Genomic DNA, 110,159 nt, shown 5'->3' on the forward strand with positions numbered 1-110,159 from the left:
GCTCTGCACGGTCAGCCCGTCGGGGAAGCCGGGCGTGACCTCCTTGTCGATGAAGGCCATGAACTGCTTGTCGGTGACGGCCGGACCGCCGTCCGGGCGCGCGGTGCCGAAGAAGAGCTGGGTCTGGATGTACGGCTCCCCGCGCCGCGGTGCGGCGGAGGTTCCGTCGTCGAGGGTGGCGTACGCGGTCGGCGCACCGACCGCGAGCAGCAGCCCGGCCACGGCGAACGCGGCCTGAGTGCGCGTGAGTTGGAGATTCATGCGCCCATGGTCGCGGGCCTCACTCCGCCAGGTCGGGCAAACGCGCCGGTGCCGGGCAAATCCGCTCTCCGTGCTGATCGAAGACGAACAGGTGGGCGATGTCGACGAGCAGGGGGACCTGCATACCGTGCCGGAGTTCGATGTCCGGGGTGGTGCGGACGATGAGGTCGCCGGGGAGGCGGCCCTCGGGCGGCGCCGGTTCGGGGGCCGCGTCCGCCGGGTGCTCCAGGACCACGACCGGGCCGGCGCGCAGGGCACCCGCCCGCTCCCGGAGTCGGTCCAGGACCGTGCCGCCCTCGCGGCGGCGGCGCCGGACCGGGCGGGCGGGGCGCGGGGCCTCCAGTTCGGGTACGACGGCCGGGTGGGAGCCGGTGTTGAAGTGGACGAGGACCTCGTGGCCCTGGAACTCCACATGCTCGACCAGTCCGGTCAGCGCCACCTCGCCGGGGCGGGCGGACACCGGCTTGGCGATGCGTATGGCCTCCGAGCGCAGGCCCACGATGACCTCCCGGCCCTGTTGGACGCGGAGCAACTGGTGGTCCTGGGACAGTGGTTCGGGCAGCCGCAGATACTGCTTGCCGAGGCTGATGGTCATCGCGCCGTCGAGCGGGGCGCGCACCAGTCCGCGCAGCAGGTTGATGCGCGGGATGCCGATGAAGGCGGCGACGAAGACGTTGCGGGGCAGCGCGTAGACCGAGCGCGGGGTGCCGACCTGCTGGAGGAGACCGCCGCGCAGGACGGCGACCCGGTCGCCGAGCGACATGGCCTCGGCCTGGTCGTGGGTGACGTACACCGTGGTCACGCCCAACTCGCGGGTGAGGGCGGATATTTCGGCCCGCAGGTGGTTGCGGAGCTTGGCGTCCAGGTTGGACAGCGGCTCGTCCATCAGGAAGACGGAAGGGTGCCGGGCGAGGGCGCGGCCCATGGCGACGCGCTGGCGTTCGCCGCCCGAGAGCTGCGCGGGGAAGCGGTCGAGGAGGTCCTCGATGCCCAGCATGCGGGCGGTGCCGTCCACGCGCGGGCGGTGATCCGCGCCCGGCGTTTCGATGCGCAGCGGAAAGCCGATGTTGTCGCGGCTGGTCATGTTCGGGTACAGCGCGAAGTTCTGGAAGACCATCGCGATGTCCCGCCCGGACGGCGGCAGATCGTTGGCGGGCTCGCCGTCGAGCAGCAGCTCGCCCTCGGTGATCTCCTCCAGCCCCGCGATCATCCTGAGCACGGTGGACTTCCCGCACCCGGACGGCCCGAGCAGCACCAGGAACTCACCGGGCTCGATGTCCAGCGACAGCCGGTCCACCACGCGGGCTCCCCGGTCGTAGACCTTGCTCACGTCGTGCAGAGAGATGGCGCGTGTCATGGCAGGTGCCCCCGAGCGCTCACTCGTGCACCAGGGCCGGTCCGGCGGGCCGGCCCTGGTGCTCCGCGGTCGAAATGCCCCGTGCGGGTCGAACGGGGCGTGGGTCACGGAAGTTAACGGAATGTGCGCGGCCGGGGAAGGGGTCGGTCACTTTGTGGCGGTCAGGTGGGCGAAGACCACCACGTTGCTGGTGTAGCCGGACCGCCGGCTGAAGAGGCCACCGCAGGTGATCACGCGGAGTTCCGGCCGCTTGACCGGGCCGTAGACCTCCTTGTCGGGGAAGTCCGCCTTGTCGAAGACCTTGACCCGGTCCACGGTGTAGACGGCGGTGCGGCCGTCCGCACGCCGCGCCTCGATCGGCTTGCCGGGCTTCACCGAGGCCAGCCCTGCGAAGACGGCGCGGCCGGTCCTGGTGTCCCGGTGGCCGACGGCGATCGCGGTGCCGGGCTCGCCGGGCGTGGGGCCGCCCTCGTACCAGCCGACGAGCTTCGGCTTGTCCATCGGGGGTGCCTCCAGCTCCCGGTCCCTGTCGAGCCCGAGGGCCGTGATCGGGGCGTCGATGCCGAGGGACGGGATGCGGAGGGTCATCGGCCTGGACCGGGGCAGCGGGCGGGGCGGGGGCATGCGGCGGGCGGCGTGGACCGGGCGGTCGGAGGGGACGGGGCGGTCGGAGGGGGCGGAGCGGTCGGAGGGGGCGGAGCGGGCCGGGCCGGGGGCCGCCACGGTGACCGGGCCGTCCGCTCCCTCCGGCACGACCGGCATGCCGTCCGGCTCACACCGCACCCCCACCGTCACCAGGACGACCGTGAGCAGGGCCGTCCTGGCCAGGCGGTAGGCGCGAGTCCGGTACCAGGGCCTGCGTCTGCGCCTACGCGGCACCATGGGGCCGACGGCGGTTCATCCGGAAGTACAAGGCGCCGCCCGCGGCGACCACGGCCGCCGCGCCGGTCACCGGCGCGAACGCGGCAGCGGTGTCGACGAGACCGCCGCCACCCGCGTGCACACCGCCCCTCGGACCGCGGTGGTCGCCCGGACCCCAGGCGGCGTCGGTGCGGTGGTCCTCGATGCGGTTGCGGTCACGGCAGTTGACGCGGAAGACCTTCTCCTTCAGGGCGCCCAGCACGATCCAGCTGATCTTGTACTGCCCGTCCGCCAGCCCCAGCGCGTCGGTGTGGCCGGCGCCCCCGCCGAGCTGGATGGTGCCGGCGACGGTGGCGGCGGTGGGCAGCGGAGGCTGCGGCGTGATGGTGTAGGCGATGGTGGGGAGCACGTCGAAGTTGACGGCGTCGAGGTAGAACTTGCAGACCACCGCATCTTCCTTCGATGCCCCGTAGGGCACGCCCACACTGTGGATCCGGATGTCGCCGTTCTCCCCTTGGGCCGAGGCCGTCGGCGCCGCCACCCACGACGCGCCCGCCGCGGTGAGAGCGGTGAGGACGACAGTGGCGCCCGCGCGGCGGCGGTAGGTACGTGAGGGTGTCAGGGTCGGCATGCGCGCTCCTCCGATTCAGACGATTTTCATACAAATCGTTCTTTCGCCTGACTCTCCGTCACGCACACGGCGACGCGCCGTACCGACACCCGGCGTGCCGTCAAATACCACTCGTCCGGCGGAATCCCGCCCGCTTCGGCCGCTCCCGCCCGCCCGGTCTCTGCCCGTCCGGTCTCTGCCCGCCCGGTCTCTGCCCGTCCGGTCTCTGCCCGTCCGGTCTCTGCCCGTCCGGTCTCTGCCCGTCCGGGCCCTGTCCGTCCGGTCCCCGCCCGCCCGGCCGTCCCGGCGACCGCAGCGCGACCCCCGCCGACAGCAGCAACAGACCCCCCAGCATCACGAACGGCGCCGCCACACCCGCGACCCCCGCGACCAGACCCGCGGTCGCCGGCGCCACGGTCTGGCCGAGGCGGTTGCCGGTCAGCCGGAGGGCGAGGGCCGTGGAGCGGGCGCCGTCGGGGGCCGCCTGGACGACCGTCGTCATGGACAGCGGCTGGCCGACGCCCAGGCAGAAGCCGAGGGCGACGAGCATCAGGGCCAGCGCCCACACCGGCACCGGCAGCGCGATACCCGCGCACAGCAGGGCCGCCAGCAGACAGGTCAGGGTGAGCAGCAGCGTCCGGCCCACCAGCCTCAGCAGCGGCGTCAGCACCAGACGGCACGCGATCGTGGCCGCCGCACGGAGGCTCAGCAGCACGCCGACGACCGGCGGCGCGATGCCCCGGTGCTCGCCGACCACCGGCAGATAGGCGGTGAGGATGTCGGTCGCGGACAGTACGGAGAGGCTGATGAGGATGCCCGCGGGGACACCCCGGGCGCGCAGTATGCGCCGGACCGGGACGCGGTCGCCTCGCCCGGCAGGGGACTTGGCGGTCGTACGGTGCTCTATGCGCCACAGCGAGGTGAAGGCGACCGCCGCGCCCGCACCCGCGATCAGCAGCGCGAGGGCGCTGGTGCCGGCCATGTCCCGGCCGCCGATCAGCGCACCCGCCGCGATCGGGCCGACCAGCTGGCCGAGCGAGGCGCCGATGGTGAAGTGGCCGAAGTTGCGGTCCTGTTCGTGCGGGGCGGACTGGCGGGCCACCAGGGACTGGGCGCCGATGACGAAGCTGAGGTGGCCGAGGCCCATCACCCCGCTCCAGACGGCCATCGCCCAGAGAGAGTTCGCCAGGCCGCTCATCGCGCAGCCGCCGGATATCAGGACCACGCCGACGGGCAGCAGGGGCGCACACCGGCCATGGTCGGTACGGCGGCCCAGCGGGACCGCGGCGAACAGCGGGAGCAGCGCGTACACGCCCGCGATGACGCCGATCGCCCGCTCGTCGGCGCCCAGCGCGAGCGCCCGGTAGGAGACGGCGGGCCGGGCCATCGACACCGCACCCTGCGCGAAGCTGAAGGCGATGACGAGGCGGAGCAGCCAGCCGCGGTTCCCACCGGGCGTCATGTTCACGTCCTCCGTTGCGGTAGGTCAGATGATTCCGAAGAGGATCCCTGCCCCGAGGATGATCAGACATGTGAGCGCCGCCCACTTCACCACGAACCTCGTGTGGTCGCCGAACTCGACCTTGGCCATGCCGACCAGGACGTAGACGGCCGGGACGAGCGGGCTCGACATGTGCAGCGGCTGGCCGACCAGCGAGGCGCGGGCCATCTCCAGCGGGGTGACGCCGTGGGCGGCACCGGCCTCGGCGAGCACCGGCAGGACACCGAAGTAGAAGCCGTCGTTCGACATGAAGTAGGTGAGCGGGAGGCTCAGCAGACCGGTGACCAGGGCCATGTGCGGGCCCATGCCCTCGGGGATGACGTCCACCATCCACTCGGCCATGTGGTCGACCATGCCGGTGCCCTGGAGGACGCCGGTGAAGACGGCGGCGGCGAAGACCATGCCGGAGACGTTGAGGACGTTCTCGGCGTGGGCGCCGAGGCGGGCCTTCTGGTCGGGCATCTGCGGGAAGTTGACGGTCAGCGCCAGGGCCGCGCCGAGCAGGAACAGCACCGGGATCGGCAGCCACTCCATGATCATGGCGGTGAGCAGGGAGACCGTGAGCAGCGCGTTGAACCAGTACAGCTTGGGGCGCAGGGTGGGCCGGGCCGGGTCGAGGACCTTGAGCATACGGTCGTCGTCCGCGTCCGCGTCGGCGTCCGTGCCGGAGCCGGAGCCGCCGGTGGCCACCGGGCCCTTGCCGGAACCTCCGGTGCCCACGAGAACGGTCTCGGTCTCCGTCTCCTTCTCCTCCACCAGCACCTCGTCCAGCGTGAGCGTGCCGAGCCGCTTGCGCTCGCGCATGCCGAGGACGTACGAGAGCACGAAGACACCGAGGAGGCCGACGGCGAGGGCCGGGATCATCGGCACGAAGATGTCGCTGGCGTCCACCTTGAGGGCGGTGGCGGCACGAGCCGTCGGGCCGCCCCACGGCAGGGTGTTCATCACGCCGTTGGCCATCGCGGCGATGCCGGTCATGACGACCAGGCTCATCTTGAGGCGCTTGTACAGCGGGTACATCGCCGAGACCGTGATCATGAAGGTGGTCGAGCCGTCGCCGTCGAGCGAGACGATGGCGGCGAGTACGGCGGTGCCGACGACGATCCGCATCGGGTCGGCCTTGCAGAACTTGAGGATCCCCCGGACGATCGGGTCGAAGAGCCCGACGTCGATCATCACTCCGAAGTAGACGATCGCGAACATGAGCATCGCCGCGGTCGGGGCAAGGTCGGTCACGCCGTCGATGACATAGTCACCGAGATGGGCGCCCTTCCCGACGAAAACGCAGAACAGTGCCGGAATCAGCACGAGCGCCGCGATCGGCGACATCTTCTTCATCATGATCAGGACCAGGAAGGTCGCGATCATGGCGAAGCCGAGGATGGTCAGCATGAGTGGATACCTAACGTTCGCCCTTGAACTCCCACCGGAGTCGGCAGTGCGATGACGTTAGGTGCCGCCGAACGGCGTTAACAAGATGTTGACATGCGAGCAATAAGCGCAAAACTCCTGGTCACGGCTTTGCTCAGGTCAGCGGGGTGAGCTTTTCGGTCACGGCGGAGATTTTCACGGCGGAGATTTCCACGGGCACTCCGTTGAGGACCGCGTTGCCCGACAGCGGGTCGAGCAGGCTGCCGTCGAGGAGCTGGTTGACGTTGACGCCGGGGTCCTTGACCGCATGGCTCATCCGGGTCGCGGGCCTGTCGTGCCCCCACCCGTGCGGCAGGCTGACGACGCCCGGACGCACGGCGTCGGTGACCTCCGCGGGCGCGGTCACCTCTCCCCCGGACCCCTTCAGCCGTACGGCCGCCCCGTCCCGCACGCCGAGCCGTTCGGCGTCGGCGGGGTGGATGTGCAGAGTGCAGCGGTTGGTGCCGCCGGTGAGGGCGGGCACGTTGTGCATCCAGCTGTTGTTGGACCGCAGATGACGGCGGCCGACGAGGACGATTCCGCCGGGACGTTCGTCGAGGGCTCGCCTCAGCCGGGGCAGGTCGTCGGCGATCGGCTGCGGCAGCAGCTCGATCTTGCCGCTCCCGGTCTTCAGCGGCTGCGGCAGCCGTGGGCGCAGCGGTCCGAGGTCGATGCCGTGCGGATGGGCCAGGACCTTCTCCAGGGTCAGGCCGTCCGGCCGCAGGCCGAACCCGTCGCCGTAGGGGCCGAGGCGCAGCATCATGTCGAGCCGCCGCTCGGGGCCGCTCTCGCCGGTGAGCCGGTCCGCCAGCGTCCGAGGGTCCTGGCCGTACACCGGGGAGTGCGGCTCTTTCACGGCTTTGCCCAGTGTCTGCTGTACGACCATGGCGTCCACGGCCGCGGGGTCGGCGCCGTGCGTTCCGGTGGCCGCAAGCGTGAGCCGGGCGAGGATCTCGCTCTCGGACATGCGGCCGGGTTCGAGCGGGACGGCGGGGCGGCTGTAGCGGACCTGGTTGCGTACGGCGAAGGCGTTGAGGGCGAAGTCGTGGTGCGCGCTCTGGGAGGGCGGGGGCGGCGGCAGGACGACGTGGGCGTGGCGCGAGGTCTCGTTGAGGTAGGGGTCGACGCTGACCATGAAGTCGAGCGAGTGGAGGGCCTTGTCGAGCCGGTCGCCGTCGGGGGCGGACAGCACCGGGTTGGCGGCCACGGCGATGAGGGCGCGGACCGGCTCGCCCTCGGGGGTGGCGGTGTCGATCTCCTCGGCGAGCGCGGACAGCGGCAACTCCCCTTTGGCCTCGGGGTGTTTGCTCACCCGGGAGTGCCAGCGGGCGAGCCGGAAGCCACGGCCGGGGCCGGCGGGCCGGGGCGTCTTGTCGGTGGCCGCCTGCGGGAAGAGCGCGCCGCCGGGGCGGTCGAGGTTGCCGGTGAGGATGTTGAGGACGTCGACGAGCCAGCTGGCCAGGGTGCCGTACGGGACGGTGCAGCTGCCGATGCGGGCGTAGACGGCGGCGGTGGGCGCGGCGGCGAGCTCGCGGGCCAGGGCGCGGATGACGCCGGCGTCGATGTCGCAGGCGGCGGTGACGGCTTCGGGGGTGAAGTGCCGTACGGCGTCCTGGAGTTCGGGTACGCCCTGGACATGGGGCGTCAGGTCGCCGAGGTCGACGAGGTCCTCCGCGAAGAGGACGTGTGTCATCGCCGCGAGCAGCAGGGCGTCCGTGCCGGGCCGGATCGCGAGGTGGCGGTCGGCGAGCTTGGCGGTGCGGGTGCGGCGCGGGTCGATGACGGTGAGGGTGCCGCCGCGGGCCCTGAGTGCCTTGAGCTTGCCGGGGAAGTCGGGGGCGGTGCACAGACTCCCGTTGGATTCCAGGGGGTTGGCGCCGATGAGGAGCAGGTGGTCGGTGTGGTCCAGGTCGGGTACGGGGATCGCGTGGGCGTCGCCGTAGAGGAGCCCGCTGGAGACGTGCTTGGGCATCTGGTCGACCGTGGAGGCGGTGAACAGGCTGCGGGTGCCGAGCCCGGCGACCAGGACGGGCGGGTAGAGGGCGCCGGCCAGGGTGTGGACGTTCGGGTTGCCCAGGACGACGCCGACGGAGTGCGCGCCGTACCGCTCGACGACCGGCCGGATCCCGGCCGCGACCGCGTCGAACGCCTCCTGCCAGGTGGCCTCGCGCAGCTCGCCGTCCGTGCGGACGAGGGGAGTGCGCAGGCGGTCGGGGTCGCCGTCGACGGCGCCGAAGGATGCGCCCTTGGGGCAGATGAATCCCTCGCTGAACACATCGTCGCGATCACCCCGGGCACCGGTGACACGGGTGCCCTCGATGGTCAGCGTCAGCCCGCAGGTGGCCTCGCACAGGGGGCAGATTCGCAGGGCGGTGCGGGACACGGGTCCTCCCGGAGGGCACGGCGGCAACGGTGACGCACTGGCTGCGGTCGAGCATACCGACCGGTATGCACGAGGGGGAGGGTCCACCGTGGGCGAGGTCGGAAACACGGGAGGGCGGGAGGGCCGGACGCCGCGAGGGCCGGAGTCCGGGGCGGTCGGCATCCGAGGCGGTCGGTCAGTCCAGGACTCGCGCCAGGTACGCCCGCAGCAGTTCCCGCGCCTCTTCGATGATCTTCTCGTCGCCCTCGGGGGCCACCCGGAAGGCCAGGTGGACAAGGGTGTCGGCGGTCTCCACGGCGATGAGGAAGGTGCGCCGCAGATCGTCGTCGGGGGTGCGGCCGAGGTAGCCGGAGAGCAGGTCGGTGAGACGGTCGGCGACGCGGTGGTTGGGTTCGGCGTGCCGGACGCCGACCGGGATCTGGTTGCCGAAGTCGACCAGGGAGAAGCCGGGCGCGGTGCGCTTCATGGCGAGGTACTCGTCGAGCACGGCGTCCATCGCGCCCCGCCAGCCGCCGTCACCGACCTCCTGCAGGCGGGCGGTGACGCGTTCGGTGTAGCGCTCCAGGTTCCGCTGGGCGAGGGCGTCGGCCATCTGCCGTTTGTTGCCGAAGAAGCGGTAGACCGAGCCGATGGGGACGCCCGCGCGCTGGGCGACGGCGCGGGTGCTCAGGTCGTCGTAGCCGACCTCGTCGAGGAGGTCGGCGCAGGCGTCGAGGATCCTGGTCAGCCGTTCGGCGCTGCGCCGCTGTATGGGCGCACGACGGAGCGAGGTCGCATGGGGCACGGGTTTCATGATGCCTGTCCGCCCGGGCCCGGTGAACCTCGCCCCCCGTTGCCGCGCACATTCACCGTCCGGCGGGCGCGCTGGTGCGCCCTGTCGGCCCCGGCTGCGACGCCGTGATGTCGGCCGTCCTCTCGATGGGCTCGCCGTCCACGGCCCACACCGTGCCGTCGTCGGCGTAGAGCCGGGCGGTGACGTGGTGCGTGCCGCGCTGGACGAGGCCGGCCGGGAGGCGGTACTCGGGGGTGCGGAGCCGGGCGACGCGGCGGCCGTCGACGAAGAGATGGGCGAGACCACGGCCGGCCACGGCCTCGGCCTTCGTGCCGGCCGGCGAGAAGCGGAAGTTACGGACCGTCAGGCGCACGTCCCAGCCCCCGTCGGCGTCCGGCTGCACCTCGACGCCCACCTCGGGGGCGTCCTCGTCGTCCACCTCGCGGTAGTGCCGCCCCTCGTCGTCGGTGGCGTCCAGGAGCTTGCCGACCGGCGACATCGACTCCCCGTTCTTCCGGCCCCCGCCCCCGTCCGCGTCACCGGAGCCACAGCCCGCCGCTCCGGCGAAGAGCAGCACACAGGCCGCGAGCGCTGCGAGCACTATGCGAGTCCACGACATGACGGCGAGAGTAGAACACCGGTCCGATACCTCGAATCCCCCTGAAGTCTGGTTCTCGATGTACGCCCTGAGGACCGGATGCGCACCCCTTGCGTCACTGAAACCACATTCCTATGGTGGAACATAGGAATCAGACGCCAAGGGAGCACCGATCATGAGCGTTGGGGGTACCTCCCGCGCGAGCGTGTTCGAGCGTGAGGAAACGCGGAAGACCGCCGAAGGACTGGCCCACCTCTCCGGTTTCGGCAATGAGCACAGCTCCGAGGCGGTCCCGGGCGCCCTGCCCCAGGGCCGCAACTCGCCCCAGCGCGCCCCGCTCGGGCTGTACGCGGAGCAGCTCAGCGGTACGGCGTTCACCGAGCCCCGCGCCCGCAACCGCCGCTCCTGGCTGTACCGGATCCGCCCCTCGGCCGCGCACCCGGCGTTCACGCGCACGGAGAACGGCTCGATCCGTACGGCGCCCTTCACGGAATCGGTGCCCGACCCGAACCGGCTGCGCTGGAACCCGCTGCCACCACCCCCGGCCGGAACGGACTTCCTGCGGGGCCTGTGGACCCTGGGCGGCAACGGCGACGCGACCCAGCGCACCGGTATCGCCGTGCACCTGTATCACGCCGATGCCTCCATGGACCGCGTCTTCAGCGACGCCGACGGCGAGCTGCTGATCGTGCCGGAACGCGGCGGACTGCTGCTGCGCACGGAGTTCGGGCTGCTGCATGTGGAACCGGGACATGTGGCGCTGCTTCCTCGTGGAGTGCGCTTCCGTGTGGAGCTGCTGGATGGTTCCGCCCGGGGTTATGTGTGCGAGAACTACGGGGCACCCTTCCAACTGCCCGACCTCGGCCCGATCGGCGCCAACGGGCTCGCCAACGCCCGGGATTTCCGGGCGCCCGTGGCTGCTTACGAGGACGTCGAGGGTCCGGTCGAGGTGGTGAACAAGTTCTGCGGGAACCTGTGGACGGCCACCTATGACCACTCCCCCCTCGATGTGGTCGCCTGGCACGGCAACCATGTGCCCTACGCCTATGACCTACGCCGCTTCAATGTGCTCGGCACCATCAGCTACGACCACCCGGACCCGTCGATCTTCACGGTGCTCACCTCGCCGAGCGACACCCCGGGCCTCGCGGGCGTGGACTTCGTCGTGTTCGCGCCGCGCTGGCTGGTGGGCGAGGACACGTTCCGTCCGCCGTACTTCCACCGGAACGTGATGAGCGAGTACATGGGGCTCATCGAGGGCGCCTACGACGCGAAAACGGCCGGCCCTGGAGGGTTTGTGCCCGGCGGCGGTTCGCTGCACAACATGATGTCGGCGCACGGCCCGGACCGGGAGACCTTCGACCGCGCGAGCGCCGCCGAGCTGCGGCCGCACAAGGTCGACGACGGGCTGGCGTTCATGTTCGAGACCCGCTGGCCGGTGACGCTGACCGGGCAGGCGGCCGGTGCGGAGCAGCGGCAGCGCGGGTACGACGACGTGTGGCAGGGCCTCGAACGCCACTTCCGCCCCTTGCACTGAGGGTCCCCTGCCGGTACGGATGGCTCAATGACCTCCTTCGCCCCGGACTCGATCGTCCTGAACCGCAAGCTGCCGCTCTGGTATCAGGTGTCGCAGTCGCTGCGCGCGTCGATACTCGGCCGCTCGCCCCAGGACCCGCTGCGGCTGCCGACCGAGGAGCAGTTGGCGGGGCACTACGGCGTGAGCGTGCTGACCATGCGGCAGGCGCTGAAGGAGCTGGAGGACGAGGGGCTGATCACCCGTCATCGCCGGCGCGGCACCTTCATCGAGCCGGATGCGACAAGAGGCGCCCCGGTGCGGCTGCTGGGCTCCGTGGACGCGATCGTGGCCCAGCAGTCCGGCATGACGACCGAGCTTCTCGATCACGGCAAGGCGCCGGTGCCGACCGAACTCGCCGAGTACTTCCCGGATCTCGACGAGGTGGCGACGTACCACCGGCTGCGCGGCGACGAGAAGACCGGCGAACCGACGAACCACGCCCGCAATCACGTCCGTCCCGAACTGGCCGAACGCTTCGATCTCGACGACCTGGTCCGCTGGCCGATGACCAAGGTGCTGCGGGATGTCGTCGGGGCGGACATCAGCCGCATCACGGACACGGTGGAGGCGCGGCTCGCGGACCCGGAGACGGCGCGGCTCCTCGAAGTCCCGCTGCTCAGCCCGATTCTGCGGTACACGGGGATCATCTACGACACCGGGGGGCGGGCGCTGGATGTGGCGGTCATCCATTACCGGGGTGACCGGTTCTCGTTCTCGGTCACCCTCGATGCGTAGCGCTCCGCTGGGTGACTCGTTCTTCGTCTGTCGGTCAGTGCGGGCTGGTCGCGCCCACGCGGCGGAGCCGCACATCGACACAGCCTCGCGCCCCTATGGGGCGCTGCCCTCCCCCCGGCTGTCGTAGCCAGGTCGTACCATGCCCTGCGTGACGCACGACGACGCTCCGCTGCTGGCGGACCTCATGCCGTGGTCCGTCGCACCGCCGCGGCTCGGCCGGGGGTGGCCGGCGGGTCCGGACGCGGCATCCCTGAAAGCCCGGTGGGACGCGCTGGTGAAGGCCGAAGGCCCGGACCGGGAGGCGTTGTTCGAGCCGACCCGGTCGCGGACGCCGCACACCGCGGTCGGGCAGTTGCCGGGACAGTCCAGCGGCACGGAGAAGCTGGCCCGGGCCACCGGGCCCTGCCCGGAACCCGTGCGCGTGCTGCATGCGCCGTTCGACGAGCAGTGGCTGATCCCCGACCACCGGCTGATCGACGTGGCCCGGCCGGAGTTGTGGCGGGTGGCGGACGAGCGGCAGGTCTTCGTGGCCGAGACGGCGGGCGGCGGGCCGGGCCCCGTCCTCCTGGCGACCTCCCTGCTGCCAGTGCTGCGCCCCGGCCGGGTCCGCCCGCTGTATCGCCGTCCGGGCGGGGCGGAACCGAACCTGGCGCCGGGCCTGCCGGAACACCTGGGTGAGCTTCTGGGCGAGGTGCCCGAGCCGGTGGACGTGCTGGCCTGGATCATCGCGGCGGTCCGTGCCGACCTCGCCGTTCCCCTCACCGGGGACCCCGGACTCTGGGCGCAGGGCGTGGAGTCGGGGCGTCGGGCGCTGCGGCTGATGTGCCGCGACGGCGAGCGCCCCAAGCTCCCCGGCGGTCGCCGACCGTACGTCCGCGCCCCTCTCCCCGCCCGCCCGCACACCCTTGTCTACGACCGTGAGGAGGAGGTCCTGCAGATCGACGAGGGCCGAATCTCCCCGGTGCCGCCCGAGGCCTGGGACTTCGAGGTGAGCGGGGTCCGGGTGCTTCAGGAGTGGTTCACGGCACGGACGGCACCCGCCGAACAGCCGGGCACCCTAGACGCGATCCGCCCGGCCACCTGGCCCCAGACCTGGACGTCGGAGCTCCTGGAGCTGATCACCGTACTGGCCCTGCTCTCCGAAGTCCCGCCCCTCCCCGACCCGTTGACGTCTCCCGTGACCGCGGCCGACCTGCACAAGGCGGGCGTACTCCCGCCGCCGGAGCCGTCCCGCAGACCGGCGTCCGTCCTGGACTCACCCGAGGAGGGCCCGGAGGGCCAGCTCACGCTGATCTGACACCGGCGAAGTGATGTGCGGCGGGGGACGACGGGCCGTGGCGGGCCGGTCGAGGTGTCGATGCCGGAGGCGCTCGCGGTGAGGTCTCCCCACGCCCTTAAGTGGGGGGATGGGGCATCCGCTGCACCATGTGATGCACGACGGCACAGCCCCGGCGCGCACCGGCCTCGCGCACGCCGTCATCGCGCCGTACGACGCCTGTCCGACCGCGGGCGGCGGGAGAGTGCTGCTGTCGGTGCAGAACGACCGGGAGTGGCGGCGGCTGGCCGAACAGGTGCTGGAGCGGCCGGAGTTGGGAACCGACCCGGCGTACGCGACGAACGCGGCCCGGGTGGCGCACCGGGAGCGTACGGACGCGGCCGTCGCGAAGGCGCCGGCCGGGCTGGATCCCGATGCGGCCGTGGCACGGCTGGAGGCCGCGGGCATCGCATGCGCACGGCTGAGGGACGTACCGGACGTCGCGGCGCATCCGCAGCTGGCGGCCAGGGGACGGTGGCGGGAGGTGGAGTCGCCGGTGGGGCCGCTACGGGCACTGCTGCCGCCCTCCCCCAATTCTCGGCTTCGCTCGAACCGGGGGACCCCCATCCATGCCGGGCGGGGACGAGGCACGGATGGGGCCGTGCCCGCGCTCGGGGAGCACACCGAGGCGTTGCTGCGTGCCGTGGGGATGACGGACGAGGAGATCGCAGCGTTGCGCCGGGACGGTGTGGCGGCCTGAGCGCGGGCCTTGAGGAACGGTCCCGAGAAGCGCGGTGTCGCTCAGCGCCCGCCGAACAGCGAACGGCGCAGCCGGCGCAGTGGCGCGAAGAGCGAGACCCGGCTCACCCTCTTGCCCCGGTCGCTGCGCTGCTGCGGGGTGTCTCGTGCGGTGATCTCGCGCATCAGCGAGGTCGCCTCGGCTGCCTCCGTCTGCGGTACGGCAGGGCCTGCCAGCACCGAGAGATGGCGGTCGAGGCGCGAACTGGTCGCGCCGCTCCCGCAGGTGATCGCAGGGACCCTCGCCCTGCTGCGCACTGTTATCTGTTCCATGTCACTCCCCACCCGTACGAGTCCACCCGGCCCGGGCAGGGTAACCCTATCGCCCCCATGGGGCACTCGTGTATCGCGGTCACAGGATTCACCTTCCCCGTAAGGGGGTTGACGACTCGTCCCCGGTTACTCTCCGAATCCAACCGAATTCAGGGCGAGTTGGACAACGGGCTGGGTAGTGGGCTGCTCCGACCCTCCGTCGGGCTCCACGGTCACCGCCAGTGATGTCGCGGACTTCTCCAGACCGGACGCGACCAAGGGCGTGTCACCGTCGAACAGCCCGAGGGAGAGTGGTTGCACATCGGGGCGCATGAGCCAGAGTTGGTGCACACTGCCGCTCGGCAGGTCGCCGTAGCCGCTGAGAGTGACCACCGCGCTCCCCTCGGAAGCGGAGGCGACGACTCCGATACTTCGGCCCTGGGCGTCCTGTCCGGTGCTCGCGCGCGCGTCCGGCGCCGCGAGAACGTGGGCGATCTCACGCGCCTGCGCCCGCTGGGCGTCCAGCTCGTCCTGCGTCCGGCCGGCCTGCACGGCGAAGAGCGAGGCGACGACCAGGGCCGCGGCGGCCGTCGCGGTGGCGACGGGCGCGAAGAGGGGGCGCGTCCTGCGCGCACGGGCGCGCGCGGGCGGCGGCTGGGTGCCCCAGACGTGCGGCGGCAGCTGCGGCGTACGCGCGCGTGCCGGTTCGGGCTGCGCGGCGGGTTCCTGGGGAGTCGTGCGTACGGCGGCCAGGACCCGGTCGCGCATCGCAGCCGGCGCGGGCGCGGCCGTGGACCAGGCGAGGCGGACGGCGTCCTCGGTGAGGGCGCGTACCTCGGCGGCACACAGGGGGCAGTCGTCAAGGTGCTTCTCGAAGCGCACGCGTTCCGCCGGTTCCAGGGCGTCCAGGGCATAGGGGGCGGCCAGGGAGTGCAGGTCCTCGCGGCGCAGCAGTCGGTCGAGGATGCTCATGCGACACCTCCCAGGCATGCGCGCAGCCGGGTCAGTCCGTCGCGCATTCTGGTCTTGACGGTACCGAGCGGCAGGGAGAGCTGCTCGGCCACCTCACGGTACGTAAGCCCGTCGTAGTAGGCGAGGGTGACGGACTGGCGCTGGAGGTCGGTGAGGCGGCCCAGGCAGCGGCGCACCGACTCGCGTTCCAGTCCGGCCTCGACCTCCTCGGAGACCTGGTCGAAGGCGGGGCTGTGGGAGCGGCGGGCCTCACGCACCTCGCGTTCGCCGGCCGCGCGGGCGCTGCGCACCCGGTCCACGGCGCGGCGGTGGGCGAGGGTGAGGACCCAGGACAGGGCGCTGCCCCGGCCGGGGTCGAACCGCGCGGCGGACCGCCAGAGTTCGAGCAGCACCTCCTGTGACACCTCCTCGGACTGCGCCGGGTCGCGTACGACTCGCTTGACGAGCCCGTACACCGGCCCGGCGACCAGTCCGTACAGCTCCTCGAAGGCTTTCTGGTCGCCCCCCGCCACGAGCACCAGAAGCTCGTCCGCCTCCACCCGCTGCCCCTCTCTACGGCCGCACGGGGCCGATCCCGTCCCACCAGGCATTCGCAACGAACACACCTCCGGATGGGGTTACGGATCAGCGTGCCCAAAACGCCAGTCCAGCGGAGGGAAATTTCGTTTTTGGATTCGACCAATCCGCCCCGCCACCGGCATCGAATCCTCGTGCGTCAGGCAAGTTGGACTGAGGACGGACGGCATGACACCTATCTCCAGGAGCGGCGTGGGCGCGCGGAGCGTCGCGACCCTCATATGTGGTGCGCTGGCCGCCGGGGGGCTCGCAGCCGCCGGCGTGGCCACGCTGGAACCGGGGGCGGCCTCCGCCTCCAGCCACCGGGAGGCCCCGCTGATCTCGGGGACTCCGCAGTACGACAACACGGACCTGTACGCGTTCGTCAGCCCGGACAAGCCGGACACGACGACGATCGTCGCGAACTGGATTCCGTTCGAGGAGCCCGCGGGCGGGCCGAACTTCTACCAGTTCGCCGAGGACGCGCAGTACGACATCCACATCGACAACAACGGCGACGCCCAGGGCGAGCTGCTGTACCGCTACACCTTCAAGACGCACATCAAGAACGAGAAGTCGTTCCTGTACAACACCGGCGCGGTGGAGAGCCTGGACGACCCCGACCTGAACATCACGCAGACGTACGACATCGATCTGCTGCGGCTGGAGAACCAGCATCTGGTGTCGAAGACGAAGGTCGCGGACGACGTTCCGGTGGCCCCGTCCAACGTCGGCAAGGCGTCGATGCCGGACTACGCCAAGCTGCGCGAGCAGGCCGTGTACGAACTGGCGGGCGGCTCCACCACGTTCGCCGGTCAGGCGGACGACCCGTTCTTCGCGGACCTGCGCGTCTTCGACCTGCTGTACGGCGGGAACCTCTCCGAGGTCGGCAACGACACGCTCAAGGGCTACAACGTCAACTCCATCGCCCTGCAGGTCCCGACGCACATGATCACCGAGTCGCCGGACCAGCCGATCGTGGGTATCTGGTCGACGACCCAGCGCAAGAACGCGCAGGGGGACTTCGAGCAGGTGTCGCGGCTCGGCAGCCCGCTGGTGAACGAGGTCGTCAACCCGCTGGAGGACAAGGACACGTTCAACGCGTCCGCGCCGTGGGACGACGCGCAGTTCCTGGAGAACGTGACCAACCCGGAACTGCCGAAGCTCATCGAGGGGATCTACAAGATCCCGGCGCCCGACGAGCCGCGCAACGACCTCGTGGACGTCTACCTCAAGGGCGTCGAGGGACTCAACCAGCCGCCGAACGTACGCGCGGCGGAAGAACTGCGTCTCAACACCTCGATCGAGCCGGCCGCCAAACCGAAGCGGCTCGGTGTCCTCGACGGCGACAACGCGGGCTTTCCGAACGGGCGTCGGCTGACCGACGACGTGATCGACGCCTCCCTGCAGGTCGTCGAGGGTGAGCTGGTCGGGGCCGCGAACGACTTGGGCGACGCGGTCAACAAGAACGACAAGGACTTCGAGCACGCCTTCCCGTACGTCGCCCTGCCGACGGAGGGTTCGCGCGGTCCGCTCGCCAAGGGCACGAGCGGCGACAACGACGTCCGCAGCCAGCTGGGCGACGCGCTGCAGCCCGCGGGTACCGCCGGTGGTTCCGAGGACACCACGCTGATCGCCGCCTCGGCGGGTGCCGGCGCGGCCGGGATCCTGCTGATCGGAGCGGGGCTGATGTGGTGGCGGCGGATGCGGGAGCGGGCGTACTAGGCGCTCCGCGGGAGGTGCCGCGACCGGCCGTCGAGCAACTGCGGTGCCGTCGTGGCTGGTCGCGCAGTTCCCCGCGCCCCTCTCGGGGCACTGCTCTCCCCCCCACCCCAATAGCTGGCGCGGCCCGCTCGTACCCATCCCCCACGGCGCGGGCCGCGCCGCTTCACCTCACCACTTCCTTCATACGACCGAGGAGAGGTCATGTCCCCGCGTTCGAACGACAGCGAGCCTCCTGAGCCGCCGGAGGCCGGGCCCGAGCCCTCTGCCACAGAGACCGGGGAGGCTCCGGAGGCTGCGCAGGTCGACGAGCGGGTGGCCGCCGTTCGACGGATCACGGCGGCCGGACGGCGTTGGCGGGCCGCCCAACTAGCGGGCTGCGCCGCCATGTTGGCGGTCGCCATGACCGCCGGTGCGATCGCGTTCGGGGCCGTGCGGGACGACGCGGGCCAGAGCATCGCCTCCGTGCCCGCCGCCATGTCGCCGGCGCTGCTGTCCAGCGGTGATCTCGACGCGAGCATCACCTCGCTGCAGGACCATCTCCGCGCCCAGCCAAAGGACTTCGGAAGCTGGGCCACCCTCGGGCTCGCCTATGTCGAGCAGGCGCGGACGAAGGGCGACCCCTCGCGCTATCCGCAGGCCGAGCGGGCGCTGAAGCGGTCCCTGGAGCTTGCGGCCGACAACGACCAGGCCCTGGCGGGGCGTGCCGCGCTCGCCGCCGCCCGGCATGACTTCGGCGACGCGCTGAGCTACGCCGACCGGGCGCTGAAGCAGAACCCCTACAACGAGCGCGCCCTGTCCTCCCGCGTCGACGCCCTGGTCGAACTCGGCCGGTACGCCGACGCGTCGAAGGCCGCCGACACCGCCGACTCCCGGCGCCCAGGGATCCCCGTCTTCAGCCGGTACGCGTATGTGCGCGAGCTGCGCGGCGACGTACGGACCGCTCAGCGGGTGCTGGAGCAGGCCCTCAACTCCGCCACCGCGCCCGGAGACGTGGCGTACGTCGCGACGCAGCTCGGTCAACTCGCCTGGAACCAGGGCGACTACGAGACGGCGCTGGAGCACTTCGGCCGCGCGCTCGCCGCCGACGAGGAATACCTCCCCGCGCTGGAGGGCCGCGCCCGCGCGCAGGCCGCGAGCGGTGACCGGGCCGGCGCGATCAAGGGGATGGAGCAGGTCGTGGCGCGGTATCCGCTGCCCGGCCCGCTCGTCGTCCTGGGTGAGCTGTACGAGGCGCGTGGCGCCGACGGGGACCGGGCGAAGGCGAACGACCAGTACGCCCTCGTCGACGCCTGGACCGCGCTCGCCCGCGCCAACGGCGTCAACGCCGACCTCGACACCGCGCTCGCCGCCGCCGACCACGGCGACGCCGAGTCCGCGCTGCGCGCGGCCCGCGCCGAGTGGGACCGCCGGCAGACCGTGCACACCGCGGACGCCCTCGCCTGGGCCCTGCACCGGAACGGCCGGGACGAGGAAGCCCTCGCGTACGCGCGCCGCGCCACCGCGACCGGGTACCGCAATGCCGCGTTCCTCTACCACCGCGGCATGATCGAGCAGGCCACCGGCAACGCCGAGGACGCCCGTTCCTCCCTCACGTCGGCCCTGGAGCTGAACCCCGCCTTCTCGCCGCTGGGCGCACGGGAGGCCCGTACGGCGCTCAAGGACCTGGAGGCGGCCCTGTGATGAGCCCCCGTCGTCTGTGCGCCTCCGGCGCGGCCGTTCTGACGGGCGTCTGTGCGCTCGTGCTCGTCCCCTCCGGAGCCGCGAGCGCGCACCCCCTCGGCAACTTCACCGTCAACCGCTACGACGGCCTCGTCGCCGCACCCGGCGAACTCCGGGTCCGTCATGTCGAGGACCTGGCGGAGATCCCGGCGACCCAGGCCAAGCCCGGCATCGAGAAGGCGGGCATGGCCGACTGGGCCCGGCAGCGGTGCGCTTCGGCCGCGCGGGACAGCGAGGTCACCGTCGGGGGACGCGCTGTCGGCCTCACCGTCGCCGAGAGCGACGCACGCGTGCGGCCCGGACAGGCGGGGCTCGACACGCTGCGGGTGGAGTGCCGGCTGACCGCGCCGCTCCCCGAACGCGACACGCTCACCCTCGGCTTCCGCAGCGCGGGCGCCGGGTCCGGCCCCGGCTGGCGTGAGATCACGGCACGCGGTGACCGTATGACGCTCACCGCGTCGGACGTCCCGGCGGAGTCGAGCTCCCGGGAACTGACCGAGTACCCCGAGGAATTGCTCTCCTCTCCCGCCGACACCGCCACCGCGGCGCTGGACATACGATCCGGCGGCCCCGCCCTCACCGAGGACCGGCAGGAAGCCCCGGCCTCCTCCGTGCTGCCGCGCGGCGCCGACCGCTGGACCCGTGCCCTGGACTCCCTCGTCGCCCGCCACGACCTCACGCTCGGCTTCGCCGCGCTGGCCCTGGTCATCGCGGTCGGCCTCGGCGCGATGCACGCCCTCGCCCCGGGCCACGGCAAGACCCTCATGGCCGCGACGGCGGCGGCGCACGGCGGCCGGGCCCGCCTCAGGAACGTCCTCCCCCTCGCCGCGTCGGTCACGGTCACCCACACCCTCGGCGTGGTCGCCCTCGGCCTCCTCGTCACGGCCGGTTCGGCGGCGACGCCCTCGGTGATCGCCTGGCTGGGCATCGCGAGCGGCGCGCTGGTGATCGCGGCGGGCGCGAATCTCGTACGACGGGCCTGGCGCAACCGGCGCCATACGCACGGACATGGACACCCGCACGACCACACACACGACCACGACCACACGCACGGACACACCCATGACCACCCGCACCCGCACCCGCACCCGCACCCGCACCCGCACCCGCACCCGCACCCGCACGACCACGACCACGACCACCAACCCGACAAGCCCCCCGCCCGCCAACTCGTCCTGGCCGGTGCGGCATCCGCGTCGCCCTCAACACACGCTCACCCGCACGCCCACGAGCACCATCACGACCACCCCCACACCCACCCCCACCCCCACCCCCACCCCCACCCCCACAGCCCCTCACACACCGTCGAGCACACCCACGGCGGCTTCACCCACACCCACTCCACCGCCCCCACCCTCCGCGGCACGATCCTCCTCGGCTTCGCCGGTGGACTCGTGCCCAGTCCTTCGGCCGTCGTCGTGCTCGTCGGTGCCGCCGCTCTCGGCAAGGCCTGGTTCGGGCTGTTGCTCGTCGTCGCGTACGGCGCCGGGCTCGCCCTGACGCTCACCGCGGCCGGGTTCGCGGTCGTCAGGCTGGGCGGCCGAGTGACCCGGATGCTGGACAAGGGCCCCCGCTGGACCGCAAACCCGACAATTACCCTGCTACGCAGGACCGCACCGCTGCTGTCCGCGTTCGTGGTCGTGGCGCTCGGGATCGGATTGCTTGTCAGGGGGGCGGCATCCGTACTTGGCTGAGCTACGTTCGGGAAGGATGAGGAGAATCAGCGCGGATGCGAATGGGGGGCGCCCGTGTCCGAAGAACCGGGCAGTGAACGTGTGATCGCGGGCCGCTACCGTCTGCTGTCCCCGCTCGGCGCGGGCGGCATGGGGACGGTGTGGCGGGCCCGCGACGAGGTGCTGCACCGCGAGGTCGCCGTGAAGGAGGTGCGCGCGCCCGCGGGGTTGCCGACGTCGGAGGTCGAGCGGATGTACGCCCGGCTGGAGCGTGAGGCGTGGGCGGCGGCGCGGGTCGCCAACCGCAATGTGGTGACGGTGTTCGACGTGGCCTCGGACGGCGGCCGGCCGTGGATCGTGATGGAGCTGATCCGCGGGGTGTCGCTGGCGGACCAGTTGGATGCGGAGGGGCCGTTGCCGCCGCAGCGTGCCGCGCACATCGGCGCGGAGGTGCTGGCCGCGCTGCGAGCCGCGCACTCCGCCGGGGTGCTGCACCGGGATGTGAAGCCGGGCAACGTGCTGCTGTCGAACGACGGGCGGGTCGTACTGACCGACTTCGGCATCGCCACGGTCGAGGGCAGTTCGGCGCTGACCATGACCGGGGAGGTCATCGGCTCGCCCGAGTTCCTGGCACCGGAGCGGGCGCTGGGCCGCACGCCGGGTCCGGAGTCAGACCTGTGGTCGCTGGGCGTGCTGCTGTACGCGGCGGTGGAGGGCAACTCCCCGTTTCGCCAGAACACCCCGCTCAGCACTCTGCGGGCGATCGTGGACGAAGAACTGCCGCCGCCGCGCCGGGCCGGTCCGCTCGCAGGCGTGATCGAGGGGCTGCTGCGCAAGGACCCGGCCGAGCGGCTGCCGGCGGACCGGGCGGAGCAGGATCTGCGGCTGATCGGAGCGGGAGGCACTCCGCGCGCGGAGAGACCTCCCGCGGCCCCCTACACACCGACGCTCGCGGCCCGGCCGCAGCAGCCGCCCACTCCGCCGCCCACCCAGCCGCCCCCCTACACCCAGCCCGTCATCGCCCCGGCGACCACCACCGCGACCCGGGAACCCGACCGCAACCGCCGCGCCGCCATCGCCATCGTCGCGGGCCTCGCCGCCATCGTGCTGGCCCTGGCCGGGCTGACGTACGCCCTGCTGAACGGGGAGGACGACGGGGGCGACACCGGAAGCGGCAGCACCACCAGCCAGACCAGCGAGGGCAGTTCACCGGGCGACGACGGCAACGCGGCCGGCGGGGTTTCGAGCCCGGCACAGACGCCGGGCGACGGCGGGACCTCGGCCGAGTCCCAGCAGTCCGTGCAGGTCACCTTGGCGGGAGCGAACACGGAGTACTCCGGGGCGTGTCCGCCGTCGAACGACGAGGCGCCCGCGTTCACCGCGACCATCACGGTCGGGCAGTTGCCGGCCGAGGTGAGCTATCGCTGGGTGTCCCGGGACGGCGAGGTGATGGATTCCGGCTGGAAGACGCTGTCGTTCCCCGAAGGCGGCTCGCGGAGCCAGCAGGACCGCGCGTTCGTGACGACGTACGACGACAGCGGGACCTTCCGGAACGAGATCAGTGTCGAGGTGCGCGACCCGGTGCGGACCACGTCCAACTCGGTCGCGTTCTCGGTGACATGTGAAGGGGAGAGCCCGACGGACGGGGCCTCCCCTTCGCCTACGGCCTCTTACTAGACCCGGACTTCGCGGGTCTAGTCGTTGGCGTTCAGGACCGGCAGATAGCCGCCGGACTGGCCGCTCGTGTTCGGGTGGTACGACTCGCTGAGGTTGGCCAGGTTCACGCTGTGCAGCCAGGAACTGCCGGAGCAGATCTCGTGGCCGGTGAAGGTGGGACGGACGTCGCCGAAGGCGAAGCCGTGGTCGGCGGCGCGCTTGGCGATCGCGGTGTCGAGGTGGTCGGCGGCGCCGTTGATCGCCTTCCGCTTGGTCTCGGAGAGACCGAGGCACAGGGTGCCGAGCCGGTAGAGGCGCGGGTAGCCGAGCACGACGACGCGGGCGGACGGGGCCTCGGCCCGGATCGCCGAGTAGACGTTGTCGAGCTTGCCGGGCAGCGTCGAGTCGACGTACGCCCGGGCGGTGTCGACGCGGGAGAGGCAGGCGCTGTCGGACTGGAGCACGCAGGTGACCATCACGTCCATGAAGCCGGCGTCGTTACCGCCGATGGTGATGGACACGAGGGACGTGGACGCGCTGAGCGGGCCGAGCTGACTCGCCAGAACATCATCCGTTCGGGCGCCCGAGCAGGCGGTGAAGTCGAACGTCGAGGGTGAGTTGGCGGCGGCCCAGAGATAGGCGTACGACCTCGTGCTGCGCTTGCAGTCGCCGCTGGAGGAGAGGTAGCTGCCCGCTCCGAGCCCGGAGGAGTAGGAGTCGCCGAGGGCCACATAGCCGCCTTCTGCGGCGGACGGGGCGGCCTGCGCGGTGGCCGATCCGGTGAGGGTGACACCGACGGCCAGGAGGAGTGAACTGACGTATACGGCAATTCGGGAACGTCTCATGGAACCTCCCTATAGCAGGATCTCTGCCTCAACCGGCGTAGCAACTACGCGTGTTGAATGGAAGTGTCCATGCCAAGACTTTCCATATCTTTCCCGGATCCGCACCACGACTTCACGCGGCCCTACATTTCATGCTCATTACAAAATCGTTGACAGGCACTCAAGTCTCTTGTTCCACGCCCGTAAACGGTTGATCCTTCTACTGCAGCCCGCAGCGGAACGCGACGCTCCGGGCTGTGTGCGCGATGACGTGCGCACCCCCCACAGACGCGCCACACCCGAGCGCGCCGCCAAGAGGAGGACTCCCTCGTATGGCACAACTGCGTAGCAAGAGACTCAGGTACGCCGGAATAACCAGCCTGGCGACCGCCGCCCTGCTGGGCGGGCTCACCGCACTTCCCGCCGAGGCCGCTCCGGCCGAGGGGAAGGTGCTCGCGGCCGACTCCCCCACCGCGATCAAGGACAGCTACATCGTCACGCTCAAGAAGAGCGCCGGTCTCAAGGCCGCGTCGAGCGAGGGCAAGGGCCTGGTCAAGGAGTACGGCGGCACAGTGAAGAAGACGTTCGGCGCAGCGCTGAACGGTTACACGGCCACCCTCTCCGCGGCCGAGGCCGCGCGGCTCGCCGCCGATCCGGCGGTGGCTTCCGTGGAGCAGAACCAGCGCGTACAGCTGACCGACACCACACAGAGCAACGCTCCCTGGGGCCTGGACCGATCGGACCAGACCTCGCTCCCGCTGTCCGGCACCTACACCTACCCGGACAGCGCGGGCAGCGGCGTGACCGCGTACGTCATCGACACTGGCGTGCGGATCTCCCACTCGGAGATCAGCGGCCGTGCCAGCTACGGCTATGACGCGGTCGACGGCGACACCACCGCCTCCGACGGCAACGGCCACGGCACCCATGTGGCCACGACGATCGCGGGCAGCACCTACGGCATCGCCAAGGCGGCGGACATCGTGGCGGTGCGGGTGCTGGACAACAACGGCTCCGGCACCACCGCGGGCGTGATCGCGGGCGTCGACTGGGTGACGGCCAACCACTCCGGTCCCTCGGTCGCCAACATGTCGCTCGGCGGCGGCGCCTCCGCGTCGCTGGACGCGGCGGTCTCGAACTCCATCGCCAGTGGCGTGACCTACGCGGTCGCGGCCGGCAACAGCAGCGCCAACGCCTCCTCGTACTCCCCCGCCCGCGTCGCCTCGGCGATCACGGTGGGCGCCACCACCAACACGGACGCGAAGGCCAGCTACTCCAACTACGGTTCGATTCTGGACATCTTCGCGCCCGGCTCCTCGATCACGGCCGGCTGGAACACCAGCGACACCGCGACCAACACCATCTCCGGTACGTCGATGGCGACGCCGCACGTCGCCGGTGCGGCCGCGGTCTACCTCGCGAACCACACCTCGTCCACCCCGGCGCAGGTCGCCTCGGCGCTGACCAGCGGCGCCACCACCGGTGTGGTCACCAGTCCGGGCAGCGGCTCCCCGAACCGGCTGCTGAAGATCGTCCCGTGACGGCAACGACCCTGAAATGACAGGGAGTTCCCCGGAGGCGTCCATCGCCTCCGGGGAACACTTGTGCAAAGGCCGTCATGAGTCGGGGTGGCCGTCTTCCGCATCTTGACGGCCCCCACACGGCTGCGTCACATTGAAGCCCGGCATCCGGCGCTTCGGGGGGCAAAGTCGCCAATGCAGACCATGGGGATCAAGCATTCTTCAACGGACGGCGCCGAGCGCGCGCGTCCCGGCCCGGCGCGGGACCTGACACCGCTGCTCGCGGGCGCCGCGACAGCCGTCGGGGGGATCGGCGCGGTGCTCGCGCTCGCCGACTCGGGCTCGCCGCTGCGCGGCCCGCTCACCCTCTTCTTCCTGCTCGCGGCACCGGCCGCGGCCATCGCCGCAGCCCTGCACGGACTGACCCCGCTCGGCCGGGTCCTGGTCGCGGGCGCGGGCGCGGTCGTCGTCAACATGCTGGTCGCCCAGGCCATGCTGACCCTGCACCGGTGGTCGATCGGAGGCGGTATCGCCGCCGTGACCGCGACCAGCTCCCTGACGCTCCTGCTGGTTCTGGTACGGCGGCTGCGCGGCCGTACGGCGAGAAGGCGGACTGACTGACGTGGACATCGGCGTGTACCGCCCCGGCGAGCTGAGCGAAGCCGACCGGGCGGCCTGGACGGCCATGCAGTCGAAGGCGCATCTGCACGGGTCTCCCGAGCTGGCGAACCCGTTCCTGTCCCCCGAGTTCACGCTCGCGGTGGGACGGCACCGGCGCGGCGTGCGGATCGCGGTGGTACGGCAGGACGGCGAACCGGTCGCGTTCTTCCCCCACCAGAGGTCCGCCGCCGGCGTGGGACGGGCCGTCGGTCTCGGCGTCTCCGACGCCCAGGGGCTGGTGCACCGGCCCGGGTTCACCTGGGACGCCCGGGCGCTGCTGCGGGCCTGCTCCCTGTCCGTCTGGGAGTTCGACCACCTGGTGGAGGGCCAGGGGCCGTTCCAGGCGAGGGCCACCGGCAGCTTCGCGTCGCCCGTGATGGACGTCGACCAGGGCTACGACACCTATCTGAGCGATCTGCGCGCCCGGTCGCCGAAGTTCACCAGGACCACGCTCGCCAAGGACCGCAAGCTCGGCCGGGACGCGGGCGAGGTCCGCTACGTCCACGACGAGCGCGACCCGGCCGCCCTGCGCACGCTCATGGGGTGGAAGTCTGCGCAGTACCGCAGGACCGGGCGCAGCGACCGCTTCGCGCACGAATGGATCAGTCAGCTCGCGCAGCACCTGTTCCACACCCGCTCCGAGCCGTTCGCGGGGATCCTGTCCGTGCTGTACGCGGGCGGCAAGCCGGTCGCCGCGCACTTCGGGCTGCGCACCCAGCGGGTGCTGGCGTGCTGGTTCCCGGCGTACGACCCGGCGTTCTCGAAGTACTCCCCGGGCCTGATCCTGCATCTGCGGATGGCCGAGGCGGCTGCCGCCGGCGGGATCGCGTATCTGGATCTCGGCCGGGGCCAGAAGGAATACAAGGACTCCCTCAAGACACGGGAACTCAGCGTGTCCGAGGGGTGGGTGACGCGTCGTCACCCGGTGGCACTCGGCCACCGGGTGCGCCGCGCCCCGGTCCGGGCACTGCGCAACACGGTGGTGGCCCGGCCGGAACTGTTCGAACGAGCGGACAGCCTGCTCAAACAGGTGGGCAAAATCCGTTCAGTAGCGGACATAACAACAAAAAAGTGAGGTCTTGTTTCAGGCCTTGCCATACAGGCTCAATCGTCAATACCGTCGTACATCTCACCCGCATCGGTTTCATCGGCTTTCGGTCCAAGGGGAGGGCTCGCGGACCGCGATGGCTCCGAGCGGGGCGCGGTAGGGGGGTGCCGTGCTCGGTGACCGCACCATGTGCCGAGTCGTGCCGCGCGACCGAATGCCCGATCGCGGCAGTCGGCCAGCTTTGCCAGCTCACCCGGCGTGCACGGAGATCCATTTCGGCGTGCCGTAGGTGAGATACCCCCCTTTCGAACCGGATACAGAGCGGGGCCGCCCGGGGGCGGGCGGTCCACCGGACGAGAGGGACCAGACTCATGAGCTCAGTTCTGCGCCCGGCCAGTACGGGCCAGGATCCGACCACCGCCGGTGCCTACCGGCCCGTCTCCTCTCACCTGGCCATCGCGCCGCCGGTGAGCGTGGTGATTCCCGCCATGAACGAGGCGGAGAATCTCCCGTACGTCTTCAAGACGCTGCCCGGCTGGATCCACGAAGTGATCCTCGTGGACGGCAACTCCACGGACGGCACCGTCGAAGTGGCCCGCGAACTGTGGCCCGAGGTCAAGGTCGTCGAACAGCACGGCAAGGGCAAGGGGGACGCGCTGATCACCGGCTTCGAGGCGGTCACCGGCGACATCATCGTGATGGTCGACGCGGACGGCTCGGCCGACGGCAACGAGATCGTGTCGTATGTCTCCGCCCTGGTCTCGGGCGCGGACTTCGCCAAGGGCTCCCGCTTCGCCAACGGCGGCGGCACGGACGACATGACGCCGATCAGAAAGCTCGGCAACTGGGCGCTGTGCACCGCCGTAAACCGCAAGTTCGGCGCCCGCTACACCGATCTCTGCTACGGATACAACGCCTTCTGGCGGCACTGCCTGGACAAGATCGACCTCGACTGCACCGGCTTCGAGATCGAGACCCTGATCAACATCAGGGTGGTCAAGGCGGGTCTGAAGGTGCAGGAGATACCCAGCCACGAGTACCTCCGCATCCACGGCACCAGCAATCTGCGGGCCGTGCGGGACGGGCTGCGGGTGCTCAAGGTGATCCTCAAGGAACGCTCCAACCGGCGTGCGCTGCGCCGCCGTGAGCAGCACTCCCCGATGCTCGACTCGGTGCGGGGAGAGGTGTCTTGAGCAGTCCGGGCGTCTCCGTCGTGATCTCCGTCGTGATCTGCGTCTACACCGAGGACCGCTGGGACGACATCCTGGCGGCGGTCGCCTCGGTCCGGGCGCAGTCCCGGCCCGCCCTGGAGACGCTGCTGGTCGTCGACCACAACGCGGCGCTCCTGGACCGGCTGGACAAGGAGTACAAGGAAGTCGCCGCGGTACGAGTGCTCGCCAACGCGGGTCCCCGCGGGCTGTCGGCCGGCCGCAACACCGGCATCGCGGCCTCGCACGGCGAGGTGATCGCCTTCCTCGACGACGACGCCGTCGCCGAGCGGGACTGGCTGCGGCACCTCGCGGACGGGTACGCCGACCCGAGGGTGATGGCGGTCGGCGGGCGCACCATGCCGATCTGGGCGTCGCGGCGCCGGCCGGCCTGGTTCCCGGAGGAGTTCGACTGGGTGGTGGGCTGCACCTACAAGGGCCTGCCCGCCGGCCGGGTCCGGGTGCGCAACGTCCTCGGTGGCAATGCCTCGTTCCGTCGTACGGCGTTCGAGGCGGCCGGCGGATTCGCCACCGGCATCGGACGCGACGGCGACAGGCGCCCGCTGGGCTGCGAGGAGACGGAGCTGTGCATCCGCCTCACCCGGGCCAGACCGGACGCCGTCCTGCTGATCGACGACCGTGCGGTGATCCACCACAGGGTGCCCGAGGCGCGTGAGCACTTCGGGTACTTCCGCACGCGCACCTACGCCGAGGGCCTGTCCAAGGCGCTGGTGGCGCGAAGTGTCGGCGCGGACAAGGGACTTGAGTCCGAACGCCGGTACGCGACCCGGGTGCTGCCCGCCGGGGTGGCCCGCGGACTGCGCGACGCCCTGCTGGCCCGGCCGGGCGGCGCGGGGCGGGCGGGCGCGATCGTCGCGGGCGTGCTGACGGCGGCGGGCGGGTACGTCGTGGGGAGCGTGCGGGCCCGCAAGTCGGCGTTCGTCGTGCCCGGGTTCGAGGGAGACGGACATGACTGACTCGTCGTGCCCGGGTTCGAGGGAGACGGACATGACTGACTCGTCGTGCCCGGGTTCGGGGGGACGGACATGACTGACGCACGCGTGCCGATCCTCATGTACCACGCGGTCACCGCCGAGCCGAGCGATGCCACCCGCGCCCTGTCCGTCACACCCGAGGCGTTCGCCGCGCAGATGGCGGTGATCGCCGACCTGGGCCTCACCCCCGTCTCCACGGCGGAGCTGGCCGAACGCTGGCGCCACGGCGGGCCGCTGCCCGAACGCCCGGTCCTGGTCACCTTCGACGACGGCTACGAGGGCGTGCACCGGCACGCCCTGCCCGTGCTCGCCAGGCACTCCTTCGCGGCCACCGCGTTCGTCACCACCGGCTGGCTGCGCGGCCCGCACCACACCGGCGGCGCACTCGGCGCCATGCTCGACTGGGACCAGGTCCGCGACCTCGCCGCCGCCGGTGTCGAGATCGGCGGGCACAGCCACACCCATCCGCAGCTCGACCAGCTCCCGGACGACGGGCTGCGCCGGGAGCTGATCTTGTGCAAGGAGCTCGTCCAGGACGAACTGGGCCGCGTACCGGCTTCGTTCGCCTACCCGTACGGCTACTCCAGCCGCCGGGTGCGCGAGGCGGTCCACGAGACGGGGTACGGCCAGGCTCTCGCCGTCGGCAACGGTCTCGCGCGGCGTCGGCAGGGCCCGTACGCCCTGACCCGGCTCACCGTGCGGCGCAGCACCGGAATCGACGAGTTCACGCGGCTGGTCGACGGCCGCGCGATCGCCCGGACGTTCGCCGGGGACCGTGCCCTCACCAAGGGGTACGCCCTGGTCCGCAGAGCCCGACAGGTCCGCCGGAAGGCCATCCGCTCCCGTGTCTGACACGACCACCGAAACCGAGGCCCAGCCCACGACACAGGCGCCCCCGCAGCCGGGGCGCCGACTGCGTCTGCCCGGCCTCGGCCGGTCCGGCGGCGGCAGCAGCCACCTGTTCCGCAACGCCTACGCGCTGATGCTCAACACCGGTATCTCCGCCGTGCTGGGCCTCGGCTACTGGCTGGTCGCCGCCCGCTACTACTCCGAGTCGGCGGTCGGCCAGGGCTCCGCAGCGATCGCCGCGATGAAGCTCCTCGCGGGCCTGACCGCGGTGACCCTGACCGGCGCCCTGGCCCGCTTCATACCGCTCGCCGGACGCGACACCGGGCGGCTCGTCTTCCGTACCTACGCGGGCAGTTCGGTGATCGTGGCGCTGGCCGGTGGCGTCTTCCTGCTCACGCTGGACGTGTGGGGGCCGTCGTACCGCTTCCTGGACGGGCCGCTGCCCGCGCTGGGGTTCGTGGTGTCGGTGATCGCCTGGAATCTGCTCACCCTCCAGGACGGAGTGCTGACCGGGCTGCGCAGCGCGCTGTGGGTGCCGGTGGGTAACACGGTGTTCTCCGCGGTCAAGCTGGTGCTGCTGTTCGCCGTCGCCGCGGCGATCCCGACGGCCGGCGTCTTCGTGTCCTGGGTCGCGGCGATCGCGGTGTCCGTGCTGCCGCTGGGCTGGCTGGTGTTCCGGCGGCTGGTGCCCCGGCATGTGAAGGCGACCGAGGAGCGGGCCGAGCCGCCCACGCTGAAGGAGATCGGGCGGTTCCTGGCGGGCGACTACACCGGTTCGCTGTTCTCGCTCGCGGTGGTCTATCTGGTGCCGGTGATCGTCGCCGCGCAGGTGAGTTCCGCCGACAATGCGTACTTCTACATCGCCGCCACCATCGGCGGGACGGTCAATCTGCTCGCCATCAACATGGGCGCCTCCCTGACCGTCGAGGGCTCGCACGATCCGGGGCGGCTGGCCGCCAACACCCGTGCCGCGCTGAAGCGGATGGTCCGGATCATGGTGCCGGTCGCCGTCATCCTGTTCTTCGGCGCCCCCTGGATCCTCGGTGTGTTCGGCGGGGGCTACGCGGACGCGGCCACGCCGTTGCTGCGCTGGTTCGCGGTCGGCGGGCTGCTGCGGGTCGTCATGGAGACGTACTTCGCGGTGCTGCGCGCGCAGAGCCGTACCGCCGGACTCGCCTGGCTGCAGGGCCTGTTGTGCGCGCTGGTGCTCGGGCTGACGCTGGTGCTGCTCCCCCGCATGGGGCTGACCGGGGCGGGCATCGCCGAGGTCGGCAGCCTCGCGGTGATCGTGGCGATCGCCGCGCCCAGGCTGCTGCGGACCGTCATGACCGCACCGGCCACCGCTCCGCAGGACGCGGCACCGCCCGACGGGGACCTCGCCGACCTGGGGGCGCGCGAGGCGCCCGGCGGGGCCGGGCTGCGCCGGCACGGGCCCGGCTGGGCACTCGACTCCGACACCCTCGTGCTCGGCATCCACGTCGACTTCGACCACCTGGAACGCCGTCCCGACGTGCGGCCGGGTCCGGGCACACCGCCCACCGGGACGCCGGTGGTACGGGAGGAACACCGGCCGACGTGGGCGCTCAAGCCCAGGCCGCCGGAGGCCCAGTTGCCGGAGGCCCAGTTGCCGGAGGTCAAGTTGCCGGAGGTGCCGCTCAGCACCAGGGCCGACGTCCCCGACGTCCCGGAAGCCCCCGACCCCCCCGAACCCCGCTCCCCACGCGAACGTCTCCGGCCCACCCCCTCCGGGGTGATCCTCGGCTGTCTGCTGATCGCCGCCCTGCTGCTGTACTGGGTCCCGGCCGTGCGCCTCGGCGAGGCCGACCTGGACGGCATGGGCGGGCTCGGGCTGATCTCCGTACTGCCGCTGCCGACACTGGCCGGTGCCGCGCTGCTGGCCGTGGTGTTCGCGTCGCTGCTCTGGCCTCAGCGCGAGCACCGGGCCCTGCTGCTGATCACGCTGCTCGCGACCGTCGTGTCGCTGCACGCGCTGCCCGCGGTGATCGAGACGGAACCGCGGTTCGCGACGGCCTGGCAGCATCTGGGCTTCCTCGACTACATCGACCGGACCGGCACCGCCGTACCCGACCTGGACGCGCGTTGGAGCTGGCCGGGCTTCTTCGCGGCGGCCACCTTCGTGGCGGAGGCCTGTGGGGTCACGGACTTCACCGAGGTCATCCGCTGGTGGCCGCTGACCATGCAACTGCTGTACCTGGCGCCGATGTTCCTGCTCACCCGCTCGATGCGGGCGAGCTGGCGTGCCAAGTGGACCGGCATCTGGGTGTTCGTGCTCAGCGGCTGGGTCGGCCAGGACTACTTCTCACCGCAGGGCTTCACCTATCTGCTGTACCTGGTGTTCGCGGCGATCCTGCTGGTCTGGTTCCGCGCGCCCCGCGTGATCTGGACGAAGCTGCGGCCCGGCGAGGCCGAGGTCGAGCCGACGGACCGGCGGCAGCGGACCGTGCTGCTGATGGTCCTGCTCGGCCTGTTCGCGGCGAGCGTGCCCGCGCACCAGCTGACCCCGTTCGTGATGCTGGGCGCGGTGACGGTCCTGGTCCTGATCGGCAAGTCCGAACTCCGCGGTCTGCCCGTCCTGTTCGGCGTGATGGTGATCACCTGGATCGGCTTCATGGCCGAGCCGTACTGGTCCGGTCACTTCGACGAGCTGTTCGGCGGGGTCGGCGGCGTCGGCGGCAATGTGTCCTCGTCGGTGTCCGGCCGGATCGAGGGCGGCAGCTCGACGCACCAACTCGTGCTGTACGCGCGCGTGCTGCTCGCCGGCGGTGTGATGGCCTTCGCCTGCTGGGGCTGGTGGCGGCGGCACGACAACGGATACCGGGAACGCTCGCTGCTGGTCCTGACCTTCGTGCCGTTCCTGGGCTTCGGCCTGCAGTCGTACGGCGGTGAAATAGCGCTGCGCATCTTCATGTTCGCGCTGCCGGGCGCCGCCCTGCTCACCGGTCTCGCCCTCTTCCCGCGCACCGGCGTCACCGCGAAGGAGCGCGACAAGGACCGGGTGAGCCTGGCACCGCTGGCCGCGCTGCTGGCGGGCCTGATCCTCATGGGCGGCTTCCTGGTGGCCCGCTGGGGCAACGAGCCGTTTGAGCGGGTACGGCCCGGCGAGGTCGCCGGCATGGAGTACGTGTACGCCCATGACGAGCCGAGCGCCCGGCTGCTGTGGCTGAGCAGCGACACGGTGAACGACGTGACACCGGCGATGCCATGGGGCTCGCGGGACATGGAGCGGGTGGAGTACGTGCCGACGCTCGCACCGACCGACCCGGTGCTGGTGTCGGGGCTGGTCAAGGCGCTGGAGGACGCGGGCCCGAACTCGTATCTGATGATCAACCGGAGTCAGGTGGTCTATCTGCAGTTGGACATGGGCTATTCGGAGACCTGGGACACGAGGCTCATCCAGAACCTGGACAAGCGGCAGGAGTTGACGAAGGCCTACGTCAACGAGGACGTGACCGTCTACGCCCTGCGCGAGCAGCCCGCAGGCGAGATCCCCGAGGCCGACCCCGGCCCGATCGGGCCGCAGGTGACCTGGACGCCCTGGTCGGTCGTCGGAGGTCTCGCCGCACTCGCGCTGATCGTGCTGCTCACGGCGCGTGAGGTGGTCCGGGTCGCGGTGCGGCCGAGTGTGCGGCAGCTGCGGTGGCTGCAGAGCACGTTCTGGTTCTCGCTGCCGCTGCTGGCGGTGTTGCTGGCTTCGCTGGTGCAGCGGTTCCTGACGGTCAAGTAGGTGAAGTGGCTCAGCAGGTGAAGTGGGTCGGCCAAGTAGCTGAAGTGGCTCAGCGCTGGAGCCACTTCACCCCGTACGCCTGCATCTCCACCTGCCTGCCGTCGACCGTCGCGCTGATCCGCCGGTCCTGTGTGTTGACCACGAGGGCGACCTCGTCGGTGGCGAGGACCCGGACCTCGGAGACGTCGGCCTGCACGACGGAGACGTTCGCGTACCGCGTGCCGGGCGGAAACTCGGCGTTGAACCGCGCGACCAGGTCGTACATGGGCAGCTTCCGGCCGCCCCCGCTCCCGGATGTGGGCGTCCACAGGCACCCGGGGCATTCGGTGCCCTTCTCCTCCTCCGGGTTCCAGTAGAAGCCGGAGGAGGCGCCGCCCTTGGCCATCGCGATCATCCCGGCGGCCTGGACGGCGCCGCGGCGGGACTCGGACCAGCCGTGCCGGTCGTCGCCGCCGTCGGCGGGCTCGACGTAGTACTCGGCCCACCACAGCGGCAGTCCGGGCGCCCGCTCGCGCACCCATCGTCCGACGGCGGTGAACTTGTCGGTGGCCGCGAACTCGTCGGGCAGCAGCTCGTCGTCCCGGGTGTAGCTGGAGCCGTCGACGACGACGAAGTCGGCGCCCGCCTTGTGCTCGTTCCAGTAGTCGAAGGCGTCCAGGGTCCGCTGGTCCATCGCGCCCCAGGACCCCTTGAACGTCTCCGACGCGTCCTCCTCACTCGGATCGAGACTGTCCATGACCAGGTACGGGCCGCCGACCATGATGTCCTTGTCGACCTTCTTCAGCGCCTGATAGACGCGGTTGTAGAGCTCGGTGTAGCCCTCGTAGTCCCAGCGGGACTCGGCGTCGTTCCAGAAGCCCTTGAACTCGTTCCAGACGATGAAGTGGCGGACGTCCGGATAGCGCCTGGCGACGGTCGCGGCGAGCGCGGCGTAGTCGTCGAAGTGCTCGGGGTCCGGCGCGGTCTCCAGCGCGGCCTGGCTCCAGTCGGTGTCGTCGGCGCCCGCCTTGCCGCCCTTCATCCAGTCGGGAGCGCAGCACAGCGTGACCACCGGGGTGCCGCCGGACTCGCGGACGAAGTCGATACGGCGGTCCATCGCCGCGAAGTCGTAACGGCCCTTCACCGGCTCGGGATTGTCGGCGCCCCAGCCCATGATGTGCTGAACCTGCGGCAGCCCCCCGCCCCGCGACAGCAGCCCCTCGACGCGGGCGACGGCGGCGGGGCTGCCCTCGTCGGCGCTGAACTGGGTGTGCGTGAAGCCCCAGCCGACCTCGGGCTCGGGCTGGTCCGGCGCGGGAGCCGGGGTGCCGTGCACCCGGTCGCCTTCGCGCGCGGTGCCTTCGGTGCTCGCGCCGTTCCCCGGAAGCGTGTTGAGCAGGGTCACGACCAGGGCCAGTGCGGCCGCACCGACACCGAGCAGCGCGGTGAGCCGCCACCGCCCCGCCCCCGAATTCCACCCATGACGTCCCATCGAGGGCCACAGTATCGGCGGAAAACACCGTTCGGGAGCCTGTTCCTGTTACTGGACGGACACAACCAACACCGGCGATATGCACCACACCCGACACTCCGGACCCACTGCGGAAACCGGGTGCACTCGGCGCCCTCGTGCCGGATCATGGGCCCATGTCTGTGAACCCGCACGAAGCTCTGCCGATCCGGCTCAACGTCGACGACAGCGACTCGCCGTCCGACGTCGTCGACGCGCTGTTCCTCGGCCGCTTCGCGACGGGTGAGCAGCCGTACTCGCACGCGGCGAACATCGACCGCGTACGGTCCGGGGCGACCCTCCTGCCGCCGGACGCCCGCGTGCTGCGCGCCGCCCGCGACGACGACCGCAGCGCGACGCTGGCGGAGGGCGACGGCTGGACGATGCTGATCTCCCGCTGGAACCGGGGCGCCGACGTCACCGTCACGGCGACCAGCGCCGAACTGGCGAAGAAGGTCCTCGAACAGGCCACGGACGGCGCGGCGGACGAACCCGAGCCGCAGCCGGAGAACGTGACGATGGGCTTCTGGTACGTCTCTCCCAGGCGCGGCCCGCACCGCACGACACGGCAGATCTCCGCGGGCACGTGGGACGAGGTGCGGCCCAACTACACCGCGCCGGTCGCGGACGCGATGGACCGCCTGATGAAGACGACCCCGGAGGACATCGCGGGCCGCCTCCTGTTGCTGCACGGCCCGCCCGGCACCGGCAAGACCTCGGCGCTGCGCACGCTGGCCCGGTCCTGGCGGGACTGGTGCCAGGTGGACTGCGTGCTGGACCCCGAGCGGCTCTTCAGTGACGTCGGCTATCTGATGGACATCGCGATCGGCGAGGAGGACTCGACGGGCAAGGGCCGCTGGCGGCTGCTGCTCCTGGAGGACTGCGACGAACTGATCCGCGGCGAGGCCAAGCACACGGCGGGCCAGGCGCTGTCGCGGCTGCTGAACCTGACGGACGGCCTCCTGGGCCAGGGCCGCAACGTCCTGGTCGGCGTCACCACCAACGAGGACCTGGAGCGCCTCCACCCGGCCGTCGTCCGCCCCGGCCGCTGCCTCGCCCGCATCGAGGTCGGGCGGCTGACCCACGGCGAGGCGGCCACCTGGCTCGGCACGGACGACGGCATCGACCGCGAGGGCGCGACCCTGGCGGAGCTGTACGCCCTGCGCCGGGGCACATCACCGACGGCGCTGCCGGAGCCGCGGGGGCGGGCGGAGGCGGGGCTGTACCTGTAGCCGGGAGCTTCGGGATCTACAGCCGCCGGCTTCGGGATCTGCAGCCGTCGTTTCGGGATCTGCAGCCGTGGTTTCGGGCGACCGGTGCTTTGATGGACGTATGACCCTGTTCGTCGGAACGTCGGGGTGGCAGTACAAGGACTGGCGGGGCGTCCTCTACCCGGCGGACTGTCCCGTGCGGCTCTGGCTGGAGGAGTACGCGGAGCGGTTCGCGACGGTCGAGATCAACAACGCCTTCTACCGGCTGCCGACGCGGGAGAACTTCGAGGCCTGGCGGAAGCGCGTCCCGCCGGACTTCGTGGTCGGGGTCAAGGCCAGCCGCTACCTCACCCACATCAAGCGGCTGCGGGACCCCGGGGAACCGGTGCACCGCCTGATGACCCACGCGGCCGGCCTCGGCGACCGCCTGGGCCCGGTCCTCCTCCAACTGCCGCCCACGCTCCGGGCCGACCCCGGCCTCCTGGACGCCTGCCTCGCCTGCTTCCCGCGCGGCACCCGCGTCGCCGTCGAACCGCGCCACGACTCATGGTGGACCGAGTCGGTCCGCCAGGTCCTCGAATCCCGCGGCGCGGCGTTGTGCTGGGCCGACATCCAGGCCCGCCCCATGACCCCGCTGTGGCGCACCACCGACTGGGGCTACGTCCGCTTCCACGAAGGCCGGGCCCAACCCTGGCCCCGCTACGGCCGCCAGTCCCTGACCACGTGGGTCCACCGCATCACGGACACCTGGACCGACGACCACGACGTCCACGCCTACTTCAACAACGACCCGGGCGGAGCGGCGGTGGAGGACGCGGTGCTGTTCGCGGGAGTGGCGAGGAAGGCGGGGCTGCGGGTGACGCGGGTGCCGATGGGGGTCCCCCCGCCCGAGCGGATTCGTGGGTGGGGGAGGGTGCCGACGCCTTGAAGCCCACGCCATGCCCGAGGCCCGCCATGCCGCGACCAGCCGCGACGGCGCGGCAGACAGCCGACCGGCCCGCAACCAGCCCTACTCCCCGTAAGCCGCCCGCAGGGCATCCCGCACCGCAGCGAGCGCCGCATCCTCGTCCAGCCCAAGCCGCCGGGCCCGCTCGACGTAAGCCTGGGCAGCCGAAGCCAGCTCCCGCTCCGCGGCCGAGCCGGCGGCAGCCACAAACGTCCCGTTCCGCCCCCGCGTCTCGATCACGCCGTCCGCCTCCAGCGCCCGGTACGCCTTGGCGACCGTGTTCGCTGCCAGTCCGAGCGACTCGGCGAGCCCTCGCACCGTCGGCAGCCGGTACCCCACGGGCAGCGCCCCCGCCCGTGCCTGCTCGGAGATCTGCGCGCGCACCTGCTCGTACGGCGGGGCACTGTCATCGATATGGATCTTCAAGGTCACGGGCCGATTGTCCCGCATCCGCCGCGTCCTGCCCCTCCGCCGGAGACGAGCCGCCGGAGCCGCCGGAGCCGCCGGAGGAAAATGAGAGGCATCCCGGCACGTCATACACGTAGCGTGCGGCCATATGACCGTCATCGTGCGCGAGCTGCGCCCCGAAGTCCGGGCGGACACCGAGGGCTTCGCCCGCATCCGCCACCGGGCCCTCCCGTACATCCTGTACACCCCGGAGTCCATCGCCTACGACGTCACGCACGCCCACCCCGACGCCCACTACCTTCCGCTCCTCGCCGAGGAGGACGGCGAGGTGATCGGCACAGCCAACGTCGGCATGGTCCACGACAGCCCGGAGCCCGGCCAGGGTTACATCAATCTGTACGTGCACCCGGAGCGGACGCACCGCGGCGTCGGCTCCCTGCTGGTCCGCGCCGCCGACGAGTACCTGGCCGCGCAGGGCGCGACCAAGGTCTTCGCCTGGGTCCTCGACGAACCCGGCAACCGCGCCTTCGCCGAGCGGCGCGGCTACCGGGCGAGCCGCTCCGCCCACTTCCTCCGCCTGGATCTGGTGAACGGCTCCCTCCCCCCGCTCCAGGACCTCCCGCCAGGCGTCGAGCTGCGGACGGGCGCCGACTTCGCGGACGACCCGCGCCCGCTGTTCCTCCTGGACGCGGAGACGATGGCGGACGAACCGAGCGACGTCGACTACGAGTTCACGGACTACGAGGACTGGCTGAACACCACCTGGCGGCACCCGCAGCTCAGTCGCGAACTCACCTCGGTCGCGCTCGTCGACGGCCGCCCCGCCGCCTTCAGCCTGGCCCGCACGGACGGCGGCTCCCGGTACGGCACCGCCATGACCGGCACCGCCCGCGACTTCCGCGGCCGCGGCCTCGCCAAGCTCGCCAAGAACGACTCCCTGCACCGCGCCCGCGCCGCCGGATTCACGGAGGCGTTCACGGGCAACGACGCCGGAAACGGTCCGATGCTCGCGATCAACAAGTGGTTCGGATACGAGATCTGCGCCACGGAGGTGCGCCATGTCCGCGAACTCGGCTGACCCGAAGACCTCCGTCGATGTCGTCCTCGTCAAAGGCGGCCGTACGAAGATCCGTTACCCGGCCGAGCTGCTCGGCGACGACGGCACCAGGATCGCGGTGCGCGCACCCTGGGCAGGCGACGCCACCCGCGACTTCGGCTTCGTACGCTTCGAGTCCGGCGACGTCTTCACCGAGTACTACTGGCGCGACCGCTGGTACTCGGTGAAGGAGGTCCGCGACGCCCGGTCCACGCTGAAGGGCTGGTACTGCGACATCACCCGGCCCGTCACGCTCTCCGGCACCGAGCTGGTCGTGGCGGACCTGGACCTCGACCTGTGGCGATCGGCCGACGGGACGGACGTACGGCGTCTGGACGAGGACGAGTTCGCCGAGAGCGGGCTGGAGCGGACGGACCCGGAGGCTGCGGCGGCGGCCGTGGCCGCACTGGACGAGCTGGAGTCGCTGGCCCGCACGGGCGACTTCGAAGCCCTGCTGACCTGAACGTCACAGCCGACCGCCGACCGCCGACCGCCTGCCGCCTGCCGCCTGCCACACCCGCCCGCACGCTGAACGTCACAGCCGGACCACCACCGCATACCGCTCGTCCTCCACCGCCCTCCCCCACAGCCGCGGCTCGTCCGACAGCCGTTCCACGCGCACGTCCCCGGCGAGTGGCGCGAGCAGCTCGGTGAGCCGGTCGGCGGGTATGCCGACCGGGCCGACCGTCCCCCACACGCCCTCGACCAGCACCAGCCGCCCTCCGGGACGCAACAACCCCCGCCAGTGCCGCAGGGCACGGCCGGGGTCGGGCAGCGCCCACAGGACATGCCGTACGAGCACGGTGTCGAACCGGTCCTCGCCCACCGGTGGCGCCGCCGCGTCACCGACGAGGAACACCGCGTCACGTCCTGCGAGCTTCGCTCTCGCCAGCGCGACCATGGCCGGGGACAGGTCGACGCCGGTGACGCGGTGCCCCTGCCCGGACGCGAGGAGCGACAGGCTGCCGGTGCCGCAGCCGAGGTCGAGGACGTCGCCCGGCCGTGCGGGCAGCCAGGTGCGCAGCCGGTCGTCCCAGGCCAGGCGCACCTCGGGGTCACGCAGGCCGTGGTCCGGCTCGTCGTCGAAGAAGGGAGCCGCCGCGTCCCAGTCGGCGACCGCCCCGGCGGGCGCGTTCTCGTCATCACTCATGCTCACAGCGTGACAGCCACCACTGACAATCGATGTCCGGTCGAAGCCCAGCCGAATGAAGTCAGTCGAATGAAGCCAGTCGAATGAAGGTCGAAATCGTGATGACCGCCACTGACAGCCGGGCGCCGATGAGGAACCCTCGCCGAAAGGGTCTACCTCCGTGAGAACGCGGAACCCGGTGGCCCTGGAGGAGGCAGCCATGCGCCGAGTCACCGTGCAGAAGCCCCTGAAGAAGACGGACGTCCGCCGGCTCCGCGAGCAGGCCGACGAGCGCCCCGCCGAGCGCCCCGAGGTCCGAAAGGACATCGCGCGCACATGGTGGCCGGACGGCTGACCGGGCAGATCACCGGGCGGCTGAGGTCGTGAAGCGCGTCAGCTGAGCCGTTTGCGGTAGTGGATGCGGTCGTACGGCCCGTCTGCGCGCCGCTCGACGACCTCGTAGCCGTATCCCGGGTAGATCTTCTGGTTCTCCCACATCAGCGCGTTCGTGTAGAGCCTGACCTCGGGCAGGCCTAGCGCACGCGCGCGTGCGTCCACGAAGTGCAGCAACCGTCGCCCCACTCCCCTGCCATGGGCGTCGGGGTGGACGGCGATGCTGTCGAGGAACAGATGGTCCTCGTGCGCCTCGATCACGACGAGGCCGAGCACCGGATCGCCTGTGACGAACACCTTCCCCGCGGCCACGTTCGCCGCGTGGTCCGCCTCCATGGGCACCGGCACCACCCCGATGCGCTCGATGTAGGGGCGGTACGCCGCGTCGGTGACGCTCTTCACAGCCGGTACGTCGGCGGTCGCGGCGGGCCGGATCTCGTCGTCTGTCATGACGCGAACCGTAGCTACCTGATCCCAGCCTGAGCACTCCCTTAAAGCCACCATAAGGATCTCCCTCACCCGCCTCCAGCAGGCGATTTCACGGTCTTCTGGGGCTAGCTTGCTGATCGCCCCCACGGGTTTCGGCCCATGAATCCAGTGACCGTTCCGAGGAGTTCCGTCATGCCCGCACGCCGCAAGGCCGCCACTGTCGCAGCCGTCGGCATCGCCCCGCTCGCTCTGACCGCGCTGGCCGCCGCGCCCGCGCCCGCGCACGGCTCGATGGGCGACCCGGTCAGCCGGGTGTCGCAGTGTTACGCGGAAGGGCCCGAGAGCCCGAAGTCCGACGCGTGCAAGGCGGCGGTCGCGGCCGGCGGCACGCAGGCGCTGTACGACTGGAACGGCATACGCATCGGCGACGCGAACGGGCGGCACCAGGCGCTGATCCCGGACGGCAGGCTGTGCAGCGCGAACAGCGAGGCGTTCAAGGGGCTCGACCTGGCCCGCGCCGACTGGCCCTCGACCAGCGTGAGCAGTGGGTCGTACACCTTCAAGTACCGCGTGACGGCCCCGCACAAGGGCACCTTCAAGGTGTACATCACCAAGGCCGGCTACGACCCGGCGCAGCCGCTGGCCTGGGGCGACCTGGACCTGGCCAACCCGGTCGCGGCGGTCACCGACCCGGCCGCCTCTGGCGGCTACTACACCTTCTCCGGCAGCCTGCCCGAGCGTTCCGGCAAGCAGCTGCTGTACGCGGTCTGGCAGCGTTCGGACAGCCCGGAGGCGTTCTACTCCTGCTCGGACGTCACCTTCGGCGGCAGCGACACCGCCGACGACTCTCCGGCCGCCCCGTCCGCCTCCGCCCCGTCCGCCTCCGCCCCGTCCGAGGAGCAGATCGAGGACGGTACCGACAAGTCGACCGTCGAGCACCACGGTCACGGCGACGACGACGCGAGCACGTCGGCGGAGCCGGCCGCCGGGACGGTCGCCGCCAACGAGCCGAAGACTGCCGGTGCTTCGGCGAACCTGGCCGAGACCGGCGGCGACAGCAGCACTTCGTACTTCGCGGTCGGCGGCGCCGCCGCACTCGCGCTGAGTGCGACGGCCCTGTTCGCATCGGTGCGGCGGCGCGCGGTGAGCGGTGGCCGGCACGGTCGCTGACACCTGGGACTCCGGGGCCTGACCGGCGGCTCAGGCCGGTCAGGCCCCGGCGACGACCGGACGGTCAGCTGAACACCGACGCGCAGGTGGTGGGCTCGGCGTGCGCCGGGTCCAGCGCGTTGGCGACCTCGTGGAAGGCGATCCGGTCGAACAGCCCGATCGCTATGTGCCCGGAGAGGTCGACCGGGCACAGATCCTGGAGCAGGACGTTGCGTACGTCGGGCCCGTCCAGGTACTGGCTGCGGTACGGCGTGACCACCAGGTCGTACCTGGTGGCGAGGACCGTGTAGCTGACGCCGGGCACGGTGTCGCCGCCCTCGTTGAGCTTGGCGAGGAAGGCGGAACCGGCGATCTGGTCGGCGAGGCCGGGCGTGGCGGTGTTCAGCAGGTCCTCGACGCCCGGGAAGTACGGCAGCAGGCCGGTGAGCCCGCTCAGCGTCGTGCCGTGGTTGGGGGGCGCGATGCCGACGAGCGCGTTCACCTCGGCCGCTCCGCCGAGGAACTTCAGGTAGTAGCGGGGCATCATGCCGCCCTGCGAGTGACCGACGAGATCGACCTCGTCGGCGCCGGTCGTGGCGAGCACCTTGTCGACGAACGCGTCGAGTTGCTCTGCCGACTTGTCGATCGGGCCGAGGCCATAGAAGAAGGGCACACCCGGCAGTTGGCCGTAGTCGAGGGAGAAGACGCAGTAGCCGCGCTTCGTCAGGTAGGGCGCGAGTCCGAGCCAGTTGTCGACGGAGTTGCCGAGGGTGCCGTGCACCAGGACGACGGGCCGGGGGTGAGCGGCGGACGGTTTGCACGCCCAGTCGTTCCAGCCGCTGTTCGAGGTCACGGCGGCGTCGGCCGCACGGGCGGTGGTCGCGGGGACGAGGGCGACCGCGCCGGTCAGCAGCAGCGCGGCCAGCGGTCTGAACAGGCGTTTCCAGGGCAGCATCGGGTGATCTCCTTGCGGCTCAAGGGAGTTGCGACGGCTTTACGCCCTGTGATCCGGATCACGAGGATGCTGTGCACCTGTCAAGTTACGGACGAGTAGTTCAAGTGGGAAGTTACGCGTCAGTAAAACTTCCAGTGATGTCATCGACTGTGATAAAGCAGCTGACGAATCATCACCAGGTCGGCCTGAGGGGGCCGTAGGGCGCGATACGCCCCAACCGATCCCCCAACGCGCGCACCTCCCCCTCACCGAGCACGTCACCCCACGCCCGCACCACATCCGCCGCCGCCTCCTCCGCAGCCCTCGCACAGGCCCACCCCCGCCCGGTCAACACGACCAGCCGAACTGATCACTCGCCAAGGAGAGTTACGCCGCCAGCGTCCCCGGCTTCACCGCGTGCGGCCCGAATTTCGCTCGCGCGCGGTCCGCCACCTCCTCGATGCGGCGGGCCTTTTCGTCCACCGGGTCGAAGGTGAGCTGGTAGGAGGCCTGTTCGGCGGGGCCGAGGGCCTCGGCGCGCAGGGTGATCGACCGTACCCGGGCGCGCTGGAGGCCGAGGGCTTCGTACATGTCGTACGCGGTCCGGGTGAGAGCGGCCGAGTGGGCGGTGGGTTCCTTGAGGGTGCGGGTGCGGGTGGTCGCGGTGCGGTCGGCGTAGCGCACGGTGAGGGCCAGGGTGCCGCAGACCTTCTCCAGGGCGCGCAGCCGGGAACCCAGTTCCCCGGCGGCGGAGAGCAGGGCGCGGCGGTGCCGGTCGGGGTCCAACTCGTCGCGGCCGAAGGGGCGTTCGGCGGCGAGGGAGCGGGAGACGGCGTTCGGTACGACCCGGCCGCGGTCGATGCCGTTCGCCTTCTCGCGCAGCTCGCGGCCGGTCTTCGCGCCGACCAGGCGCTGGAGCGTGGACAGGGGTGCGGCGGCGACCATGCCGAGGGTGTCGAGCCCGTACTCGCACAGGGTGCGGGCGGTCGCGGTACCGACGCCGGGGAGCGCGGTGACGGGCAACTCGGCGATGCCGTCGGGCCCTTCGGGCAGCTCATGGGTGACCCCGGGCCGGGCGTCGCGCAGCGCCATACGGGCCAGCATCGGGCCGGGCCCGGCGCCGATCACACAGTCGACCCCGTACAGGGCCAGGGAACGGACGCGGATCACCGCCGCCAGTTCGACGGCGCTGCGCCCGAAGTACCGCTCGGCGCCCCGCAGATCGGCCAGCGCCCCGTCCGGCGGCAGCGCCTCGACGACCGGCGTGAACTCCTCAAGCAACCCGATCAGCTCCGGCAGGGCCGCCTCGTGCACCGGCGGCAGCTGGAAACGTACACAGAGGATGGTCATCCCGCACTCCCCGGACTCTGGTGCCACAACTTCCGTACCTGTGAAGGCTCTTGACCCGCCGGACGCAGATCGGCCCACGGGTGCATTTCGTATCCGGTGGGCATCTGGATTCGCCGTCCGCCCGTCGAATCGCCGCCCCCTTCCGGCACCGGCTCCGCAAGCCGGGCCGCCACCACGTCGAGGCCGCCCTCGGCACGCAGCTCGACCAGCTCGGCGAGGTTCCAGGCGGCGGCGCCCACCACGCTGAGGCTGCGCGGGCCGCGCCGCTGCACCACTCCGCGTACCAGCAGCAGCCAGGAGTGGAAGACGGTATGGGCGCAGGCGTCGTGGGAGTCGTCGAAGAAGGCGAGGTCGACCAGGCCGGTGCCGTCGTCCAGGGTGGAGAAGATGACCCGCTTGCCGGACCGGATCGGCGGGGTCTGCGTCGCCGCCTTGGCACCCGCGACCAGCACCGTCTCCCCGTGCCTGGCGTCCCGCAGCCGTCGGGCGGACACCACTCCCAGTTCGTCGAGGAACGCCCGGTGGTCGTCCATCAGATGGCGTGAGGCGTCCATGGACAGCACTCCCAGCTCGGCGCTGAGCCGCTCCGCGGAGGAGAGGTCGGGCAGCCCGGCCGGCGCGGTCTTCCGCCCTCCGGACAGCGGGAGTTGACCGCCACCCGCTCCTCGGGCCCCCCGGTGCAGCTCGGTCAAGTGCAGTTGCAGATCACGGCGGTTGGCCCCGAAGGCGTCCAACGCACCGACTTGCGCCAGCCTTTGGGCGAGCGGACGGCTGGGCCGCGCCCGCTCCCAGAAGTCCAGCAGCGAGGCGTACGGCTGCCCGTCCGCGATCCGCGCCGCCTCGGCCTCGCTGATGCCGTGCACATCGGAGAGGGCCAACCGCAGCCCCCAGACTCCTGACCCGGACACCAGTTCGATACGGTGCGCAACCCCCGACGCGTTCACGTCCAACGGCAGGATCGGCACCCCACGCCGCCGCGCGTCCGCCAGCAGCAGCCGTTTCGGATACATCCCGGGGTCGTGCGTGAGCAGCCCGGCATAGAAGGCCGCCGGGTGATGCGCCTTCAGCCACGCCGACTGGTACGTCGGTACGGCGAAGGCGACCGCGTGCGCCTTGCAGAAGCCGTACGATCCGAAGGCCTCGACGATCCCCCAGGTCTGCTGAATCGTTTCCGCGTCGTAGCCCTTCGCCGCCGCGTGCTGGGCGAACCACACCTTGATCCGCCCCTGCGACTCCGGGTCGGACAGCCCGCGCCGCGCCCGGTCCGCCTCGGCCCGTCCGCAGCCGGTCATGATGTCGACGATGTGGATGATCTGCTCGTGGAAGACGACGACTCCGTACGTCTCCCGCAGCGGCCCTTCCAGATCCCGGTGCGGATAGCGGACCGGCGCCCGCCCGTGCCGCGCCTCGATGAACGGCCGCACCATGTCGGCGGCGACCGGCCCCGGCCGGAAGAGGGAGATGTCGACCACGAGATCGTGGAAAGTGGCCGGCTGAAGCCGTCCGACCAGGTCCCGCTGCCCCGGCGACTCGATCTGGAAGCAGCCCAGCGTCTCGGTGGAGCGGATGAGCCGATACGTCGCCGGATCGCCGTCCCCCCGCTCGAAATCGAGCGCGTCCAGGTCGATCCGCTCCCCCGTCGCCCGCTCCACCTCCGCGACCGCATGCGCCATCGCCGACTGCATCCGCACCCCGAGCACATCCAGCTTGAGCAGCCCGAGGTCCTCGACGTCCTCCTTGTCGAACTGCGACATGGGGAAGCCTTCGCCACTGGTGGGCATGACCGGCGTACGGCTCAGCAGGGACGCGTCGGACAGGAGCACTCCGCAGGGGTGCATGGCGATCCCGCGCGGGAGGGCGTCGAGGGCCTCGGTCAGCTCCCAGAGCTTGCCGTACCTCTCCTTCTCACCCGCGAGCCGGCGCAGCTCGGGCAGTTCCTCCAGGGCCGCGCGGGCGTCCCGCGCGCGGATGTGCGGGAAGGACTTGGCGATGCGGTCGATGTCGGCCGGGTCCATGGAAAGGGCGGCGCCGACGTCCCGGATCGCGTGGCGGACGCGGTAGGTCTCCGGCATGGAGACGGTCGCGACCCGTTCGGTGCCGAACCGGCCGATGATCTCGCGGTAGACCTCCAGCCGGCGCGCGGACTCCACGTCGATGTCGATGTCGGGCAGCACCAGACGGCGCTTGGACAGGAAGCGCTCCATCAGCAGCCCGTGCTCGACGGGGTCGGCGTGGGCGATGCCGAGGAGATGGTTGACGAGGGAGCCGGCGCCGGAGCCACGCGCGGCGACCCGGATGCCCATCTTCTTCACGTCGTCCACGACTTGAGCGACCGTCAGGAAGTAGGAGGCGAAGCCGTGGTGGGCGATGATGTCCAGTTCCTCGTGCACCCGCTCCCAGTAGGCACGCCGGTGGTCGTAGCCGTGCAGCACCATGCCGGCCGCCGCCCGGGAGGCCAGCGCGCGCTGTGCGGTGCGGCGGCCGGCGCCGACGAGGTGCGGTTCGGGGAAGTGGACGGTGCCGATACCGAGGTCGTCCTCGGGGTCGACCAGGCACTCGGCGGCGGTGGCCTGGGTCTGCTCCAGCAGACGGAGTGCGGTGTCACGCCGGAAGCCCGCGGCCTCGACGATCCGCTCGGCCGCTTTGCGCATGACGTCCGCGCCCTTGAGCCAGGCCTCCCCCGAGTCCAGTTCCTTGGCGGGGTCGACGGGGACGAGACGGCGGGCGGCGTCCAGGATGTCGGCGACCGGGCCGAGGCCGGGGTCGGCATAGCGGACGGCGTTGCTGAGCACGGGCCGGATCCGCTGCTCGGCGGCGAAGCCGACGGTGCGGGCGGCCAGCCGCAGGGAGCCGGGGCCGGTGCCCGTGCGGCTGTGCCAGACGGCTTCGAGGCGCAGGGCATCGCCGTAGGCATCCCGCCAGGGGCCGAGGAGTCTCGCCGCCCGGTCGGGGCGCCCGGCGGCGAGCGCGCGGCCGACCTCGGAGTCGGGGCCGAGCAGGACGGTCAGGCCCTCGGCGGGGGCGGCGGACCGGGGCAGCAGCGGGGTGTCCTCGGCGGCGTGGGCGGCGGTGACGAGACGGCACAGGTCGGCCCAGCCACGGGCGCCGTCCCGGGCGAGGAAGGTCACCCGCGGTGTCGACTCGTCGATGAAGGCGCCGCCGCGGACCGGGGTACGGCGCTTTTGTCGACGTACGGACTCCAGTTCCTCCACCGCCAGGTTCACGCCGAACAGCGGACGGACCCCCGCTTTGGCGCAGGCCTTGGCAAAGCGGACCGTGCCGGCGAGGGAGTCGCGGTCGGTGAGGGCGAGGGCATCCATGTGCCGCTCGGAGGCACGCTCGGCCAACCGCTCCGGGTGCGAGGCGCCGTAGCGCAGGGAGAACCCGGAGACGGTGCGCAGATGCGTGAAACCCGGCACACGCACCTCCCGCACTCGCGAGCCCCGAACGACTCTCGAACATCAGTTCCCTAATCCCTCACCCCCACCATACCCCCATTCTCGAACGCATGTACGACCCTCGATCGGGCACGCCCTACCTGCGAAAACAGCCAGCGGCCCGGATGAACCGGACGACGAAGACGACCGGCAAGAGGCCGCGCAGCCAGTCCCGCGCGGCTGACGCAGGGCGGTGGTGTTGGTGACCACGTTGAGCGGCACCGCATAGTGCTCCGCCAGCACCTCGTGGGCGGGGAGCCGGGCGCCTTCACTCGCTCAGGCCCCGGGCCCGTCGCGTGGTGGGGCACCTTTGTGGGCGAGTGTCTGCCGGAGCGCCCCTGGCCCAGAACTACCAGGAGGGCGTAGCCCCCGCCAGCACATAGTACGTGTGCGGGCCAGGCCGCTCCTACCTGCAAGTTTGCTGGTCAGCGGGTGATTTGACAGTCGCCGGATGTTCGTGCTCGCGCGCTGGAGTCTGCTGGTGTTGCCGTCACTACTGCCGTCAGCGGTCTACGCCGCCTGGGGAATTCCAGGAATTCCGAATGCGTGTCAAGCGGCTTCGTCGTGCGGGGTGAGGCTGATGGTCAGGTCGGCGCCGAGAGCCTGAGCCAGGCGGCGCAGGAGGGGAAGCGTGGGCACGGTCCCGCCGCCTTCGAAGCGGGAGATCTGCGGCTGCTTCATCCCGCACCGCTCGGCCAGTTCGGCCTGGGACAGCCCGAGCTCGATGCGCCGGTCGTGGACAAGTTGCCCGAGCTCACGGGCGAGCACGGAAGGCGGGTCCTGCATGGTTCCTCCCCGCCTCAGGCCGCTGGGGCGACGATGGTGACGGTGGGCTCGTCTCCGCCGGCGAGGTGCACGTCCACCGTGAGGTCCAGTGCGCGGGCCAGGCGCATGATGACCGCGATGGGCGGCAGCTCGGTGGCCGTCTCGATGCCTTCGATGTCCTCTACGCCGACGTGCATGCGCTCGGCAAGGTCGGCCTCGCTCAGGCCCAGTTGCTTACGCCGGTCGTAGACGGCCTTGCCCAACGTCATGGCGAGGCCGGCCTCTTCGTAGACCCGGTCGTACTCGGGGTCAGCGTCCAGGTGTTCGCCCAGCAGTTGGCGGTGGCGACGGGTCCTCCATTCGCTGTGGTTCATCGGTTCTCCTTGAGGTCGCGGCTGTAGAGGTCGTGTTCGGCGGCGGCTTCATGCTCTGCCTCGCACAATCGCTGTGCGGCGTGGGCGCGGTCCACTTCGGCCTGCTCGCGCATCTTGGTCTTGCGGAACACGGTGAGCAGCACGACACGTCGGCCGGGCGCCAGCCAGTAGGTGATCCGCTGATGGGCATCACCCAGGCGGAAGCGCAGCTCGCGGAGCTTGCCGCCCAAGTGGCGGGAGTGCGGTTCGTCGAGCGTGGTGGGCTGCTCGGCCAGCAGGTCGGCGACGCGTTCGGCCTGCTTGTAGTGATGGGCGGGAATGTTCTCCAGCCACAGCCGCACCTCCGGCTCGATCTCGATCGAGTACCGCTCGCTGTCCATATCGCTGATGATATATGGCACGGGGTGCGAGAGCGCGACTTCGTAGTTCAGGTCGTGTGCCGTCGCCGCGATCGCAGCTACTCCAGCGTCGCGCACCCCCGTACTCCCCCTTCGTCCTGATGCCACGGCGCCGCCCGCAAACCAGCGGCAACCGGCCGGGGCGGCGCAGGGCCGGCTTCTTTCGGCAGGATCGGGCCCGAGCGGGAGAGGCAGCGTGCGGCCGGGCTGGCGCGTCGCCCAGTCTGGCGGCGCGGGGGCCGGGCGGGAGGGGGCGGTCTGCCACGGGCGGCCGGGAGCTCGCTCCCCGCCTGAGGCGACGCCGGCCACCGCCTTCGGTGAGCCCGGCGAGGGATGTTGAGGGTCGGCCCCCTGGCCGTCCCTGTGCCTGCGATCCGGCCGTAGGACGGTCGTAGGCGACAACTTGCTGTGCGACGCGCAAGGGCTCCACCCCCACAACATGCGCCTGACGGCACCAGGTTGGGCCCAGCTCGCGCCTGGGTCCGGCCGTCTACCGGCACCTCGCGCAGGCCTCGGCTGCTCGCCCGACGGCGCGTCGGTCGGCGATGTTCGGCCGGTTCAGACGGGCGGACGCCGCCTTGAACCTCCAGCGCCAGGCCATCGACACTCTCGACACCGTCATCGGCCCGGCGGAAGCCCCCGACGACCCGCCCATCACAGCCGTCGTCCGCTGACGTTGCCGTCATCGTTGCCGTCAAAAGCCAGGATGCCCCTTTCTCCGTCACCCGGGAAAGGGGCATCCTGTTTCACTCTACGAGAGCATCTATGGGCGAGTTAGCTTTCACCCAGGAATTGCAAGACTCCTTCGGGTCCGCCCGATTCGATAATCCCCTTGAAGGAATCCAACATCGCCGCCAGACCGCCCTCGGGAATTATCACGAGATCGGGGCACTGGAAATACACCCCTCCGGAGCATTCCCCAGTCTCCCGCCAGCGATTCATCACCTGCTCGATCGCGCGCAGCGTCATGAATGTGGCGCTCCATCGCGTCCCATCCGGAAGGCAGAGTTCTGCGTCGACGTTTTCGACAGATTCCTTGTCGTCCTCTGCACCCAACATGAAGAGCGCACTGAACTGCTGGTTCTCTACACGGTAGAGAGGGTCACTGGCCATAGAGCTGATTCAGCCTCGCAATCACCTTGGATTCGTTCGCCTTGTCAGATTCCCCCACGATCTGAATCCCGCCATCGACGTTCCGGAAGAACAGGCGACCGCCGTTCCTTCCTCGCGCATAGGTGACATCCGTTCCAGCCAAAGCCCTGCTCCCAAGTCCCGGATTCATGTTTCCGCGAGACAGCTGCTGGAACAGGCTATCCAGATCCGCCTGAACCTTCTGATTCTTCCCTGCCTGGTCCGAGAGCACCGCGGGGTCCTCGGCGTCGGTCTCGCAGGAGGAGATCTCCCCGGAGAGCACACCGGGGCTGGTCGGCGGCGCCGGAACGCCGACGTAGTCCACGGACAGCACCGCGTCGTTCCTGAACCGCTTCCACGCCGAGGTGTTGGTCTCGTCGTGCGCCTTGAGCATCAGGGTCAGCCGGGAGAACTTGCCCGCCGCGAAACTCCGTACCGTCGAGGTCAGGTTCTCGTTGGTCTCGTCCGGGTTGTCGTTGAACTCGATCGGCGCGTCCGGTGAGTCCGGGTCGCACAGCGACCCACGGCCCGCCGACACATTACGGTCGACCATCAGATCGAGGTGTTTCGGCCTTGAGGACCACGTCGTGGACGACGAGATGTTGTTCGTGCGCACCAGATCCACTACGCGCGGATCGCACTGGAACGCCCACGGCTCCGTCACCCGGAAGGTCGCGTCCACCACCCGCTTGCCCTTGAGGCTGGCCGGAGAGAACTCGAAATACAGCCGCTGCACATACCCCGGGCCGCAGTAGTAGCCGTTCCAGGTACCGCACTTGCCCACGCCCCTGCCCAGGCCGTCCTCGGCGTTGCTCCAGCCGTACGACTCATAGCCGTCACTGCGCAGCAGAGTGCGCTCCGACTCGTTCCAGGTGACGGTCGGGTCGATGTAGAGCGGGAACGCGGAGGTGTCGGTCCCGGACAGCATGGCCGCGTCCGGGACCACGGTCAGCGTGTCCTCAGTGACCTCCACATCCATGGTGGCCACGGTGTCGGCCGGTCCGCCCCCGACCGCACGCGAAAGTCCCGCCCCTCACACACGGGGCGGGACTTCACGGAGAAGCGACGAAACCGTCAGCCGATTTCCGTGCCCGTGGCGGACAACGCCTCGGTGACCGGCTGGAAGAAGGTCTCGCCGCCGGAGGTGCAGTCGCCGCTGCCGCCGGAGGTGAGGCCGATCGCCTGGTCGCCGGAGAACAGGGAGCCGCCGCTGTCGCCGGGCTCGGCGCAGACGTCGGTCTGGATCAGGCCGTTGACGATGTCGCCGTTGCCGTAGTTCACGGTGGCGTCCAGGCCGGTGACCGTGCCGTCGTGCACCTGGGTCGTCGAGCCGCTGCGGGTGACCTCCATGCCGACGGTCGCCTCGGAGGCACCGGCGATGGCCTGCGAGGAGCCGTTGTAGAGGTTGACCTCGCTCGGGTGCTCGACGTCGCCGGTGTACTTGACCAGGCCGTAGTCGTTGTCCGGGAAGCTGGAGACATCGTTGGTGCCCAGCTCGTTGCCGTCCGAGTCCTGCCAGTTCGTGATGGCATCGGTGCAGTGACCGGCGGTCAGGAAGTACGGCTCGCCGTCCTTGACCACGTTGAAGCCGAGCGAGCAGCGCCCGCCATCACCGGTGATGGCGTCGCCACCCGCGATGAAGGGCTTGAACTCTCCCTCGGTGCGCTTGAGTTCGGCCGTGCCGCCGAGCCCGTCGACGACCTTGGTCAGCTGGGCCAGCTCGGCCTTGGAGACCGTGCGGTCGGCGGTGACGACGACCTTGTTGGTGGCCGGGTCGGTCATCCAGGACGTACCGGGGATGGTCGCGTCCTGCTTCAGGGTGGCCCGGGCGCTGTTGAGTTCGGCGAGGGAGTTCGCCACGACTCTGGCCTCGGCGCCGGCTTCCTCGACGGTCTGAGCGGCGGCCTCGTCGAGCACGTTGACGACGAGGTTCTGCTTTCGCGCGTCGTAGTAGGTGCCGGCCGCGTCGGTGCCGAGTTCCTTGCCCAGCGTCGAGGCGAGCTTTCCGGCCGCCGTTACCGAGAGGGTCCCGGGCGCGGAGCCCTCCGTACTTTCGCTGGCGTTCGCAGTCTGCAAGGTGACACCCGCGGCGACGAGTGCGGCGATGCCCGCACCTGCCACGACTGTCCGCCGCCTGGGTATGCGTCGGTGCTTCAACTCACGTCCTCCTGTGGGGGGTCGGCCCGAAAGGCTGTGGGGGCCTCGCGAACCGGAAGGCATACGGCGCGGTGGACGGCGTACAACAAAAGCCGTGTCCGTACCGGTTGAACGACGTTCACTATCCCGAGACTCACAGGGGGCACACAAGGTCGACTTCCGGACGCGCGTAGAACGCGGTTGCGCGCCCCCTCGCTTTGACCGTGCACAGTCACGACACGCATCTTCGCGCTGCAAACACTGCGCGCGAGTGACTCATCACGATGGGGTGAGGTCTACTCCTGTCTTGAATTCGACCCTTGCCGATCCGGATCCAAGCGGGATGCGGCGAGCGGCAGTTGCTCCTGCGCCGGTTGTGGGGCCACCGCCGCCGGAGCCACTGCCGGGGCCACCGCCGGAGCCACAGGAGCCGCAGGAGCAACCGGCGCCTGGCCCGGCGCCTTCTCCAAGAAGCGCAGCAGCTCCACCGGAATGGGCAGCACGAGCGTCGAGTTCTTCTCGGCGGCGACCGCCATCACCGTCTGGAGCAGCCGCAGTTGCAGGGCGGAGGGCGTGTCCGCCATCTGCTCGGCGGCCTCCGCGAGCTTCTTCGACGCCTGGAGCTCGGCGTCCGCGTTGATGACGCGGGCCCGCCGCTCCCGGTCGGCCTCCGCCTGCCGGGCCATGGAACGCTTCATGGTCTCGGGCAGCGACACGTCCTTGATCTCGACGCGGTCGATCTGCACGCCCCAGCCGATCGCCGGGCTGTCGATCATCAACTCCAGGCCCTGGTTGAGCTTTTCGCGGCTGGACAGCAGATCGTCCAGATCGCTCTTGCCGATGATGGAGCGCAGCGAGGTCTGGGCCATCTGCGAGACCGCGAAGCGGTAGTCCTCGACCTTCACGACGGCGTCCGACGCGTCGACGACCTTGAAGTAGACCACGGCGTCCACCCGCACCGTGACGTTGTCCCGGGTGATGCCCTCCTGCGCCGGCACGGGCATCGTCACGATCTGCATGTTGACCTTGCGGAGCTTGTCCACGCCGGGAATGATCATCGTCAACCCGGGTCCGCGCACATCGGACTTCAGCCTGCCGAGCCGGAACACCACACCGCGTTCGTACTGTTTGACGACCCGCGCCGCCGACAGCACGTACACCACTCCGACAGACGCGAGCGAGACGCCCGCCGCCACCAGCTCCTCGACCATCACGGCCCCCCAGGGTCCGAATCGGGCGCACAGGGTGTGTACTTCGACGGTAACTCCGGGGGCTCGCGTTGGGGAGACGGAGGACACAGGTGGTCGACGGCGTACGGATGCGGGACGGCCGATGGCTGGCGGTGGCGGAGCGGGGAGACCCGGACGGCACGCCGGTGGTGCTGCTGCACGGCACCCCGGGCTGCCGGCACGGCACGGTGCCGGAGGACGTCCTCACCGCGCGCCCCGGCGTGCGGTTCATCTCCTACGACCGTCCCGGCTACGGCGATTCGGACCGCCGGCCGGGACGCCGGGTGGCCGACGCGGCCCGGGACGTGGCCGAGCTGGCGGACGCCCTGGGCCTCGACCGGTTCGCCGTACTCGGCCGATCGGGCGGCGCCCCGCACGCGCTGGCCTGCGCGGCGCTGCTGCCGGCGCGGGTGCGGCGGACGGCGGCGCTGGTGTGTCCCGCGCCGCCGGACGCCGGGGGGCTGAGCTGGTTCGACGGCATGGCGCCCTCGAACGTCGAGGACTTCACCCGGGCGCTCACCGACCCGCTGGACTTCGCCGACCGGCTGGCCTCCCGCGCCGCCGCCATCCGCAGCGATCCGGCCCAGCTGCTGGTCTCCCTCCGCGACGGGCTCACCGACTCCGACCGGCGGATCATCTCCGACCCGGCGATCAGCGACATGCTGCTGCGCGACTACCGCGAGTCGCTGCGCACCTCGGCGTACGGCTGGCTCGACGACGACCTCGCCCTGCTCAGCAGCTGGGGCTTCGACCCGGCGGTCATCACCCGGCCGGTGCTGCTGTGGCACGGCGCCCTGGACACCTTCTCCCCCGTGGGCCACTTCAAGTGGCTCGCGGACCGCATCCCCCGGGCCCGGCCCGTCCTGGAACCGGACACCGGCCACTTCGGGGCGCTGAAGGCGCTGCCCGCCGTACTGGACTGGCTGTGCGCCACACCGGCGTCCGGGGCCTCATGACCCGGCCGGCGGCACCTCATCCCCCGGCCGCTCGATGCGGGCGCCGCGCATCAGGTCCATGACCCGTTCATGACTGTCGCCGACCGCGTGTGACGGGCCCGTACCGTCCTCCCTGCCAGAGGGCACTTGTGCGGCCCGGCGTGGTCGGTCCGCTCGCCGGGCCCCGTCACACGGGACGAGGCAGGACTCCACCCCGACCACGAGGTGCCGCGAGCCACCGTTGACGATCTCCACCCGGCAGGCCGGATTTCAGCGGGCCGAGCCCTGCTGACCGTCCATCCCGCATCCCACATCCCACATCCGACATGCCGACCTCCCGCCGAGCGCGTGCTGCACTTTTCGCCCGTACTGGGCCTGGCCGAACACGGCCCCGAGCGCGGACGCGAGCAGAGTGTCCAGCGGATTCCAGCGGATTCCAGCGGATTCATCTACATCAGCCGCAGCCGCCACGGCTGTCAGCCGCCTCGCCGGTCACGTTCGACCGCACGATCTCCCGCAGCTTCACGCGGCACCACGAACAGCAACGGACGTCGCCCCACCCGCCGTTGCCGGTCGTCGATTTCCAACTGCCGTTCCCCTCCCACGGGTTCCCGACGCACGATAGCGAGCCCCCGCACGCGGGTGCGTGGGGGGCTCACCTGCTGCTGACCGCGGTCGGGCCGTGCGGGTGCCGGTGGTGCAGGCCGGCTGTGCAAACCCGCCGAACGGCCTAGAACGGCCTAGTAGACACTGACGCCGTAGGCGCTCAGGGCCTCGGTGACCGGCTGGTAGAAGGTCGTGCCGCCGGAGGAGCAGTTGCCGCTGCCGCCGGAGGTCAGACCGTACGCGGTGCCGTTGCTGCCGTAGAGCGGGCCGCCGGAGTCGCCGGGCTCGGCGCAGACGTTGGTCTGGATCAGGCCGTTGACGATGTCGCCGCCGCCGTAGTTGACGGTGGCGTTCAGGGCGGTGACGCGGCCGGTGTGCGTGCCGGTGGTGGAGCCGTCACGGATGACGCTGGTGTTCACGCTCGGCGTGGCCGCGCGGGTGATGTCGACGCCGTTCGCGGTGCCGGGCCTGCTGACGGACCCGGAGTACTGCACGATGCCGTAGTCGTTGCCCGGGAAGCTGGAGCCGGTGGTCGAGCCGATGACCGAGGTGTGCCCCGAGTTGGACCACCAGGTGCCGGCGCCGTCGGTGCAGTGACCGGCGGTCAGGAAGTACTGGGTGCCACTGCTGTTCTGGACGTTGAAGCCGAGGGAACACCGCCAGCTACTCGCATAGATGGCGTCGCCGCCCTGGATGTACTTCTGGAACGTGCCCGCGGTCTCCTTGATCGTGAGCGCGGAGGCGTTGGCGCCGGCCGTCTGCTTGATCTTGGCTATCTCGGCCTCGGAGACCGTGCTGTCGACGGTGACGACGACCCGGTTGGTCTTCGCGTCGACGGCCCAGGCGGTGCCCGGGATGTCAGCCTTGAGCACCGAGGAGCCGGCGCTCTTGAGCTGGGAGGCACTGAATGTGGCGGGGTCGGCGGCGTTCGCGTTGGGGATCGCGATCGCGGCCGCGGCCACGAGACCGGTACTGACGGCGATCAGCCGGGTCCGTCTCTGCAGGCCGTTGCGGGGGGTGGTGCGCTCGATCCTCACTTTTCGTTCCTCCACATGGGAAGTCGGGGGCCCGCGTGGGGTCGGGGCCCGTGAGGCGCAGCCAGTGGCCCGAATGTCCGGATTCCGAACACGCCGTGCCCCTGACAAGCGCTGGAGGGAGTATTCGGCTGAAGGACCGGTAGCCGCAAGGGCGCCTTTCAGCCGTCACCCTTTGAATGAACTGTGCGACTTGGCCACCCCGGCCCCGCTCGGAGCAGGGTGCGCTCCCCCAGCGCGACGGCGACACCCAGGGCGTTCCCCGGCGGCGGAAACGGGCAGATCAGGCGGTCGGCGAAGGCGCAGGGCGGCGGCAGCGCACGGCTGAAGCCGACCGTCGTACAGCCCCCAGCGTCGGGCCCGCCCAGGCGCAACAAGCGGAAACGGAAACTCCCGCACCATCGCCGAAAACCGCCCCCGGCAAGCCAACCGCTTCGACACACACCCAACATGCCGCCGGCACCCCGGCACCGACCAGCCCGCAACGGCGTGACCTCAATGCCCCGGAACGCCCGCCGTCCCGCGGATCCGGGGGCGGACTCGCGTACGCCCCACGCCCCTTCGCCCACCGACACCACCAGTCAGCGCTCCCCGTACGCGCGGCGTCGGATGTGCCGTCGTCTCCCACTCAGCAGTCGCAGCCGCAGTCACAGCAGTCGGAGCAGTTCGCGCAGCAGTCACAGCAATCGCAGCAGTTGGAGCAGTCGCAGTTGCTGCACAGACCTTCCCGGCGCTCGCGCGACCAGGGGTCCTCGTACTCGCCGCAGCACATCTGGCACGTACAGGCCAGTCCCAGCCAGAGGGCGCAGCCGGCGAGCAGCCCACGCCGGTCGCGGCGCGGTGGCTCCGGCGGCAGCCATGGGCCGCCGGGACCGCCGGGACCGCCGGGCGGGGCGTACGGGCCCGCCATGTGCGCACACGAGACCGTGCCGAAGGCACGGTCGACGGAGCTGCGCAGCTCGTGCACGAGCAGCCGGTGCGCCAGCTTGCCGTCAGCGCTGTGCTTTCCCGGGGAGACCCCGGATTTCCGGGGAGACCCCGGACCCCCAGGCGACCTCCCGCAGCGCGAGCCGTATCCCGCGCAGGGCGTCGTCGGCGAGCCGCCGGGCCTCGGTGAGGGAGGTCCCGGTCGCGGTGAGGGGGTTCCAAGCGCCCGCCGCGGTATCGGCCTCCCTGTCCTCCACCGCGTCCAGGAGATGCGCGAGCCGTCCGAAGAGGCGCCCGGCCTCGGCGAGCGGCTCGGCGTTGCCCGGGCCGTCCGGCGAGGACCGCGGTGTGCGCGAAGGCCGCGGCGGTGGCGGTCTCGGTCGGCTCGGTGACCGTCAGGACGGACGTGCCCGGCCCGGCAAGGGTCTCGATGCCGAGCTGCCGGTCCACGGCGTCCACGAGTACTGCGGTGTCGAAGCCGACATCGGATCCGGTACGGGCGCCCGCACGCCCCCAGCCCGCCGCGACCCGGCGTGCGGCGAGCGCGACCGGCCTGCGGGCCAGCAGCCCGTCCCCGTCGGCGACATGGTCGCGCACCTTGGCCGAGGCGAGCACCAGCGAGACTGCGGCCGCGAGCCGGGCGCCCTCGCCGTGTGCGACGGACGCGGTGCGCATCCCGCGCAACGGGCACGGTCCCGCCGTACGCCTGCCACCGCCGTCCCGCTCGGCCTGAGCCTCCGTCAGAACCGAGATGAGCAGCCCGTCGTAGTTGGTCCCGATGCGGGCGAACTGGCCGTGGTCCCGGCGCAGGGCGAGACTGGGGGCACCTCCCAGGCCCTTAAGGCACTGCGGGACCGCACAGATGCGCCATCCACCGGGTCTTGAGGCTTTCACCGAGCCGATGACGGCACGGCCTGACGATTCCGAACATGACGATCCCCCGTGCTGCGTGCGATGTTGAGCGGCCGCATCGTACCGACCGAACATCACACCAATGAGACCGCCGCTGTTCACCCGTACGCCCCACCGGTCACCCATACGACGCGAACAATCATATTTCACTCACAGTCAGCAGCACTGTCCGGCAAGACCCTTGGGAGACCAGGGCTCTCGACGAATTCGCTGTGCACCAGTACCGTCACAAACCCCCCGCGCGGCGTCTATCCACTTGGCACGACGTCCGCATCATGGACGACGATAGGAAGCGGAAAGCACAAGAGACCGCTGTGAGAGGAGGCGTCCATGGGATCGGTACGCAAGGCGAGTGCCTGGCTTGGCCTCGTCGACGACAACGATGACGAGCGTTACTACGACGACGACTACTCCGAAGGGACCGAGCCCGGGGATGCCTGGGTCACCGACCCGCGGGTGAAGGTGGCCTCGGACGTGGCCGTGGAGAAGGGCCGCCGGATCGGCACGGTCACTCCGGACAGCTTCCGGGACGCGCGCGCCATCGGCGAGCTGTTCCGCGAGGGTGTCCCGGTCATCATGAACCTCACGGCCATGGAGCCGGCCGACGCCAAGCGCGTGGTCGACTTCGCGGCCGGCCTGATCTTCGGCCTGCGGGGTTCGATCGACCGGGTCTCCAACCGCGTGTTCCTGCTCAGCCCGGCCGACACGGAGATCGTCAGCGGGGAGCCGTCGGCACACCGCTCGGACGGTTTCTTCAACCAGAGCTGAGGCAGGGCCGTTCACCGGCCCTGCCCGCTCCGCCGGTCCTTACCGGAACGCCCGGCCCTTACCGGAACGCGTCGAGTCCGGTGAGCGCCTTGCCCAGCACGAGCTGGTGCATCTCGACGGTGCCCTCGTAGGTGAGCACCGACTCCAGGTTCGTCGCATGCCGCATGACGGGGTACTCCAGGGAGATCCCGTTGGCCCCGAGGATCGTCCGAGCCGTACGGCAGATCTCGATCGCCTCGCGTACGTTGTTCAGTTTGCCGAAGCTGACCTGCTCGGGACGCAGGCGGCCGGCATCCATCCGCCGCCCCAGATGATGGGCGAGCAGGATCCCCTTGTGCAGTTCGACCGCCATGTCGGCGAGCTTGGCCTGGGTGAGCTGGAATCCCCCGATGGGCCGCCCGAACTGCTCCCGCGTCTTCGCGTAGTCGACAGCGGTCTCGAAACAGGACCGTGCCGCCCCCATCGCCCCCCACACGATGCCGTAGCGCGCGTGGGAGAGACAGCTGAGGGGGCCGCGCAGGCCGGTGCCGTCCGGCAGTACGGCGTCGGCGGGCAGCCGTACGTCTTCGAGGACGAGTTCGCTGGTGACGGAGGCGCGCAGCGACCACTTGTGCTTGATCTCCGGCGCGGAGAAGCCGGCGGTGTCGGTGGGGACGACGAACCCCCGGATCCCGTCGTCGGTCTGCGCCCAGACGACGGCCACACCGGCCACCGAGCCGTTGGTGATCCACATCTTCCGCCCGTTGAGCACCCAGTCGCCGCCGTCGCGCTTGGCGTGCGTCCGCATGGAAGCGGGGTCGGAGCCGTGGTCGGGTTCGGTGAGACCGAAGCAGCCGATGACGTCGCCGGCGGCCATGAGGGGCAGCCAGCGCTGCTTCTGGTCCTCACTGCCGAACCGGTGGATGGCGTACATGGCGAGGGAGCCCTGCACGGACACGAGGGAGCGGATGCCGGAGTCGGCGGCCTCCAGTTCCAGACAGGCCAGCCCGTACTGCACGGCGCTCGCACCGGCGCATCCGTAGCCGCTGAGCGACATTCCCAGGGCCCCGATCCCGCCGAGTTCACGGGCCAGTTCCCTTACGTCGGGCAGCTCGCCCTTCTCGTACCAGTCCGCGACATACGGCAGGACCCGGTCGGCGGCCCACCTCCGCACGGTGTCGCGGATCGCGAGGTCCTCCGGGTCCAGCAGGTCATCGACGCCCAGGGGGTCGGCGGGATCGAACGGGGGCAACGGCATGGGACACCCTCCGGATAACCGACTAGCAGCGGTAGTCACCGTACCCGGGTCCCTCGTCACACCGAGACGCGGGACTCCGCGACTTCCCGCGGTCCGGGAAGCTCCACCGTCGCCGCCTCCTCGCACTGCATCACCCGCGGCAACCGCAGCGCCATCAACGCGCCCAGCACCAGCAGCCCCGCACTCACCAGCAGCGTCACATGCAGCCCGTGCACGAAGGAGTCCTGGGCGGCCCGGCGCAGGGCGACGCCGGCGGGGCCGCCGAGACGGTCGGCGACCTCGTACGCCTCGCCCAGCGAATGCTCCGCCGCGGCCGACGCCCGCCCCGGAACCCCCGGCACGGACGACAGTCCGGGCGCATACGCCGCGTTCATCACGCTTCCCAGCAGCGCGATCCCGATCCCCGCACCGAGCTGGTAAGACGTCTCGCCGATCGCCGCGGCGCCGCCCGCCTGTTCCTGCGGGGCCTCGCTCAGCATCGACTCGTACGCCCCGAACAGCGTCGTCTCCAGGCCGAAGCCCAGCAGCACGAAGCCGAACAGCAGTATGCCGGGATTGTCCTCCCCGGCCACCGCCATCAGCGTCAGCACCGCGACCGCGGTCAGCGCGAACCCGGCGCACACCATGCGCCGCGGCCCGAACCTGCGCAGCATCCGCGCCCCGGCGAGACCCGCCGCCATCGCGGCGAACGTCAGCGGCAGCAGGCGCAGGCCCGTCTCCAGCGGGGAGAGCCCCAGCACCAGCTGCAGATACTGCGCCGCGATCAGCTCCAGCCCGACCAGCGCCAGCATCGCCAGCACGATGCAGCCCACGGATGTGCTGAACGCCGGCCGGGCGAACATCCGCAGGTCGACGAGCGGATGCCTGAGCCGTCGCTGCCTCCGTACGAACAGGACGAGCAGCCCCGCGCCCACCGCCAGCGGCAGCACGGTCATCCCGCCCATCTCCCCGCCCCCGAGTCGCTTGACGCCCAGGACGACCCCGAACAGGCCGACCGTGGCCATCAGCGCGCCGGCCACGTCCCAGGGCCCCTTGCCGTCGCCCTTCGACTCGGGCAGCAGCAGCCGTCCCACCGGCAGGCTGACCAGCATCAGCGGGATGTTGACGAGGAAGACCGAGCCCCACCAGAAGTGCTCAAGGAGGAAACCGCCGAGCAGCGGCCCGACCGCCGCGCCCACCGCGGCCACCGCGCTCCAGATGCCGATGGCGAGGGCCCGCTCACGCCGGTCGGGGAAGACCTGGCGGAGGATCGACAGGGTCGCGGGCATGATCATCGCGCCGCCGACGCCGAGCAGCGCCCGCGCGGCGATCAGCAGCTGGGCGGTGTCGGCGAGGGCCGCCATGGCCGAGGCGACGCCGAACAGGCCGTATCCGAGGAGCAGGACCCGTCTGCGGCCCACCCGGTCGCCGAGCGTGCCGAAGAGGATCAGCAGCGAGGCGCAGACGAGCGGATAGACGTCGACGATCCAGAGCAGTTCTATCGCGCCGGGCTTGAGGTCCTCGGTGACGGCGGGCACCGCCACATGCAGAACGGTCGCGTCGACGGCGACCAGGAGCAGGCTCACGCAGAGGACGACGAGGACGACCCAGCGGTTTGCACCGGCCCCGGCCGCCCGACGGCGCAGCGAAGCGGCCGTGGTCGTCCCGGACATGCACGTACCTCCCAGATGTTCCCTCGCGTTCGGCGGGCACACGGGGTGGGGATCCCCGTGACTCGGCCGGAGAGGAGCGGTGGTCTCCGGCCCGCGCAACGAAAAGCGAGTGACACGTCAATGTACGCGAGAACCCGCCGGTCCTGCGTGGCGGACCTCTCACACGTCCCGCGGAACGCGTGTGGCATACGCCACGCAGTCTCCCCTTCCTCCCCATGGCGCGGGCCGGGCCGGTTCCGCGGGCCGTCGATAATCGGACCCGTGACCGATCTTGCAACGCGCGTGGCACCTCCCCGCCTCAAGGGGGCGGCGGCCAAGGCCCTCCTCGGGTATGCGGCCGTCCGCGCCCTGGGCCTGCTCGCCCTGGCCCTGTGGAGTGCGGCGCGCGACAAGAGCGCGTACACCCTGCTGACCGCCCGCTGGGACTCCGTCTGGTACACGAGGGTCGCCGAGCTGGGCTACGGCTACGAGGTCCGCCTCCCGAACGGCGACATCCACTCCAACCTGGCCTTCTTCCCGCTGCTGCCCTGGCTGGAGCGGCTGCTGCACGCGACGACCCCGCTGTCGTACGCGGGCGCCGGCTTCCTCGTCGCCGTGCTGGCCTCGCTCGCCGCGGCCTGGGGAGTCTTCGCGGTAGCCGACCTTGTGTACGGCCCGCGCGCGGGGTTGTACGCGGTGCTGCTGTGGGCCGTACTGCCCGTCGGGATCGTGCAGTCGATGGCGTACAGCGAGTCACTGTTCACCGCACTCGCCGCCTGGTCGCTGTACGCCGTCCTGACCGGCCGCTGGCTCACCTCCGGCACCCTGGCCCTGCTGGCGGGGCTGACCCGGCCGGTGGGCCTGGCGGTCGTGGCGGCAGTCTGGGCGGCCGGGATCGCCACTTTCGTACGACACCGAAGCGCGGCGCCCATCGACGGCGCACGCGGCCAGGAACGCGCCCCATCTTTCGCCCCCGGCACACCGGAAAACGGCGCATCCGTGCGGCGACGCGCCCTCGCCATGCTGCTCGCGCCCCTCGGCGCCGCCGGATATGTCCTGTGGGTCGGCCACCGCACCGGCGAGGGCCCGCTCGGCTATCTCGACGTCCAGGCGGGCTGGCGCAACGGCTTCGACGGCGGCTGGGCGTTCGCCCGATTCATCGCCGCAAAGTTCACGTCGTTCCCGTCGGCCCTGGCCGGGGTCGGGCTGATCGCCGGCGTGGCCCTGGTCGTCTGGCTGTACCTCGTCTGTGTACGGCAGCGTCAGCCGCTGCCGCTGCTGGTGTACGCGGGTGTCGTCACCGCGCTGGCGCTGTGCGCGTCGAGCTACTTCGGCTCGAAGCCCCGCCTGCTCATGCCCGCCTTCCCGCTGCTGCTGCCCCTCGCCCTGGCCCTGGCCCGGCTGCGAACCACCAGGTCGGTGCTGATGCTGGGCGCCGTAGCGGTCGGCTCGGCGGTGTACGGGGCGTTCTGGCTGAACGGCTCCGGTCCGCCCTGACGGGTCACCGGCGGACCGCTGACGGCGGGTGAGCGCCCAGAGAATTCCCGGCTATCACCCGGTGAACGGATTTATAAGTGGGGCCAAAACCTGACCCCCGAACTGATCAAAGGAATTGAAGGGGAGAGACACAGGGGATTGCGGAATCCTCGGAAATAGAGCCCGTCCTGAGAGCTTTCCCACATCACATCGTCATTACAAAGGGCCAGCCTCTGCGGGTAACTCCACTCACTCCCTGTAACGTCGATCGTGTGCGTACCGAACCAAAGCCGAGCCGGCTCGACCGGATCTTCGCCCGGCTTGACCGTGAACCGGAGCGGCCCGTCCTAGACGTGCCCCGGATGACGCGGCACCGGGTGGTCCTTTTCGGCGCGACGCTCGCCTTCTACATCACGATCGTTCTGGCGGTCGTGACCTCCTCGTGGCTGGTCCGGTTCGACTGGCAGGCGATGCTCTTCCGGCCGTACCAGCAATGGCCGGAGATCCACGCCTTCCTGGACTACTGGGTCGTCCTCGGCCAGCGCGGACCGACCGCCGTGATGGTCGTGGCCTGGCTCGGCTGGCGCTCCTGGCGGCAGCGCACGCTGCGCCCGCTGCTGGCCTTCGGTGCGGCGCTGCTGCTGCTGAACATCACGGTGGCCGCCGTGAAGTACGGCCTGGGCCGCTCCGGTCCGCACTACGCGACCGACATCGGCTCGAACGAGATGTGGCACTGGTTCCAGGCCGGCAGCGACATATTTCCTTCGGGACACACCGCGAACGCCGTGGTGACCTGGGGCATCCTCGCCTATCTGGCCTCCACGCCAGGGACCCGGCGCTGGCTGTCGGCCCTGTCGGCCGTGGTCTCGCTCAGCGTCGGCCTGACCACCGTGTACCTGGGTACGCACTGGCTGAGTGATGTACTGCTCGGCTGGGCCGCGGGTCTGCTGATCCTGCTGGCGCTGCCGTGGTTCGAGCCGCTGGTGGCCCGTGCCGAGGCCGAGATCTTCAGCCTCCGCGACCGCTGGCGCTCCCACCGCGCCACCCCGGCGACCGCCCCGGCCGAGGCACCGACGGCACTCAAGCCGCGCACACCCGCCCAACAGGAGCCCACGACACCCGAGCCGATCTCCACGACACCGGAGCCGGTCTCCACGACACCGGACCTCGTTTCCACGGCGCTCAAGCCGTACACGCCCGCCCAGGAAGCCCCCACGGCACCCGAGCCGGTCCCTACGACACCCGAGCCGGTCTCCACGACACCGGAGCCGGTCTCCTTGGCAACCGAAGCCGCTTCCACGGCCCTCAGACCGCGCGCATACGCGCAGGAGGAGCCCGCGCCGCCGGAGTCGGTCCCCGCAGCACCCGAGCCAGTTTCCTTGGCGACCGAAGCCATTCCCACGACGCTCAGACCGCGCGCACACGCCCAGGAAGAGCCCGGCGCGACCGAGCCGCTCCTCACCGCACCCGAGCCGGTCTCCGCGGCATCGGAGGCCGTTCGCACGGCACCCGAGCCGGTCTCCGCGGCATCGGAGGCCGTTCGCACGGCACCCGAGCCGGTTTCCTTGGGGCCCGAGCCCGTTACCACGACGCTCACGCCGCGCACACACGTCCAGGAAGACACCGGCGCGACCGAGCCGGTCCCCACGGCGCCCGAGCCATTCTCCGCCGCGACGGCGCCCTTCACCGCGGCGCGGTCTCCCAAGGCGCCGGTCTATCTGGCGCCGGGGCCGCACACGGCCCGCTCGGACCGTACGCCGGTCACTCCGGTCGGCAGCCGCCGCCCGCCGCAGGCGGACCGCGTCGCGCGCGGCACGGCCACCTCGGGCCGCCCCTCCCCATGACGGGCGGCATGACGGGCGACTGAGCGCGCACGACACGACGGCCCTGGTTTCCGCGCATCCGACGCGAGGAGCCAGGGCCGTCGTCGTCTCTCAGCCCTTCCAGGCCCGCGCCACCCGGCCGTCCCTGACCTCCAGGTTCAGCCGTCCCGGGCGGTACTCCATGGTGATGATCGCGCCCGGCGGCAGCGACCGCACGGTCGACCACCCCCGGTCACGGGCGTGTTGCTCGGCCGCGCCGGCATCGAGGCCCACATACGAATCCGGGCTGTCCTGAGGTTCGGCGGGGGGTTTCGGAATGGGTGCCATGCCGCCACGCTAGGCCCCATCGAGCGGACACGGAAGCCGGATCCGGCCGCCTTGGGTCCCTGATCCCTCTCGGGTCACACGTTTGTCACAGGATCACGACACGCGTTTCCGATGCGCTCCGTCACACGAACGGGCGCGCGCGTACGCCTTCCGCAGGCATTCGAACGTAATTTCCGCGTGTCGCCCCGGATCTCCGAAAAGCCCGGCGGAAAGTGCCGGAGTAACCGCCACGGATCCGCATTCCATTCCGATTCCGCGTGGGGCCATGAGGGCTGACGTCGCATAGGAAATACACGGCTCAGACACAGAGCCCCGGTCCACCCCCTGCCGCGGGCCTTGGCGCGACGAGCGAAGGGGCGAGCGAGCGATGGGGACCGAGACCGCGCAGGCGGCGATGCGACCCGTGCGGGGCAGGCCGCAGGGCCGGGTGATCGTCGACTGGCTGACGACCACCGACCACAAGAAGATCGGCCATCTCTACCTGATCACGTCGTTCGCGTTCTTCCTCGTCGGCGGCCTGATGGCGCTGATCATGCGCGCGGAGCTCGCCCGGCCGGGGCTGCAGCTCATCGACAATCAGCAGTTCAACCAGTTGTTCACGTTGCACGGCACGATCATGCTGCTGCTGTTCGCGACACCGACCTTCGCGGGCTTCGCCAACGAGCTGATGCCGCTGCAGATCGGCGCCCCCGACGTCGCCTTCCCGCGGCTGAACATGCTGTCGTACTGGCTGTTCCTGTTCGGCGGCCTGATCGTGCTGGGCTCGCTGCTGGTGCCCTCGGGGCCCGCGGCCTTCGGCTGGTTCGCCTACGCGCCGCTGAACAGCGCGGAACGCTCGCCGGGCGTGGGGCCCGACCTGTGGATCATGGGACTCGCGCTGGCCGGGTTCGGCACGATCCTCGGCGCGGTCAACTTCATCACCACCATCATCGGGATGCGCGCCCCCGGCATGACGATGTTCCGGATGCCGATCTTCGTGTGGAACACGCTGTTCACGTCGATCCTGATCCTGATGGCGTTCCCGGTACTGGCGGCCGCGCTGCTGTGTCTGGAGGCGGACCGGCGGTTCGGCTCGCAGATCTTCACGGCGGCGAACGGCGGCGCACTGCTGTGGCAGCACCTCTTCTGGTTCTTCGGGCATCCCGAGGTGTACATCATCGCTCTGCCGTTCTTCGGCATCGTCACGGAGATCATTCCGGTCTTCAGCCGGAAGCCGATCTTCGGCTATCTGACGCTGGTCGGCGCGACGATGGCGATCACCGGTCTGTCGGTGGTGGTGTGGGCGCACCACATGTTCGCGACGGGCGCGGTGCTGCTGCCGTTCTTCTCCTTCATGAGCTTCCTGATCGCCGTGCCGACCGGGGTGAAGTTCTTCAACTGGACCGGGACCATGATCAAGGGATCGCTGTCCTTCGAGACGCCGATGCTGTGGTCGGTGGGGTTCCTGGTGACGTTCCTCTTCGGCGGTCTGACGGGCGTGATCCTCGCCTCGCCCCCGATGGACTTCCACGTCACGGACACCTACTTCGTGGTCGCGCACTTCCATTACGTGGTGTTCGGCACCGTCGTCTTCGCGATCTTCGCCGGGTTCTACTTCTGGTGGCCGAAGCTCACCGGCAAGATGCTCGACGAGCGGCTCGGCAAGATCCATTTCTGGACGCTGTTCATCGGCTTCCACACCACGTTCCTGGTGATGCACTGGCTGGGTGCCGAGGGGATGCCGCGCCGCTACTCGGACTACCTGGCCGCCGACGGCTTCACCGCCCTCAACACCATCTCGACGATCGGCGCGTTCCTCCTCGGCCTGTCGACGCTGCCGTTCCTCTACAACATCTGGAAGACCGCCAAGTACGGCGAGAAGGTCGAGGTCGACGACCCCTGGGGCTACGGGCGCTCCCTGGAATGGGCGACCTCCTGCCCGCCGCCGCGGCACAACTTCCTCACCCTGCCCCGGATCCGCTCGGAGTCCCCGGCGTTCGACCTGCACCACCCGGAGTACGCGGAGCTCGCTCCAGAACGCGAGACGGCCGGTCCCGAGCGGTCCTGATCGTGTCGGCGAGTTCGGCGAGTTCGGCGAGTTCGGCGAGTTCGGCGGGCTCCAGCACCCGGCCGACGGGTCGCCGCCGTCCAGGTGCGAGACCCGCTCGGCCGCCTCCACCAGGGGCACCAGCAGCCGGATGACGGCGTGCGAGGCGCACGCGCGCGTGGCGCGCGTGGAGACGCCTTGGGAGACATACGCGGCGAGATCGTCGGCAGGTGGCTTGCACGGGGTGCCTCGGAGTGATGCGGTCGTCGCGGTCCGGGTCCCAGGCGACCAGGTACCAGCAGCGCCCCGAAGCGCCGCCGCTCGGCGTCCCGAAGCGCGGCCGCTCTGTGTCCCGGCAGAGGTTGGCCGGCTCGGTGGGGACGGCCGGATCGACGGCGGCGGGCTGGGCACCGCGCAGCACCGGCACGGCGAACGCGTTCAGGGCGCCTGCGCGGCACCGCAGCCGGCTCGGCAGGACCTGTGCGAGCTTGGCGAGGGCCGGTACGGAGGTCTCGCCGATGCCTCGGTACCGTGCGCGGCGGCGGCAGCTCGGCGCCGGAACGGGCGTTGACCGGATGGCCCAGCGTCCGCAGCCGGTCCACGTCCCGGCGCACGGTGCGCGGCGTGACGCCGACCTCGCGGACCGGAAGCAGCAGGCCGTCGGCGGTCGCGGCACGGACGTACGGACTGCCCTCGTACGGACTGCCCTCGTACGAACTGCGCCCGTACGAACCGCGCCGCGGTGCCGTCGTGTTCAGTGGCGAGGCGGGGGAACCTCGTCGACGGGCAGCGGTGGACCGAAGAGACCGGGGGCCGGGTCCGGCGCACGGTCGGCGTCCTCCGGGATGACCAGCAGCATGTCCACTTCCAGCTGGTCGGGACGGCGGCCGAGCCGCTTCCTGTTGGCTTTGTGCAGCGCTTGCCAGCCGCCCTTGACGCCGTACCTGCGGGCGATCGAGGTGAGCGTGTCGCCGCTCTTCACGGTGTGCATCCGGCCCTTCAGCCCGTATCTCTTGGAACAGGCGGGCCAGGCCTCCCAGCCCTGCACGGCCACCACCTTCCGGGCGACGGCGATCTGCTCCTCGCGCGAGGCGAGGTCCGCGCGCGGGGCGTACTTCAGGCCGCCGAAGTCCTCCCAGGTGGACTGCCCGAACTGCAGCCCGCCATAGAAGCCGTTGCCGGTGTTGACGTTCCAGCGCCCACTGCTCTCGCACTCGGCGAGGCAGCCCCAGGGCCACTTGCCCTTGCCGCAGTCGCGGGGCCCGAGCAGCGTGTCGAGCAGCGGAACGGGGACCGGCAGCGGTGGCACCTCGTGCGCGGCAGCCGGCGTGACGGTGGCGAGCAGCCCGGCGACGACCAGCGTGATCAGCTTGGTGAACATCGGCTCACGCTAAGCAGTGCGCCGCGTACGGCCGCTGCGGCGCGTCCGGTGTGCCGAGGGCCCCACCCGGTCGGGCGCACCGGACGGGGCCCCGTGCCCGGGGGCGGGGGCGGCTCAGATTTCGAGGCGCTGTCCGGGCACGATCACATTGGGGTCGCCGCCGATGACGGCCTTGTTGGCGGCGTGGATCCGCTGCCAGGTGGTCCCGTACCGGGCGGCGATGCCGCTCAGGGTGTCGCCCTGGCGGACCGTGTAGTCGCCGCGGGACGTACCGCGGTCGCTGTGGGTCGACGGGCGTTCCGGCGCCTCCGGCGGAGCCGCCTTCGCCGTGTCCGAGCCGGTCGCGGGAGCCGCGGGTGCGCTGCCGTACGCTCCGGCCCGTGCCGAGCAGGTCGGCCAGGCACCCCAACCCTGGGCGCGCTGGACCTTGGTGGCTACCGCGATCTGCTGCTCCCTGGAGGCCTGGTCGGCCGTCGCCGCGTAGGCCGTGCCGCCGTACGCGCGCCAGGTGCCGGCGGCGAACTGCAGTCCGCCGTAGTAGCCGTTACCGGTGTTGATGTGCCAGTTGCCGCCGCTCTCGCACTGGGCGATGCGGTCCCAGACTCCGCCGTCCGCCGCCGCGGCGTTGCCGCTCGCGGCCAGCAGTCCGAGGGGGGCGAGCAGAGCTGCCCCGGCGAGGACCGCCGTCGTACGTGTCGTACTCGTCTTGCGGACGTTGTCGCGGTTGGTATCGGCACATTCGGACATGGAAATCCCTCTCCACGGACCCGGGGTCCCCCAAGGCGGGGCGCGCGTCCCGCGATCGGTCGCGGTTCCGCGCGCTCCGCCCCGTCCGCCGGAGGCTGTGCGGTGCTGGCTTCGGTGCGGTCGGCGGACGTACCCGAGCGGTGCTCGTTGCACACGGCGGAGGAATGTACGGACGACAGCCGGGCGGTATCAACCAACTCCTTGTCATTCCAGGCCAGTTCGTCGTTACCTCAGGTATCGGCGATTTTCAGCCACCCACTTCATTCGCCGATTTCGGCATTTGTCGACCAGACATCCAGATGCCCTGTGACTCACATCACTGATCCAACTTCCTTTGCCTTCCCAGTACTTGACAGGGAGTGCCTGCTTCCGGACCCGGTGTGACCCAACGCGTCGGATGGTTCGACTCCGTTCGCCTTGGGGCGTGACTCCCGCCACAGATCGCCCGTTGTCTCTTCATGAGCCCGGGACCCGCCCGGTTCACGGGCCGGGAGCCACCCGGTCCCGATACGCACCACATCCGAGGGAGCCACCCGTGCCGCGCATGCTCGACGTCAGCGACGACGTACGCGCCGAGATCGGCGACGAAGAAGCCGACCGGCTGCTCGCCGGAGAGAATGCCCCTGGCAGTTACGACTGCACGTCCTGCCGAACCCAGGGCGACTCCGAGCAGGAGCGCACCAGCACCGTCCTGTTCATCGGCGACGAGACCGCCGTCCTCGCCTTCGCCCACGCCACCTGTCTGCCCTCGCAGGTCGTCCAGGTCACCGAGGAGCAGCTGCGTGGCGCGGTGCGCTCCATCAGCGGCGACAGCGTCGACCTGGAGCCCGAGAAGATCGTGCCCGAGCAGGCGGTGCTCGGCGTGACCAGCGGACTCGTCCTGATCGCCGGCGAGTTGCACCCGGCGCTGGTCGTCGAGCCGACCGCACCCATCGTGCGGCCCGGCGCGACCGGAGCCGGCGACGACTTCCTGCCGTTGCTCATCGAGCAGGGCTTCATGCCGCTCACCGCGATCGAGTCCACTCCGTCTGTGCTGCACGGCTGGTCGGTACTGCTGGCGATGGGGCAGCTGCATGCGGTGCTCCAGCCGGGTTCCGCCGGGGGACAGCCGGTCGCGTGGTGGCAGGCGCACCAGCCGTTGCAGGTGACCGACGGATGGCGGGTCGCGGCGAACAAGCATCAGCAGGTGTTGATGTTCGCGGCGCCGGTGGGCGCGATCGGGCGGCAGCCGCGGGAGGATCTGCTGCGGGACGCGCTGGACAAAGCGGCGGCCAATGGGAAGTTGGTCGCGGCGGCGTTGCCTCTGGCCGGGACGTGAGTGCGCCTGCTGTCCGGGGGCCACTTGTGGCTCGGCGACTGCGGGTTCATCGTGGCTTGCGCCCCTAATGCATCAGTGACCTGCGATATCGGATTCTGCGCCGCATCCCTTGCGGCTTGGTGTCGTTTGGACATACGTGCACGCATACGACGTTCCCCGCCGCCCGTCCTTCTCGTCGATTCCGTCCGCTCGGGCGGCCGCGGAGAGTTCTGGTGGGTCATCGGCCACGCCGATCTACGACGCGCTCTACTCCGAGTACGTCAAGTCCTTCCGTACGCTGCCGGGTGACCGAAGGGGCGAGGAGGACTTCGGTTTTGTCGCGTTCGGGTATCTCGAACAGGGCGGATCCGGTCCGGGTTCGTGCAGCAGCTCGTACGGCGCCTACAGCATGGGGGCGTACAGCACCCGGCACGGCAGCGGACAGCAGTCGCAGTGGCAGCGGGTCGGACAGCTCCGGCCGCAGGGTACGGGCATGCACTATGTGCCGGCGCTGCCGCCGGGGCCTCGGCGAGGTATCTGAGGTGTGGCAGTGAGAGGGCGGCCCCGCCCGGGGCCGCCCTCTCACTGCCTGCTTCTTCTCACTGCCTGCTTCTTCTCACTGCCTGCTTCTTCTCACTGCCTGCTTCTTCTCACTGCCTACTTCTTCTCACTGCCTACTTCTTCTTCGCGCCGCGCTTCTCGCGTACCCGCACGGAGATATGGATCGGCGTCCCCTCGAAGCCGAACTCCTCGCGCAGCCGGCGTTCGATGAAGCGCCGGTAGCCCGCCTCGATGAAGCCGGAGGCGAAGAGCACGAACCGCGGGGGCTTGGTGCCGGCCTGGGTGCCGAAGAGGATGCGGGGCTGCTTGCCGCCGCGGATGGGGTGCGGGTGGGCGGCGACCAGTTCGCCGAGGAAGGCGTTGAGGCGTCCGGTCGGAACGCGGGTCTCCCAGCCGTCGAGGGCCGTCTCGATCGCGGGGACCAGCTTCTCCATGTGGCGGCCGGTGCGCGCGGAGACGTTCACCCGCGGCGCCCAGGCCACCTGGCCGAGCTCGGTCTCGATCTCCCGCTCCAGGTAGTAGCGGCGCTCCTCGTCGAGGGTGTCCCACTTGTTGAAGGCGAGGACGATCGCGCGTCCCGCCTCCACAGCCATCGTCACGATCCGCTGGTCCTGCACCGAGATGTTCTCGGAGGCGTCGATCAGGATGACCGCCACCTCGGCCTTCTCGACGGCGGCTGCGGTGCGCAGCGAAGCGTAGTAGTCGGCGCCCTGCTGGAGGTGGACGCGCTTGCGGATGCCGGCCGTGTCGACGAACTTCCAGGTGACACCGCCGAGTTCGATCAGCTCGTCGACCGGGTCGCGGGTGGTGCCCGCCAGTTCGTTGACGACGACGCGCTCCTCGCCTGCCACCTTGTTCAGCAGCGAGGACTTGCCGACGTTCGGGCGGCCGATCAGGGCGATGCGGCGCGGGCCGCCGACCGCCGTGCCGAAGGTCTGCGCGGGCGCCTCCGGCAGGGCCTGGAGGACCTGGTCCAGCATGTCGCCGGTGCCGCGGCCGTGCAGCGCGGAGACCGGGTGCGGCTCGCCGAGACCGAGCGACCACAGGTACGCCGCGTCGGCCTCGCCGCTCGGGCCGTCCACCTTGTTGGCGGCGAGCACGACGGGCTTGCCGGCCTTGCGCAGGAGTCGTACGACCGCCTCGTCGGTGTCGGTGGCGCCCACCTTGGCGTCGACGACGAAGACAACGGCGTCGGCGGCCTCGATGGCGTACTCGGCCTGCGCGGCCACGGCGGCGTCGATGCCGAGGACGTCCTGCTCCCAGCCGCCGGTGTCGACGACCTTGAAGCGACGGCCAGCCCACTCGGCCTCGTAGGTGACCCGGTCACGGGTGACGCCCGGCTTGTCCTCGACGACGGCCTCGCGGCGGCCGATGATGCGGTTCACCAAGGTCGACTTGCCGACGTTCGGCCGGCCGACGACGGCGAGCACCGGCAGCGGGCCGTGGCCGGCCGCCTCGATCGCGCCCTCCACGTCCTCAAGGTCGAAGCCCTCCTCGACGGCGAGCTCCATGAACTCCGCGTACTCGGCGTCGCCAAGTGCTCCGTGCTCGTGCTCCTCGCCCGAGCCGCCGGAATGGATCTGGTCGTTCATGAAGTCCGTACCTCGTTCAGTGTGGTGATCGGTGGATTGCCCCTGTATCGGGTGATCCACTACTCAAGTGTCGCTTGGCGCCCGGTGAGACGCCTGGCGTTTTCCAGGTGTGCGGTGAGCTGCTTCTGGATGCGCTCGGTCGCCTCGTCGAGCGCCTTGCGCGTACGCCGGCCGCTGCCGCCCGCCCGTCTCCCACCACCACCCGTATTCGAGCTTCGCACCCCTTCGACGGCCTCGAAGGGGTCGCCGAAGACGACGTCGATGCGGGAGCGCAGTGCGGGCAGCGCCTTTATCAACCGTCCGGGCCGCTCGGAGCTTCCCAGGACGGCGACCGGGACGATCGGGGCGCCGCCGCGCACGGCGAAGTATGCGAGCCCGGCCCGCAGCGCGGCGAAGTCGCCCTCGCCACGGGTGCCCTCCGGGAAGATGCCGAGCACACCGCCGGCCGCCAGCACGCCCAGCGCCCGGGTGATGGCCGTACGGTCGGCGGTCGAGCGGTCCACCTCCAGCTGGCCGACGGACCGCATGAACGGCGCGAGCGGGCCGGTGAACGCCTCCTTCTTGACCAGGAAGTGCGAGGCCCGGGGCGCCACGCCGATGACCATCGGGCCGTCGATGATGTGCGAGTGGTTGACGGCGAGGATCACCGGGCCGGTAGCGGGAACCCGCCAGCCGCCCAGGACTCTCGGCTTCCACAGCCCGTACATCAGGCCGACGCCGATGCGCCGCCCGACTTCCGCGCCCCGCTGCGACGGTGCCGTCACTTCGCTGCCCGCTTCTCCTCGACGAGGGTGACGACGCACTCGATGACCTGCTGGAGGGTGAGGTCGGAGGTGTCCACCTCGACCGCGTCGTCCGCCTTCGCCAGCGGTGAGGTCTTGCGGCTGGAGTCGGCCGCGTCCCGCTTCAGCAGCGCCTCACGGGTGGAGTGGACGTCCGACCCCTTGAGTTCGCCGCTGCGACGGGCGGCGCGCGCCTCGGGAGAGGCGGTGAGGAAGATCTTCAGGTCGGCGTCGGGCAGCACGGTCGTACCGATGTCGCGGCCCTCGACGACGATGCCCCGCGCGGCGGAGGCCGCGATCGAGCGCTGCAGCTCGGTGATCCGCGCCCGCACCTCGGGCACCGCGCTGACCGCGCTGACCTTGGAGGTGACCTCCTGGGTGCGGATCGGCCCGGCGACGTCCGCGCCGTCGACCGTGATCGTCGGGTTGTCCGGGTCGGTACCCGAGACGATCTCCGGCTTCCCGGCCGCGGCGGCGATCTCCGACGGGTCGTCGATGTCGATCCCGTTGTGCACCATCCACCAGGTGATCGCCCGGTACTGGGCGCCGGTGTCCAGGTAGCTCAGGCCGAGCTGCGCGGCCACGGCCTTGGACGTGCTCGACTTGCCCGTGCCGGAGGGGCCGTCGATGGCGACAATCACGGCGGGGGCGGTCGGGGCGGCGCCGTTTTCCACGGATGGACACCTTCCTGGTGCGGTGCGGTGGGAGTGTGCGGGGCGCGATCGTGCCCCGCACAAGGTTACTGGGTTCGGGTCACTCGTCCGGCCCACGGCGCAGGGCCTGTCCGGCGGATCAGACCGCGGGGAATCGGCTCTGACCGATCGACGCCGGGAGGCCCAGGCCCTACTGCCGGATCGCCCAGCCCCGCTCCCGCAACGCCGCCGTCAGCACGGGTGCCGCCTGCGGCTCCACCATCAGCTGCACCAGACCGGCCTGCTGCCCGGTCGCGTGCTCGATCCGTACGTCCTCGATGTTGACCCCGGCCCGTCCGGCGTCCGCGAAGATGCGGGCCAGCTGCCCGGGATGGTCGTCGATCAGCACGGCCACGACCTCGTACACCCGCGGCGCGGAGCCGTGCTTGCCGGGAACGCGGACCTGGCCGGCGTTGCCGCGCCGCAGGACGTCCTCGATACCGGCGGTGCCCTCGTGCCGCTTGGCCTCGTCGGAGGACTGCAGGGCACGCAGGGCACGGACCGTCTCGTCGAGGTCGGCGGAGACGTCCGCGAGGAGGTCGGCGACCGGCCCCGGGTTCGCGGAGAGGATGTCGATCCACATGCCGGGGTCGGACGCGGCGATCCGGGTCACATCCCGAATGCCCTGCCCACACAGCCGTACGGCCGCCTCCTCGGCGTTCTCCAGACGCGCGGCGACCATGCTGGAGACCAGGTGGGGCATGTGGGAGACCAGGGCGACGGCGCGGTCGTGGGCGTCGGCGTCCATGACGACCGGCACGGCGCGGCAGTGCGAGACCAGCTCCAGGGCGAGGTTCAGCACCTCGGTGTCGGTGTCCCGGGTCGGCGTGAGCACCCAGGGACGGCCCTCGAAGAGGTCGCCGGTCGCGGCCAGCGGGCCGGACTTCTCCCGGCCGGACATGGGGTGGGTGCCGATGTACGACGACAGGTCGAGACCGAGCGCCTCCAGCTCGCGGCGTGGACCGCCCTTGACGCTGGCCACGTCGAGATAGCCGCGGGCCACGCCCCGGCGCATGGCGTCGGCGAGCACCCCGGCCACATGGGCGGGCGGGGCGGCGACGATCGCGAGGTCGACGTGACCGTCGGGCGCCTCGTCCGTTCCGGCGCCGAGCGCGGCCGCCGTACGGGCCTGCTCCGGGTCGTGGTCGGCGAGGTGGACGACGACGCCCCGCCCCGCCAGGGCCAGGGCGGCGGAGGTGCCGACGAGGCCGGTGCCGATGACGAGCGCGGTCCTCACTGGGCGATGTCCTTGCGCAGGGCGGCCGCGGCACCGAGGTAGACGTGCGCGATGTCGGCGCGGGGCCTGTCGGACTCGATGTGCGCGAGGACGCGGACGACCCGCGGCATGGCGCCCTGGATGTCCAGTTCCTGGGCGCAGATCAGCGGTACGTCGACGATGCCGAGCTTGCGGGCGGCGGCCGCCGGGAAGTCGCAGTGCAGGTCGGGCGTGGCCGTGAACCAGATGCTGATCAGGTCGTCCGCGGTGAGGCCGTTCCGCTCCAGGATGGCGGTGAGCAGGGCTCCGACCTGCTCGTCCATGTGGTCGGCCTCGTCCATCTCAAGTTGGACGGCGCCTCGGACCGCTCGTACCGCCACGGCTCGGCTCCTTGCTGGTGTACGGATCGTTGGTCCGTCCAGCCTAGTGCCCCGACGGGCGACGTTTGCCGGTCAAGGGCGGCGTCCGGGGCGTGCTCTGGGCATGCCCTCGTCCTGGGTGTACTTGGGCTTGCGTCCGGTGCGGCGAGTGGGGGTGTCTCCTGCCGTGGGAGAGCGTGGCGGGCGTCGCGACGGGGTGAGCGTTGCCTGCCGGGCACTGAGCGGTTTCGGGGAGGTCGGCCGCGGTTCGGCAGCGCCCCGAAGGGGCCGCGGGGCTGTGACATATGCGGCTCCGCCGCGCGGGCGCGACCAGCCACGACGATGCCGCAGTCGACCGACGGCATATCGCCGCGTGGATTCACAGCTGTTGCCGCTTGATGAGGTCCTCCAGTGAGCCGGTGGGGATCTGACCGTTCGGGGTCAGTTTGTCGACAGCCGTCGGCAGTACCTGGGCGAGCTCGGTCGCGGCCACGTCGGGGGTGACGCCTGCCTCGTCGGCGACCTGCTTCAGCGTCTCGTCCGGCAGCGCCTCCCTGATCTGGGCGCCGGTCACGGACTGGTTCTCGCCGGTGCCGACCCAGGAGGCCTTCTGCTCGGCCAGGCCCGCCGTGGTGAGCATGTCGAGCAGTCCGCCCAGGGCGTCGCCGCTCGCGCCCTGGCCGTTCTGCGTGAGGGCCGAGAGCAGCGAGCCCAGCATGTTGCCCCCGGTGCCGCCGCTCTGGCCACCGCCGAGGAGGCCGCCGAGCAGGCTGCCGAGATCGTTACCGGCCATGGTCACGCCTTTCGGGAGAGTGGCCGGGCCACAGGGCGCGGGCCCGGCCTCAGACCCTGCCAATGTCACCTGAATCACCCTGTTCCGCTACTTGGAGTCAGAGCGCCTCCTGTGCGCTGTCTGTATGCGCTGGGCTGTCGGACGTACGAAACACGGGTTTTGTGGCACTCCATTCCGATTTGCTTCTTCTTCGGTGCTTTCAGTGCCAAGATGCTGCTGCTCCGTTCGGAGCGCCTCCCCCGCTGGCTGCTGCCTCCGCCCTCTGGCTCTTCCGCACCTTCGGAGTGACGACATGACCCCTGACCCGACCCGGCGCACGGTGCTCCTCGCCACGGGCGCGGCGGCGCTTCTCGTGGGCTGCGGCGACTCCGGCGACGATGAGGGCACCTCCCCCGGCCAGGAGCTGGCGAAGACGACCGACATCCCGGTCGGCGGCGGCACGATCTTCAAGGACGAGAAGGTCGTCGTGACCCAGCCGAAGGAAGGCGACTTCAAGGCCTTCTCGAACATCTGCACACACCAGCAGTGCCCCGTGGCCAGCGTCTCCGGCGGCACCATCAACTGCACCTGTCACGGCAGCAAGTTCAGCATCGAGGACGGCTCGGTGCGGCATCCCCCGGCGACGAAGGCCCTGCCCGCGAAGCAGATCACCGTGGACGGAGACTCGATCCGCCTGGCGTGAACCGCCCGTGCGCTGCCGGGCATGCCGCCCGGGGCCCTCGCGACCACACTGGCCCTGCGCGGCGCGTTCCTCTCCCGTCAGGCCCACGAGACGCTCGCCCGGTAGGCCCTGGGCGGGCGCCGCAGGCTCGACAGTGACGTCCGCAATCACGGCGCCCCGCGCTGGAAGCCCACGACGCATCTGCTGCGCCTGCTGATGAGCGCCGCGACCTGCTGCGCACGGACGAGCCAACGATCGACGTCGAGTCCTGGATGACCCGCCTGGCTTGCCTGGCTTCCGAGACGGACGCGGCGTCCCGCCGCAGCCCACTCTCCGCCCAGCCGGACCGGCGGCCCGTCGAGGACGGACTTCCTCGTCCGCGTCCGCCGCGCCTCGGCCCTGGGCGTCCGGCGGGGCTGACGCCGTCGATCATTCTCAAGCGTCCCAGAGCGCCCCGAGGGTCAGCAGGTCGCCTCGGTACTCGATGCGGTCGGCCCACTCCGTGGGCCATGCGCCGGCGCCGAGGTACGCCCCGGCGAACGCGCCCGCGAGGCAGGCGATCGAGTCCGAGTCGCCGGAGGAGCAGGCGGCGCGGCGCAGGGCGGTCACCGGCTCGCCGGCGAAGAGCAGGAAACACAACAGCCCGCTCGCCAGGGCCTCTTCGGCGATCCAGCCCGCACCGGTGGCCAGGCACGGGTCGGTCTCGGGCGACACGGTCCGCACGGCGTCCCGGAGGCGGTCCAGGATGGCCAGGCACTCGTCCCAGCCGCGCGCGATGAAGTGCTCGGCCGTCGCGTCCTGGCTGCGCGTCCACAGATTGCCGAGCCAGCGGTGGTGGTACGTGGAGCGCTGCTCCAGGGCGTACGACCGCAGCAGCCCGACCAGTCCGGTCGGCTCGGCCCCCTCCGCCAGCAGTCGTACCGCGTGCGCGGTGAGGTCGGACGCGGCCAGCGCCGTCGGGTGCCCGTGGGTGAGCGCGGACTGCAACTGGGCGGCGCCCGCGCGCTGTTCGTCGCTGAGGCCGGGGACGAGACCGAGGGGCGCGACGCGCATGTTGGCGCCGCATCCCTTGGAGTCGATCTGGCTGGCCTCCTGCCAGGGGCCATCGCCCTCCAGCAGGACACACGCCCTGATGCAGGTGTTGCCGGGGGCCCGGTTGTTCTCCGGGGAGCGGTTCCAGGCGATGAACTCCTGCCTTACCGACTCGGCCATCGCCGACGGCTCCAGCACTCCCCGGTCCATCGCCGTCCGCAGCCCCTTCCCCAACGCCAGCGTCATCTGCGTGTCGTCCGTGACGATCGCCGGCCTCGGCAGCCCCATCTCCCGCCAGGGGCCGAACTTGGCGAGGATCGACGGTACGTCGTTGAACTCGGTGGGGTAGCCGAGCGCGTCGCCGAGGGCGAGTCCGGTGAGGGCTCCGGTGGCGGCGCGCTTGGCGACGGTCGTGGTGGTCACTGGTGGACCCTTTCTGTTGCGGGCACAAGTGGGGTGCTCGTGGTCATGCGGGGCGTCCTTCCCGGGACGGTCGGAGCAGGGGCGGGTGCAGGGCGGTGGCTGTGCCGGCGCGGTACAGCGCGGCCGGTTTGCCGCGGCCACCGGTCAGGCGGGCGGCGCCGGGGACCGGTTCGACGAAGCCCGGCGTGGCGAGCACCTTGCGCCGGAAGTTGGGCCGGTCCAGCGCGGTGTCCCACACGGCCTCGTAGACCTGCCGCAGCTCACCGAGGGTGAACTCGGGCGGGCAGAAGGCGGTGGCGAGGCAGGTGTACTCAAGCTTGGCGCCGACGCGGTCGTGGGCGTCGGCCAGGATCCGGTCGTGGTCGAACGCGAGCGGCTTCGCCGAGTGGTACGGCACCCAGCGCGCCTGCGCCGCGTCGCTGCCGGCGTGCGCCTCGGGTGCGTGCGGCAGCAGCGCCGCGAACGCGACGGACACGACCCGCATCCGGGGGTCGCGGCCGGGCTCGCTGTAGGTCCGCAGCTGCTCCAGGTGCAGCCCCGAGACGTCCACCAGTCCGGTCTCCTCGGCGAGTTCACGCCGGGCCGCCGTCTCCGCCGACTCGTCCGGTGCCACGAAGCCGCCGGGCAGCGCCCATCGGCCGGCGTAGGGCTCCTGCCCGCGCTCGACGAGCAGCACATGGAGTGCGCCCGCGCGCAGGGTCAGGACGGCAAGGTCGACGGTGACGGCGAAGGGCTCGTACGCGTACTTGTCGTAGCCGCTCGGCATGGTCACGTCCGCTCGCCCCCTTTATGGTCAGCGCGACTAATAGTCACTATGACAATAAAGGGGGCGGCGGGACCGCACAACCCCTCAACACGAGCCGCCCAGCCACGGAATGCCCGTCACAGGCGCCCTCAGCGGCTCCTCAGCCGCCCTGAGGGCGTTCCCAGCCTGGCGGGGCAGCGGACGGGCGCGTACGGCTCTCCAGCGCTGCCAGGAACGTGCTGGTGGCGATCCGGTGCAGCCGGGGCCGCGGCGGAGGCCCGGCCCTCGCAGCCGTCGTAGGACCGCCACGCCCGCAGACACGTCGTGCGCGAGCAGCTCCCGCCGGTACGGATCCCGCTTGCTCCGTCACCGGCGAAGACCGCCGGGAGCGCGAAACCGAACAGGCCAGCCCCGGAGCACATCCGGAACCGGCCGTCATGCGGCGAGATCTAGAGCTCGACTTCCTTCAACAGCATCCCGACCTCCGTGTTCGACAGCCGTCGCAGCCAGCCCGACTTCTGGTCGCCCAGGGTGATCGGCCCGAAGGAGGTGCGGACGAGCTTCTCCACGGGGAAGCCGGCCTCCGCCAGCATCCGGCGGACGATGTGCTTGCGGCCTTCGTGGAGGGTGACCTCCACGAGGTAGTTCTTGCCGGTCTGCTCGACGACCCGGAAGTGGTCCGCGCGGGCGTACCCGTCCTCCAGCTGGATGCCGTCCTTCAGCCGCTTGCCCAGGTCGCGCGGGATCGGGCCGACGATGGCGGCGAGGTAGGTCTTCTTCACGCCGTACTTGGGGTGGGTCAGCCGGTGTGCCAGCTCGCCGTGGTTGGTGAGCAGGATGACGCCCTCGGTCTCCGTGTCGAGCCGGCCGACGTGGAAGAGCCGGGTCTCGCGGTTGGTGACGTAGTCACCGAGGCACTGGCGCCCCTCCGGGTCCTCCATCGTCGACACGACACCGGCGGGCTTGTTCAGCGAGAAGAACTGGTACGACTGCGTGGCGACGGTCAGCCCGTCGACCTTGACCTCGTCCTTCTCCGGGTCGACCCGCTTGCCCTGCTCCAGGACGATCTCGCCGTTGACCTCGACCCTGGCCTGCTCGATCAGCTCCTCGCAGGCCCGCCGGGAGCCGTAGCCCGCGCGCGCGAGCACCTTCTGCAGCCGCTCGCCCTCCTGCTCCGCGCCCGGGAAGGTCTTCGGCGGCTTGACCTCCTTCTTCCCGGCGTACCGTTCCCGGTTGCGCTCCTCGGCCCGCGCCTCGAACTCGCGTGAGCGCGCCGGGGCCGTACGGCCGCGACCGCCGGACTGGCCCTGCTTCGGACCGCCCTTGGCGCCCCCGCGCGCGGAGGTGCCGCGCCCCGACTTCGGGCCGTCCTGAGTGGCACCGGGACCCACGTCGTAGCGGCGCTCCTCGGGGCGGGGCTTGCGGGGGCGGCCCTGACCCTGGCCCTGCTTCTGGTCCCTGTTGTTGCCGGCGCCGCGGTAGTTGCCCCGCCCGCCGGTCCCGCCGCTCTTGCCGCTGCCGCTGCTTCGCATCAAAGTTCCGTCTAGTCGTCTGCGTCGTCACCCGGCGCATCGGGTGCGTCCGGGTCGAACGACGGCACCCCTTCCTGGGTCTCGGCCTCGATCGCCTCCGCCTCCGGGAGGAAGGGCGCGAGTTCCGGGAGCTCGTCCAGGCCGCGCAGGCCCATCCGCTCCAGGAAGTAGTTCGTCGTCGTGTACAGGATCGCACCTGTTTCGGGTTCCGTGCCCGCCTCCTGGACCAGACCCCGCTGGAGGAGGGTGCGCATGACCCCGTCACAGTTGACTCCGCGCACCGCCGAGACCCGGCTGCGGCTGACCGGCTGCCGGTACGCCACGACCGCGAGCGTCTCCAGCGCCGCCTGCGTGAGCCGCGCGGTCTGGCCCTCCAGGGCGAGCCGCTCCACGGCGGGCGCGTACTCGGGACGGGTGTAGAAGCGCCAGCCGCCCGCGACCAGCCGCAGCTCGAAGCCGCGCCCCTGCACGGTGTAGTCGTCGGCCAGCTCCCGCAGCGCCTTGGTGATCTGCCGTTTGGGCCGCTCCAGTATCTTCGCGAGGTGCTCCACGGTCGCGGGTTCGTCGACGACCATGAGGACGGCCTCCAGAGCGGGCTTCAGCTCCAGGCCTGCGACGGCACGCAGCCCGGCCGGCAGTTCGGTGGTCTCCTCGCTCACGCCTTCTCCTCCTGCTCCTTGGGCGGCTCGGGCGGCCGGTCGAACTCGTCGGTCACCATCGGCTCCGCGTCCCCCGCCCCACCGGTCCAGCGCACCATCAGCTCCCCGAGGGCGGTCTCCTGCTCCATCGCCACGGCCTTCTCCCGGTACAGCTCCAGCAGCGCCAGGAAGCGGGCTACGACCGTCAGCGTGTCGTCGGTGTCCTCGATCAGCGAGCGGAAGCTGGCCTCGCCGAGCTCCTTCAGGCGCGCGACCACGATCCCGGCCTGCTCCTGCACGCTGACCAGCGGTGCGTGGATGTGGTCGACGTACACCTGCGGCTTGGGCTTGGGCTGCATCGCCTTCACGGCGAGCTTGGCGAAGCCTTCCGCCCCGATGCTGATGACGACCTCGGGCAGCAGCTCGGCGTGCTGGGGCTCCAGGCCGACGGTACGGGGATGGCGGCGCGCTTCCTCGTCCAGCCGACGGCTGAAGATGTCGGCGATCTGTTTGTACGCGCGGTACTGCAGCAGCCGCGCGAAGAGCAGGTCACGCGCTTCGAGAAGCGCCAGGTCGGCCTCGTCCTCGACCTCCGCGGAGGGCAGCAGACGCGCCGCCTTCAGATCGAGCAGCGTGGCCGCGACGACCAGGAACTCGGTCGTCTGGTCGAGATCCCAGTCCGGGCCCATCGCCCTGATGTGCGCCATGAACTCGTCGGTGACCTTGGAGAGAGCCACTTCGGTGACGTCGAGCTTGTGCTTCGAGATCAGCTGGAGGAGGAGGTCGAAGGGGCCTTCGAAGTTGGCCAGCCGGACCTTGAAGACGCCGTCGTCGGCTTCCTGGGCCTCGGAGGGGACCTCGGACGGTTCGTCAGCCTGCGGCCCGTTCTCCGGTTGGCCACCGTCGTGCCCGCCGGCCGGTGCCGACAACGCGGCCTCGGGCGACGACTCGCTCTCCGCCGCAGGCTGAAGGGCCTCCGCCTCCGCGGGAGGCGAAAGCGGCGGCTCAACCGGCGGAGCCACAGGCCCACGCCCCAACGCACGCCGACGACCAGCGGAGCCGGACGCGGGGGTGGGAACGTCGTTCGAGGTCATAGCCCCCGCAGGCTACCGCTACCGTCCACGGAGCCGGCGTACGAGAATGCTCGCGTCCCCACGCGACTCCAGGTCGGCCAGCACGACGGCCACCGCCTCGCGCACGATGCGCCCGCGGTCGACCGCCAGGCCGTGCTCACCGCGGAGCACCAGACGCGCGTGCTCCAGGTCCATGAGTTCCTCGGCGGACACGTACACGGTGATCTTCTCGTCGTGCCGCTCCCGGCCGCTGGGCCGGCGCGCGGCGGCCCGTCCCCCGCGCTTGCGGGGCTGAGCGGATGCGGCCGCCGCAGCACCGCCAGAACCTTCCTGCGCCGCCTGACGCCGCGCGGAGCGCTCCGCGGCGGCGGCCCGGCTTCGGGACTCGCCGGCGTCGGCAGGCTCCGCGTCGGCCGCGACATGCTCGGCCCCCTCGCCGTCACCGCCCTGCGCGGGCACCGACTGCGGCGCGTCCTCCGCGACAGCGGCGTCGCTCTCCCCCGCCGGAGCCGGCACCCGGGCCTCGCCGTTGGCCTGGCGCCGGGGAGTGGACGCCTGAAGCGCCATCCCCCCTGTCGTACGGAACAGTTCGTCGGCCCCCGGCAGACTCACTCGGCGTGACACCGGGCGAGCACCTCCCTGGCGAGCTGGCGATAGGCGGCGGCACCGACGGAGTTGGAGGCGTACGTGGTGATCGGCTCACCGGCGACCGTGGTCTCCGGGAAGCGGACCGTGCGGCCGATGACCGTGTGGTAGACGTGGTCGTCGAACGCCTCGACGACACGCGCGAGCACCTCACGGCTGTGCACGGTGCGCGAGTCGTACATCGTGGCGAGGATCCCGTCGAGCTCCAGCTCCGGGTTGAGCCGCTCCTGGACCTTCTCGATGGTCTCCGTCAGCAGCGCCACACCACGCAGGGCGAAGAACTCGCACTCCAGCGGCACGATCACCTTGTGGGCCGCCGTCAGGGCGTTCACGGTGAGCAGGCCGAGCGAGGGCTGACAGTCGATCACGATGTAGTCGTAGTCGGCCATCAGCGGCTTGAGCGCCCGCTGCAGCGTGGACTCGCGCGCGACCTCGGACACCAGCTGTACCTCGGCGGCCGACAGGTCGATGTTGCTCGGGAGCAGGTCCATGTTGGGGACCGCGGTCTTCAGAAGGACCTCGTCGGCCGCCATGCCCCGCTCCATGAGCAGGTTGTAGACGGTGAGGTCGAGCTCCATCGGATTGACACCGAGGCCGACCGACAGCGCGCCCTGCGGGTCGAAGTCCACGAGCAGGACTCGGCGTCCGTACTCCGCGAGCGCGGCACCCAGGTTGATGGTCGACGTCGTCTTGCCGACGCCGCCCTTCTGGTTGCACATCGCGATGATCTTCGCGGGACCGTGGTCGGTCAGCGGACCCGGGATCGGGAAGTACGGCAGCGGCCGTCCGGTCGGGCCGATGCGCTCGCGGCGCTGGCGGGCAGCGTCGGGCGCGAGCGTGGCCGCGTACTCGGGGTCGGGCTCGTACTCCGCGTCGGGATCGTAGAAGTGCCCGTCGGGCATTTCGTCGTAGTCGGCGAAGTGGTTGTGGGGCGTGCCACTTCCGTCGCCGGCCATGGCGTTCACGTGATGGCCATCCATGCTCTGGTGTGCTGGCTGAGTCACACCTGACTTCAAGTGACTCTGTTGGGCTGCGAAGGTGCGCACAGCTACGGAGCCGACAGCCTCGAACCCCGCGGGGCGCTCGGCCCGTGCAGGGATTCCTGGTTGACCACCCCCGGGAGAAAATGTCGACTCATTCACAAGTCGTCTTACCTCCTTGGTGACCAGGGAACTTCTAGACAGGTCAGCGTGGCACCATGCCGACGGTTGGCGACTCTATGGCGTGTCGGGCGTCCGCAGCAACACAATCCGCCGGACCCGGCAGGATGTGTCGGCAATGAAACATCCCTCTGTCAAGGGCGTACGGCAGTCGCACGGCAGGTTTCACCGGTGTACGAATCGGTTCAAGGGTTACGTTCGAGGCGAGTTGACCGAGAGCCGCAAAGTGACCATACACACACCCGACCGGACCTTGTCGGACAAGGTCCGGCCTGGTGGGCGAGGTTGACGTGGCGTATTGACGTATCGCCTTTACGAAAAGGTGACTTAGCCGTGCGCGCCCGCTCGGCGTGGATCAGCCGAGCAGGGAGTCCAGCTCCACATGCTCCAGCCCGTGCGCACCTGCGACCTCTCGGTGAACAACCTTGCCGTCATGGGTGTTGAGGCCCTTGGCGAGCGCGGGGTCACGGCGCAGCGCCTCGGCCCAGCCGCGGCCCGCGAGCTCGACGATGTACGGCAGCGTCGCGTTGGTGAGCGCGTAGGTAGAGGTGTTGGGCACCGCTCCGGGCATGTTGGCGACGCAGTAGAAGACCGAGTCATGGACGGGGAAGGTCGGCTCGGCGTGGGTCGTCGGACGTGAGTCCTCGAAGCAGCCGCCCTGGTCGATCGCGATATCGACAAGGACACTTCCCGGCTTCATGCGCGAGACGAGTTCGTTGGTGACCAGCTTCGGCGCCTTGGCACCGGGGATCAGCACGGCACCGATGACGAGGTCGGCTTCCAGCACGGCCTTCTCCAGCTCGAAGGCGTTGGACATGATCGCCCGGACCTTGGTGCCGAAGACCTTGTCCGCCTCGCGCAGCTTGTTGATGTCGCGGTCGAGCAACGTGACATGGAAGCCCATACCGACGGCGATCTGTGTGGCATTCCAGCCGGAGACACCGCCGCCGATGACGACGGCCTTGGCGGCCTGCGTGCCGGGGACGCCACCGGGCAGGACGCCCCGACCGCCGGCCGAGCGCATCAGATGGTAGGCGCCGACCTGCGGGGCGAGCCGGCCCGCGACCTCGGACATGGGGGCGAGCAGCGGCAGGGCCCGGGTGGGCAGCTCGACGGTCTCGTAGGCGATCGCGGTCGCGCCGGACTCCAGCAGCGCGTGGGTGCACTCCTTGGACGCGGCCAGGTGCAGGTAGGTGAAGAGCGTCTGGTCCTTGCGGAGGCGGTGGTACTCCTCGGCGATGGGCTCCTTGACCTTCAACAGCAGGTCTGCGGCGGCCCACACCTCGTCGGCGGTGTCCAGGATCTGGGCACCGGCGGCCACGTACTCGGCGTCCGGGATCGAGGACCCGGCACCGGCATCGCGCTCGACGACGACCTGGTGACCGCCGCGCACCAGCTCATGCACGCCGGCAGGGGTGATGGCCACCCGGAACTCGTTGTTCTTGACCTCGCGGGGGATGCCGACCTTCACGTCGATCACGGTCCTTGGCTCAGAGGGCGCATTACAAGACTTACCCGGACGTGCACGGGCACACCAGGAGACACCGCAGGAGAAGGTGCGGCAGAGCCAGTCTAATAAAGGTGTACCCGCTGTCTAGCCTTTCATTGCATCAATCTTTGCCAGATGTACTGCGGATTTCGCAGGCGTTAGCGCCTTGTTCCGGCTCTGGATCACTCTCCGGGAGCTCCTCACCCAGCATGCGTTCGGCCGCCCCGCGATGCAGCCGCGCGGCGGTCGAATCGCCGAGGCGCTCCAGCGTGTCGGCCAGCCTGAGCTGCAGCGCGGCCTGCAGCCGTACGTCCTCCGCACGTCGCGCCCACTCCACCGCCTCCTGGCAGGTACGCAGCGATTCCTCGGGGCGTCCCGCGTACTCCTGGACTCGCGCCAGCTCGCTCAACGCCCGCGCCTGGGCGGCCACATCGCCGTTCTTGCGGTACCCGGCGACCGCGGCACGCCAGCAGCGCAGCGCCTCGCCGTAGCGGCCCGCATAGGTGTGGGCCGCGGCGATACGGCCGTACAGCCGGGCGATGTCCTCGCGCTCGTCGCGCGCCAGCCGCTCGGCGAGCGCCCGGCCGAACCAGTCGGCGGCCCGGTCGTAGTCCCCCAGCTCCTGGTGCGCGCCGCCTACGGATTCCATCGCGCGCCCGGTGGCGTACGGGTCGTTCGCCTGGCGTCCGGCGTCCAGAGCCGCGCGATAGCGGACCAGCGCCTCGCCCGTACGGCCGGTCTGCGCGTCCAGATCGCCGAGGTTCAGCAGCGCGGCGGCCTTCTCGCGGGGCAGCTTGCGGCGCTCGGCGACATCGAGGACCAGGCGGTGGATGTCGTAGAGGTCGGATGCGGCGGCCCGGGTGCCGAAGTGGGCCGCCATCGCCCGCACCAGCTGGGACATCAGGCGCCGGGCCAGGGTGTCCAGCTCCCCGTCCGCGACCGCGAGCCGCGCCGACGCGAGCAGGGCGGGCCTGCGGACGGTCAGCCAGTCGGCGGCGGCGCGCGGGCTGGAAAAGCGCAGGGAGCGCGGCATGCCGAGGAGTTTCTCCCGGGCGAGCGGGCTGTCGGTCTCGGTGATCGCCCGGCACGACTGCAGCAGCCGTACGGTCCGCTCCAGCATGCGGGCGCGCGCGAGCTGGAGTTCGGCGGGGCGGTCGTGGGTCTCGGTCAGCCCCTTGAGCAGGGGGTGCAGACAGCCGGGTACCTGGTAGTGCGGCAGCGGCGCGGCCAGGTTCCGCAGCAGGCCGAGGGAGACGAAGTCGTCCAGGGCGGTGTGGGCGCTGTCCACCGAGCAGCCGGCGAGCGCGGACGCGGTGTGCGGGTCGACCAGGCCGGCCGGGGCGAGGGAGAGCAGGCGCAGTATCCGGGCTGCGGTGCTCGGCAGGGACCCGCAGGCGAGCCGGAAGACCCGGCTGAGCGGCGTGCCCTCGTCACCCTCCGCATGCAGCTGCTTGGCGAAGTCGGCGACGGCCGCCTTCGGGCGGGCGGCGAGCCAGCCGCCGGCCAGCATCAGCGCGGCGGGCTGGGCCCGGCACTCCTCGACGAGCCCCTCGGCGGCCCTCGGGTCGACGGTGATGCGGACCGAGCCGGTGTGCCGGGACAGCAGCTCGACCGCGGACTTGGTGTCGAGGCCGCCCAGGGTGCACGGGCGGACGTCCGCGATCCCGGTCAGCGGGCCGCCGGACACGGCGACGACCAGGCATTCCGCGGTGTCCGGCAGCAGTGCGTCGACCTGCTCCGCGGTGGCGGCGTCGTCGAGCAGGAGCAGGACACGCCGGTCGGCGAGGGCGGTGCGCAGCACCTCGGTCAGGTCGTCGTCGCGGGCGCCGGGCGGGGTCGGCAGTTCCAGGGCGGTGAGCAGTTCGCGGGCGGCGTGCTCGACGGGGACGGGACTGCCGTCCGGCTCGCTCAGACGCGCCCGCAGCACACCGTCCCGGTAGCGGTCCGCCACCTGCCGTACCAGTTCCTCGGCGAGTGCGGTGCGTCCCGATCCTGGCCTGCCCGCGATGAGCAGCACGCGCGCGCGTGGGGCCTTGCGGCCGGAGAGGGTGTCCAGTCCGGCGCGCTCGATGTCGGCGCGCAGCTCCTTCAACTCCCGTGTACGGCCCAGGAATCGAGGATCCGCAGCAGTGTGTGCGGACAGCTGCACTTCACCGGTGTCCACCGCCTGATCCGTCACGGGCCACACTCCCGTCCCACCACACGTGCAAACCCGCCGGGACTCCGGTTCGGGCAGCTTCAGAGCCTAGTTCACGCTCTGCAACGTTCCGTGAGGAGCGCGGCGGACACGTCGCCCGATCGGATCAGCCGATGGTCACACCGGGGTGGCCTCACCGGGTTCAGGCCTCGAAGGGACGCGCCGGCCAGGGCGCGTCCGCGGGACGCAGTGCGTCGAGTCCGTCACCCTGCTGGGCGGCGACCAGTGAAAGGACACCCACGACCAGGCAGTTGTTGTGCAGCTCGCCCGCGAGCACGCCGCGGACCAGCTCGTCGACGGGCACGCGCGCGTACTCCAGATTGATCTCCTCGTCCTCGACCTCGAAGCGCTCACCCTCGGCGTCCGACAGATCCCGGGCCAGGAAGATCCGTACGGCCTCGTCGCAGCCGCCGGGCGTGGTGTAGACGTCGGTCAGCACCCGCCAGTCCTCGGCCTTGACGTGCGCCTCCTCGTACAGCTCGCGCTGGGCGGCGTGCAGCGGGTTCTCGCCGGGGACGTCGAGCAGGCCGGCGGGGATCTCCCACAGCTTCTGCCGCACGGGGTGGCGGTACTGCTTGATCAGCAGGACACGGCCTTCGTCGTCGAGGGCGAGGACGCCCACGGAGCCGGGGTGGACCTGGTAGTCACGGCGGACGACCGAGCCGTCGGGCATGACCACGTCGTCGGTGCGGACGGAGGTCTTGTTGCCCACGAAGGGGGTCTCCGTCGCCCGGATCTCCCACTCCTCGGGAGTGTCCTTGATGGTCATGCCATGTCCTTCCAGACGTACAAGAAAAACCAGACATACAACAAAAACCACGTGCAAGAAAAAAACCGGGGCGCGACCTTGAAGGTACGCACCCCGGCAACCGTACAACTGGTGTGTTACTCGGAATTCTTCCGCGCGCCCTCAGCCCGCTGGCGCTCGACCGAGGCCTTCACCAGCCCGGCGAACAGCGGATGCGGACGTGTCGGACGCGAGCGCAGCTCAGGGTGCGCCTGGGTCGCGACCAGGTAGGGGTGGACGTCACGCGGATACTCGACGTACTCGACGAGCTTGCCGTCCGGCGAGGTGCCCGAGAAGACGATGCCGGCCTTCTTCTCCAGCTCCGCGCGGTAGGCGTTGTTCACCTCGTACCGGTGGCGGTGCCGCTCCTCGACGTACTCCTTGCCGTCGTACACCTCACGCACGAGGGAGCCCTCGGCGAGCTTGGCCGGGTACATGCCGAGCCGCATGGTGCCGCCCATGTCTCCCTCGCCCGCGACGATGTCGAGCTGCTCGGCCATCGTGGAGATGACCGGGTGGGCGGTGGCGGAGTCGAACTCGGTGGAGTTGGCGTCCGAGATGTCGGCGAGGCTGCGCGCGGCCTCGATCACGATGCACTGCAGACCCAGGCAGAGTCCGAGGAGCGGGATCCTGTTCTCACGGGCGTACTTGATCGCGCCGACCTTGCCGAGCACACCGCGGTCGCCGAAGCCGCCCGGGATGCAGATGCCGTCGACGTCGGCGAGCTGCGCCTTGGCGCCGGACGGGGTCTTGCAGTCGTCCGAGGTGACCCACTTGATCTTCACGCGGGCCTTGTTGGCGAAGCCGCCCGCGCGCAGCGCCTCGGTGACCGAGAGATAGGCGTCGGGCAGGTCGATGTACTTGCCGACCAGGGCGAGGGTGATCTCATGGTCGGGGTTGTGGACGCGGTCGAGCAGGTCGTCCCAGGTCGTCCAGTCCACATCGCGGAAGGGCAGGTCCAGCTTGCGGACCACGTAGGCGTCCAGGCCCTCGCCGTGCACGGTCTTGGGGATGTCGTAGATCGACTTGGCGTCGGGGCAGGCGACCACGGCCGACTCGTCGACGTCGCACATCAGCGAGATCTTGCGCTTGATCGCGGTGGGCACCTCGCGGTCGCAGCGCAGCACGATGGCGTCCGGCTGGATACCGATGTTCCGCAGGGCCGCAACCGAGTGCTGGGTCGGCTTCGTCTTCAGCTCTCCCGAGGGGCCGATGTACGGCAGGAGCGAGATATGGACGACGAAGACGTTGTCACGGCCGACCTCGTGCCGGACCTGGCGCACCGTCTCCAGGAACGGCAGCGACTCGATGTCGCCGACCGTACCGCCGACCTCGGTGATCACGACGTCGACCTCGTCGGTGGCCATGCGGCGGATACGGTGCTTGATCTCGTTGGTGATGTGCGGGATGACCTGCACGGTGTCGCCGAGGTATTCGCCGCGCCGCTCCTTGGCGATCACCGTGGAGTAGACCTGCCCCGTGGTGACGTTGGCGGAGCCGTCCAAGTCACGGTCGAGGAAGCGCTCGTAGTGTCCGATGTCCAGATCCGTCTCGGCGCCGTCGTTGGTGACGAAGACCTCACCGTGCTGGAACGGGTTCATCGTGCCCGGGTCGACGTTCAGATACGGGTCGAGCTTCTGCATCACGACGCGCAGGCCCCGGGCCTTGAGCAGCATGCCGAGGCTGGAGGCCGTCAGGCCCTTGCCGAGCGAGGAGGCGACACCCCCGGTGACGAAGATGTGCTTGGTCGTCGTGGCTGTGCTATTTCGAAAAGCAGCGGGCGGCATGGCCAAGAGGGGGCTCCCGTGGTCGCGGTCTGGATTGCGTTCCGGGGTTTTTCTCCCACCGGTCCACGGGCTACCAGGGTATCAGCGCCCTGGGGCGGCGACTTCCGGCCACGCTCCGCACACGGATGGGCACGGACACGTACTGCTTACTTCTTTCTCACCCGTTGCTCACCCGTTCGGCGCACCCGCGTTGCCCGGAGCGGCACACAGATCATCTACGTGCGTCGTATCCTGCTCGGACACTCGCTGCCGAGCCCGGCCGGCAACACGGCACCACCCCAGCCCGTACGCACCGGAACAACAAGAGCTCGTCAGTTCGTTGAGCAACGACTGTCGTTTTGCCTCATGGCATGAGCGACTGCTTTGCTTCACCGCTCAACGACGCATCACAACGATCCCTTAACCGCACCAGCGACAGCCCCCTTGTGGGGTGACGTGGCCGTTCGACTGGAGTTGCACGTGGCCGGGCGCATCGAAGACTACGCACTCATCGGAGACATGCAGACCGCTGCCCTGGTCTGCCGGGACGGCACAGTGGACTGGCTGTGCCTGCCCCGCTTCGACTCGCACGCCATCTTCGCCGGTCTGCTGGGTACCGAGGAACACGGCTTCTGGCGGCTCGGCCCCGCGCACGCGGCCGACGCCGAGCCGCCCACCGCGGCCCGGCGCACCTACCGCGGGGACTCGCTGATCCTGGAGTCGGAGTGGGACACCCCGCGCGGCACGGTCCGGGTGATCGACTTCATGCCCCCGCGTGACGGCGCACCGCAGCTCATCCGGATCGTGGAGGGCGTCTCGGGCCGCGTCCCGATGCGCTCGGCGCTCAGGATGCGGTTCTCCTACGGCCGGATCGTCCCGTGGGTGCACCGGCACGAGGGCCGTACGGTGGCCGTCGCGGGCCCCGACTCCGTGTGGTTCGACACATCCGCCGAGACCTACGGCAAGTCGCTCACGACGTACTCGGACTTCACCGTCGCACCGGGCGACCGGATCGCGTTCACCATCTCCTGGGAGCCCTCGCACAAGGAGCCGCCGCCGCTGCCGGAGCCCGAGCAGTCGCTGGAGGCGACCGAGGAGTTCTGGCGCGAGTGGGTCGAGCAGTGCACGTACCACGGCCCCTACCGTGAGGCGGTGATCCGCTCGCTGATCACGCTCAAGGCGCTCACGTACGGCCCGACCGGCGGTATCGTCGCCGCCCCCACCACCTCCCTGCCGGAGGAGATCGGCGGCGTCCGCAACTGGGACTACCGCTACACCTGGCTCCGCGACGCGGCGATCACGCTCTCCTCGCTGCTGCGCACCGGCTACCGCGAGGAGGCCCGCGCCTGGCGCGAGTGGCTGCTGCGCGCGGTCGCCGGCGACCCCGAGAACCTGCAGATCATGTACGGCATCGCGGGCGAGCGCGAGCTGGGCGAGGCCGAGCTGGACTGGCTGCCCGGCTACGAGAACTCCGCCCCGGTCCGGGTCGGCAACGGCGCCGCGCACCAGCTCCAGCTGGATGTGTACGGCGAGGTCACCGAGGCCCTGCACCTCGCGCACATGACGGGCCTGGCCCGCAACGACTACGCCTCCCTGCTCCAGCTCAAGCTGATCCGCTACCTGGAACGGCACTGGGACGAGCCGGACGAGGGCATCTGGGAGGTGCGCGGTCCGCGCCGCCACTTCGTGCACTCCAAGGTCATGGCCTGGGTCGCGGTCGACCGCACCATCAAGCTGATCGAGTCCGGCGACGCGGACGGCCCGCTGGAGCGGTGGCGCGAGCTGCGCGACGACATCCACCGGGACGTGTGTGAGAAGGGTTACGACAAGGAGCGCAACACCTTCACACAGTCCTACGGCTCGAAGGAACTGGACGCCTCGCTGCTGCTGATCCCGCAGATGGGCTTCCTGCCGCCGGACGACAAGCGCGTCATCGGCACCATCGAGGCGATCCAGCGCGAGCTGTCCACGGCGGACGGCTTCATCCTGCGCTACCCGACGTCCGGCGAGGACGAGGGCGTCGACGGTCTCCCCGGCGACGAGGGCGCCTTCCTCGCCTGCTCGTTCTGGATGGCCGACGACCTGGCGATGATCGGCCGCGTCGACGAGGCCCGCAAGCTCTTCGAGAAGCTGCTGTCCCTGCGCAACGACCTCGGTCTGCTGGCCGAGGAGTGGGACCCGCGCCTCCAGCGCCAGGTCGGCAACTTCCCGCAGGCCTTCAGCCACGTTCCGCTGATCGACACGGCGCTGCGGCTGACGGCGTCCGGGGCGTACGGCGGCTGAGCGCTCCGCTGGATGTGCGGCTCCGCCGCGCGGGCGCGACCAGCCACGACGGTGCCGCAGACGATCGACCGCATGACGCGGCACATCCAGCGGAGCGCTTAGGCTGGGAGCAAGCGATTGCCCCGCACGGAAGGGGGCAAGCCATGGCTTCCCTCTCGAAGGCGGGCGCGGCCCTTGCCGCGCTGCGCGAGGATCTCGCCGGTGATGTGTTCGCCCCGGGGGATCCCGGCTACGACGACGCCCGGGTCGTCTTCAACACCATGATCGACCGACGGCCCGCGGTGATCGCGCAGTGCGTGGACGAGGACGACGTCGTCCGTTCCGTGCGCTTCGCACGCGAGCTGGATCTGAACATCGCGGTGCGCGGCGGCGGGCACAGTGTGGCCGGGATGGCGCTGAACGACGGGGGCCTGGTGGTCGACCTGCGCCATATGCGCGCGGTCACCGTCCACCCCGCGGCCGAGGCGGTACGGGTCGCGGGCGGGGCCACGATGAGCGATCTGGACCGCGCCACCCAGCCCTACGGCCTCGCGACCACCGGCGGCCGGGCCTCGACGACCGGCGTCGGCGGCTTCGTCCTCGGCGGCGGCACCGGCTGGCTGGACCGCTGCTGCGGGCTCGCCGTCGACAATCTGCTCGGGGTGGAGCTGGTCACCGCCGACGGCAGCCGGGTGCACGCGACCGCGCATGACCACCCCGAGCTGTTCTGGGCCCTGCACGGCGGTGGCGGCAACTTCGGCATCGCCACCGCGCTCACCCTGAAGCTGCACGCGTTGCCCGAGTTCGCCGTCGCGCTGCTGCTGTACCGGCCGGAGTTCGCGCCCGCGGCCGTCCGCACCTTCCGCGACGTGATCGAGTCCGGCCCGGACGAGGTGGGCGGCGGCGTCCTGTACTTCACCGGCCCGCCCGAGGAGTTCGTACCGCCGTCTCTGGTCGGCGAGCTGGTGTGCGGCGCGCTGATGACGTACACCGGTTCCGAGCAGGACCTGCGCAAGTACGCCGATCCCTTGCTGGCGCTGGAGCACGAGGCGGAGATCGTCGGCGCGATGCCGTACGCCGAGGTGCAGCGCATGATCGACGATCCGCCCGGGATGCGGCACTACTGGTCGGCGGAGTATCTGACCGGCGCACCGGACGACTACGTGGCCGTCTTCTGCACGGGCGCCCAGGGCATGCCCGTGCCGACCGGCACCCAGTACGTGCTGCTTCCGCAGGGCGGTGCGATCGCCGCCGGGCCGCACGACTATCCGGTGCCCTACCGTGACGCGCCGTGGGCGGTGCACCCGTACGGCATGTGGCAGGACCCGGCGGACGACGAGCGGTGCATCCGGTGGGTCCGCGACGTGCGCGCCGACGCCAGGCCGTGGAGCACCGGTGCCGTCTATCTGAACTTCATCGGCGACGAGGGACCGGAGCGCGTGATCGCGGGTCTGGGCGCCGAGAACCAGCAGCGGCTCCAAGCACTGAAGCGGCACTACGACCCCGACAACGTCTTCCGCTTCAACCACAACATCAGGCCCGCTTGAGGGCCGCCGGCGTGCGCTCCCCGCCCGGGACGCCCGTCTGAACCGGCGGCCTCGGGCGGCAGGGCGCGCAGCAGGGTGCCGGGGTGGAGATGTTGCGGGAGCGTCCGCGCAGGTACCGTCCGCTGCATGGACAGCCGCGGGGACAGCCGTTTCGAGAGCCAGGGCGCCGGGATCACCGTTCAGCGGGCGCTGGAGCTGCCCGGGCTGCGCAGCGGACTCCCCGAAGTGCTCGCGGGCGCCGACCGGCTCCAGCGGACGGTGCGCTGGGTGCATGCGGGCGAGGTCCCGAACATCGCCTCGCTGCTGAAGGGCGGCGAGCTGCTCCTGACGACGGGGTACGGGCTCGGCACCCGTCCGGCCGACCAGCGGGCGTTCGTCCGCACGCTGGCCGACCGCGGCATCGCGGCCCTGGTGGTGGAGCTGGGCCCGCGCTTCGACCGCCTGCCCGCCGCCCTCGTCGAGACGGCCCGCAGCGCCGGGCTCCCCCTGGTCCAGCTGCACCGCGAGGTGCCGTTCGTCGCGGTCACGGAGGAGATCCACACCGAGATCGTCAACGGCCACTACGCGCTGCTGCAGCGGGCGGAGGAGGTGCACCGGCGGTGCACGCAGGCCCTGCTGGGCGGTGGTGGCGTGCCGCAGGTGCTCGGCATCCTGGCCGACTTCAGCGGCAACCCCGTCTTCCTGGAGACGACGGACGGCCGGCTGCTGTACGCCGCCGGTGCCGGGCCCGAGGGCGCGGATCCGCTCCAGGTGTGGGAGGGGCTGCGCGGCCAGCACAAGGACGCCCCGCCGCCGGCCGGGTCGGTGCTCGTGGACGTGCCGGGCGGCGGGCCGGGAGCGGGGTCGGTGCGCGCCCGTCTCGCCCTGCTGCCCGTGCGCGCCCCGCTGGCGCCCGTGCACCGGATCGCCGCCGAGCGGGCCGCCGGCCTCCTGGCCGTGGTGCTGATGCAGGCCCGCCAGGAGGAGGAGCTGGCCGCACGCGGTCGCGGAGACTTCCTCACCGACCTCGCGCAAGGCCGTATCACCGCACAGGACGCGCCGGCGCAGGCGCGTGTGCTGGGCTTCAAGCCGGGTGACAGTCCCCTGCTGCCCGTCGTGATGCGGCTGGGCGAGGCGTTGTCGCCCGGCGGCGGCTGGGCGGTGCTGGCGCGTGCGGTTTCGGAGGAGCTGGCGTCGGTGGGCGTGCCCGTCCTGTTGGGCGTACGACCGGTGGAGGGCCGGGTCCTGGTGCTGCTCGGGCTGCGTTCCGAGTCGGAGCGGGCGCCCGTCGCGGACCGGGTCGCGGCGGCGCTGCGGGCAGGGGTGGAGCGGGCCGGGATGCGGCGGCCGGGGGCGCAGCCGCCCGTCGTGGTCGTCGGGGTGGCGGGCGGCTGGGCGGCGGCGTCGGCGGGCCTCAGGCACGCGGCCGAGACGGCGACGGCGGCGCAGGGCCTGACGGACCGCCCCTGGTACGACGCCCGCCGCCTCGACATCGACCTGCTGCTGTGGCGGCTGCGCGACCATCCGGACCTGGCGGCCTTCGTGGACCGCGCGATCGGCCCGGTCCGCGACCACGACAGCACGTCCAAGCCGCCGCTGCTGCCCACCCTCCAGACGTACCTGGCCCACGCGGGCCGCAAGGCGGAGACGGCCCGCGAGCTGCATCTGAACCGGCAGACCCTCTACAACCGCCTCGCCCGCATCGGCGAGTTGCTCGGCACGGACCTCGACGACCCGCAGACGGTACTGGCGTTGAGCCTGGCGCTGCGCGCCCGTCGGCATGTGCCTTAGATCATGGGTGTCGGCTGCGTCAACTCATCGTAGACACTGAGGACTTGGGCGACCGTCTCGTCCTCGGTCGGCCAGCTGGCGGCCTGCCGTGCGCCCTTCTCCTTCAGCAGCTCCCGGCGTTCGGGGTCCGCGAGCAGCCGCACTACGGCGTCGGCGAGCGCTTCCGCGTCTGCGTACGGCACGAGTTCGGCGGCGTCGCCGACGAGTTCGGGGTTGCCGCCGACGGCTGTGGCGACGAGCGGCACGCGCGCGTGGAGGGCCTCCTGCGCGAGCAGGGAGCGCGACTCCCAACGGCTGGGCAGCAGGGCGAGATCGGCGGCGGCGAGCAGTTCGCCCACGTCGTCGCGGAGCCCGATGAGCCGGACCGGCAGCTCCTCGTCCTCGATCCGCCGCTGGAGGTCGGCCCGCAGCGGGCCCTCCCCGGCGATCACGACGAGCGGCACGGGGTCGAGGCGGCGCCACGCGCGCGCGGCGTCCAGCAACGTGTCGTAGCCCCGATGCCGGTCGAGGGAGCCGACGGCCATCAGCAACGGGCGGCCGGTCGCGCCGAGTTCGGCGTGGGCCTTGGGACGCAGCCGGTCGGGGTCGTCCGGCTCGATCGGCCGGGGCCCGGGCAGGGCCACGGCGGCGAGCCGGGCGTCCCGCGCCCCGGTGCGGCGGGCCAGGTCCACCAGGTCGGAGGACGCCCCGAGCACCACGGACGCGGCCCTCACCACTCGACGCTCCAGCACCCGCAGCAGATGGGCCCGGGCCCCTTCGGCATGCGTGCGGTTGTGCCACGTCACGACGAGCGGAGTACGCCGCCCGCTGAGCGCGAGCACGGCGCGGAAGGAGGCGTGCAGCCCGTGCGCGTGCACCAGGTCGGCGCCGGCGCACGCCGCCCGCAGCGCGGCCACGGAGGTCGGATCGCTGCTGCGCGGCACATGTACATGCTCGGCTCCGGCACCGGTGAAATCGTAGGCGCGGTCGGCCTCGGCGGGGGCGCACACGGTGACCCGCACGCCCCGAGCGACGAGCCCCGAGGCCAGCGAACGCACGTGTGCGCTGCTGCCGGCGTTGCCTCCGCCCAGCACCTGCACGGTGCGCAGCGGCGACTGGCCGGTCGCTGAATGGCTGCTCACGAGGCTCACGCGGCCGGGGCTCCTGGTTCGGCGTCGGGCGGTCACGAAGAAACGTACCGAAGGAACGTACAGAAGGATCGAGCGGAGGGGTGTACCGCCTGGACCCCTACGCATGCGACGTACAACACCAAGGATGCCAGGCCGTACGGACGTTCCGGCAACGCAGAGGTGACACAGCCGCACGACGCGGCCCCGCGCTCACTCACACGAGTGAGCGAGCCGCCTCGCTGACCTGGTCCCCGCAGACCGCGGCGGCCACGACGGCGACGGCGTGCGCCGCGAGCCCCGCCCGGCCGTTGCTCGCGACGACCGCGGCACCGAGCGCCGCGCCCAGCGCGTGCACTCCCGTGTCGCCGAGCATCGCCCGCTCACCGAGATCGTCGGGCAGCACGGCAGCGGCGGCTCCCACGGCGACGGCGGCCAGGTCGGCGCCAGGACCCTTGCGCAGCAGGCCCGGCGCCCCGAGAAGGAGCACCGCCCCCGCGGCTCTTCCGGGGCGTACGTCCACGAGGTTGACGAAGTGCGCCGCTCCGGCGATCACGACCCCCGCGAGCACCTTGTCGACCGGCTTCTCCTTGAGCAGCGCACCGGCGACCAGACCGGCGGCTCCGATCCCGAACAACTTGACGGCGCCGCTGGTGACTTCACCCCGCCGGAGCGCGGACAGATGGGCCCGGAAACCCCGCCGGTGGTCACCGGCGACGTCGTCATACGCCCCGCACGCCCCGGCGGCGGCAACGGCGAGCCCGGCAGCGGGTCGGACGTGTGCGGTGCCGAGCGTCGCCGCCACTGCCGCCGCCGGCCCGGCGTACAACTCGACGGTCCGCCCGGCGTAGTTCGTGCGATGCCAGCCCTTGCCCGGGGCCTTGGCGCGGAGGGCGGCGGCAGTGGCGCGGGTGAGAAGGGCGGACAGGCCGAGTCGGGTGGTGATCATCCGTACAGCCTAGGTCCACCGCTCCACGTCCTCCCCCAACGCGGCGGAGCCGCACATCGATACAGCGCCGGGGAAGCGCTCAGACGTCCGCCCGAGCCGTCGCCAGCAGTTCCTCCGCATGCGCCCTGGCCGTCTCCGAGTCCTCCTGGCCGGCCAGCATCCGGGACAACTCCCGGATCCGTTCCTCCCCTTCGAGGACCTTCACACCGGACCGGGTTACGGACCCGTCGTTGGTCTTCTCGACGAGCAGCTGCCGGTCGGCGAACGCGGCGACCTGCGGCAGGTGCGTCACGACGACCACCTGCGCGGTCCTGGCGAGCCGCGCCAGCCGCCGCCCGATCTCCACGGCCGCCTTGCCGCCGACGCCCGCGTCGACCTCGTCGAAGAGATACGTCGGCACCGGATCGGTCCCCGCGAACACGACCTCCACGGCCAGCATCACGCGCGACAGCTCACCACCGGAGGCGCCCTTGGCGATGGGCCGGGGCGGCGCTCCCGGATGCGGGGCGAGCAGCAGCTCGACCTCGTCGGCGCCCGCCGGCCCGTACGCGACCGTACGACCGCCGACCTCGACGCCCTCGGGGTCCTCGGTCTGCCGGATGTCGAACGACACGCGCGCGTGCGGCATGGCCAGCGACGCCAGCTCGGCGGTCACCGCGGCGGCGAACCGCTCGGCGGCCGCCGTCCGCGCATCCGTCAAGGCCTGTGCCAGTCCGCCCAGTTCGGCCCGCAGCGCATCCCGCTCGGCGATCAGCTCGTCGAGCCGCTCGTCGTCGCCGTCCAGCTCGGTGAGCCGCGCGGCCCCCTGCTCGGCCCAGGCGAGCACGGAGGCGACATCCTCGCCGTACTTCCGGGTCAGGGCGCTCAGAGCGGCCCGCCGTTCCTCCACGGCGGCCAGCCGCAGCGGATCCGCGTCCAGATCGTCGGCGTACCCGGCCAGTTCCCCGGCCACATCCCCCAGCAGGATCCCGATCTCCCCGATCCGGTCCGCGAGCGCGGCCAGCGCCGGATCGTGCGACCGGACCGCGTCCAACGCCCGCTGGGCGCCCGCGACGAGCGTCGCCGCGTCGACCCCCTCCGGATCCTCCGGATTGCCGGCGAGGGCGGCGTGCCCGGCCGTCGCGGCGGACGCGAGCGCCTCCGCGTGCCCCAGCCGCTCGGCCTCCTCCGCCAGTTCGACATCCTCACCGGCACGCGGCTCGACACCGGCGATCTCCGCGAGCCCGTACCGCAGCATGTCGGCTTCCTGAGCCCGCTCACGCGCCCGCGTGGTGATCTCGTCCAGCTCCGCGGAAACGGCCCGCAGCCGCCGATACGCCTCCCCGTACTCGGTCAGCGGCCCGGCGACGGCCTCCCCCGCATACCGGTCGAGCGCCTGCCGCTGCCGGGACAGCTTCAGCAGCCCCTGCTGATCGGTCTGCCCGTGCACGGCCACCAGCTCATCGGCCAGCTCCGCCAGCACCCCGACCGGCACACTCCGTCCACCGAGATGCGCCCGCGACCGCCCTTCGGCGGAAACGGTACGGCTGATCAGCAGCGCCCCGTCATCGAGTTCCGCCCCGGCCTCTTCGGCGCGTACGGCGGCGGAGGCACCCGCGGGCACGCCGATCCGCCCCTCCACGACCGCCTTCCCGGACCCGATCCGCACGAGCGCCGGGTCGGCCCGCCCGCCCAGCAGCAGCCCGAGACTGGTGACGACCATGGTCTTACCGGCACCGGTCTCACCGGTGACAGCGGTGAACCCCGGCGACAACTCGACGACCGCGTCGTCGATGACTCCGAGCGACCGTATCCGCATCTCCTCCAACACGGACACGACCTTACGAGGTCGGAGAGCGGAAGCGCGAGGCACCCTGTCACCCAGGGGAGTGGACCGATGGCCGTATCTCAGTGAGGCGCCCCCCGCCACCCGGAAACCGGCAACGCGAACTTGGCCACCAGCCGATCCGTGAACGACGCATGGTGCAACCGAGCCAGCCGCACCGGCACCGCCCCCCGCCGGACCTCGACCCGGGCCCCCGCGGGCAGCTCCACCGTCCGCCGCCCGTCACACCACAGCACACCCGGCGGGATGTGCGGCAGCATCTCCACCGCCAGCACAGAATCCGGCGAGGTGACCAACGGCTTGGCAAACAGCGCATGCGCGCTGATCGGCACCATCAACAGCGCCTCGACCTCGGGCCACACCACAGGTCCACCCGCGGAAAACGCGTACGCGGTGGATCCGGTCGGCGTCGACAGCACGATGCCGTCGCAGCCGAACCCCGTCACCGGCCGCCCGTCGATCTCCAGCACGACCTCAAGCAGCTTCTCGGCGCCGGCCTTCTGCACAGCCGCCTCGTTCAGCGCCCAGTCCGTATGCACGATGTTGCCGTTGCTGTGCACGACGACATCGACGGTCATCCGCTCCTCGACCTCGTACGCCTTCGTCACCACCCGGTCGACGACCTTGTCGAGATCGTCCCGCTCGGCCTCGGCGAGGAACCCGACCCGCCCGAGATTGACGCCGAGCATCGGCACCCCGGACGCCCGCGCGAACTCGGCGCCGCGCAGCAACGTCCCGTCGCCGCCCAGCACGATCAGCAGCTCACACCCGTCGAGGCACTGCGGGGTCGCCTCCTTGACCAGCTCCACCTCCTCGGGCAAGGGCAGGTCACGCGCCTCGTACTCCAGGACGCGCACGCCGATACCCTCCCGCAGCAACCCCTTGACCACGAGTTCGGCGCTGCGGATCGCCGCAGGCCGGCCGGTGTGGGCGAGCAGGAAAACAGTACGAGCTCGGTTCTGTGTCAACGCGGCCCCTCCGCCACTGCACGGTCAACGTCGGCCGGGTCCAGTTCGGCTGCGCCGGCCCGCAGCCACAGAAAGTACTCGACATTCCCGGAGGGCCCGGGCAGCGGACTGGCGGTGACGCCGTTCACGCCGAGCCCGAGATCCCAGGCCCGCCGGGCGACACCCCGTACGGCCTCGGCCCTCAGCTCCGGACTGCGCACCACACCCCCGCTCCCCAGCCGCTCCTTGCCCACTTCGAACTGCGGCTTGACCATCATCACCAGATCGGCGTCCGGTCGCACGCACCGCACCAGGGCGGGCAGCACCAGTCCGAGCGGGATGAAGGACAGATCCCCCACGACAAGATCCACGGGCTCCCCATCGATCGCCTCAAGCGTCAACTCGCGTACGTTCGTACGGTCCTTGACGGTGACGCGTTCATCGCTCTGCAGAGTCCACGCGAGTTGTCCGTATCCGACGTCCACGGCGACGACATGAGCGGCCCCGGCCCGCAGCAGGACGTCCGTGAAGCCACCCGTGGACGCGCCGGCGTCGAGCGCCCGCCGCCCCTCGACGACGAGTCCCCGCTCCATGAAGACCTTCAGCGCGCCGGCGAGCTTGTGGCCGCCCCGGGACACGTACTCCGGGTCGCTGTCGTCCGTCTGGACCACGATCGCCGCCGCGGTCTCCACCTGCGTGGCCGGCTTGGTCGCGACGGTCTTGCCGACGGTCACGCGCCCTGCGGCGATCAGCTGGCTGGCGTGCTCACGCGAGCGCGCGAGCTTCCGGCGGACCAGCTCCGCATCGAGACGACGGCGTGCGACTCCTGCCACGGTGGGTTCAGCTCCTAATTGCCGTACGAGGTATTAAAAGGTGCGACCCGAAGGGTCTCGTTGAGGGGCGGCGGTCGGGTGACGGGTGGGAGCCGGAGGTGCCGGGCGGGCGTCGAGCGCGGTGAGCGCGTCACGCAACCCCCTGTGTACATCCTCGTACACCTCCATGTGTCCGTCCGTGGCGAGGTGGTCGGCGTCGCCCAGCCGCTCCAGCTGGGCGTCGACGTCGGCGTTGCCGGTGGGGGTGCGGGGGACGTTCAGCGGGACGGGGGCGGCAGGGCCGTACTCGGGTTCGACCGCCGCCGTCTCCTCCTCCGGGATCTCGGTCCCCGGCAGTGAGTCGCTCATGCCCAGACGCTACCCCGAACCGCTGAGGTACCGTCGGTCGCGATGACCACGATCGCGGAGTGCCGCGCCGCACTCGAAAAGCTCTCGGACAACATGCAGCACGCCGAGGGGAACGCCCGCACGGCCGCAGCCCTGGAACGCTCGGTGAGCTGCCACATCACCGACCTGGACGTGACGTTCGCGGGACGCATGACGGGCAGCCGGATCGAGGTCGAGGAGACGCTCCAGGGTCCACCTCGGGAGAAGGCTCAGATCAGACTCGCCATGACCGGCGACGACCTGTCGGCACTGGTCGACGGCGAGCTGAACTTCGCGAAGGCCTGGGGCTCGGGCCGGGTGAAACTGCACGCGAGCCTGCGCGACCTGCTCGTCCTCAGGAAGCTTCTGTAGCGGCTACCGCCTTCGACTCGGCGCGCGCCTTCCGGGCGGCCGGCACCACCAGCGGCGTCCCCGTCTCCGGGTCGTCGATGACCTGGCAGCGCAGCCCGAAGACCTCCTCGACCAGTTCGGCGGTGACGATGTCGTTCGGCGTGCCCTCAGCGATGATCGCCCCGCTTTTCAGGGCGATGAGGTGGGTGGCGTACCGGGCGGCATGGTTGAGGTCGTGGAGGACGGCGACCAGCGTGCGCCCCTGCTCCTCATGCAGCTCCGCGCACAGATCGAGCACGTCGATCTGGTGCTGGATGTCCAGATACGTCGTCGGCTCGTCCAGCAGCAGCAACGGCGTCTGCTGCGCCAGCGCCATCGCGATCCACACGCGCTGCCGCTGACCGCCGGACAGTTCGTCGACATAGCGATCGCCCAGCTCGGCGACCCCGGTCTGCTCCATCGACTCCTGTACGACCCGCTCGTCCTCGGTCGACCACTGGCGCAGGATCCCCTGGTGCGGGTACCGGCCGCGCCCCACCAGGTCGGCGACCGTGATCCCGTCGGGTGCGATCGACGACTGCGGGAGCAGGCCCAGCGTCCGCGCGACCTTCTTCGCGGGCATCGACTGGATGACCTGCCCGTCGAGCAGCACCCGGCCCTGGCTGGGCTTCAGCATCCGTGACAGCGCCCGCAGCAGCGTGGACTTGCCGCACGCGTTCGGGCCGACGATCACCGTGAAGGAGTTGTCGGGTATCTCCACCGACAGCTGCTCGGCGATGACGCGCTGGTCATAGGCGAGGGTGACATCCTCGGCGGACAGGCGGTTCACGGTGCTCCTCTTGGTGTTCTCGTTCGCAGCGCCGCTCGGCGCCGGCCGCTTCTCGCTCGCGGTGCTCATATCCGCCCCGCCTTGCGCTCGGTGATCAGCAGCCAGAGCAGATAGACGCCGCCGAGCACGCCGGTGACCACACCCACGGGCAGCTGGTCGGCGCCGAACGCCCGCTGTGAGACCCAGTCGGCGGTCACGAGCAGCGCGGCGCCCATGCACAGGGACGGCAGCAGGTTCGGCCCGGGCGAGCGGGTCAGACGCCGGGCGAGCTGGGGGGCGGTGAGCGCGACGAAGCTGACGGGACCGGCCGCGGCGGTCGCGGACGCGGTGAGCAGTACGGCGGCCACCATCAGCAGCATCCGCACGCGCTCGACCCGGACCCCGAGGGCGTTCGACACGTCGTCGCCCATCTCCATCATCCGCAGGCCACGCGCATGGGCGAGAACCAGCGGTACGAGCACGGCGCACAGCCAGAGCAGTGGCCAGACCTGGTCCCAGTCACGGCCGTTGAGGGACCCGGTCATCCAGACGACCGCACGGGCCGCGTCGACCAGGTCGGCCTTGGTGAGCAGATAGCCGTTGATCGCGGCGACGATCGCGGACACACCGATACCGACCAGCACCAGCCGATACCCGTGCACGCCCCGCTTCCAGGCGAGCAGATAGATGGCCATTCCGGTCACCAGACCGCCCACCAGCGCACCGACGGTGACCTGGGCCGCGCTCCCCGACATCAGCACGATCACGATGAGCGCACCGGCCGTCGCGCCCTGCCCCAGACCGAGTACGTCCGGACTGCCGAGCGGATTGCGGGAGATGGCCTGGAACAGCGCACCGCCCAGCCCCAGCGAGGCACCCACCAGGAGCCCGACCAGAACCCGCGGCAGCCGCAGATCGTTGATGATGAACTCCTGCCCCGCATCCCCGTCGCCCACCAGCGTCTTGAGCACGTCCCCGACCGAGATGGGGAAGTCGCCGGTGCCGATCAGCACGACGCTCGCCGCGAGTGCGGCGAGCAGCAGCAGGACCACGACGGTGAAGGCACGCACGTCCAGCCGGACGGAGAGCCCGCCGGGCGTCCTGATGGCCCGGTTGGTCGTCTTCACAGCCGTCTTCACAGTCGCCTTCACAGCTGTGCCGTCCTCCGCCGTCGTACCAGAAAGATGAAGACCGGCCCGCCGATGATCGCGGTCACGATGCCGACCTGAAGCTCCGCGGGCCGGACCACCATCCTGCCGATCACATCGGCGCCGAGCAGCAGCACCGGCGACAGGACGGCCGCGTACGGCAGGATCCAGCGCAGATCGGGACCGGTGAAGGACCGTACGACGTGCGGCACCATCAGCCCGACGAAGACGATCGGCCCGCAGGCGGCGGTCGCGGCCCCGCAGAGCACGGTGGCGGCGAGCATGGACAGAGCCCTTGTGCGGTTCAGGTTGGCGCCGAGGGCCTTGGCGGTGTCGTCGCCCATGGCCATGGCGTTGAGCGGCCGGGCGAGCACGAGGGCGAGCACCATGCCGACGGCGAGGAAGGGCAGCACCTGGAGGATGGTGTCGTTGGTCGCCGAGCCCAGCGAACCGACGGTCCAGAAGCGCATCTTGGCCAGCGCCGCCTGATCCATGATCATCACGGCTTGGAGATAGCCGTAGAGCGCGGCACTGATCGCGGTGCCGGCGAGCGCGAGCCGCACCGGCGTGGCACCCCGGCTGCCGCCGAGGAACCAGACCAGCGCCCCGACCGCGGCCGCGCCGAAGAAGGCGAACCACACATAGCCGGTCAGGCTGGTGACGCCGAAGTAGGTCGTGGCGGTGACGACGGCGGCCGAGGCGCCCGCGTTGATGCCGAGCAGCCCGGGGTCGGCCAGCGGATTGCGGGTGAGCGCCTGGAGAACGGCGCCCGCCAGGCCCAGCGCGGCACCGGCGAGCAGTCCCAGCACGGTCCGTGAGAGCCGTTCCGCGACGACGACATCGCCGTATGTCCCCGAGTCCTCGAACAATCCGTGCCACACCTGGTCCACGGACAGCTCTTTCGCGCCGATCGCGATGCTCGCCAGCGCGACGAGCAACAGGATCGCCACGGAGACAAGCAGCCCAAAGGCACGTATCGCCCGGCGTTTCGGGGGCGCGGGGGTGGTCTCCGCGCGCTTTTCGGGAGGACTGTCGACCAACACGCAGTTAGGTTAGCCTACCCTCCTATTCAGCCACGATCCCGCTCCGTTCTCGTACGCGGATACCCTGCCGGTGAGTGACCGCGCCGGCTCACAATCCCAGCCGTGCCAGCGCCTTCCCCCCGTCCAGCTCGCACAAACCGTCCCCGGCCGACGTCCAGGCCGCCGCACACAGCGCCCGCAGCCCGTCCAACGCCTCGCCCTCACCGTCGAGTTCCAGCCTCTCGGCGCCGGCCCTCGCCCTCCAGCCACCGCACCGAAACCCGTCGCCCTCCGCCATGACCTCCGGCTGCCCGGTGAGCATGCCGCGCAGATCGGCGTCGACATACGTCGGCCGGTGCTGCGGCGGTGCGGCGAGCAGCTGCGGTCCGTCGGTCACGCCGGTCAGGACGAGCAGCGAGTCGACCCCTCCGTTGAACGCGCCCTCGATGTCCGTGTCCAGGCGGTCCCCCACCACCAGCGGCCGCTCGGCCCCGGTCCGCAGGATCGTCTCCCGGTGCATCGGAGGCAGCGGCTTGCCCGCCACCTGCGGCTCGGCACCCGTCGCGATCCGGACCACCTGCACCGCCGCGCCGTTTCCCGGCGCGATCCCGCGGGCGCTGGGAATCGTCAGGTCGGTGTTGGACGCGAACCACGGCACCCCGCGCGCGATGGCGTAGCAGGCCTCCGCGAAGCGGCCCCACGGCAGTTCGGGCCCGCCGAACCCCTGCACGACCGCCGCCGGGTCGTCGTCCGCCGACTCCACCGGCTCCAGCCCGCGCTCACGCAACGCGACCCGCAGCCCCTCCCCGCCGATCACCAGCACCCGGGAACCCCGCGGCACCTGGTCGGCGATCAGCCGGGCCACCGCCTGCGCCGAGGTGATGACATCGGACGCCGCCGTCGGTATCCCCAGCGCGGTCAGATGCGCGGACACGACGTCAGGGGTGCGCAAAGCGTTGTTCGTGACGTACGCCAGATGCATGCCTCCCGTGCGCGCGGTGGCAAGCGACTCGACGGCGTACGCGATCGCGTTCCCACCCGCGTACACCACTCCGTCCAGGTCGAGCAGCGCCGTGTCGTACGCCTCGCTCAGGGCCTGGCCACTGCCCTCCGGCCTCGTCCTGACGCTCTGGCTCATTCCGCATCGCTCCTCGTTCGACGGCTGTCCCCCCGATCATCGCGCATGCCACTGACACCCGTACGATGCCGGGATGAACTCAGCAGGTCACTCGGAAGCAACGGCGCCCCGAGGCCTCGAACTCACCCCGTTCCGAGGGCTCCGCTACGACCCCGACCGGGTCGGCAGTCTGGCCGCCGTGACCTCACCGCCGTACGACGTCGTGGTCCGCCCCGACGGCGTGCACTACCTTGAGTCGGCCGACCCGCACAACATCGTCCGCCTGATCCTCCCCCAGGCACCCACCCCCGGCGCCCGCAACGAGCAGGCGGCCAGGACCCTGCGGCGCTGGCTCTCCGAAGGGGTCCTGGCGGCCGACCCGCGGCCCGGCCTGTACATCTACGAACAGCGCGACGGCGACGGCATGCTGCAACGCGGCGTGATCGGCGCCCTGCGCGTGTCGGACCCCGCGGACGGCCTGGTCCTGCCGCACGAGGACGTCATGCCGCACATCGTGGCCGACCGCGCCGACCTCATGCGTGCCACCTCCGCGAACCTTGAGCCCCTGCTCCTGACGTACCGCGGCAGCGGCTCGCCGACCGACACCACCGCGATCATCGAGCGTACGGCGGAGCAGCCCCCACTCCTCTCCACCACCACCGAGGACGGCTTCAGCCACCGCCTGTGGTCGATCACCGACCCCGGCGAGCAGGCCCTCATCCAGGCCGACCTCGCCCAGTACCAGGCCCTGATCGCCGACGGCCACCACCGCTGGGCGACGTACCGGCGGCTCCGCGCGGAGCACCCCTCCCCCAGCCCCTGGGACCACGGTCTCGTCCTCCTCGTGGACACGGCCCGCTACCCGCTCCGCGTCCGCGCCATCCACCGCCTCCTGCACGGCCTGCCGGTCGCGGAAGCACTCAAACCCCTCGACGACCTCTTCCGCGTACGCCGCCTGGAAGTCCCCCTCCACGAGGCCCTGGAAGCCCTCGCCGACGCGGCCCGCACCGGCAACGCCTTCCTGCTGGCCGGCGACGGCACATTCCACCTCGTCGACGAACCGGACCCCGGCCTCCTGGCCCGCACCGTCCCGACGGACCGCCCCGCGGCCTGGCGCACCCTGGACGCAACCGTCCTGCACACCACACTCCTCGACCACGTCTGGCACATCCCCGAGGACTCCCCCGCCCACATCGCCTACATCCACGACACGGCGGCCACGGTCGGCAAGGCGGAACGCGACGGCGGTACGGCCGTCCTGATGCACCCCGTCCACGAGGAGGTCGTACGCGACCTGGCCCGTCAGGGCGTCACGATGCCCCGCAAGTCGACGTCGTTCGGCCCGAAACCGGCGTCGGGCCTGGTGCTGCGCGCGTTGGACCTCTGAATCGGGTAGGAGGGCCGGGTCGCCCGGCCCTCCTCCCACACCACCGGACATGCGGGTCACGCATCCGGCGGTTCACCAAGCTGATCTCAACCGTTGCCAGGTCGGCTTGAGCGTCTTCAGGCCGAGGTCGTCCCAGTAGGAGTTGGGCAGTGCCCGCGCGAGGACGGGGGAGCCCGCGATCCGCCAGTAGCCCTTGCTGCTGTTCCCCCACTCACGGGAGAACTGCTCGTTGAACCCGAGCTTGCGCAGCATGGCCCGGCGGGCCCGGGGGATCTTCCATTCCTTCCAACGGATCTGCCGCATCCTGCGGTGCAGCCACTTGTCCAGCTCGCGGAACAGATGCGCACCGTCCGCGAGCCGGAAGTAGCCCATCCAGCCAACGATGAAGCGGTTGATCTTCGCGATACGTTCGTTCATCGCGATGCTCCACCGGCGCGAGGTCAGCTCCCGCAGCCGCATCTTCAGACGGACGACCGCCTTCGGATCGACGCGGATCCCAACCTTCCCACGCCGGGCAAAATAGAAGCCGAACCCCAGCATCGTCATGACAGAAGCTGGGACCACCTTCGACTTGTCCCGGTTGACCTTCAGTTTCAACCGCTGCTCGACCACGGCCGTGACCGAGGCGAGCACCCGGCAAGCGGCTCGCTTGCTCCGCACGAAGACACGAACGTCGTCTGCGTAACGCACGAACCGGTGACCGCGCTTGAACAACTCCCGGTCCAGGTCGTCGAGCATGATGTTCGACAAGACCGGCGACAGCGGGGAACCCTGGGGGGTCCCCTCCGCGCTCGGCATCCTGATGCCGCCCACCATGATCCCGGCGTCCAGATACCTGCGGATCAGCTTCAAGACCCTGCGGTCATCGACCTTGCGCGCCACCCGCGCCATCAGGACGTCATGCTGAACCCGGTCGAAGAACCGGTCCAGATCAAGGTCCACGACCCAGCGGTGTCCGTCCTCGATGGCCCGCCGCGCGACACGGACCGCCTGATGGGCGGACCGGCCGGGACGGAACCCGAAGGACGACCCCGAAAACTGCGGGTCGAAGATGGGCACGAGCACTTGCGCGATGGCCTGCTGGATCAAGCGGTCCAGCACCCGCGGCACCCCCAGCATCCGCTCACCGCCGCCAGGCTTGGGGATGATCACCTGACGGACCGGCGCCGGCCGGTAGATGCCCGCGTCGAGTTCGGCCCTCACTTCGGGCCAGTGCACCGCGATCCACGGCCTCAGCTCAGCCGTGGTCATGCCGTCCACCCCGGGAGCACCCCGGTTGACTTCAACGCGGTTGAGCGCCGCGAGCAGGTTCTCCTTCGAGAGCATCAACTCCCACAGCGAAGACTCCCGCTCCCGGTGAACGCCCTCCGTGGAGTGCGCCGACCGGCCACTACGCTCCGCCAGGACACTTCCGGAATGCACCGGTCCCTTCCCGGTCGGCACCGCCGAAGCGGACTTACTGCGGTCCACGTGACCAGCACGAGCAACCACCACATCACCCGTTCCACTCGATGTTCGGCCCTTCCCAGCCCGCCACGCACCGGCAGCCATCCCGGCTGGTACTACGACCTCTGCTGACTTCTGCCCGGTCAGCCCGCGCCTCCCGGCACGGACCGTCGGCGCGGCGACAACTTCAGCACAACCGACACCCGGACAGATCTCCCCAGGTAAGAACGATCACTGTCCCTGGATCCCCGCCGCGTTTACGCACTGGCCCTCTTGGCAGTGACGGGCATCGCCTTCTCGTGCAGGCTCACCCGACCAGTACGCCTCATACGCGATTCGCGTTCCTCGGTACCCAGGTCTCGCCTCGGGCTTCCTCCAGACCCCACCTCACGATGACGCCCTTGCCTCCGGCTCGGGGTTAGCACCACCTCTTCCCCCAGGGGACTTCCACCCCCAAGCAATCGCCCATGCTGGGCACACACG

The 110,159-nt window shown here is 70.9% G+C and carries 92 protein-coding genes and 9 pseudogenes (1 of these 101 only partly in view); 36 read left to right on the forward strand and 65 right to left on the reverse strand.

Going from position 1 to position 110,159, the window contains the following annotated elements; genetic code table 11:
* The 9 genes from GFH49_RS09950 to GFH49_RS09990 form a co-directional block, all read right to left on the reverse strand.
* A protein-coding gene (locus GFH49_RS09950; RefSeq protein ID WP_155055459.1) for a DUF3574 domain-containing protein crosses the window boundary here: on the reverse strand, positions 1-261 show its 5' portion. 192 nt of this gene lie to the left of the window's left edge; only the first 261 of its 453 coding nucleotides appear in the window; the start codon lies at positions 259-261; its stop codon lies off the left edge, out of view.
* Positions 262-280: 19 nt separating this feature from the next.
* Positions 281-1,618 carry an ABC transporter ATP-binding protein gene (locus tag GFH49_RS09955; RefSeq protein WP_155055460.1) on the reverse strand — a complete coding sequence of 446 codons (1,338 nt, stop codon included), beginning with the start codon at positions 1,616-1,618 and terminating at the stop codon, positions 281-283.
* 147 nt (positions 1,619-1,765) lie between these two features.
* Positions 1,766-2,500: a class F sortase gene (locus GFH49_RS09960; RefSeq protein ID WP_155055461.1), complete on the reverse strand. Its 735-nt coding sequence runs from the start codon at positions 2,498-2,500 to the stop codon at positions 1,766-1,768.
* Positions 2,487-3,110 (reverse strand): hypothetical protein, encoded by a 624-nt coding sequence (locus GFH49_RS09965; RefSeq protein ID WP_155055462.1) that lies wholly within the window; start codon positions 3,108-3,110, stop codon positions 2,487-2,489. The genes GFH49_RS09960 and GFH49_RS09965 overlap by 14 nt, the downstream gene beginning before the upstream one ends.
* A 100-nt stretch (positions 3,111-3,210) precedes the next feature.
* Complete coding sequence (locus GFH49_RS09970; protein WP_230396224.1) at positions 3,211-4,551, reverse strand: MFS transporter; 1,341 nt, start codon at positions 4,549-4,551, stop codon at positions 3,211-3,213.
* A 24-nt stretch (positions 4,552-4,575) separates the two neighbouring features.
* The gene (locus tag GFH49_RS09975) at positions 4,576-5,982 is read right to left on the reverse strand and encodes a CitMHS family transporter (protein WP_155055463.1); all 1,407 of its coding nucleotides are present in this window, start codon (positions 5,980-5,982) and stop codon (positions 4,576-4,578) included.
* A 133-nt stretch (positions 5,983-6,115) separates the two neighbouring features.
* Positions 6,116-8,383, reverse strand: a complete 2,268-nt coding sequence (locus GFH49_RS09980) for a molybdopterin oxidoreductase family protein (protein ID WP_155055464.1) — start codon at positions 8,381-8,383, stop codon at positions 6,116-6,118.
* 175 nt (positions 8,384-8,558) lie between these two features.
* A complete protein-coding gene (locus GFH49_RS09985) occupies positions 8,559-9,176 on the reverse strand; it encodes a TetR/AcrR family transcriptional regulator (protein ID WP_155055465.1) in 618 nt (205 codons plus the stop codon).
* A 52-nt stretch (positions 9,177-9,228) separates the two neighbouring features.
* Positions 9,229-9,774, reverse strand: coding sequence for a hypothetical protein (locus GFH49_RS09990; RefSeq protein ID WP_155055466.1), 546 nt, complete (start codon positions 9,772-9,774; stop codon positions 9,229-9,231).
* A 154-nt stretch (positions 9,775-9,928) separates the two neighbouring features.
* On the opposite strand from GFH49_RS09990, the gene hmgA reads away from it, so the two are divergent.
* The 4 genes and pseudogenes from hmgA to GFH49_RS10010 all read left to right on the forward strand — a co-directional run.
* The gene (gene hmgA / locus GFH49_RS09995; RefSeq protein ID WP_155055467.1) at positions 9,929-11,290 is read left to right on the forward strand and encodes a homogentisate 1,2-dioxygenase; all 1,362 of its coding nucleotides are present in this window, start codon (positions 9,929-9,931) and stop codon (positions 11,288-11,290) included.
* 27 nt (positions 11,291-11,317) lie between these two features.
* A complete protein-coding gene (locus tag GFH49_RS10000; protein ID WP_155055468.1) occupies positions 11,318-12,064 on the forward strand; it encodes a GntR family transcriptional regulator in 747 nt (248 codons plus the stop codon).
* 139 nt (positions 12,065-12,203) lie between these two features.
* Positions 12,204-13,361: a type ISP restriction/modification enzyme gene (locus GFH49_RS10005; protein WP_155055469.1), complete on the forward strand. Its 1,158-nt coding sequence runs from the start codon at positions 12,204-12,206 to the stop codon at positions 13,359-13,361.
* 15 nt (positions 13,362-13,376) lie between these two features.
* Positions 13,377-14,079, forward strand: a pseudogene (locus tag GFH49_RS10010) (CoA transferase); the annotation flags it as partial.
* A gap of 41 nt (positions 14,080-14,120) precedes the next feature.
* On the opposite strand, the gene GFH49_RS10015 reads toward GFH49_RS10010, so the two are convergent.
* The 3 genes from GFH49_RS10015 to GFH49_RS10025 all read right to left on the reverse strand — a co-directional run bounded on the left by GFH49_RS10015 (position 14,121) and on the right by GFH49_RS10025 (position 15,931).
* Positions 14,121-14,390, reverse strand: coding sequence for a hypothetical protein (locus tag GFH49_RS10015; protein WP_155055470.1), 270 nt, complete (start codon positions 14,388-14,390; stop codon positions 14,121-14,123).
* A gap of 126 nt (positions 14,391-14,516) precedes the next feature.
* A complete protein-coding gene (locus GFH49_RS10020; protein WP_155055471.1) occupies positions 14,517-15,341 on the reverse strand; it encodes an anti-sigma factor in 825 nt (274 codons plus the stop codon).
* Positions 15,338-15,931 (reverse strand): sigma-70 family RNA polymerase sigma factor, encoded by a 594-nt coding sequence (locus tag GFH49_RS10025; RefSeq protein WP_268867476.1) that lies wholly within the window; start codon positions 15,929-15,931, stop codon positions 15,338-15,340. Before GFH49_RS10025 ends, GFH49_RS10020 begins: the two co-directional genes overlap by 4 nt.
* A gap of 154 nt (positions 15,932-16,085) precedes the next feature.
* Here GFH49_RS10025 and GFH49_RS10030 point away from each other — a divergent pair, with 154 nt between their 5' ends.
* The 4 genes from GFH49_RS10030 (at position 16,086) to GFH49_RS10045 (ending at position 22,690) form a co-directional block, all read left to right on the forward strand.
* Positions 16,086-17,621, forward strand: coding sequence for a DUF4331 domain-containing protein (locus tag GFH49_RS10030; RefSeq protein WP_155055473.1), 1,536 nt, complete (start codon positions 16,086-16,088; stop codon positions 17,619-17,621).
* A gap of 201 nt (positions 17,622-17,822) precedes the next feature.
* A complete protein-coding gene (locus GFH49_RS10035; protein WP_155055474.1) occupies positions 17,823-19,301 on the forward strand; it encodes a tetratricopeptide repeat protein in 1,479 nt (492 codons plus the stop codon).
* Positions 19,301-21,034 (forward strand): HoxN/HupN/NixA family nickel/cobalt transporter, encoded by a 1,734-nt coding sequence (locus GFH49_RS10040; RefSeq protein ID WP_155055475.1) that lies wholly within the window; start codon positions 19,301-19,303, stop codon positions 21,032-21,034. The genes GFH49_RS10035 and GFH49_RS10040 overlap by 1 nt, the downstream gene beginning before the upstream one ends.
* A 54-nt stretch (positions 21,035-21,088) precedes the next feature.
* Positions 21,089-22,690 (forward strand): serine/threonine-protein kinase, encoded by a 1,602-nt coding sequence (locus tag GFH49_RS10045; protein WP_155055476.1) that lies wholly within the window; start codon positions 21,089-21,091, stop codon positions 22,688-22,690.
* A 17-nt stretch (positions 22,691-22,707) separates the two neighbouring features.
* Here GFH49_RS10045 and GFH49_RS10050 read toward each other — a convergent pair whose 3' ends face one another.
* Entirely contained in the window at positions 22,708-23,514 is an 807-nt protein-coding gene (locus GFH49_RS10050) for an SGNH/GDSL hydrolase family protein (RefSeq protein ID WP_155055477.1), read from the reverse strand.
* Positions 23,515-23,825: 311 nt separating this feature from the next.
* Between GFH49_RS10050 and GFH49_RS10055 the strand changes: the two genes are divergently transcribed.
* The 7 genes from GFH49_RS10055 to GFH49_RS10085 all read left to right on the forward strand — a co-directional run bounded on the left by GFH49_RS10055 (position 23,826) and on the right by GFH49_RS10085 (position 33,518).
* On the forward strand, positions 23,826-25,034 hold the full coding sequence (locus GFH49_RS10055; protein WP_155055478.1) for a S8 family peptidase: 1,209 nt from the start codon (positions 23,826-23,828) through the stop codon (positions 25,032-25,034).
* A gap of 183 nt (positions 25,035-25,217) precedes the next feature.
* Positions 25,218-25,634, forward strand: coding sequence for a hypothetical protein (locus GFH49_RS10060; RefSeq protein WP_230396225.1), 417 nt, complete (start codon positions 25,218-25,220; stop codon positions 25,632-25,634).
* A 1-nt stretch (position 25,635) separates the two neighbouring features.
* On the forward strand, positions 25,636-26,748 hold the full coding sequence (locus tag GFH49_RS10065) for a GNAT family N-acetyltransferase (RefSeq protein ID WP_155055479.1): 1,113 nt from the start codon (positions 25,636-25,638) through the stop codon (positions 26,746-26,748).
* A 344-nt stretch (positions 26,749-27,092) separates the two neighbouring features.
* A complete protein-coding gene (locus GFH49_RS10070) occupies positions 27,093-27,914 on the forward strand; it encodes a glycosyltransferase family 2 protein (protein ID WP_155055480.1) in 822 nt (273 codons plus the stop codon).
* The gene (locus GFH49_RS10075) at positions 27,911-28,906 is read left to right on the forward strand and encodes a glycosyltransferase family 2 protein (RefSeq protein WP_196217916.1); all 996 of its coding nucleotides are present in this window, start codon (positions 27,911-27,913) and stop codon (positions 28,904-28,906) included. The genes GFH49_RS10070 and GFH49_RS10075 overlap by 4 nt, the downstream gene beginning before the upstream one ends.
* Before the next feature lie 69 nt (positions 28,907-28,975).
* Positions 28,976-29,776 carry a polysaccharide deacetylase family protein gene (locus GFH49_RS10080; protein WP_196217917.1) on the forward strand — a complete coding sequence of 267 codons (801 nt, stop codon included), beginning with the start codon at positions 28,976-28,978 and terminating at the stop codon, positions 29,774-29,776.
* Complete coding sequence (locus tag GFH49_RS10085) at positions 29,769-33,518, forward strand: lipopolysaccharide biosynthesis protein (RefSeq protein WP_155055481.1); 3,750 nt, start codon at positions 29,769-29,771, stop codon at positions 33,516-33,518. Before GFH49_RS10080 ends, GFH49_RS10085 begins: the two co-directional genes overlap by 8 nt.
* A 49-nt stretch (positions 33,519-33,567) precedes the next feature.
* On the opposite strand, the gene GFH49_RS10090 is transcribed toward GFH49_RS10085, so the two are convergent.
* Complete coding sequence (locus GFH49_RS10090; RefSeq protein WP_155055482.1) at positions 33,568-34,989, reverse strand: GH39 family glycosyl hydrolase; 1,422 nt, start codon at positions 34,987-34,989, stop codon at positions 33,568-33,570.
* Between the two features lie 155 nt (positions 34,990-35,144).
* Between GFH49_RS10090 and GFH49_RS10095 the strand changes: the two genes are divergently transcribed.
* Positions 35,145-36,239 (forward strand): DUF5925 domain-containing protein, encoded by a 1,095-nt coding sequence (locus tag GFH49_RS10095; RefSeq protein ID WP_155055483.1) that lies wholly within the window; start codon positions 35,145-35,147, stop codon positions 36,237-36,239.
* A gap of 100 nt (positions 36,240-36,339) precedes the next feature.
* Positions 36,340-37,146, forward strand: a complete 807-nt coding sequence (locus GFH49_RS10100) for a DUF72 domain-containing protein (RefSeq protein ID WP_155055484.1) — start codon at positions 36,340-36,342, stop codon at positions 37,144-37,146.
* An 81-nt stretch (positions 37,147-37,227) separates the two neighbouring features.
* Here the strand turns inward: GFH49_RS10100 and GFH49_RS10105 are convergent, their stop codons facing one another.
* Positions 37,228-37,596 (reverse strand): GntR family transcriptional regulator, encoded by a 369-nt coding sequence (locus tag GFH49_RS10105; protein WP_196217918.1) that lies wholly within the window; start codon positions 37,594-37,596, stop codon positions 37,228-37,230.
* 124 nt (positions 37,597-37,720) lie between these two features.
* Here GFH49_RS10105 and GFH49_RS10110 point away from each other — a divergent pair, with 124 nt between their 5' ends.
* Together GFH49_RS10110 and GFH49_RS10115 are read left to right on the forward strand one after the other, a co-directional pair.
* Positions 37,721-38,650, forward strand: coding sequence for a GNAT family N-acetyltransferase (locus GFH49_RS10110; RefSeq protein WP_155055486.1), 930 nt, complete (start codon positions 37,721-37,723; stop codon positions 38,648-38,650).
* On the forward strand, positions 38,631-39,131 hold the full coding sequence (locus GFH49_RS10115; protein WP_155055487.1) for a ribonuclease FAU-1 family protein: 501 nt from the start codon (positions 38,631-38,633) through the stop codon (positions 39,129-39,131). The genes GFH49_RS10110 and GFH49_RS10115 overlap by 20 nt, the downstream gene beginning before the upstream one ends.
* Positions 39,132-39,203: 72 nt before the next feature.
* Here GFH49_RS10115 and GFH49_RS10120 read toward each other — a convergent pair whose 3' ends face one another.
* Positions 39,204-39,818, reverse strand: coding sequence for a class I SAM-dependent methyltransferase (locus tag GFH49_RS10120; protein ID WP_155055488.1), 615 nt, complete (start codon positions 39,816-39,818; stop codon positions 39,204-39,206).
* A gap of 199 nt (positions 39,819-40,017) precedes the next feature.
* Between GFH49_RS10120 and GFH49_RS40940 the strand changes: the two genes are divergently transcribed.
* Positions 40,018-40,152: a hypothetical protein gene (locus GFH49_RS40940; RefSeq protein ID WP_155055489.1), complete on the forward strand. Its 135-nt coding sequence runs from the start codon at positions 40,018-40,020 to the stop codon at positions 40,150-40,152.
* A gap of 38 nt (positions 40,153-40,190) precedes the next feature.
* Here GFH49_RS40940 and GFH49_RS10130 read toward each other — a convergent pair whose 3' ends face one another.
* Positions 40,191-40,640 (reverse strand): GNAT family N-acetyltransferase, encoded by a 450-nt coding sequence (locus GFH49_RS10130; protein ID WP_155055490.1) that lies wholly within the window; start codon positions 40,638-40,640, stop codon positions 40,191-40,193.
* 171 nt (positions 40,641-40,811) lie between these two features.
* Here GFH49_RS10130 and GFH49_RS10135 point away from each other — a divergent pair, with 171 nt between their 5' ends.
* Entirely contained in the window at positions 40,812-41,789 is a 978-nt protein-coding gene (locus GFH49_RS10135) for a lytic polysaccharide monooxygenase auxiliary activity family 9 protein (RefSeq protein WP_155055491.1), read from the forward strand.
* 64 nt (positions 41,790-41,853) lie between these two features.
* Here the strand turns inward: GFH49_RS10135 and GFH49_RS10140 are convergent, their stop codons facing one another.
* From GFH49_RS10140 to GFH49_RS10190, 11 genes and pseudogenes are all read right to left on the reverse strand, one after another.
* Positions 41,854-42,723 carry an esterase/lipase family protein gene (locus GFH49_RS10140; RefSeq protein WP_155055492.1) on the reverse strand — a complete coding sequence of 290 codons (870 nt, stop codon included), beginning with the start codon at positions 42,721-42,723 and terminating at the stop codon, positions 41,854-41,856.
* A 172-nt stretch (positions 42,724-42,895) separates the two neighbouring features.
* Positions 42,896-43,066, reverse strand: a pseudogene (locus GFH49_RS39995) (MarR family transcriptional regulator); the annotation flags it as partial.
* 23 nt (positions 43,067-43,089) lie between these two features.
* Positions 43,090-44,052 (reverse strand): DNA polymerase Y family protein, encoded by a 963-nt coding sequence (locus GFH49_RS10150; RefSeq protein ID WP_155055493.1) that lies wholly within the window; start codon positions 44,050-44,052, stop codon positions 43,090-43,092.
* Positions 44,049-47,471, reverse strand: a complete 3,423-nt coding sequence (locus GFH49_RS10155; RefSeq protein ID WP_155055494.1) for a DNA polymerase III subunit alpha — start codon at positions 47,469-47,471, stop codon at positions 44,049-44,051. The genes GFH49_RS10150 and GFH49_RS10155 overlap by 4 nt, the downstream gene beginning before the upstream one ends.
* Positions 47,472-48,038: 567 nt before the next feature.
* Positions 48,039-48,254 (reverse strand): annotated as a pseudogene (gene relB, locus GFH49_RS10160) (type II toxin-antitoxin system RelB family anti-toxin); the annotation flags it as partial.
* Between the two features lie 35 nt (positions 48,255-48,289).
* Positions 48,290-48,628 carry a helix-turn-helix domain-containing protein gene (locus GFH49_RS10165; protein WP_155055496.1) on the reverse strand — a complete coding sequence of 113 codons (339 nt, stop codon included), beginning with the start codon at positions 48,626-48,628 and terminating at the stop codon, positions 48,290-48,292.
* The gene (locus GFH49_RS10170) at positions 48,625-49,008 is read right to left on the reverse strand and encodes a type II toxin-antitoxin system RelE/ParE family toxin (protein WP_155055497.1); all 384 of its coding nucleotides are present in this window, start codon (positions 49,006-49,008) and stop codon (positions 48,625-48,627) included. Before GFH49_RS10170 ends, GFH49_RS10165 begins: the two co-directional genes overlap by 4 nt.
* A 792-nt stretch (positions 49,009-49,800) precedes the next feature.
* Positions 49,801-50,139 (reverse strand): hypothetical protein, encoded by a 339-nt coding sequence (locus tag GFH49_RS10175; RefSeq protein WP_155055498.1) that lies wholly within the window; start codon positions 50,137-50,139, stop codon positions 49,801-49,803.
* Positions 50,140-50,377: 238 nt separating this feature from the next.
* A pseudogene (locus tag GFH49_RS10180) lies at positions 50,378-51,160 on the reverse strand (LamG domain protein jellyroll fold domain protein); the annotation flags it as partial.
* 71 nt (positions 51,161-51,231) lie between these two features.
* The gene (locus GFH49_RS10185) at positions 51,232-52,314 is read right to left on the reverse strand and encodes a S1 family peptidase (RefSeq protein WP_155055499.1); all 1,083 of its coding nucleotides are present in this window, start codon (positions 52,312-52,314) and stop codon (positions 51,232-51,234) included.
* Positions 52,315-52,589: 275 nt separating this feature from the next.
* Positions 52,590-53,504 (reverse strand): slipin family protein, encoded by a 915-nt coding sequence (locus GFH49_RS10190; RefSeq protein ID WP_155055544.1) that lies wholly within the window; start codon positions 53,502-53,504, stop codon positions 52,590-52,592.
* Positions 53,505-53,593: 89 nt separating this feature from the next.
* Between GFH49_RS10190 and GFH49_RS10195 the strand changes: the two genes are divergently transcribed.
* Complete coding sequence (locus GFH49_RS10195; RefSeq protein WP_230396226.1) at positions 53,594-54,478, forward strand: alpha/beta fold hydrolase; 885 nt, start codon at positions 53,594-53,596, stop codon at positions 54,476-54,478.
* Between the two features lie 719 nt (positions 54,479-55,197).
* Here the strand turns inward: GFH49_RS10195 and GFH49_RS10200 are convergent.
* From GFH49_RS10200 to GFH49_RS10210, 3 genes and pseudogenes are all read right to left on the reverse strand, one after another.
* On the reverse strand, positions 55,198-56,100 hold the full coding sequence (locus GFH49_RS10200; protein ID WP_155055500.1) for a S1 family peptidase: 903 nt from the start codon (positions 56,098-56,100) through the stop codon (positions 55,198-55,200).
* 158 nt (positions 56,101-56,258) lie between these two features.
* Entirely contained in the window at positions 56,259-56,549 is a 291-nt protein-coding gene (locus GFH49_RS41430; RefSeq protein WP_155055501.1) for a DUF1684 domain-containing protein, read from the reverse strand.
* Positions 56,550-56,725: 176 nt separating this feature from the next.
* Positions 56,726-57,955: pseudogene (locus GFH49_RS10210) on the reverse strand (hypothetical protein).
* A 311-nt stretch (positions 57,956-58,266) separates the two neighbouring features.
* Here GFH49_RS10210 and GFH49_RS10215 point away from each other — a divergent pair.
* Positions 58,267-58,704, forward strand: coding sequence for a cell division protein SepF (locus GFH49_RS10215; RefSeq protein ID WP_155055502.1), 438 nt, complete (start codon positions 58,267-58,269; stop codon positions 58,702-58,704).
* Between the two features lie 58 nt (positions 58,705-58,762).
* Here GFH49_RS10215 and GFH49_RS10220 read toward each other — a convergent pair whose 3' ends face one another.
* Both GFH49_RS10220 and GFH49_RS10225 read right to left on the reverse strand, forming a co-directional pair.
* On the reverse strand, positions 58,763-59,941 hold the full coding sequence (locus GFH49_RS10220) for an acyl-CoA dehydrogenase family protein (RefSeq protein WP_155055503.1): 1,179 nt from the start codon (positions 59,939-59,941) through the stop codon (positions 58,763-58,765).
* Positions 59,942-59,997: 56 nt separating this feature from the next.
* Complete coding sequence (locus GFH49_RS10225) at positions 59,998-61,593, reverse strand: MFS transporter (RefSeq protein WP_155055504.1); 1,596 nt, start codon at positions 61,591-61,593, stop codon at positions 59,998-60,000.
* Between the two features lie 261 nt (positions 61,594-61,854).
* Between GFH49_RS10225 and GFH49_RS10230 the strand changes: the two genes are divergently transcribed.
* The gene (locus tag GFH49_RS10230) at positions 61,855-63,069 is read left to right on the forward strand and encodes a mannosyltransferase family protein (RefSeq protein WP_155055505.1); all 1,215 of its coding nucleotides are present in this window, start codon (positions 61,855-61,857) and stop codon (positions 63,067-63,069) included.
* Between the two features lie 251 nt (positions 63,070-63,320).
* A pseudogene (locus tag GFH49_RS10235) lies at positions 63,321-64,361 on the forward strand (phosphatase PAP2 family protein); the annotation flags it as partial.
* Positions 64,362-64,982: 621 nt separating this feature from the next.
* Here the strand turns inward: GFH49_RS10235 and GFH49_RS10240 are convergent.
* Positions 64,983-65,198, reverse strand: a complete 216-nt coding sequence (locus tag GFH49_RS10240; RefSeq protein ID WP_155055506.1) for an I78 family peptidase inhibitor — start codon at positions 65,196-65,198, stop codon at positions 64,983-64,985.
* A gap of 367 nt (positions 65,199-65,565) precedes the next feature.
* Between GFH49_RS10240 and ctaD the strand changes: the two genes are divergently transcribed.
* Complete coding sequence (gene ctaD / locus GFH49_RS10245; RefSeq protein ID WP_155055507.1) at positions 65,566-67,245, forward strand: aa3-type cytochrome oxidase subunit I; 1,680 nt, start codon at positions 65,566-65,568, stop codon at positions 67,243-67,245.
* Here ctaD and GFH49_RS10250 read toward each other — a convergent pair.
* From GFH49_RS10250 to GFH49_RS10260, 3 genes and pseudogenes are all read right to left on the reverse strand, one after another.
* Positions 67,139-67,859, reverse strand: a pseudogene (locus GFH49_RS10250) (helix-turn-helix transcriptional regulator); the annotation flags it as partial. The gene ctaD and the pseudogene GFH49_RS10250 sit on opposite strands and share 107 nt — an antisense overlap.
* Before the next feature lie 119 nt (positions 67,860-67,978).
* The gene (locus GFH49_RS10255) at positions 67,979-68,605 is read right to left on the reverse strand and encodes a LysM peptidoglycan-binding domain-containing protein (RefSeq protein WP_155055508.1); all 627 of its coding nucleotides are present in this window, start codon (positions 68,603-68,605) and stop codon (positions 67,979-67,981) included.
* A 114-nt stretch (positions 68,606-68,719) separates the two neighbouring features.
* Positions 68,720-69,352: a LysM peptidoglycan-binding domain-containing protein gene (locus GFH49_RS10260; RefSeq protein WP_155055509.1), complete on the reverse strand. Its 633-nt coding sequence runs from the start codon at positions 69,350-69,352 to the stop codon at positions 68,720-68,722.
* A gap of 535 nt (positions 69,353-69,887) precedes the next feature.
* Between GFH49_RS10260 and GFH49_RS10265 the strand changes: the two genes are divergently transcribed.
* Together GFH49_RS10265 and GFH49_RS10270 are read left to right on the forward strand one after the other, a co-directional pair.
* Positions 69,888-70,670 carry a DUF8842 C-terminal domain-containing protein gene (locus GFH49_RS10265; RefSeq protein WP_155055510.1) on the forward strand — a complete coding sequence of 261 codons (783 nt, stop codon included), beginning with the start codon at positions 69,888-69,890 and terminating at the stop codon, positions 70,668-70,670.
* Between the two features lie 136 nt (positions 70,671-70,806).
* Positions 70,807-71,190: a hypothetical protein gene (locus GFH49_RS10270; RefSeq protein ID WP_155055511.1), complete on the forward strand. Its 384-nt coding sequence runs from the start codon at positions 70,807-70,809 to the stop codon at positions 71,188-71,190.
* A gap of 133 nt (positions 71,191-71,323) precedes the next feature.
* Here GFH49_RS10270 and der read toward each other — a convergent pair whose 3' ends face one another.
* From der to GFH49_RS10300, 6 genes are all read right to left on the reverse strand, one after another.
* Positions 71,324-72,802: a ribosome biogenesis GTPase Der gene (der, locus tag GFH49_RS10275; protein ID WP_155055512.1), complete on the reverse strand. Its 1,479-nt coding sequence runs from the start codon at positions 72,800-72,802 to the stop codon at positions 71,324-71,326.
* 59 nt (positions 72,803-72,861) lie between these two features.
* On the reverse strand, positions 72,862-73,605 hold the full coding sequence (locus GFH49_RS10280) for a lysophospholipid acyltransferase family protein (protein WP_408055893.1): 744 nt from the start codon (positions 73,603-73,605) through the stop codon (positions 72,862-72,864).
* Positions 73,563-74,258, reverse strand: a complete 696-nt coding sequence (gene cmk, locus GFH49_RS10285) for a (d)CMP kinase (protein ID WP_155055513.1) — start codon at positions 74,256-74,258, stop codon at positions 73,563-73,565. Before cmk ends, GFH49_RS10280 begins: the two co-directional genes overlap by 43 nt.
* Before the next feature lie 169 nt (positions 74,259-74,427).
* Positions 74,428-75,513 carry a prephenate dehydrogenase gene (locus tag GFH49_RS10290; RefSeq protein ID WP_155055514.1) on the reverse strand — a complete coding sequence of 362 codons (1,086 nt, stop codon included), beginning with the start codon at positions 75,511-75,513 and terminating at the stop codon, positions 74,428-74,430.
* Positions 75,510-75,872 carry a chorismate mutase gene (gene aroH, locus GFH49_RS10295; RefSeq protein WP_155055515.1) on the reverse strand — a complete coding sequence of 121 codons (363 nt, stop codon included), beginning with the start codon at positions 75,870-75,872 and terminating at the stop codon, positions 75,510-75,512. Before aroH ends, GFH49_RS10290 begins: the two co-directional genes overlap by 4 nt.
* Positions 75,873-76,230: 358 nt before the next feature.
* Complete coding sequence (locus GFH49_RS10300) at positions 76,231-76,644, reverse strand: YidB family protein (protein WP_155055516.1); 414 nt, start codon at positions 76,642-76,644, stop codon at positions 76,231-76,233.
* 111 nt (positions 76,645-76,755) lie between these two features.
* On the opposite strand from GFH49_RS10300, the pseudogene GFH49_RS40000 reads away from it, so the two are divergent.
* The 3 genes and pseudogenes from GFH49_RS40000 to GFH49_RS40005 form a co-directional block, all read left to right on the forward strand.
* A pseudogene (locus GFH49_RS40000) lies at positions 76,756-76,940 on the forward strand (DUF6529 family protein); the annotation flags it as partial.
* A complete protein-coding gene (locus GFH49_RS10305) occupies positions 76,937-77,326 on the forward strand; it encodes a Rieske (2Fe-2S) protein (RefSeq protein ID WP_155055517.1) in 390 nt (129 codons plus the stop codon). The pseudogene GFH49_RS40000 and the gene GFH49_RS10305, both read left to right, overlap by 4 nt.
* 48 nt (positions 77,327-77,374) lie before the next feature.
* A pseudogene (locus GFH49_RS40005) lies at positions 77,375-77,725 on the forward strand (nucleotidyltransferase); the annotation flags it as partial.
* 15 nt (positions 77,726-77,740) lie between these two features.
* Here the strand turns inward: GFH49_RS40005 and GFH49_RS10310 are convergent.
* The 11 genes from GFH49_RS10310 to pyrG all read right to left on the reverse strand — a co-directional run bounded on the left by GFH49_RS10310 (position 77,741) and on the right by pyrG (position 90,813).
* A complete protein-coding gene (locus GFH49_RS10310) occupies positions 77,741-78,760 on the reverse strand; it encodes an ADP-ribosylglycohydrolase family protein (RefSeq protein WP_155055518.1) in 1,020 nt (339 codons plus the stop codon).
* A 43-nt stretch (positions 78,761-78,803) separates the two neighbouring features.
* The gene (locus tag GFH49_RS10315) at positions 78,804-79,526 is read right to left on the reverse strand and encodes an NUDIX hydrolase (RefSeq protein ID WP_155055546.1); all 723 of its coding nucleotides are present in this window, start codon (positions 79,524-79,526) and stop codon (positions 78,804-78,806) included.
* 428 nt (positions 79,527-79,954) lie between these two features.
* Entirely contained in the window at positions 79,955-81,037 is a 1,083-nt protein-coding gene (locus GFH49_RS10320) for a pseudouridine synthase (protein ID WP_155055519.1), read from the reverse strand.
* Positions 81,038-81,048: 11 nt separating this feature from the next.
* A complete protein-coding gene (scpB, locus tag GFH49_RS10325; RefSeq protein WP_155055520.1) occupies positions 81,049-81,696 on the reverse strand; it encodes an SMC-Scp complex subunit ScpB in 648 nt (215 codons plus the stop codon).
* On the reverse strand, positions 81,693-82,769 hold the full coding sequence (locus tag GFH49_RS10330) for a segregation and condensation protein A (RefSeq protein ID WP_155055521.1): 1,077 nt from the start codon (positions 82,767-82,769) through the stop codon (positions 81,693-81,695). Before GFH49_RS10330 ends, scpB begins: the two co-directional genes overlap by 4 nt.
* Before the next feature lie 18 nt (positions 82,770-82,787).
* A complete protein-coding gene (locus GFH49_RS10335; protein ID WP_155055522.1) occupies positions 82,788-83,372 on the reverse strand; it encodes a hypothetical protein in 585 nt (194 codons plus the stop codon).
* Positions 83,357-84,493, reverse strand: a complete 1,137-nt coding sequence (locus tag GFH49_RS10340) for a ParA family protein (protein ID WP_155055547.1) — start codon at positions 84,491-84,493, stop codon at positions 83,357-83,359. Before GFH49_RS10340 ends, GFH49_RS10335 begins: the two co-directional genes overlap by 16 nt.
* A 415-nt stretch (positions 84,494-84,908) precedes the next feature.
* Entirely contained in the window at positions 84,909-86,033 is a 1,125-nt protein-coding gene (gene ald / locus GFH49_RS10345; RefSeq protein WP_196217921.1) for an alanine dehydrogenase, read from the reverse strand.
* Positions 86,034-86,163: 130 nt separating this feature from the next.
* Positions 86,164-88,221, reverse strand: coding sequence for a tetratricopeptide repeat protein (locus GFH49_RS10350; protein WP_155055523.1), 2,058 nt, complete (start codon positions 88,219-88,221; stop codon positions 86,164-86,166).
* Between the two features lie 160 nt (positions 88,222-88,381).
* The gene (locus tag GFH49_RS10355; protein ID WP_155055524.1) at positions 88,382-89,008 is read right to left on the reverse strand and encodes an NUDIX domain-containing protein; all 627 of its coding nucleotides are present in this window, start codon (positions 89,006-89,008) and stop codon (positions 88,382-88,384) included.
* A gap of 116 nt (positions 89,009-89,124) precedes the next feature.
* Positions 89,125-90,813, reverse strand: a complete 1,689-nt coding sequence (gene pyrG, locus GFH49_RS10360) for a CTP synthase (RefSeq protein WP_155055549.1) — start codon at positions 90,811-90,813, stop codon at positions 89,125-89,127.
* A gap of 459 nt (positions 90,814-91,272) precedes the next feature.
* Here pyrG and GFH49_RS10365 point away from each other — a divergent pair, with 459 nt between their 5' ends.
* The 3 genes from GFH49_RS10365 (at position 91,273) to GFH49_RS10375 (ending at position 96,371) form a co-directional block, all read left to right on the forward strand.
* Positions 91,273-93,075 carry a glycoside hydrolase family 15 protein gene (locus GFH49_RS10365; protein ID WP_155055550.1) on the forward strand — a complete coding sequence of 601 codons (1,803 nt, stop codon included), beginning with the start codon at positions 91,273-91,275 and terminating at the stop codon, positions 93,073-93,075.
* Between the two features lie 143 nt (positions 93,076-93,218).
* Positions 93,219-94,601: an FAD-binding oxidoreductase gene (locus GFH49_RS10370; protein ID WP_155055525.1), complete on the forward strand. Its 1,383-nt coding sequence runs from the start codon at positions 93,219-93,221 to the stop codon at positions 94,599-94,601.
* Positions 94,602-94,727: 126 nt separating this feature from the next.
* Complete coding sequence (locus GFH49_RS10375) at positions 94,728-96,371, forward strand: PucR family transcriptional regulator (protein ID WP_155055526.1); 1,644 nt, start codon at positions 94,728-94,730, stop codon at positions 96,369-96,371.
* Here GFH49_RS10375 and GFH49_RS10380 read toward each other — a convergent pair.
* From GFH49_RS10380 to GFH49_RS10405, 6 genes are all read right to left on the reverse strand, one after another.
* Positions 96,368-97,501 (reverse strand): glycosyltransferase family 4 protein, encoded by a 1,134-nt coding sequence (locus GFH49_RS10380; protein ID WP_155055527.1) that lies wholly within the window; start codon positions 97,499-97,501, stop codon positions 96,368-96,370. The genes GFH49_RS10375 and GFH49_RS10380 overlap by 4 nt on opposite strands.
* 193 nt (positions 97,502-97,694) lie before the next feature.
* Positions 97,695-98,426, reverse strand: coding sequence for a hypothetical protein (locus GFH49_RS10385; protein WP_155055528.1), 732 nt, complete (start codon positions 98,424-98,426; stop codon positions 97,695-97,697).
* A 79-nt stretch (positions 98,427-98,505) separates the two neighbouring features.
* Complete coding sequence (gene recN, locus GFH49_RS10390) at positions 98,506-100,224, reverse strand: DNA repair protein RecN (protein ID WP_155055551.1); 1,719 nt, start codon at positions 100,222-100,224, stop codon at positions 98,506-98,508.
* A gap of 89 nt (positions 100,225-100,313) precedes the next feature.
* Entirely contained in the window at positions 100,314-101,219 is a 906-nt protein-coding gene (locus GFH49_RS10395) for an NAD kinase (protein ID WP_155055529.1), read from the reverse strand.
* Positions 101,216-102,031 (reverse strand): TlyA family RNA methyltransferase, encoded by an 816-nt coding sequence (locus GFH49_RS10400; RefSeq protein WP_155055530.1) that lies wholly within the window; start codon positions 102,029-102,031, stop codon positions 101,216-101,218. Before GFH49_RS10400 ends, GFH49_RS10395 begins: the two co-directional genes overlap by 4 nt.
* Positions 102,032-102,064: 33 nt before the next feature.
* The gene (locus GFH49_RS10405) at positions 102,065-102,379 is read right to left on the reverse strand and encodes a hypothetical protein (RefSeq protein WP_155055531.1); all 315 of its coding nucleotides are present in this window, start codon (positions 102,377-102,379) and stop codon (positions 102,065-102,067) included.
* A 42-nt stretch (positions 102,380-102,421) separates the two neighbouring features.
* Between GFH49_RS10405 and GFH49_RS10410 the strand changes: the two genes are divergently transcribed.
* Positions 102,422-102,769 (forward strand): SCP2 sterol-binding domain-containing protein, encoded by a 348-nt coding sequence (locus GFH49_RS10410; protein ID WP_155055532.1) that lies wholly within the window; start codon positions 102,422-102,424, stop codon positions 102,767-102,769.
* Here GFH49_RS10410 and GFH49_RS10415 read toward each other — a convergent pair.
* The 4 genes from GFH49_RS10415 to GFH49_RS10430 all read right to left on the reverse strand — a co-directional run bounded on the left by GFH49_RS10415 (position 102,753) and on the right by GFH49_RS10430 (position 106,864).
* Complete coding sequence (locus GFH49_RS10415) at positions 102,753-103,646, reverse strand: ABC transporter ATP-binding protein (protein ID WP_155055533.1); 894 nt, start codon at positions 103,644-103,646, stop codon at positions 102,753-102,755. The two genes, GFH49_RS10410 and GFH49_RS10415, sit on opposite strands and share 17 nt — an antisense overlap.
* On the reverse strand, positions 103,643-104,683 hold the full coding sequence (locus GFH49_RS10420; protein ID WP_155055552.1) for a FecCD family ABC transporter permease: 1,041 nt from the start codon (positions 104,681-104,683) through the stop codon (positions 103,643-103,645). Before GFH49_RS10420 ends, GFH49_RS10415 begins: the two co-directional genes overlap by 4 nt.
* Positions 104,684-104,703: 20 nt before the next feature.
* Positions 104,704-105,747, reverse strand: a complete 1,044-nt coding sequence (locus GFH49_RS10425) for a FecCD family ABC transporter permease (RefSeq protein WP_155055534.1) — start codon at positions 105,745-105,747, stop codon at positions 104,704-104,706.
* Between the two features lie 88 nt (positions 105,748-105,835).
* Positions 105,836-106,864 carry an HAD hydrolase-like protein gene (locus tag GFH49_RS10430; RefSeq protein WP_155055535.1) on the reverse strand — a complete coding sequence of 343 codons (1,029 nt, stop codon included), beginning with the start codon at positions 106,862-106,864 and terminating at the stop codon, positions 105,836-105,838.
* Between the two features lie 73 nt (positions 106,865-106,937).
* On the opposite strand from GFH49_RS10430, the gene GFH49_RS10435 reads away from it, so the two are divergent.
* On the forward strand, positions 106,938-108,230 hold the full coding sequence (locus tag GFH49_RS10435) for a DUF1015 domain-containing protein (protein ID WP_155055536.1): 1,293 nt from the start codon (positions 106,938-106,940) through the stop codon (positions 108,228-108,230).
* A gap of 72 nt (positions 108,231-108,302) precedes the next feature.
* On the opposite strand, the gene ltrA is transcribed toward GFH49_RS10435, so the two are convergent.
* Positions 108,303-109,556, reverse strand: coding sequence for a group II intron reverse transcriptase/maturase (gene ltrA / locus GFH49_RS10440; protein WP_230396118.1), 1,254 nt, complete (start codon positions 109,554-109,556; stop codon positions 108,303-108,305).
* Between the last annotated feature and the right edge of the window lie 603 nt (positions 109,557-110,159).

This window comes from Streptomyces blattellae (genome assembly GCF_009709555.1).
GTDB classification, from domain to species: Bacteria; Actinomycetota; Actinomycetes; order Streptomycetales; family Streptomycetaceae; genus Streptomyces; species Streptomyces blattellae.

Coding starts and splice junctions, on each gene's coding strand:
- GFH49_RS10385 (WP_155055528.1), bottom strand. CDS start 98,426: ATGATCACCACCCGACTCGGCCTGTCCGCCCTTCTCACCCGCGCCACT.
- GFH49_RS10035 (WP_155055474.1), top strand. CDS start 17,823: ATGTCCCCGCGTTCGAACGACAGCGAGCCTCCTGAGCCGCCGGAGGCC.
- GFH49_RS10060 (WP_230396225.1), top strand. CDS start 25,218: ATGGGGATCAAGCATTCTTCAACGGACGGCGCCGAGCGCGCGCGTCCC.
- GFH49_RS10410 (WP_155055532.1), top strand. CDS start 102,422: ATGACCACGATCGCGGAGTGCCGCGCCGCACTCGAAAAGCTCTCGGAC.
- GFH49_RS10050 (WP_155055477.1), bottom strand. CDS start 23,514: ATGAGACGTTCCCGAATTGCCGTATACGTCAGTTCACTCCTCCTGGCC.
- GFH49_RS10080 (WP_196217917.1), top strand. CDS start 28,976: ATGACTGACGCACGCGTGCCGATCCTCATGTACCACGCGGTCACCGCC.
- GFH49_RS09990 (WP_155055466.1), bottom strand. CDS start 9,774: ATGTCGTGGACTCGCATAGTGCTCGCAGCGCTCGCGGCCTGTGTGCTG.
- GFH49_RS10375 (WP_155055526.1), top strand. CDS start 94,728: ATGGACAGCCGCGGGGACAGCCGTTTCGAGAGCCAGGGCGCCGGGATC.
- der (WP_155055512.1), bottom strand. CDS start 72,802: ATGAACGACCAGATCCATTCCGGCGGCTCGGGCGAGGAGCACGAGCAC.
- GFH49_RS10190 (WP_155055544.1), bottom strand. CDS start 53,504: ATGGTCGAGGAGCTGGTGGCGGCGGGCGTCTCGCTCGCGTCTGTCGGA.
- GFH49_RS09955 (WP_155055460.1), bottom strand. CDS start 1,618: ATGACACGCGCCATCTCTCTGCACGACGTGAGCAAGGTCTACGACCGG.
- GFH49_RS10415 (WP_155055533.1), bottom strand. CDS start 103,646: ATGAGCACCGCGAGCGAGAAGCGGCCGGCGCCGAGCGGCGCTGCGAAC.
- GFH49_RS10130 (WP_155055490.1), bottom strand. CDS start 40,640: ATGACAGACGACGAGATCCGGCCCGCCGCGACCGCCGACGTACCGGCT.
- GFH49_RS41430 (WP_155055501.1), bottom strand. CDS start 56,549: ATGTTGGGTGTGTGTCGAAGCGGTTGGCTTGCCGGGGGCGGTTTTCGG.
- GFH49_RS10040 (WP_155055475.1), top strand. CDS start 19,301: ATGAGCCCCCGTCGTCTGTGCGCCTCCGGCGCGGCCGTTCTGACGGGC.
- GFH49_RS10115 (WP_155055487.1), top strand. CDS start 38,631: ATGTCCGCGAACTCGGCTGACCCGAAGACCTCCGTCGATGTCGTCCTC.
- GFH49_RS10260 (WP_155055509.1), bottom strand. CDS start 69,352: ATGTCCGAATGTGCCGATACCAACCGCGACAACGTCCGCAAGACGAGT.
- GFH49_RS10165 (WP_155055496.1), bottom strand. CDS start 48,628: ATGAACCACAGCGAATGGAGGACCCGTCGCCACCGCCAACTGCTGGGC.
- GFH49_RS09985 (WP_155055465.1), bottom strand. CDS start 9,176: ATGAAACCCGTGCCCCATGCGACCTCGCTCCGTCGTGCGCCCATACAG.
- GFH49_RS10240 (WP_155055506.1), bottom strand. CDS start 65,198: ATGGCACCCATTCCGAAACCCCCCGCCGAACCTCAGGACAGCCCGGAT.
- hmgA (WP_155055467.1), top strand. CDS start 9,929: ATGAGCGTTGGGGGTACCTCCCGCGCGAGCGTGTTCGAGCGTGAGGAA.
- GFH49_RS10405 (WP_155055531.1), bottom strand. CDS start 102,379: ATGAGCGACTCACTGCCGGGGACCGAGATCCCGGAGGAGGAGACGGCG.
- GFH49_RS10175 (WP_155055498.1), bottom strand. CDS start 50,139: ATGGCCAGTGACCCTCTCTACCGTGTAGAGAACCAGCAGTTCAGTGCG.
- GFH49_RS10120 (WP_155055488.1), bottom strand. CDS start 39,818: ATGAGTGATGACGAGAACGCGCCCGCCGGGGCGGTCGCCGACTGGGAC.
- GFH49_RS09960 (WP_155055461.1), bottom strand. CDS start 2,500: ATGGTGCCGCGTAGGCGCAGACGCAGGCCCTGGTACCGGACTCGCGCC.
- GFH49_RS10220 (WP_155055503.1), bottom strand. CDS start 59,941: ATGCCGTTGCCCCCGTTCGATCCCGCCGACCCCCTGGGCGTCGATGAC.
- GFH49_RS10110 (WP_155055486.1), top strand. CDS start 37,721: ATGACCGTCATCGTGCGCGAGCTGCGCCCCGAAGTCCGGGCGGACACC.
- GFH49_RS10000 (WP_155055468.1), top strand. CDS start 11,318: ATGACCTCCTTCGCCCCGGACTCGATCGTCCTGAACCGCAAGCTGCCG.
- GFH49_RS10095 (WP_155055483.1), top strand. CDS start 35,145: ATGTCTGTGAACCCGCACGAAGCTCTGCCGATCCGGCTCAACGTCGAC.
- GFH49_RS10170 (WP_155055497.1), bottom strand. CDS start 49,008: ATGGACAGCGAGCGGTACTCGATCGAGATCGAGCCGGAGGTGCGGCTG.
- GFH49_RS10320 (WP_155055519.1), bottom strand. CDS start 81,037: ATGCGAAGCAGCGGCAGCGGCAAGAGCGGCGGGACCGGCGGGCGGGGC.
- GFH49_RS10305 (WP_155055517.1), top strand. CDS start 76,937: ATGACCCCTGACCCGACCCGGCGCACGGTGCTCCTCGCCACGGGCGCG.
- GFH49_RS10140 (WP_155055492.1), bottom strand. CDS start 42,723: ATGCTGCCCTGGAAACGCCTGTTCAGACCGCTGGCCGCGCTGCTGCTG.
- GFH49_RS10025 (WP_268867476.1), bottom strand. CDS start 15,931: ATGCCTGGTGGGACGGGATCGGCCCCGTGCGGCCGTAGAGAGGGGCAG.
- GFH49_RS09975 (WP_155055463.1), bottom strand. CDS start 5,982: ATGCTGACCATCCTCGGCTTCGCCATGATCGCGACCTTCCTGGTCCTG.
- GFH49_RS10430 (WP_155055535.1), bottom strand. CDS start 106,864: ATGAGCCAGAGCGTCAGGACGAGGCCGGAGGGCAGTGGCCAGGCCCTG.
- GFH49_RS10330 (WP_155055521.1), bottom strand. CDS start 82,769: ATGACCTCGAACGACGTTCCCACCCCCGCGTCCGGCTCCGCTGGTCGT.
- GFH49_RS10005 (WP_155055469.1), top strand. CDS start 12,204: ATGCCCTGCGTGACGCACGACGACGCTCCGCTGCTGGCGGACCTCATG.
- GFH49_RS10225 (WP_155055504.1), bottom strand. CDS start 61,593: ATGTCCGGGACGACCACGGCCGCTTCGCTGCGCCGTCGGGCGGCCGGG.
- GFH49_RS10300 (WP_155055516.1), bottom strand. CDS start 76,644: ATGGCCGGTAACGATCTCGGCAGCCTGCTCGGCGGCCTCCTCGGCGGT.
- GFH49_RS09965 (WP_155055462.1), bottom strand. CDS start 3,110: ATGCCGACCCTGACACCCTCACGTACCTACCGCCGCCGCGCGGGCGCC.
- GFH49_RS10015 (WP_155055470.1), bottom strand. CDS start 14,390: ATGGAACAGATAACAGTGCGCAGCAGGGCGAGGGTCCCTGCGATCACC.
- GFH49_RS10370 (WP_155055525.1), top strand. CDS start 93,219: ATGGCTTCCCTCTCGAAGGCGGGCGCGGCCCTTGCCGCGCTGCGCGAG.
- GFH49_RS10150 (WP_155055493.1), bottom strand. CDS start 44,052: ATGACCATCCTCTGTGTACGTTTCCAGCTGCCGCCGGTGCACGAGGCG.
- GFH49_RS10355 (WP_155055524.1), bottom strand. CDS start 89,008: ATGACCATCAAGGACACTCCCGAGGAGTGGGAGATCCGGGCGACGGAG.
- GFH49_RS10020 (WP_155055471.1), bottom strand. CDS start 15,341: ATGAGCATCCTCGACCGACTGCTGCGCCGCGAGGACCTGCACTCCCTG.
- recN (WP_155055551.1), bottom strand. CDS start 100,224: ATGCGGATACGGTCGCTCGGAGTCATCGACGACGCGGTCGTCGAGTTG.
- GFH49_RS10435 (WP_155055536.1), top strand. CDS start 106,938: ATGAACTCAGCAGGTCACTCGGAAGCAACGGCGCCCCGAGGCCTCGAA.
- GFH49_RS10315 (WP_155055546.1), bottom strand. CDS start 79,526: ATGCCGAGCGGCTACGACAAGTACGCGTACGAGCCCTTCGCCGTCACC.
- GFH49_RS10030 (WP_155055473.1), top strand. CDS start 16,086: ATGACACCTATCTCCAGGAGCGGCGTGGGCGCGCGGAGCGTCGCGACC.
- GFH49_RS09970 (WP_230396224.1), bottom strand. CDS start 4,551: ATGACGCCCGGTGGGAACCGCGGCTGGCTGCTCCGCCTCGTCATCGCC.
- GFH49_RS10255 (WP_155055508.1), bottom strand. CDS start 68,605: ATGTTCACCAAGCTGATCACGCTGGTCGTCGCCGGGCTGCTCGCCACC.
- pyrG (WP_155055549.1), bottom strand. CDS start 90,813: ATGCCGCCCGCTGCTTTTCGAAATAGCACAGCCACGACGACCAAGCAC.
- GFH49_RS10055 (WP_155055478.1), top strand. CDS start 23,826: ATGGCACAACTGCGTAGCAAGAGACTCAGGTACGCCGGAATAACCAGC.
- GFH49_RS10090 (WP_155055482.1), bottom strand. CDS start 34,989: ATGGGACGTCATGGGTGGAATTCGGGGGCGGGGCGGTGGCGGCTCACC.
- GFH49_RS10100 (WP_155055484.1), top strand. CDS start 36,340: ATGACCCTGTTCGTCGGAACGTCGGGGTGGCAGTACAAGGACTGGCGG.
- GFH49_RS10135 (WP_155055491.1), top strand. CDS start 40,812: ATGCCCGCACGCCGCAAGGCCGCCACTGTCGCAGCCGTCGGCATCGCC.
- ctaD (WP_155055507.1), top strand. CDS start 65,566: ATGGGGACCGAGACCGCGCAGGCGGCGATGCGACCCGTGCGGGGCAGG.
- GFH49_RS10070 (WP_155055480.1), top strand. CDS start 27,093: ATGAGCTCAGTTCTGCGCCCGGCCAGTACGGGCCAGGATCCGACCACC.
- GFH49_RS10215 (WP_155055502.1), top strand. CDS start 58,267: ATGGGATCGGTACGCAAGGCGAGTGCCTGGCTTGGCCTCGTCGACGAC.
- ltrA (WP_230396118.1), bottom strand. CDS start 109,556: ATGCTCTCGAAGGAGAACCTGCTCGCGGCGCTCAACCGCGTTGAAGTC.
- GFH49_RS40940 (WP_155055489.1), top strand. CDS start 40,018: ATGCGCCGAGTCACCGTGCAGAAGCCCCTGAAGAAGACGGACGTCCGC.